The 113563-nt window shown below is 71.4% G+C and carries 105 protein-coding genes and 1 riboswitch (2 of these 106 cut by a window edge); of the genes, 51 read left to right on the forward strand and 54 right to left on the reverse strand.

What is annotated here, in order from left to right; translation table 11 throughout:
- A protein-coding gene (locus PUR53_RS22610; protein WP_329909467.1) for an EamA family transporter crosses the window boundary here: on the forward strand, nt 1-168 show its end. The gene continues 816 nt to the left of window position 1, outside the view; the window shows 168 of its 984 coding nt (coding positions 817-984); the start codon falls outside the window, past its left edge; the stop codon is at nt 166-168.
- Nucleotides 169-260: 92 nt separating this feature from the next.
- Here the strand turns inward: PUR53_RS22610 and PUR53_RS22615 are convergent, their stop codons facing one another.
- Nucleotides 261-401 carry a hypothetical protein gene (locus PUR53_RS22615; RefSeq protein ID WP_329909468.1) on the reverse strand — a complete coding sequence of 47 codons (141 nt, stop codon included), beginning with the start codon at nt 399-401 and terminating at the stop codon, nt 261-263.
- Nucleotides 402-511: 110 nt separating this feature from the next.
- Nucleotides 512-1066 (reverse strand): GntR family transcriptional regulator, encoded by a 555-nt coding sequence (locus PUR53_RS22620; RefSeq protein WP_329909469.1) that lies wholly within the window; start codon nt 1064-1066, stop codon nt 512-514.
- Between the two features lie 157 nt (nt 1067-1223).
- Here PUR53_RS22620 and PUR53_RS22625 point away from each other — a divergent pair, with 157 nt between their 5' ends.
- A complete protein-coding gene (locus tag PUR53_RS22625; protein WP_329909470.1) occupies nt 1224-1592 on the forward strand; it encodes a DUF952 domain-containing protein in 369 nt (122 codons plus the stop codon).
- 21 nt (nt 1593-1613) lie between these two features.
- Here PUR53_RS22625 and PUR53_RS22630 read toward each other — a convergent pair whose 3' ends face one another.
- Entirely contained in the window at nt 1614-2015 is a 402-nt protein-coding gene (locus tag PUR53_RS22630; protein ID WP_329909472.1) for a hypothetical protein, read from the reverse strand.
- Nucleotides 2016-2116: 101 nt separating this feature from the next.
- A complete protein-coding gene (locus PUR53_RS22635; protein WP_329909473.1) occupies nt 2117-5455 on the reverse strand; it encodes an FAD-binding and (Fe-S)-binding domain-containing protein in 3339 nt (1112 codons plus the stop codon).
- 270 nt (nt 5456-5725) lie between these two features.
- Here PUR53_RS22635 and PUR53_RS22640 point away from each other — a divergent pair, with 270 nt between their 5' ends.
- From PUR53_RS22640 to PUR53_RS22655, 4 genes are read left to right on the forward strand one after another with little or no spacing between them, the layout of a single operon-like run.
- Nucleotides 5726-8383 carry a sensor histidine kinase gene (locus tag PUR53_RS22640; RefSeq protein WP_329909474.1) on the forward strand — a complete coding sequence of 886 codons (2658 nt, stop codon included), beginning with the start codon at nt 5726-5728 and terminating at the stop codon, nt 8381-8383.
- On the forward strand, nt 8380-8868 hold the full coding sequence (locus PUR53_RS22645) for a roadblock/LC7 domain-containing protein (protein ID WP_239755310.1): 489 nt from the start codon (nt 8380-8382) through the stop codon (nt 8866-8868). The genes PUR53_RS22640 and PUR53_RS22645 overlap by 4 nt, the downstream gene beginning before the upstream one ends.
- Entirely contained in the window at nt 8865-9212 is a 348-nt protein-coding gene (locus tag PUR53_RS22650; protein ID WP_329899914.1) for a DUF742 domain-containing protein, read from the forward strand. The genes PUR53_RS22645 and PUR53_RS22650 overlap by 4 nt, the downstream gene beginning before the upstream one ends.
- Complete coding sequence (locus PUR53_RS22655) at nt 9193-10452, forward strand: cytochrome P450 (protein WP_329899915.1); 1260 nt, start codon at nt 9193-9195, stop codon at nt 10450-10452. Before PUR53_RS22650 ends, PUR53_RS22655 begins: the two co-directional genes overlap by 20 nt.
- Nucleotides 10453-10476: 24 nt before the next feature.
- On the opposite strand, the gene PUR53_RS22660 is transcribed toward PUR53_RS22655, so the two are convergent.
- Nucleotides 10477-11985 (reverse strand): serine/threonine-protein kinase, encoded by a 1509-nt coding sequence (locus PUR53_RS22660; RefSeq protein WP_329909476.1) that lies wholly within the window; start codon nt 11983-11985, stop codon nt 10477-10479.
- 157 nt (nt 11986-12142) lie between these two features.
- On the opposite strand from PUR53_RS22660, the gene serC reads away from it, so the two are divergent.
- The gene (gene serC, locus PUR53_RS22665; RefSeq protein ID WP_329909478.1) at nt 12143-13261 is read left to right on the forward strand and encodes a phosphoserine transaminase; all 1119 of its coding nucleotides are present in this window, start codon (nt 12143-12145) and stop codon (nt 13259-13261) included.
- Between the two features lie 67 nt (nt 13262-13328).
- Here the strand turns inward: serC and PUR53_RS22670 are convergent, their stop codons facing one another.
- The 4 genes from PUR53_RS22670 to PUR53_RS22685 form a co-directional block, all read right to left on the reverse strand.
- Nucleotides 13329-14951: an alpha/beta hydrolase gene (locus tag PUR53_RS22670; protein WP_329909479.1), complete on the reverse strand. Its 1623-nt coding sequence runs from the start codon at nt 14949-14951 to the stop codon at nt 13329-13331.
- A gap of 180 nt (nt 14952-15131) precedes the next feature.
- Nucleotides 15132-16712, reverse strand: a complete 1581-nt coding sequence (locus tag PUR53_RS22675) for a cellulase family glycosylhydrolase (protein ID WP_329909480.1) — start codon at nt 16710-16712, stop codon at nt 15132-15134.
- A gap of 195 nt (nt 16713-16907) precedes the next feature.
- On the reverse strand, nt 16908-17789 hold the full coding sequence (locus tag PUR53_RS22680) for an ABC transporter permease (RefSeq protein ID WP_329909482.1): 882 nt from the start codon (nt 17787-17789) through the stop codon (nt 16908-16910).
- On the reverse strand, nt 17786-18766 hold the full coding sequence (locus PUR53_RS22685) for an ATP-binding cassette domain-containing protein (RefSeq protein WP_329909483.1): 981 nt from the start codon (nt 18764-18766) through the stop codon (nt 17786-17788). The genes PUR53_RS22680 and PUR53_RS22685 overlap by 4 nt, the downstream gene beginning before the upstream one ends.
- Nucleotides 18767-18866: 100 nt before the next feature.
- Between PUR53_RS22685 and PUR53_RS22690 the strand changes: the two genes are divergently transcribed.
- Nucleotides 18867-19700: a TetR/AcrR family transcriptional regulator gene (locus PUR53_RS22690; RefSeq protein WP_329899922.1), complete on the forward strand. Its 834-nt coding sequence runs from the start codon at nt 18867-18869 to the stop codon at nt 19698-19700.
- Nucleotides 19701-19892: 192 nt separating this feature from the next.
- Here the strand turns inward: PUR53_RS22690 and PUR53_RS22695 are convergent, their stop codons facing one another.
- A complete protein-coding gene (locus PUR53_RS22695; RefSeq protein WP_329909485.1) occupies nt 19893-20948 on the reverse strand; it encodes a WD40 repeat domain-containing protein in 1056 nt (351 codons plus the stop codon).
- Between the two features lie 326 nt (nt 20949-21274).
- Between PUR53_RS22695 and PUR53_RS22700 the strand changes: the two genes are divergently transcribed.
- From PUR53_RS22700 to PUR53_RS22710, 3 genes are all read left to right on the forward strand, one after another.
- Complete coding sequence (locus tag PUR53_RS22700) at nt 21275-21964, forward strand: GDSL-type esterase/lipase family protein (RefSeq protein WP_329899924.1); 690 nt, start codon at nt 21275-21277, stop codon at nt 21962-21964.
- Nucleotides 21965-22083: 119 nt separating this feature from the next.
- Nucleotides 22084-22674 carry a Uma2 family endonuclease gene (locus tag PUR53_RS22705; protein WP_329899925.1) on the forward strand — a complete coding sequence of 197 codons (591 nt, stop codon included), beginning with the start codon at nt 22084-22086 and terminating at the stop codon, nt 22672-22674.
- A gap of 115 nt (nt 22675-22789) precedes the next feature.
- Nucleotides 22790-24079 (forward strand): MFS transporter, encoded by a 1290-nt coding sequence (locus PUR53_RS22710; RefSeq protein WP_329909486.1) that lies wholly within the window; start codon nt 22790-22792, stop codon nt 24077-24079.
- A gap of 210 nt (nt 24080-24289) precedes the next feature.
- On the opposite strand, the gene PUR53_RS22715 is transcribed toward PUR53_RS22710, so the two are convergent.
- The 3 genes from PUR53_RS22715 to PUR53_RS22725 all read right to left on the reverse strand — a co-directional run bounded on the left by PUR53_RS22715 (nt 24290) and on the right by PUR53_RS22725 (nt 29500).
- Entirely contained in the window at nt 24290-25636 is a 1347-nt protein-coding gene (locus tag PUR53_RS22715; protein ID WP_329899927.1) for a VCBS repeat-containing protein, read from the reverse strand.
- A gap of 217 nt (nt 25637-25853) precedes the next feature.
- The gene (locus tag PUR53_RS22720) at nt 25854-28493 is read right to left on the reverse strand and encodes a DUF6185 family protein (RefSeq protein ID WP_329909487.1); all 2640 of its coding nucleotides are present in this window, start codon (nt 28491-28493) and stop codon (nt 25854-25856) included.
- A 74-nt stretch (nt 28494-28567) separates the two neighbouring features.
- Complete coding sequence (locus tag PUR53_RS22725; RefSeq protein WP_329899929.1) at nt 28568-29500, reverse strand: nuclear transport factor 2 family protein; 933 nt, start codon at nt 29498-29500, stop codon at nt 28568-28570.
- A gap of 132 nt (nt 29501-29632) precedes the next feature.
- Between PUR53_RS22725 and PUR53_RS22730 the strand changes: the two genes are divergently transcribed.
- On the forward strand, nt 29633-30625 hold the full coding sequence (locus PUR53_RS22730) for an aldo/keto reductase (protein WP_239755328.1): 993 nt from the start codon (nt 29633-29635) through the stop codon (nt 30623-30625).
- 227 nt (nt 30626-30852) lie between these two features.
- Here the strand turns inward: PUR53_RS22730 and thpR are convergent, their stop codons facing one another.
- From thpR to PUR53_RS22745, 3 genes are all read right to left on the reverse strand, one after another.
- Nucleotides 30853-31425 carry an RNA 2',3'-cyclic phosphodiesterase gene (gene thpR, locus PUR53_RS22735; RefSeq protein ID WP_329909488.1) on the reverse strand — a complete coding sequence of 191 codons (573 nt, stop codon included), beginning with the start codon at nt 31423-31425 and terminating at the stop codon, nt 30853-30855.
- Between the two features lie 175 nt (nt 31426-31600).
- Entirely contained in the window at nt 31601-32878 is a 1278-nt protein-coding gene (locus tag PUR53_RS22740; protein ID WP_443078243.1) for an MFS transporter, read from the reverse strand.
- Between the two features lie 435 nt (nt 32879-33313).
- Complete coding sequence (locus tag PUR53_RS22745) at nt 33314-33751, reverse strand: MarR family winged helix-turn-helix transcriptional regulator (RefSeq protein ID WP_329899932.1); 438 nt, start codon at nt 33749-33751, stop codon at nt 33314-33316.
- Between the two features lie 165 nt (nt 33752-33916).
- On the opposite strand from PUR53_RS22745, the gene PUR53_RS22750 reads away from it, so the two are divergent.
- Nucleotides 33917-34099 (forward strand): hypothetical protein, encoded by a 183-nt coding sequence (locus tag PUR53_RS22750; RefSeq protein ID WP_045556385.1) that lies wholly within the window; start codon nt 33917-33919, stop codon nt 34097-34099.
- Here PUR53_RS22750 and PUR53_RS22755 read toward each other — a convergent pair.
- Nucleotides 34092-35507: an NCS2 family permease gene (locus tag PUR53_RS22755; RefSeq protein ID WP_329909491.1), complete on the reverse strand. Its 1416-nt coding sequence runs from the start codon at nt 35505-35507 to the stop codon at nt 34092-34094. The two genes, PUR53_RS22750 and PUR53_RS22755, sit on opposite strands and share 8 nt — an antisense overlap.
- Before the next feature lie 157 nt (nt 35508-35664).
- On the opposite strand from PUR53_RS22755, the gene PUR53_RS22760 reads away from it, so the two are divergent.
- From PUR53_RS22760 to PUR53_RS22770, 3 genes are all read left to right on the forward strand, one after another.
- Nucleotides 35665-36045: a DUF2530 domain-containing protein gene (locus PUR53_RS22760; protein WP_329909493.1), complete on the forward strand. Its 381-nt coding sequence runs from the start codon at nt 35665-35667 to the stop codon at nt 36043-36045.
- Between the two features lie 280 nt (nt 36046-36325).
- Complete coding sequence (locus PUR53_RS22765) at nt 36326-38734, forward strand: HAD-IC family P-type ATPase (protein WP_329909494.1); 2409 nt, start codon at nt 36326-36328, stop codon at nt 38732-38734.
- A gap of 84 nt (nt 38735-38818) precedes the next feature.
- Complete coding sequence (locus PUR53_RS22770) at nt 38819-39373, forward strand: hypothetical protein (protein WP_329909495.1); 555 nt, start codon at nt 38819-38821, stop codon at nt 39371-39373.
- A gap of 69 nt (nt 39374-39442) precedes the next feature.
- On the opposite strand, the gene PUR53_RS22775 is transcribed toward PUR53_RS22770, so the two are convergent.
- The 3 genes from PUR53_RS22775 to PUR53_RS22785 all read right to left on the reverse strand — a co-directional run bounded on the left by PUR53_RS22775 (nt 39443) and on the right by PUR53_RS22785 (nt 42349).
- Nucleotides 39443-40291 (reverse strand): hypothetical protein, encoded by an 849-nt coding sequence (locus tag PUR53_RS22775; RefSeq protein WP_329899937.1) that lies wholly within the window; start codon nt 40289-40291, stop codon nt 39443-39445.
- 190 nt (nt 40292-40481) lie between these two features.
- Nucleotides 40482-41405, reverse strand: coding sequence for a hypothetical protein (locus tag PUR53_RS22780; protein WP_329899938.1), 924 nt, complete (start codon nt 41403-41405; stop codon nt 40482-40484).
- A gap of 164 nt (nt 41406-41569) precedes the next feature.
- The gene (locus PUR53_RS22785; RefSeq protein WP_329909496.1) at nt 41570-42349 is read right to left on the reverse strand and encodes a calcium-binding protein; all 780 of its coding nucleotides are present in this window, start codon (nt 42347-42349) and stop codon (nt 41570-41572) included.
- Between the two features lie 331 nt (nt 42350-42680).
- Here PUR53_RS22785 and PUR53_RS22790 point away from each other — a divergent pair, with 331 nt between their 5' ends.
- Nucleotides 42681-43553, forward strand: coding sequence for a hypothetical protein (locus tag PUR53_RS22790; RefSeq protein ID WP_329909497.1), 873 nt, complete (start codon nt 42681-42683; stop codon nt 43551-43553).
- Between the two features lie 30 nt (nt 43554-43583).
- On the forward strand, nt 43584-43757 hold the full coding sequence (locus PUR53_RS22795) for a hypothetical protein (protein ID WP_329909499.1): 174 nt from the start codon (nt 43584-43586) through the stop codon (nt 43755-43757).
- Nucleotides 43758-43864: 107 nt separating this feature from the next.
- Here the strand turns inward: PUR53_RS22795 and PUR53_RS22800 are convergent, their stop codons facing one another.
- Nucleotides 43865-47014, reverse strand: coding sequence for a sacsin N-terminal ATP-binding-like domain-containing protein (locus PUR53_RS22800; RefSeq protein WP_329909500.1), 3150 nt, complete (start codon nt 47012-47014; stop codon nt 43865-43867).
- Between the two features lie 536 nt (nt 47015-47550).
- Nucleotides 47551-48480 (reverse strand): DUF3027 domain-containing protein, encoded by a 930-nt coding sequence (locus PUR53_RS22805; protein ID WP_329909501.1) that lies wholly within the window; start codon nt 48478-48480, stop codon nt 47551-47553.
- 692 nt (nt 48481-49172) lie between these two features.
- Between PUR53_RS22805 and PUR53_RS22810 the strand changes: the two genes are divergently transcribed.
- The 4 genes from PUR53_RS22810 (at nt 49173) to PUR53_RS22825 (ending at nt 52805) form a co-directional block, all read left to right on the forward strand.
- The gene (locus tag PUR53_RS22810) at nt 49173-50561 is read left to right on the forward strand and encodes an MFS transporter (protein ID WP_329899942.1); all 1389 of its coding nucleotides are present in this window, start codon (nt 49173-49175) and stop codon (nt 50559-50561) included.
- Between the two features lie 73 nt (nt 50562-50634).
- Nucleotides 50635-51129: a hypothetical protein gene (locus PUR53_RS22815; protein ID WP_329899943.1), complete on the forward strand. Its 495-nt coding sequence runs from the start codon at nt 50635-50637 to the stop codon at nt 51127-51129.
- A 16-nt stretch (nt 51130-51145) separates the two neighbouring features.
- Nucleotides 51146-51916, forward strand: a complete 771-nt coding sequence (locus PUR53_RS22820) for a futalosine hydrolase (RefSeq protein ID WP_329909502.1) — start codon at nt 51146-51148, stop codon at nt 51914-51916.
- Nucleotides 51917-51923: 7 nt separating this feature from the next.
- Entirely contained in the window at nt 51924-52805 is an 882-nt protein-coding gene (locus PUR53_RS22825; protein ID WP_329909503.1) for a 1,4-dihydroxy-6-naphthoate synthase, read from the forward strand.
- 21 nt (nt 52806-52826) lie between these two features.
- Here the strand turns inward: PUR53_RS22825 and PUR53_RS22830 are convergent, their stop codons facing one another.
- Nucleotides 52827-53210 (reverse strand): cold-shock protein, encoded by a 384-nt coding sequence (locus tag PUR53_RS22830; RefSeq protein WP_045556039.1) that lies wholly within the window; start codon nt 53208-53210, stop codon nt 52827-52829.
- A gap of 225 nt (nt 53211-53435) precedes the next feature.
- On the opposite strand from PUR53_RS22830, the gene PUR53_RS22835 reads away from it, so the two are divergent.
- Complete coding sequence (locus PUR53_RS22835) at nt 53436-53687, forward strand: hypothetical protein (RefSeq protein ID WP_329899946.1); 252 nt, start codon at nt 53436-53438, stop codon at nt 53685-53687.
- On the opposite strand, the gene PUR53_RS22840 is transcribed toward PUR53_RS22835, so the two are convergent.
- Together PUR53_RS22840 and PUR53_RS22845 are read right to left on the reverse strand one after the other, a co-directional pair.
- On the reverse strand, nt 53684-54307 hold the full coding sequence (locus tag PUR53_RS22840; protein WP_329909504.1) for an HAD family hydrolase: 624 nt from the start codon (nt 54305-54307) through the stop codon (nt 53684-53686). The two genes, PUR53_RS22835 and PUR53_RS22840, sit on opposite strands and share 4 nt — an antisense overlap.
- A 225-nt stretch (nt 54308-54532) precedes the next feature.
- Nucleotides 54533-55636: a hypothetical protein gene (locus tag PUR53_RS22845; RefSeq protein WP_329909505.1), complete on the reverse strand. Its 1104-nt coding sequence runs from the start codon at nt 55634-55636 to the stop codon at nt 54533-54535.
- 239 nt (nt 55637-55875) lie between these two features.
- Between PUR53_RS22845 and PUR53_RS22850 the strand changes: the two genes are divergently transcribed.
- The gene (locus PUR53_RS22850; RefSeq protein WP_329909506.1) at nt 55876-58542 is read left to right on the forward strand and encodes a helicase C-terminal domain-containing protein; all 2667 of its coding nucleotides are present in this window, start codon (nt 55876-55878) and stop codon (nt 58540-58542) included.
- 208 nt (nt 58543-58750) lie between these two features.
- Nucleotides 58751-58927, forward strand: coding sequence for a hypothetical protein (locus tag PUR53_RS22855; protein WP_329899950.1), 177 nt, complete (start codon nt 58751-58753; stop codon nt 58925-58927).
- On the opposite strand, the gene istB is transcribed toward PUR53_RS22855, so the two are convergent.
- The gene (gene istB, locus PUR53_RS22860) at nt 58911-60344 is read right to left on the reverse strand and encodes an IS21-like element helper ATPase IstB (protein ID WP_329909507.1); all 1434 of its coding nucleotides are present in this window, start codon (nt 60342-60344) and stop codon (nt 58911-58913) included. The two genes, PUR53_RS22855 and istB, sit on opposite strands and share 17 nt — an antisense overlap.
- A gap of 142 nt (nt 60345-60486) precedes the next feature.
- On the opposite strand from istB, the gene PUR53_RS22865 reads away from it, so the two are divergent.
- The gene (locus PUR53_RS22865) at nt 60487-62130 is read left to right on the forward strand and encodes a DNA repair helicase XPB (RefSeq protein WP_086803921.1); all 1644 of its coding nucleotides are present in this window, start codon (nt 60487-60489) and stop codon (nt 62128-62130) included.
- Nucleotides 62131-62317: 187 nt separating this feature from the next.
- Here the strand turns inward: PUR53_RS22865 and PUR53_RS22870 are convergent, their stop codons facing one another.
- Nucleotides 62318-62515 carry a hypothetical protein gene (locus tag PUR53_RS22870; RefSeq protein ID WP_329899952.1) on the reverse strand — a complete coding sequence of 66 codons (198 nt, stop codon included), beginning with the start codon at nt 62513-62515 and terminating at the stop codon, nt 62318-62320.
- A gap of 398 nt (nt 62516-62913) precedes the next feature.
- Here PUR53_RS22870 and PUR53_RS22875 point away from each other — a divergent pair, with 398 nt between their 5' ends.
- On the forward strand, nt 62914-64878 hold the full coding sequence (locus PUR53_RS22875) for a HelD family protein (RefSeq protein ID WP_329909585.1): 1965 nt from the start codon (nt 62914-62916) through the stop codon (nt 64876-64878).
- 86 nt (nt 64879-64964) lie between these two features.
- Here PUR53_RS22875 and PUR53_RS22880 read toward each other — a convergent pair whose 3' ends face one another.
- Nucleotides 64965-66221 carry a trypsin-like serine peptidase gene (locus PUR53_RS22880; RefSeq protein ID WP_329909508.1) on the reverse strand — a complete coding sequence of 419 codons (1257 nt, stop codon included), beginning with the start codon at nt 66219-66221 and terminating at the stop codon, nt 64965-64967.
- A gap of 305 nt (nt 66222-66526) precedes the next feature.
- Here PUR53_RS22880 and PUR53_RS22885 point away from each other — a divergent pair, with 305 nt between their 5' ends.
- Nucleotides 66527-67312, forward strand: coding sequence for an NPP1 family protein (locus tag PUR53_RS22885; protein WP_329909510.1), 786 nt, complete (start codon nt 66527-66529; stop codon nt 67310-67312).
- A gap of 36 nt (nt 67313-67348) precedes the next feature.
- On the opposite strand, the gene PUR53_RS22890 is transcribed toward PUR53_RS22885, so the two are convergent.
- Nucleotides 67349-67864 carry a RipA family octameric membrane protein gene (locus PUR53_RS22890; RefSeq protein ID WP_239755400.1) on the reverse strand — a complete coding sequence of 172 codons (516 nt, stop codon included), beginning with the start codon at nt 67862-67864 and terminating at the stop codon, nt 67349-67351.
- A gap of 130 nt (nt 67865-67994) precedes the next feature.
- On the opposite strand from PUR53_RS22890, the gene PUR53_RS22895 reads away from it, so the two are divergent.
- Nucleotides 67995-69086: a hypothetical protein gene (locus tag PUR53_RS22895; protein WP_329899956.1), complete on the forward strand. Its 1092-nt coding sequence runs from the start codon at nt 67995-67997 to the stop codon at nt 69084-69086.
- 45 nt (nt 69087-69131) lie between these two features.
- On the opposite strand, the gene PUR53_RS22900 is transcribed toward PUR53_RS22895, so the two are convergent.
- Entirely contained in the window at nt 69132-69857 is a 726-nt protein-coding gene (locus tag PUR53_RS22900; RefSeq protein ID WP_329909511.1) for a copper homeostasis protein CutC, read from the reverse strand.
- 180 nt (nt 69858-70037) lie between these two features.
- Here PUR53_RS22900 and PUR53_RS22905 point away from each other — a divergent pair, with 180 nt between their 5' ends.
- Both PUR53_RS22905 and PUR53_RS22910 read left to right on the forward strand, forming a co-directional pair.
- The gene (locus PUR53_RS22905; protein ID WP_329909513.1) at nt 70038-70901 is read left to right on the forward strand and encodes a helix-turn-helix domain-containing protein; all 864 of its coding nucleotides are present in this window, start codon (nt 70038-70040) and stop codon (nt 70899-70901) included.
- Nucleotides 70861-71073, forward strand: a complete 213-nt coding sequence (locus tag PUR53_RS22910; RefSeq protein WP_329899959.1) for a DUF397 domain-containing protein — start codon at nt 70861-70863, stop codon at nt 71071-71073. Before PUR53_RS22905 ends, PUR53_RS22910 begins: the two co-directional genes overlap by 41 nt.
- Nucleotides 71074-71077: 4 nt before the next feature.
- Here PUR53_RS22910 and PUR53_RS22915 read toward each other — a convergent pair whose 3' ends face one another.
- A complete protein-coding gene (locus PUR53_RS22915; RefSeq protein WP_329899960.1) occupies nt 71078-71758 on the reverse strand; it encodes a maleylpyruvate isomerase family mycothiol-dependent enzyme in 681 nt (226 codons plus the stop codon).
- Between the two features lie 55 nt (nt 71759-71813).
- Between PUR53_RS22915 and PUR53_RS22920 the strand changes: the two genes are divergently transcribed.
- From PUR53_RS22920 to PUR53_RS22935, 4 genes are all read left to right on the forward strand, one after another.
- Entirely contained in the window at nt 71814-72506 is a 693-nt protein-coding gene (locus tag PUR53_RS22920; RefSeq protein WP_329909515.1) for an HD domain-containing protein, read from the forward strand.
- 124 nt (nt 72507-72630) lie between these two features.
- Nucleotides 72631-73854, forward strand: a complete 1224-nt coding sequence (locus tag PUR53_RS22925; protein ID WP_329909586.1) for a Cmx/CmrA family chloramphenicol efflux MFS transporter — start codon at nt 72631-72633, stop codon at nt 73852-73854.
- Nucleotides 73855-73883: 29 nt separating this feature from the next.
- On the forward strand, nt 73884-74993 hold the full coding sequence (locus tag PUR53_RS22930) for a GNAT family N-acetyltransferase (RefSeq protein ID WP_329909588.1): 1110 nt from the start codon (nt 73884-73886) through the stop codon (nt 74991-74993).
- 166 nt (nt 74994-75159) lie between these two features.
- A complete protein-coding gene (locus tag PUR53_RS22935) occupies nt 75160-76044 on the forward strand; it encodes a hypothetical protein (protein WP_329909516.1) in 885 nt (294 codons plus the stop codon).
- Between the two features lie 19 nt (nt 76045-76063).
- On the opposite strand, the gene PUR53_RS22940 is transcribed toward PUR53_RS22935, so the two are convergent.
- Together PUR53_RS22940 and PUR53_RS22945 are read right to left on the reverse strand one after the other, a co-directional pair.
- On the reverse strand, nt 76064-76336 hold the full coding sequence (locus PUR53_RS22940; protein ID WP_329899963.1) for a DUF4031 domain-containing protein: 273 nt from the start codon (nt 76334-76336) through the stop codon (nt 76064-76066).
- Complete coding sequence (locus tag PUR53_RS22945; protein WP_329899964.1) at nt 76333-76716, reverse strand: hypothetical protein; 384 nt, start codon at nt 76714-76716, stop codon at nt 76333-76335. The genes PUR53_RS22940 and PUR53_RS22945 overlap by 4 nt, the downstream gene beginning before the upstream one ends.
- A 54-nt stretch (nt 76717-76770) precedes the next feature.
- Here PUR53_RS22945 and PUR53_RS22950 point away from each other — a divergent pair, with 54 nt between their 5' ends.
- The 3 genes from PUR53_RS22950 (at nt 76771) to PUR53_RS22960 (ending at nt 79595) form a co-directional block, all read left to right on the forward strand.
- A complete protein-coding gene (locus PUR53_RS22950; RefSeq protein WP_239755412.1) occupies nt 76771-77706 on the forward strand; it encodes a MurR/RpiR family transcriptional regulator in 936 nt (311 codons plus the stop codon).
- Nucleotides 77707-77804: 98 nt separating this feature from the next.
- Nucleotides 77805-78914: an N-acetylmuramic acid 6-phosphate etherase gene (gene murQ, locus PUR53_RS22955; protein ID WP_443080347.1), complete on the forward strand. Its 1110-nt coding sequence runs from the start codon at nt 77805-77807 to the stop codon at nt 78912-78914.
- A gap of 102 nt (nt 78915-79016) precedes the next feature.
- Nucleotides 79017-79595, forward strand: a complete 579-nt coding sequence (locus PUR53_RS22960; RefSeq protein ID WP_329899965.1) for a hypothetical protein — start codon at nt 79017-79019, stop codon at nt 79593-79595.
- A gap of 82 nt (nt 79596-79677) precedes the next feature.
- On the opposite strand, the gene PUR53_RS22965 is transcribed toward PUR53_RS22960, so the two are convergent.
- Nucleotides 79678-80070 (reverse strand): winged helix-turn-helix transcriptional regulator, encoded by a 393-nt coding sequence (locus tag PUR53_RS22965; protein ID WP_329899966.1) that lies wholly within the window; start codon nt 80068-80070, stop codon nt 79678-79680.
- A gap of 162 nt (nt 80071-80232) precedes the next feature.
- Here PUR53_RS22965 and PUR53_RS22970 point away from each other — a divergent pair, with 162 nt between their 5' ends.
- On the forward strand, nt 80233-81138 hold the full coding sequence (locus PUR53_RS22970; RefSeq protein ID WP_329909517.1) for an NADP-dependent oxidoreductase: 906 nt from the start codon (nt 80233-80235) through the stop codon (nt 81136-81138).
- A 91-nt stretch (nt 81139-81229) separates the two neighbouring features.
- Here PUR53_RS22970 and PUR53_RS22975 read toward each other — a convergent pair whose 3' ends face one another.
- Complete coding sequence (locus PUR53_RS22975) at nt 81230-81448, reverse strand: hypothetical protein (protein WP_329899968.1); 219 nt, start codon at nt 81446-81448, stop codon at nt 81230-81232.
- Nucleotides 81445-81681: a hypothetical protein gene (locus PUR53_RS22980; RefSeq protein WP_443078240.1), complete on the reverse strand. Its 237-nt coding sequence runs from the start codon at nt 81679-81681 to the stop codon at nt 81445-81447. The genes PUR53_RS22975 and PUR53_RS22980 overlap by 4 nt, the downstream gene beginning before the upstream one ends.
- Before the next feature lie 116 nt (nt 81682-81797).
- Here PUR53_RS22980 and PUR53_RS22985 point away from each other — a divergent pair, with 116 nt between their 5' ends.
- The 4 genes from PUR53_RS22985 (at nt 81798) to PUR53_RS23000 (ending at nt 84638) form a co-directional block, all read left to right on the forward strand.
- Entirely contained in the window at nt 81798-82637 is an 840-nt protein-coding gene (locus tag PUR53_RS22985) for a helix-turn-helix domain-containing protein (RefSeq protein ID WP_329909518.1), read from the forward strand.
- Nucleotides 82621-82884: a DUF397 domain-containing protein gene (locus tag PUR53_RS22990; RefSeq protein ID WP_329909519.1), complete on the forward strand. Its 264-nt coding sequence runs from the start codon at nt 82621-82623 to the stop codon at nt 82882-82884. Before PUR53_RS22985 ends, PUR53_RS22990 begins: the two co-directional genes overlap by 17 nt.
- A 48-nt stretch (nt 82885-82932) precedes the next feature.
- Nucleotides 82933-83478, forward strand: coding sequence for a DinB family protein (locus PUR53_RS22995; RefSeq protein WP_329899972.1), 546 nt, complete (start codon nt 82933-82935; stop codon nt 83476-83478).
- Nucleotides 83479-83786: 308 nt separating this feature from the next.
- Nucleotides 83787-84638 carry a hypothetical protein gene (locus PUR53_RS23000; protein ID WP_329909520.1) on the forward strand — a complete coding sequence of 284 codons (852 nt, stop codon included), beginning with the start codon at nt 83787-83789 and terminating at the stop codon, nt 84636-84638.
- A gap of 24 nt (nt 84639-84662) precedes the next feature.
- Here the strand turns inward: PUR53_RS23000 and PUR53_RS23005 are convergent, their stop codons facing one another.
- The 7 genes from PUR53_RS23005 to thrC form a co-directional block, all read right to left on the reverse strand.
- Entirely contained in the window at nt 84663-86201 is a 1539-nt protein-coding gene (locus PUR53_RS23005) for a carboxylesterase/lipase family protein (RefSeq protein WP_329899973.1), read from the reverse strand.
- Between the two features lie 145 nt (nt 86202-86346).
- Nucleotides 86347-86913, reverse strand: a complete 567-nt coding sequence (locus tag PUR53_RS23010; protein WP_329909522.1) for a superoxide dismutase family protein — start codon at nt 86911-86913, stop codon at nt 86347-86349.
- Nucleotides 86914-87116: 203 nt separating this feature from the next.
- Entirely contained in the window at nt 87117-88259 is a 1143-nt protein-coding gene (locus tag PUR53_RS23015) for an NADH:flavin oxidoreductase (RefSeq protein ID WP_329899975.1), read from the reverse strand.
- Between the two features lie 211 nt (nt 88260-88470).
- Complete coding sequence (gene groL, locus PUR53_RS23020; RefSeq protein WP_329899976.1) at nt 88471-90093, reverse strand: chaperonin GroEL; 1623 nt, start codon at nt 90091-90093, stop codon at nt 88471-88473.
- A gap of 341 nt (nt 90094-90434) precedes the next feature.
- Nucleotides 90435-90641, reverse strand: a complete 207-nt coding sequence (locus PUR53_RS23025; RefSeq protein ID WP_005486335.1) for a cold-shock protein — start codon at nt 90639-90641, stop codon at nt 90435-90437.
- A 462-nt stretch (nt 90642-91103) separates the two neighbouring features.
- Nucleotides 91104-91379, reverse strand: coding sequence for a ubiquitin-like small modifier protein 1 (locus PUR53_RS23030; protein WP_033525955.1), 276 nt, complete (start codon nt 91377-91379; stop codon nt 91104-91106).
- 118 nt (nt 91380-91497) lie between these two features.
- Nucleotides 91498-92802, reverse strand: coding sequence for a threonine synthase (thrC, locus tag PUR53_RS23035; protein WP_329899977.1), 1305 nt, complete (start codon nt 92800-92802; stop codon nt 91498-91500).
- A 17-nt stretch (nt 92803-92819) separates the two neighbouring features.
- Nucleotides 92820-92976: riboswitch (SAM riboswitch) on the reverse strand.
- 131 nt (nt 92977-93107) lie between these two features.
- Here thrC and PUR53_RS23040 point away from each other — a divergent pair.
- The gene (locus PUR53_RS23040; protein WP_329899978.1) at nt 93108-94052 is read left to right on the forward strand and encodes a glucosyl-3-phosphoglycerate synthase; all 945 of its coding nucleotides are present in this window, start codon (nt 93108-93110) and stop codon (nt 94050-94052) included.
- A 288-nt stretch (nt 94053-94340) separates the two neighbouring features.
- Entirely contained in the window at nt 94341-95753 is a 1413-nt protein-coding gene (locus tag PUR53_RS23045; RefSeq protein ID WP_329899979.1) for an alpha,alpha-trehalose-phosphate synthase (UDP-forming), read from the forward strand.
- A gap of 94 nt (nt 95754-95847) precedes the next feature.
- On the opposite strand, the gene otsB is transcribed toward PUR53_RS23045, so the two are convergent.
- From otsB to PUR53_RS23060, 3 genes are all read right to left on the reverse strand, one after another.
- Nucleotides 95848-96708, reverse strand: coding sequence for a trehalose-phosphatase (otsB, locus tag PUR53_RS23050; RefSeq protein ID WP_329909590.1), 861 nt, complete (start codon nt 96706-96708; stop codon nt 95848-95850).
- A gap of 26 nt (nt 96709-96734) precedes the next feature.
- Nucleotides 96735-96962 (reverse strand): DUF3263 domain-containing protein, encoded by a 228-nt coding sequence (locus PUR53_RS23055; protein WP_329909523.1) that lies wholly within the window; start codon nt 96960-96962, stop codon nt 96735-96737.
- A 257-nt stretch (nt 96963-97219) separates the two neighbouring features.
- Nucleotides 97220-98470: an ABC transporter substrate-binding protein gene (locus tag PUR53_RS23060; protein WP_329899980.1), complete on the reverse strand. Its 1251-nt coding sequence runs from the start codon at nt 98468-98470 to the stop codon at nt 97220-97222.
- A 234-nt stretch (nt 98471-98704) separates the two neighbouring features.
- Here PUR53_RS23060 and PUR53_RS23065 point away from each other — a divergent pair, with 234 nt between their 5' ends.
- The 3 genes from PUR53_RS23065 (at nt 98705) to PUR53_RS23075 (ending at nt 102076) form a co-directional block, all read left to right on the forward strand.
- A complete protein-coding gene (locus PUR53_RS23065) occupies nt 98705-99700 on the forward strand; it encodes an ROK family protein (RefSeq protein WP_329909524.1) in 996 nt (331 codons plus the stop codon).
- Between the two features lie 158 nt (nt 99701-99858).
- Nucleotides 99859-100986 (forward strand): N-acetylglucosamine-6-phosphate deacetylase, encoded by a 1128-nt coding sequence (gene nagA, locus PUR53_RS23070; RefSeq protein ID WP_329900104.1) that lies wholly within the window; start codon nt 99859-99861, stop codon nt 100984-100986.
- Nucleotides 100987-101149: 163 nt separating this feature from the next.
- Entirely contained in the window at nt 101150-102076 is a 927-nt protein-coding gene (locus PUR53_RS23075) for a 1-phosphofructokinase (RefSeq protein ID WP_329899982.1), read from the forward strand.
- 10 nt (nt 102077-102086) lie between these two features.
- Here the strand turns inward: PUR53_RS23075 and PUR53_RS23080 are convergent, their stop codons facing one another.
- Together PUR53_RS23080 and cdgB are read right to left on the reverse strand one after the other, a co-directional pair.
- The gene (locus tag PUR53_RS23080; protein WP_329899983.1) at nt 102087-103079 is read right to left on the reverse strand and encodes a carbohydrate-binding protein; all 993 of its coding nucleotides are present in this window, start codon (nt 103077-103079) and stop codon (nt 102087-102089) included.
- A 204-nt stretch (nt 103080-103283) separates the two neighbouring features.
- Nucleotides 103284-105047: a diguanylate cyclase CdgB gene (gene cdgB, locus PUR53_RS23085; protein WP_329909525.1), complete on the reverse strand. Its 1764-nt coding sequence runs from the start codon at nt 105045-105047 to the stop codon at nt 103284-103286.
- Nucleotides 105048-105537: 490 nt separating this feature from the next.
- On the opposite strand from cdgB, the gene PUR53_RS23090 reads away from it, so the two are divergent.
- Nucleotides 105538-106050, forward strand: a complete 513-nt coding sequence (locus tag PUR53_RS23090) for a flavin reductase family protein (RefSeq protein WP_329899985.1) — start codon at nt 105538-105540, stop codon at nt 106048-106050.
- A 113-nt stretch (nt 106051-106163) separates the two neighbouring features.
- On the opposite strand, the gene PUR53_RS23095 is transcribed toward PUR53_RS23090, so the two are convergent.
- Together PUR53_RS23095 and arfB are read right to left on the reverse strand one after the other, a co-directional pair.
- Nucleotides 106164-107105, reverse strand: coding sequence for a sigma-70 family RNA polymerase sigma factor (locus tag PUR53_RS23095; protein WP_329899986.1), 942 nt, complete (start codon nt 107103-107105; stop codon nt 106164-106166).
- Nucleotides 107106-107181: 76 nt separating this feature from the next.
- Entirely contained in the window at nt 107182-107610 is a 429-nt protein-coding gene (gene arfB, locus PUR53_RS23100; RefSeq protein ID WP_329899987.1) for an alternative ribosome rescue aminoacyl-tRNA hydrolase ArfB, read from the reverse strand.
- A 176-nt stretch (nt 107611-107786) separates the two neighbouring features.
- Here arfB and PUR53_RS23105 point away from each other — a divergent pair, with 176 nt between their 5' ends.
- Nucleotides 107787-108362 carry a TerD family protein gene (locus PUR53_RS23105; RefSeq protein ID WP_086762889.1) on the forward strand — a complete coding sequence of 192 codons (576 nt, stop codon included), beginning with the start codon at nt 107787-107789 and terminating at the stop codon, nt 108360-108362.
- Between the two features lie 84 nt (nt 108363-108446).
- Here the strand turns inward: PUR53_RS23105 and PUR53_RS23110 are convergent, their stop codons facing one another.
- Entirely contained in the window at nt 108447-109133 is a 687-nt protein-coding gene (locus tag PUR53_RS23110) for a hypothetical protein (protein WP_329909526.1), read from the reverse strand.
- Nucleotides 109134-109207: 74 nt separating this feature from the next.
- On the opposite strand from PUR53_RS23110, the gene PUR53_RS23115 reads away from it, so the two are divergent.
- Nucleotides 109208-110305, forward strand: a complete 1098-nt coding sequence (locus tag PUR53_RS23115; protein ID WP_443080350.1) for a GNAT family N-acetyltransferase — start codon at nt 109208-109210, stop codon at nt 110303-110305.
- Here the strand turns inward: PUR53_RS23115 and PUR53_RS23120 are convergent.
- From PUR53_RS23120 to PUR53_RS23130, 3 genes are all read right to left on the reverse strand, one after another.
- Nucleotides 110283-111443: an aminotransferase class I/II-fold pyridoxal phosphate-dependent enzyme gene (locus PUR53_RS23120; RefSeq protein ID WP_329909528.1), complete on the reverse strand. Its 1161-nt coding sequence runs from the start codon at nt 111441-111443 to the stop codon at nt 110283-110285. The genes PUR53_RS23115 and PUR53_RS23120 overlap by 23 nt on opposite strands.
- Nucleotides 111440-112816, reverse strand: coding sequence for an MFS transporter (locus PUR53_RS23125; RefSeq protein WP_329909529.1), 1377 nt, complete (start codon nt 112814-112816; stop codon nt 111440-111442). The genes PUR53_RS23120 and PUR53_RS23125 overlap by 4 nt, the downstream gene beginning before the upstream one ends.
- 140 nt (nt 112817-112956) lie before the next feature.
- Nucleotides 112957-113563: the 3' portion of an SDR family NAD(P)-dependent oxidoreductase gene (locus tag PUR53_RS23130; RefSeq protein ID WP_329899992.1), read on the reverse strand. Its footprint extends 143 nt past the window's final position; only the last 607 of its 750 coding nucleotides appear in the window; its start codon lies off the right edge, out of view; the stop codon is at nt 112957-112959.

Consider the following 113563-nt stretch of genomic DNA (forward strand, 5'->3'; position numbering starts at 1 on the left):
GCCGCCACGGCCGGTTTCCTCATCCTCGACCAGGCCCTCACCACCATCGAGGCCCTCGCGATCGCCCTGGTCATCGGGGCGAGCATGGGGGCGGTGCGGACGCAGGTGGGGCGGGGGAAGGCGGGTCGGGGGAAGGCCGGGCAGGCCCGGAGCGGCCCGACGGGCTGATCACGGACCGAGCTCGGCCTGAGGCGGGGGTCCCGGGGAGGCCGGGGAGGGCGGTGTGCGTCGTGGGGGCGCCCACCGGACGCCGTCCGGGATCACGCAGAAGGCGAGGAAGTCGCCCTGGGCGCGCGGTTGTATCCGGCGCCCTTGACCTGGACGGTGCCGCCGGGGGCGGGCAGCACGACGGGTCCGGCCTTCAGCCGCGGCCGGAAGGTGGCACCGTCGGCGGTGGTCACGTCCGCTGCGGCTTGCCGGTGAGCGGCGTGGCGGTGGCGGTGCCCGCGAGGGGGCCACGGCGGCGTCGGTTCGGGGTCGGGTCTGGGGGCGGGTCTGGGCTTGGGCTTCGTCATCCAGTTCGGTGGTCGATCGCGATCTCGTAGCGCAGTCGCTGGCGCAGGGCCGGCATCACCATGCGGTCGACCTGGAGGGGTCGGTCGTCGTGGTCGAGGGTGACCCTGGTCAGGCGCAGCACCGGTTCACCGGGGGCGGTGCGCAGGGTCTCGCGCTCCTCGTCGTCCGGGTTGTCGGCCGTCACGTCCTCGCGGACGCGGGCGCCGACATGGCCGAGCCGGGCGAGCAACGTCACCGCCCCGCCGGGGATCTTGGCGGTCCCGGCGAGACCGGTGCCGTGAGCGATGGCCAACGGGTAGTAGGTGTCGGTCAGTTCGGTCGGCAGGTCGTCGAGGAGGATCAGCCTGCGGCGTACGACGACCGGCTCGCCCTCGGCCAGCCCCAGCAGCCGTGCGACTTCGGTGGGCGCCGCCACCTCACCGGCGTGCAGGATCCGCTGGGTGCCCCGGCGCCCCCGCGCCGCGGCCTCCTCGGCCCAGGCGTCGCCCCGCCCGTTCTCCCTCGGCGTCAGATACGGCATCGACGTACTGACCCAGCTGTTGGCACGCACTCTGCCTCCCCATCTCCACGAACGAACCACCGACCGTACGTCGACGTGGGCGTCGGCGTCCGCTCCCAGGTCACCGCATCGAGCGCAGCGGCGGGTGTTCGGTCGTGATGCCCGGGGGCTGGAGGAGGCGGGTCGGGCGCTGCTGTATAACCGGCCTGTGATCTACCACGTCGTATCCCTGGACGCCTGGACCGCCCGCCCCGACCAGCCGTACGCCCCCGCGTCGCTCCCGGAGGACGGTTTCGTGCACTGTTCGCCGGAGGAGGCGACGACGCTGGCCGTCGTCAACGCCTTCTACCGGGACGCGCCCAAGCCGCTGCACGTCCTCGTCCTCGACGAGGAACGGCTGACCGCCCGGGTGGAGTTCGAGGCCGCCGCCCCCGCTCCGCCGCCGGGTGTCGGCGAGGACGTCCTGTTCCCCCATGTGTTCGGGCCCCTCGACCGTGACGCCGTCGTACGGATCCTGGAGATCAGGTGGGACGAGGACGGCCGCGCGGTGGGGCTGGGGGAGCAGCAGGGCGCCTGAGGCCGTCGGTCCGTTCCGCGGTCACATCACCAGGAAGGCGAACGTCCAGTACACCGTGGTGATCGCGACGCCCAGGCGGATCCGTCGCCGCCGGGACCAACCCCGCACCTGGGGGCTCTTGTTCCAGCCGTAGACGCCGAAGCCCCAGATCACGGTCATCACGAACCCGATCGGGGTCTGGGTCCAGAACCAGGCCATCACGCCGACGATGGAACCGCCGACGACATGCCCGATCACATGCTCGGCGATGCGGTCCCGCTCGTACTTCGGGGCCGTCGGCTCCCCCGGTGCCGCCGCCCGGTTGTCGCCGCCCTTCGCCTCCGTCTCGCCCTGCCCCTTCTCCGTCCCACCCTGCCTCTCCTCCGTCCCGCTCCGCTCCTTCTCCGTCTCGCCGTCGTGGCGGTCCATGTGCCCCCCGAACATCTCGACCACCCCGATGCCCCCCGTGTCCACTTGAACACGAACAGTTAGTGAGGTGGCGTGCGGGGGCGCGGGCGGGGAGCCCCCGCCCTTCGGGCGCCGGTTCAGCGGTCCCGGCCGCCGTCCTCCGCCCGCTCCTCTGCCGCTGCCAGGCCCTCCGCCAGCACCTCCGCCAAGTGCAGTCCGCGCCTTCCCGCGAGTTGCTCCAGCTGTGTCCGGCAGGAGAAGCCGTCCGCCAGGACGAGCGTGTCGTCGGTCGCGTCCCGGACCGCCGGGAGGAGTTGCTCCTCGGCGCAGGCCACGGAGACGTCGTAGTGGCCCTTCTCGAAGCCGAAGTTGCCCGCGAGGCCGCAACAGCCGCCGCTGAGGGCGCCGGTGAGGCCGGCGGCCGCGCGGAGGCGGCGGTCGGGGGCGTCGCCCAGTACCGCGTGCTGGTGACAGTGGGTCTGGCCGGCGACCGGGCGGTCGACGGCGGGTGGGGTCCAGTGCGGGGCATGGCGTTCGAGCGCCTCCGCGAAGGTGATGACCGAGGCGGCGAGCTTGTGGGCCCGGGGGTCGTCGGGGAGGAGTTCGGGCAGGTCGGAGCGGAGCGTCGCCGCGCAGCTCGGTTCGAGGACGACGACGGGGAGGGGAGGCGGGGCGAGGTCCGGGTCCTCGTCCAGGAGCCGTTGCGGGATCGGGCTCAGGAACACGTCGAGGATGTCGAGCGTGCGGCGCAGCACCGCGCGGGCCCGGTCGAGCTGGCCCGTCGAGATGTACGTCAGCCCGCAGCAGACCCGGCCCGTCCGCATCGCGAACAGGGCCCGTGTGAGGCGCAGTTGGGTGAGGGCGACCTCCTCGCCCGCCTCCGCCCGCCGCGCCCAGGACGGCTTCCGCTTCATCCACAGCGTCGGCGGCACGATCACATGGAGCCCGGCCGCCTCCAGCACCTTCAGCGCCGCCTGGCCCACGGACGGCGAGAGGTACTCCGTGAAGGTGTCCGTCCACAGCAGCACGGTCGTGGGCGACTCGTGGGCCCCACCCTCGCGGCCCCCACCCTCGCCGTCGGCCTCGTCATCCGCCTCGACGTTCACGTCGGCGCCCATCTCGGCGAGCGCGTCGGCCAGTTCCGCCGGGCCGGGGGGACGCCCCCTGACGTCCCACTTCCGCCGCTGCCGGAAGCCAGAACCGCCGAACGGACTCTCGACGGCCGCCTCCTCCCCCACTTCCGGGAACTCCGCCCCCTCCGCAGCCGCCTCCTCCCGCCGCGCCTCCTCCTTCAGCATCCGGTGGTACCACCGCGTGAACGGCACCCTCGCCGGCCGTGGCAGCTCACGCTCCTCCGCGATCCCGCCCAGCCGCTTGGCGAGCGCGGCCAGGGGACGTACTCCGGCGAGGAAGCCGACGAGTCCGGCCGTGCGGGTACGGGCCACCAGGCCGAGCCACCGCGGCAGCCACCCCATCGCGTAGTGGGCGGCCGGGCGGCGGCGCCCCGCGTAGTGGTGGTGGAGGAACTCCGCCTTGTACGTGGCCATGTCGACGCCGACCGGGCAGTCGGAGCGGCAGCCCTTGCAGGAGAGGCAGAGGTCGAGGGCGTCCCGCACCTCGGGCGAGCGCCAGCCCTCGGTGACCACCTCGCCGGCCAGCATCTCGTGCAGGAGGCGGGCCCGGCCCCGCGTGGAGTGCTCCTCCTCCCCGGTGACGCGGAAGGAGGGGCACATGACGGCCCCGGAGGCCGGACTCACCTCGGTCGTACGGCACTTCGCGACGCCCACACAGCGTCGTACCGCCGCGGAGAAGTCACCGCCGTCGTCCGGGTAGGCGAACTCCACCGGCACGGGTGTGCGCGGGAGGACCGCGAAGCGGAGGTTGGTGTCGAGGGGGGCCGGGCGGACGAGCATGCCGGGGTTCAGGAGGTCGTCGGGATCCCAGACGCCCTTCACCTGCTCGAACAGCCGGACCATCTCGGCGCCGTACATCTTCGGCAGGAGTTCCGCGCGGGCCTGGCCGTCGCCGTGTTCGCCGGAGAGGGAGCCGCCGTGCGCGGTGACCAGTTCGGCCAGTTCCTCGGAGAAGCGGCGGAAGCGGCCGATGCCCGGCGAGGTCAGCAGGTCGAAGTCGATGCGGACGTGGATGCAGCCGTCGCCGAAGTGGCCGTAGGGCGTGCCGCGCAGGTCGTGGGCGCGCAGCAGGCCCCGGAAGTCCCGTAGGTACGCGCCGAGTCGGGCCGGTGGGACCGCGCAGTCCTCCCAACCGGGCCAGGCCTCGGTACCGTCGGGCATGCGGGTGGCCGTACCGCTCGCGTCCTCGCGGATGCGCCAGAGCGCGCGCTGCGCGGCGGGGTCCGTGACCACCAGCGCGTCGGCGGCGTCGGCCGCGCGGACCAGGGCGTCGGCGCGGGCCCGAGCCTCGGCGGGTGTGTCGCCGCCCGCCTCCACGAACAGCCAGGCCCCGCCCTCCGGGAGGCCGGTCGCGCCCGGCGGGACGAGGTCCGCCGCCATGCCCTCCACTGTCAGCGGGCCCAGCGGCAGCAGACCGGGGGCCGCCTCGGCCGCCGCGCTCTCGTCGGCGTACGCCAGGACGGCGAGGGCACGCGCGCGGGGCGCCTCGACGAGCCGTACGACCGCCTCCGTGAGCACTCCGAGCGTGCCCTCGGAGCCGCAGAAGGAGCGGGCCACATCCGCGCCGTTCTCCGGGAGGAGGGCGTCGAGGGCGTAGCCGGAGATGCGGCGCGGGAGGTCGGGGAAGCCGGTGCGCAGGCGGGCCAACTCCCGCTCCACCAGCGGGCGGAGACCGTCCGGGGCGCCGGACCAGCCCTGGGCCAGTCTCCGTACGCCGCCGCTCCCCGCGATCACCGACAGCTCGCGCACGCTGTCCGCCGTCGTGCCCCAGGCGACCGAGTGCGAACCGCAGGAGTTGTTGCCGATCATGCCGCCGAGAGTGCAGCGGCTGTGGGTGGAGGGGTCGGGGCCGAAGCGCAGGCCGTGCGGGGCGGCGGCCGCCTGGAGGCGGTCCAGGACCAGGCCGGGCTGGACGACCGCCGTGCGCGCCTCGGGGTCGAGGGAGACCAGCCTGTTCAGGTGGCGGGTGAAGTCCAGGACGATGCCCGTGCCCGTGGCCTGCCCGGCGATCGAGGTGCCGCCGCCGCGCGCGACGACCGGGACGCCGTGTTCGCGGCAGACGGACAGGACGGCCGCCACGTCGTCCGCGTCCCGGGGCGCGACCACGCCCAGCGGCACCCGGCGGTAGTTGGACGCGTCCATCGTCGTCAGCGCGCGGGCGGTCGCGTCGAACGCGGTCTCGCCGCGCACGCCCGCCGCCCGCAGCGCGGCCGACAGCGCGCCCCGCAGCTCCGCCGCGCGGGCGGCACCACCTGCCCCGTCCACATCACCTGCCGCATCCCGCGCACGCGCGGCACCACGACCCGTCGCACCACGACCCGTCACACCCCCGATGTCCGTCATGCGTTCCAGGATGCACCCGACCACTGACAGTGACGACGCGCGACCCCGAGGTGATCGTCCGGTCCGTGGACAGGCGGCGCGCCGCTCACCGGGCACGTTGGCCGGAATCCGCGGAGCTAACTCGAAACCGGCCAACCACCGTCACGAACTCCCATATAGTGACGCCCAATTGAGCACCAGACGTCGCTTCTCGTTCAGGGACCGACCGAGTTACCGCCTCCAGGAACCGACTGCGTTACCGAGTTCAGAACCGACCGAGGACACCCGCCGATGACCGCGCCCAGCCCCCCTCGCCCCCCGGGCGAACGCCCCGCCCTGCGTTCAGTCCTTCCGTTACCCCTGGTGACCGCCGTGCTCTCCGCGACGGCCGTCGGCTCGGTCGTCGCGTCGGCGCAGCCGGACGCACGGATACCCCTCACGGCCGGCGCGGGCGCGACCGCGCTGCTGCTGACGGTGGCCGTCGCGGTCGCCGTGCACGCGCGCGTGTCGGTGCGCCTGCTGCGGCAGCGGCTGGACGCGGTCTCCCGGGAGACCGGTCTGCTGCTCCAGGAACGGGCCAGGACGGCCGAGGAGCACACCCAGGAACGCGGGCGGCTGACCGAGGAGTTCGTGCAGGAACGGGCACGGATCGCGGCCGAGTTCGCACGGGAACGGATACGGCTGACCACGGAGGCCGAGCGCGAGCGCGAACGGCTCACCGACGAGCGGGACCGTACGGCGCAGGAGACCGCCCAGGAGCGGTCCCTGCTCACCGAACGCGCCGAGCGGGCCGAGACCGAGCGCACCGCCCTGCTCGCCGTGACCGCCAACGTGGCCGGCCGGATGCAGGCGCTCGCCACCGGCACCCTCGCCGATCTGCGGGCCATGGAGGAACGTCACGCCGACGAGGACGTCCTCGCCGACCTCCTCCACCTCGACCACCGCACCGCCCAGGCGGGCCGGCTCGCCGACTCCGTCGCCGTCCTCGCGGGCGCCCGCTCGGGCCGCCGCTGGGCACGGCCGATCCCCATGGAGTCGATCCTGCGGGGCGCGATGGGCCGGATCGGCGCCTACCGCCGGGTGCGGCTGCACTCCTCCAGCGAGGCCGCCGTCGCAGGCCACGCCGCCGAGGGCGTCATGCACGCGCTCGCCGAACTCCTCGACAACGCGGCGAACTTCTCGCCGCCGACCGCCGAGGTCCATGTGTACGTCGAGGAGGTCCCGGCCGGCGCGATCATCTCCGTCGAGGACTCCGGGCTGGTCATGAGCGACATCCAGCTCCGTCGCGCCGAGCGCGCCGTGGCGGGCGAGACGGCCGACCTCACGAGTCTCTCCGGCACGCGTCTCGGCCTCGCCGTCGTCGGCCGCCTCGCCCGCAAACACGGGCTGAAGATCTCCTTCCGGCCGTCCGCGCGTGGCGGTACGGGCGTCCTGATGCTCATCCCGCAGGACGTCCTGGCGAGCACGATCCCCACGACCACCTCTCCCGCGTCGACGTCCTCCGGGACGTCCGCGCCCTTCGCGCCACCGACGTACGCCGGCGTACGCGCCCCGCGCGACCTGGACGCCGAGCCGACGCCCATGCACGAGTTCCCGCCGGAGGCTCCCGCCGCGCCGGTCGCCGACCCCGTGGCCGACGCTTTGATCGACTCGCTGTCCGGCTTCCGGCGACCGCCTGCGGCTCCGCCGACGGACGCGACGACGGGCTCGCCGAGCGACGGGGCGTTCGGGTCTCCTGCGCACCGCGCCCCCTACACCTCACCCTTCACCTCGTCGTTCAGCTCTGAGTTCGGCTCCGATACAGGCTCGGATACGAGCTCGGATACGGGCTCCCCATTCGGCTCCGGCAGCCCGGTGTTCGACACCGAGTCCGTCGCTCCGGCCACCCCCGGAGAGGCCGCCGACGACACCACCGCCACCGCCTCCGCCCCTTCCGACGCCCTCCCCCGGCGTCGGCGCGGCCAGTCCCTCGCGGAGGCGGAGGCGCGCACCAGGGCGCACGCCCCCGGCGCCGAGGCCCGTCCCGAGCGCGTCTCCCGGCCCGCCGAGGAGGCCAGCACCGGCGCGGTCCGCTTCAGCAGCTTCCGCCGCGCGGTGCGCGGCACGGGCGGGTTGGACCAGGCGTTCGTCCAGGGGACGGCCACGGGGGACGACAGCTCCACGGGAGCGCCGGTCGCGCCGACGCCACCGGACCCGGCCGCAGCCATGGACCAGCGGGCGAACCCGGCCGCCGCCGTCGACCGGTACGTGGCCCCCGCCGGGCCCGCCGCACCGGAGGCCGCGCTGGAGCCCGTACGGGAGGCCGCGCCGCCCGCCGAGACCGTACGGCAGCCCGAGTTGGAGCCCGTACGGGAGCACCAGTGGGGTGCCGTAGGGGGAACCGCCTGGGAACCCGGACCCGAACCGGAGCTCGGAGGGGAGACGGGGGAGACGGGCTGGGCACCCGGGCCCGCGCCGGAGGCCGGATGGGAGCCCGAGCCCGCGCGGGGGCTCGCATGGCAGCCGGAGGCGGCGAAGCAGGCCGCGTGGGAGGCGGAGGCCGCCGCGGAGCTGCCGTGGGCGCCCGACCCCGCACGGGAGGCCAAGTGGGAACTCGATCCGGTACGGGAGACGGCCTGGGAACCCGTACGGGAGACACGCCCGGCCCCGCACGAGGACACCGCGCCCACCCCGGACCTGGCCCCGCTCTCCCCCTACGGGGACCCGGCCACGGACCCGGACCCGAACCGGGACGCGTACGGGAAGCCTGACCCTTACACGGCTCCCGCCCCGGACCCGTACGCGACGCCCGCCCCCTACGCAGCCCCGGACACGAACCCGTACGCAGGGTCCGACCCCTACCCGGATCCCGACCCGTACGCGGACCCCACCCCCGGTCCGGCCGGAGAGCCACCCCGGACCCCGGACCCCCGCACGCACCCCCACCTGGAAGGCGACGACACCCCATGACCGGCACCGGCTCCACCGCCGACGACAGGCTCACCTGGCTCATGGAGGGGTTGCTGGAACGCACTCCGGGCGCCCGGCACGCGCTCGTCCTCTCCCGGGACGGCCTGAAACTGTGCCGTACGCCCGAGCTCTCCGTCGACCAGGCCGACCAGTTGGCCGCGATCGCCGCCGGCATCCAGTCGCTGTCCCACGGGGCGTCCATCCAGTTCGGCGACGGCAGCGGGGGCGTGCGGTCGGCAATGGCGGAGTTCTACGGCGGGGTCCTGTTCATCGTGGAGGCGGGCGAGGGCGCGCATCTGGCCGTGGTGACGGACGAGGAGGCGGACGCCGGGCTCGTCGGGCACAACATGAGCGAGCTCGTCGAACAGCTGGGCGAGCACCTGAGCGCACGGCCGCGCCACCCGACCCGCACGGCCGCCGGTGGCGCCACGGGTACGACGACGACCGTGGTCGCGGCCACGGCTCTGGCGCCCCGTACGTCATGAGCCGGCCCGGCAGGGACGACCTGCCCGACCGGCTGTACACGCTCACCGGGGGCCGCAGCCGGTCCGCGCCCGGAGCACCGTTCGACCTGGTGACCCTGGTGGTCGCGGAGAGCCAGCCGATACCGGGCATGCAGTCGGAACATGTGACGATCCTGCGGCTGACGGAACGACCGACGGCGGTGGTGGAGATCGCCGCCGAACTGCGGCTGCCGGTGAGCATCACCAAGGTGCTGCTCTCCGACCTCCTCACGGCGGGCCGCGTCAGCGCCCGGCATCCGAACCAGGCCACCCTGGTCGATCTGGACATTCTGGAGCAGGTGTTAGTTGGACTTCGCAACCTCTGAGAACGGCGACGGCCACTCCGTACCCGGGGCCCCGCCCGTCCCCCTCTTCGGTGCGCGTTTCCGGGGCGAACCCGCCGCCCTTTACGGGGAGTTGCGGCGGGAGCACGGGGAGGTCGTGCCCGTGCTGCTGGACGGGGGCGTGCCGGCGTGGCTGGTGCTCGGCTACCGCGAGCTGCACCAGGTGACGAGCGATCCGGAACTGTTCAGCCGGAACTCCGAGCTGTGGAACCAGTGGCCGAACATCCCGGCCGACTGGCCGCTGCTGCCCGTGATCAGCCCGGAGCAGCCGTCGGTCCTCGGCACGGTCGGCGAGCGGCACCGGCAGCGCACCGCGCTGATCGAGGAGGCGTGGGAGGCGGTCGACCCGCTGGAGCTGCGCGGTCATGTCGAGCGGTTCGCCGACGAGTTGATCGACGTGGTGTGCGGGGTGGGCGCGGCCGACCTGGTGGGGCAGTTCGCGGCGCCGCTGCCCGCGCGGGTGCTGGCGTTCCTGTTCGGTTTCCGGGAGGAGCACGCGCCGGGGCTGGTGGCGGCGCTGAACGACATCCTCGACGGCCAGGACCGGGCGGTGGCGGCCGAGGAATATCTGCACGCCGCGATGGGCCGGCTGGTGGCGGAGCGCCGGCAGCGGCCTGGGGACGACGTGGTCTCGCGGCTGCTGGCGAACGCGCGGGCGTACGAGGTGACGGTGGAGGAGGTCACCCATGACGTGATGGTGATGCTGGCGGTGGGGCACCAGCCGACGGCGGACTGGATCGGCAACTCGCTGCGGCTGATGCTGACGGACGAGCGGTTCGCGGCGTCGCTGTTCGGGGGGCGCAGCAGTGTGGCCGAGGCCATGAACGAGGTGCTGTGGGAGGACGCGCCGGTCCAGAACGCGGCGGGGCGGTGGACGACCCGGGACACGCGGCTCGGTGGCCGGGTCCTCCGTGCGGGCGATCTGGTGCTGCTGGGCCTCCAGGGGGCCAACTCGGACCCACGTGTCCGCACCCACGGCTCCGCCCTGACCGGGGGCAACAACGCGCACTTCTCCTTCGGCCACGGCGAGCACCGGTGCCCGTTCCCGGCCCAGGAAGCCGCCGAGGTCATCGCCCGAACAGGCATCGAGGTCCTCCTGGACCGCCTCCCCGACCTGGACCTCGCGGTCCCGGCAACGTCCCTGACACGTCGACCGTCACCGTGGCTGCGGGGGTTGGTGGGGTTGCCGGTGCGGTTCTCGCCGGGGCCGGCCGTGGGATGAGCCGGGGCGAGCGGGACCGCGGGGTCAGGTCCGAACCCCTCTGTACGCGAGGCAGGTCAGTACGAGCGCCGCTCCCCAGACACAGCTCGCGCCGAGCAGCGCCGTCCACCAGATGAACTGCTGGTGCGAGGCGAGAAGCAAGGTGCTGAGGCCGCCGAGGAGCAGCACGTTCAGCGCCGCCATCACTCCCGCGCCGACGGAGCGCCCCGCCTGCGCGCCGGCGAAGAAGGAGAGGAAGGTCGCGAGCAGGACGCCGAGTGCCAGCAACAGGCCCAGAAACAGGTCGTTGAACCAGGCGAAGTCGGCTCTCGTCACCGGGAGCGCGACGCATCCCAGCAGGACCGAGACCAGTGCCAGTATTCCGATGCCTCTGGCCGTCCCCTCCTGGAACGACTCCGGCAACACTCCGATGTTCGCCGCCAGACCACCGAAGAGCGGAGCTCCTACGGCGATGACACCTCCCAGCAGGGAGGCATCGGCGTCGACCCCACCGATGCCGTACAGCAGTGCGAAGGTGCCGGCTCCGGCGATGAAACACGCACCCACGAGTTCGGGCCACTCCTCGGCGCAGGGCGTCCTCTCGGGTGTGCGGACGGGCTCGGGGGTGAGCACGGCGGTCCGTCCGTCCCGGTTCCGCGCCGACGGTTCCGCGACACGCCCACCGTGGCCCCGGTGGGCCCGCGTCGTCTGGATTTTCTCCAACCGCACGCGTACCTCAGCCGCAGTGGCCGGCCGGTCCTGCGGGTCCTTCCGCAGGAGATTCATCACCAGGTCGTCCAGCTCCTGCGGGATCGAGTCGTCGTCGCGCAGTTCACCCGGGGCGACAGGTATCTGGTTCAGGTGCTGCATCCCGACCTGCCAGGCAGTCTGGCCCTCGAACGGCGGTCGTCCCGTCAGCATGACGTACAGCACACACCCCAGGGAGTACAGGTCCGAACGGCCCATACCCGCCTCCCCGTTGCATCGCTCCGGCGACATGTAGGCGACCGTGCCCATGGCTTCGCCGCCGGTCGGTGTGATCCGCGTGTGGCCCTCCGCGTCCTCCTGAAAGCAGGCGATACCGAAGTCGAGGAGGACCGCCTGACCCGCGTCGGTGATTTGAACGTTGCGGGGTGTGAGGTCGCGGTGGACGAGCCCCTTGTCATGCGCGGCTTCGAGTGCGTCGCAGATCTGCCGACCCAGGCGGATCACCTCGTCGACGGACAGCGTCCGGTTCTCCGCCTGAGCGACGTGATCGCGCAGGGACGTGCCCGACAGCAACTCCATGGCGATGTACACGCCGGGGCCGTCGGCCGACTCGTCCGCCCCGTAGTCGTAGGCCCGTACGACGTTTTGGTGCGTCAGACTGCTGATGGCCCGCCGTTCCCGCTCGAAACGCCGGAGCATCGGCTCGTTGCCGCGGAGATCCGCCTTGAGCAGTTTGATCGCGACGGTGCGTGAGCGCCGCCGGTCCCTGGCCTTCCAGACGTACCCCATGCCCCCCTCGCCGAGCTTGCTGATCAGCTCGTACTGCTTACCGATCAGCTCGCCCACCGTTCCGCCTCCCTCGCGACCCACCGAGTGTGACGCGCTTGTCGGGTCGTGACCAGAGGACATCGGATCGCACACGCGTCCGCCCCAGCAGCGTCAGTGCGTCTCACCCGACGGACGACGTTTCGCCCAGGTTTCCACGAGCCGATAGGCTCGCGTCGTGGCTGATATCCAGATCCCCGCTGACATCAAGCCCGCCGACGGACGTTTCGGCGCGGGCCCCTCCAAGGTGCGGACGGAGGCGCTGGACGCCCTGGCCGCGACCGGTACCTCCCTGCTCGGCACCTCCCACCGCCAGGCCCCGGTGAAGAACCTGGTCGGCCAGGTCCGTGCGGGCATCAGCGAGCTGTTCTCCCTCCCGGCGGGCTACGAGGTCGTCCTCGGCAACGGCGGCTCCACCGCGTTCTGGGACGTCGCGACCCACGGTCTGATCGAGGACAAGAGCCAGCACCTGACCTTCGGCGAGTTCAGCTCGAAGTTCGCCAAGGCCGCGAAGCTCGCCCCCTGGCTCGCCGAACCGACGGTCGTCTCCTCCGAGCCCGGCACGCACCCGGAGCCGCAGGCCGAGGCGGGCGTCGACGTCTACGCCTTCACCCACAACGAGACCTCCACCGGTGTCGCCGCCCCGATCCAGCGCGTGTCCGGTGCCGACGAGGGCGCCCTCGTCCTGGTCGACGCGACCTCCGGCGCCGGCGGCCTGCCCGTGGACATCGCCGAGACCGACGTCTACTACTTCGCCCCGCAGAAGTCCTTCGCCTCCGACGGCGGCCTCTGGATCGGCGTCTTCTCCCCGGCCGCCATCGAGCGCGCCGAGCGGATCCACGCCTCCGGCCGCCACGTCCCGGAGTTCTTCAGCCTGCCGACGGCGATCGACAACTCCCGCAAGAACCAGACGTACAACACCCCGGCCCTCGCCACCCTCTTCCTGCTCAACCAGCAGCTGGAGTGGATCAACGGCCAGGGCGGTCTGAGCTGGTCCACGGCCCGGACGAAGGACTCCTCGACCCGGCTGTACACCTGGGCGGAGGAGAGCAAGTACGCGAGCCCCTTCGTCGCCGACCCGGCCAAGCGGTCCCAGGTCATCGGCACGATCGACTTCGCCGACGAGATCGACGCCGCCGCCGTCGCCAAGGTCCTGCGCGCCAACGGCATCGTCGACACCGAGCCCTACCGCAAGCTCGGCCGCAACCAGCTGCGCGTCGCCATGTTCCCGGCGATCGACCCGGCGGACGTCGAGGCCCTCACCCAGTGCGTCGACTACGTGATCGAGAAGCTCTGATCACACCCGTACGACACCGAAGGGCGCCCGGCAACCAGTGCCGGGCGCCCTTGTCGTCACCGCACGCTCAGCCGCGGAAGCCGAGGATGCCGTGCAGGGTCTCACCGCCGGTCGCGGCCGTTCCCTGCGTCGAGCTCAGCGTCGACTGCGCCGAGGCCTCCTGCGGGGCCGCCGGCTTCGGGTCGGGCAGCTTCTTGCAGGTGGCGTCGACCTTGCCCTTGCCGTGCGGCACCTTGCCGTTGGTGAGGTAGGTGGCCAGGTACTTGTCGAGGCAGCTGTTGCCGCTCAGCGTGATGCCGTGGTTGCCGCCGCCCTGCTCGACGACCAGGCTGGAGTTCTTGAGCAGCTTGTGGACGGTGAGACCGCCCTGGTACGGGGTGGCGGCGTCGTCCGTCGCCTGGAACAGCAGCGTCGGGGGCAGCTTGGAGTTGGCGACGTTCACCGGCTTCAGCGACTTGGTCGGCCAGAACGCGCACGGCGCGTTGTACCAGGCGTTGTTCCAGGTCATGAAGGGCGCCTTCTTGTAGACCGCCCAGTTGTCCTTCTGCCACTTCTTCCAGTCGCGCGACCAGGACGCGTCACGGCACTGCACCGAGGTGTAGACGCTGTAGCCGTTGTCACCGGAGGAGTCGACGGCGGCGAAGTTCTGGTACGCCTCGACCAGCGGGTCGGCGTTCTTGTCGCCCACGTAGGCGGCGAACGCCTCGGCGAGGAAGGGCCAGTAGCCGTTGTAGTAGCCGCCGGGCAGGAAGGTGTCCTCCAGTTCGGAGGCGCCCACCTTCACCGAGCCGCCGACCGGCTTCTTGGCGAGTGCGGCACGCATGGCGTACCACTTCGCCTCGATCTTCTTCGGGTCGGTGCCCAGCTTGTACGTGGCGTTGTGCTTGGCGACCCACGTCATGAACGCCTTGTGGCGCTTGTCGAAGGCGTAGTCCTGGTCGAGGTTGTCCTCGTACCAGACGCCGGTCGGGTCGACGATCGAGTCCAGCACCAGACGCCGTACGCGCTCGGGGTAGAGCTTGGCGTAGACCGCGCCCAGGTAGGTGCCGTACGAGTAGCCGAAGTAGTTGATCTTCTTGGCGCCGAGGGCCTTGCGGATCGAGTCCAGGTCCTTCACGGCGCTGATCGTGTTGATGTAGGGCAGGACGTCCTTGTGCTTCGTGCCGCAGGCCTTGGCGAAGTCCTTGGCCCGCTTGAGGTTCGCCTTCTCTATCGCGGCCGTGCTGGGCACGGAGTCCGGACGCACCGGATTGAAGTACCCGGGCTTGCAGTTCAGCGCGGGCTTGCTGGCGCCCACGCCGCGCGGGTCGAAGCCGATGACGTCGTACTGGGCCGCGACCTTCTTCGGCAGCGAGGAGGCGACGAATCCGGCCAGCGTCAGACCGCTGCCGCCGGGGCCGCCGGGGTTGACCAGCAGCGGGCCCTGGTACGTCTTCGAGGTGTGCGGCACGCGGGACAGGGCCAGCGTGATCTTCTTGCCGCTCGGCTTCGCGTAGTCCAGCGGCACCTTCACCGACGCGCACTGCAGCGTCGGGTAGTCGTCCGTGGCGCACTTCTTCCAGGTGACCTTCGCGGCGGCGGCCTGGACGGTGTTCGCGGCGGACGACCCGCTCGCGTTGGCGGGCACGGCGCTGAGCGTCCCGGCCAGAACGACACCGGCGCCGCACAGCACGGCTGCGCTTCTTCTCATGGACTTCTCTCGCAACGGTGAGGGGGGTTCACGGACCGCGGGTACGCGGCCCGTGCCGCATGGTTCCGGAAGAGCGCACCCCTCACTCACTCATTCGACCAAGACTTGACCGAATTGAGTCATTGCTTACTCTCAGACGACGCACAGAAAGGGGCAGTTGCACAGATCCGGGACACTGCCTCAGGTCGCCGCACAGCTCACACTCGGCACACCGCCACCCCCCGGCGCGCCCCCGAACCCGAAGCTCGCCGAACCGCCCGCCGGGACCGTCCCGTTGTGGGCGGCGTTGGCCGCGGTGACCGTCGCCCCGCTCTGGGTGTACGAGGCGTTCCACATGGTCGTCACCCGCTGGGAGCCGGGCCAGGTCCAGGTCACCTTCCAGGAACCGAGCGCGGTCGCACTGGTGTTGGTGACCTTCACCTCGGCGTTGAAGCCGCTGCCCCAGTCGCTGCTGACGGTGTACACGGCGGTGCAGGCGGGCGTCCCGCCGCCCGGGCCGCCCGGGTCGCCGGGGTCCTCCGGATCGCCGGGGTCGGTGCCCCCGCCCGGCGGGAAGCCCGGCGCCTTGATGCTCGTCAGATAGCCGTCCTTGACCGTGTCCACGGTCTGCCAGTCGTCCTTCAGGATTCCGCCGGTGTCACCGGAGTTGGGGTTCCAGGACCAGAAGGTCCAGTGGAAGGAGTCGTTGCCGTGGGCGGAGGTCGAGCGCAGATACGTCACGAGGGCCGACAGCCAGCGCTGGTCGATCGTCGACTGGAGGGTCGTACCGAACTCGCCGAGCCACACCGGCGCGATGTTCTGCTTGAAGATGTAGCCCCAGTACCTGTCCCAGACGCCCGGCATGTTGGCCGGGAAGGACGGGTCGTTGAACCAGCTCTGCTGGGCGACGCTCGTGGCGTAGTCGTGGGCCGAGTAGACCACCCGGTTCGCCACGTCCAGCTGTACGGGGTACTGGGCCACACCCATCAGGTTGCCGCCCCACCAGCCCGAGACACCGTTGAACGTCTGGACGCCCTCGACGAGGATCAGCAGGTCCGGGTTGACGGAGAGGACCGCGTTGCCCGCGCGCTGGGCGGCCAGCCGCCAGTCCCTCGCCGTGTCGCCGCAGCCCCAACAGGCGGGATCGTGGGGCTCGTTGTGCAGGTCGATGCCGACGACGGTCGAATTCCCCTTGTAGCGGGTGGCCAGCGCCTTGAGGTTGGTGATCCAGGTCGTCTCGGGGACGGCCGAGGTGTACCAGAGGGCCGACTGGCCCGCCGCGTCCGGGCGGTGCCGATCGAGGATGATCTTCAGACCGCTCTGGCCGGCGTACGCGACGATCTTGTCCAGGACCTGGAGGGACGTCAGACCCTGGAGGTCGGCGTTCTTGCCGTCGGAGTGGTTGACGCTGTCGGGCATGGTGCCGGGCTTGAGGATGTCGTCGTTGTAGGGCATGCGGATGGTGTTGTAGCCCAGCGACTTCATCTGGTCGATCATGCTCTTGTAGTCGCGGGACCAGAGGCCGTGGGTGACGTGGTTGGCGGTCTCGAAGCCGAACCAGTTGATGCCGGCGATCCGGACGGACTGACCGTTCGCGTCCAGGATCTGCCGTCCGCTGGTACGCCAGTAACCGGCACCGGCCTCGGCCGCGTCGGCCGCCTTGGTCGCACCAGTCGCGCCGGTCACGCCGACCGCCGCCTGTGCGCCGCCGGTCAGGGGCAGCGTGAGCACGGCGGCGGCCGCGCACAGGGTGCCCAGGGTTCTCCGTAAGCTGCGGAACATAGCGCTGCTTCCTCCTCGGGAGGCGCGGGGCCGGAACAGGGTGGGAGCGCTCCCACCACCCGCACCTCCCATGGAAGACAGGTCGCATGAACACGTCAAGGCGTCCGGCGCCACCTGGTACACCGGACGCCCCCGACCGTGCTCACCGGCTCGGCTTCTGGAGCCGTGCTCAGCGGCTCAGCTCTGGAACCGCGCTCACCGGCTCAACTTCTGGAACCTCCGCACCGCCAGCGGCAGGAAGATCAGCGTGAGCACCACCGGCCACACCCCGGCCATCAGCAGCGCGTTCTCCTCGATCCAGGAGTCGCCGCCGCCGACCGGCGTGCCGAACAGGTCGCGGGTCGCGGCGGCCGTGGAGGAGATCGGGTTCCAGGCGGCGATCCAGCCCAGCCAGTCGGGCATGAGCTGCGGGGCGACGAAGATGCTGGAGATCATGGTCAGCGGGAAGGCGACCACGAAGAGGCCGCCCGCCGCCTCCGGGTTGGGCACCAGCAGGCCCAGCCAGACGCCGATCCAGATGAGCGCGAAGCGCAGCCAGAGCAGCAGCCCGAACGCGGCCAGGAAGCCGAGGCCGGCGTCGGGGCGCCAGCCCATCGCGAGGGCCGTCAGCATCATGATGGCCAACTCGGCGCAGGCGACGAGCAGATCGGTGACTCCCCGCCCCGCGACCACCGCCGACGGCGCCATCGGCATGGAGCGGAACCGGTCGATGACACCCTTGGTGGAGTCGTAGACCACGAGGGTCGCCGTGTTGATGAACCCGAAGGCCATCGTCATCACGAACATCCCCGGCATCAGGAAGTCCCGGTAGTCCCCGCCGCCGGGCACCTGCATGGCGCTGCCGAAGACATAGCCGTAGAGGAGGACGGAGAGGATCGGGAAGCCCAACTGCCAGGCGATGTTGACCGGTTGGCGCCGGTAGTGGGTGAGGCCGCGGCGGACGATGTTCCAGCCGTCGGCCAGCACCCAGTACGTACGGCCGTGCGCGCTCGACACGTCCAGGTCGACGGCGCTCGTGGCGACGGTACTCGTGCCGGCGGCTCCGGCGGCGACGGCGTTCGGATCGACGGCGGTCATGCGGTGGCCCCCTTGTCGTTCTCGTCGGTCTTCTCCGTGCGGTGGCCCGTCAGACGCAGGAACACATCGTCCAGGCTGGGCCTGCGCAGGCCGATGTCCTCGACCCGCACGCCCTCGTCCTGGAGGGTGCGGGCCACCTCGGTGAGGGCCGAGACGCGGTCGGTCACGGGCGCGTGGACCCGCAACTCCGTGTCGTCCGACTCCGGTTCGCCGTCCGAGACGCGGGCGACGACCTTCACCGCGCGCGGGATGTCGGCGCGCTCGGCGACGACGACCTCGATCCGGTCGCCGCCGACCGTGCTCTTCAGCCCGTCCGGGGTGTCGTCCGCGATGGCCCGTCCCTGGTCGATGACGGTGATGCGCGAGGCGAGCCGATCGGCCTCCTCCAGATACTGCGTGGTGAGCAGCACGGTCGTACCGCTCGCCACCAACGCCCGTACGGATTCCCAGACTTCACCCCGGCTGCGCGGGTCGAGACCGGTCGTCGGCTCGTCGAGGAAGAGGACGGCCGGGGCGAGGATCATCGACGCGGCGAGGTCGAGCCGGCGCCGCATACCGCCGCTGTACTTGCCGACGCCCTTGTCGGCGGCGTCGGTGAGGTCGAACCGGTCGAGCAGCTCGACGGCGCGCAGCTTCGCCCGCTGCCCGCCGAGATGGAACAGCCGGCCGAACATCTCCAGGTTCTGACGGCCGGTCAGCACCTCGTCCACGGCGGCGTACTGCCCCGTGAGGCCGATGCGGGCCCGCACCTCACGCGGGTGCCGCGCCACATCGAGGCCGGCCACCGTCGCCCGGCCGCCGTCCAGGCGCAGCAGCGTGGAGAGGATGCGCACGGCGGTGGTCTTGCCCGCGCCGTTCGGGCCGAGGAGACCGTGCACCGTGCCCTCGCGGACGGTGAGGTCGAAGCCGTCCAGCGCGCGTTTCTCCCCGTACCGCTTCTCCAGGCCCTCGGCCCGGACCGCGTATCCGTCACTCATCGAGTCCCCCTCAACAGACTTCCGTCAAGAACTGAGTACACCGTACCCGATTTCGCGTACGACGTACCCAGTTTTTTCGTGGGGACCTAGACTCGGGCTCATGACAAGGGGCAAGAGCGCTACGGCGGGCGGTGCGGCAGGCGCTACGGCGGGCAGCACCGCCGTCGGCACGGAGACCAGCGGCAGCGGGGACATCGTCCGCACCCAGCAACTGCTCTGGGACACCGGACCGCGCCCCAGTCGCGGCCCGAAACCGGGGCTCACCCTGGACCGGATCGTGGAGGCGGCCGTCCAGGTCGCCGACGCGGAGGGACTGCGCGCCGTCTCGATGCGCCGGGTCGCCACCGAGCTCGGCACGGGGGCCATGTCCCTGTACCGCTACCTCCCCGGCAAGGCCGAACTGCTGGACCTGATGCTCGACCGCGTCCAGCGGCCCTCCGAGAACCCGGCCGACCTCGGCGACGGCGGCTGGCGCTCGGCCCTGGAGGCCATGGGCCGCGCCACGCTGGCCCTCTACCGCCGCCATCCCTGGCTGCTCCAGGTCAACCAGTCCCGCCCGGTCCTCGGTCCGAGCGCGCTCGACGGCATGGAGAAGGTGCTCTCCCGCATCAAGTCCATGGGGCTGACCGACCCCGAACTGATCTCGGCGATCGTCGCGGTGGACGGCTATGTGGTCGGCGCGGCCCGCACCCAGCTCTACGCGCAGGAGGCGGAACACCGCACCGGCCTCACCGACGCGGAGTTCTGGCAGGCCCAGGCGCCCGTCCTGTCGGAGCTGATGCTCTCCGGCCGCTACCCCCTCCTCGCCGGCCTCTCCGAGGACGCCTTCGGCACGGACTTCGACCACTTCGAGTTCGGCCTGCAACGCCTCCTGGACGGCCTGGAGGTATGCGTGAACCGGCGACGCGAGGGCGGGGAGGCCGGGGGTGGGTAGTCGGGGCTGTGGGCAGGCGGGGGCTGTGGGGAGCCGGGGCTCTGGGTAGCCGGGGCGTTGTGGGGAGCCGGAGGGCTCAGACGACGGGCGGTTGCGAGTGGCCAGGCGATTACGGGTGGCCGGGGGCTGTGGGGAGCCCGGGGCTCAGGACGACGGGCGGCTGCGGGTGCCGGGGGCAGCGGATAGCGGGGCTCAGGACGAAGGGCGGCGCAGCAGGCGCCTGAAGCCCCATACGACGACGACCGCGCCGGCCACGGCGAGCGCGCCGACCTTGACGGTCGAGCTGGTGCCCTCGCCCTCGGCCTGGGTCGTACCGGAAGCGTCCCCGTCAGAGTCGGTGGAGGACGAGCCGGAGCCGCCGCTCCCGGAGCCGCCGCCGGGCACGTCCCGCGCGACGACGGAACTGCCGGACCCCTCACTGCCGTACATGATCTTCGAGCCGTCGGTGCGGAAGGTCACCGACTCCCCCTGCCGCTGCAGGGGCACGCTCAGCCGCTCGACCTTCTTGATCTTGCCGCCGTTCCAGTCGTAGAGGATGCCGCCGAAGTACGCGCGCAGGGCGAGCTGCTTGCCGTCCGGCGAGAACGCGCCGTCGGTGACCTCCAGATCGGGCACGGCGGCGACCTTCTTGAACACGTTCGTGCCGGAGGCCGACAGCTCGGCCGGTCCCTCGTACAGGGACCCGCCCGCCTCGTTCTTGTCGGCGATGTAGACCCGCCCGGTCTTCGGGTGCACCATCAGCGCCTCCGCGTCCCGCGCCCCGTCCTCGTACTTCACGACGTACTGCGTGGCCTTGAGCGTCTGGTCCTTCAGCTCCTTCGGCTCCGGCAGCTCGTAGATCCACACGTACGCCCAAGTGCCGCCGAGGTTGTCGCCGATGTCGCCGACGTACAGCTTGTTGTCCGGGCCCATGGAGATCGCCTCGACGTCACGCGGGGTGCCGACGCCCGTCATGGTGACCGTGGCGACCGTCTCACCCGTCTTGCTGTCGACGGCGTAGAGGTACGCCCCGTCGTCGCTGTCGTTGTGGGTCCAGTAGACCCCCGGGTGCTGGCGCGACGCGGCGAGACCGCTCGACTCGGTGATCCGCGAGTCCCGCATCGTGAACCCGTCGTCGGCGGCGACCGCGGGCGCGGCCGGGAGGGCGGCGAGCAGGATCGCGGCGAGACCGGCGAAGCCGGTGCGGGCCGCGCGGAACCGGCGGAACCGGCGGAGGGGGTGAGGGCGGTTGAGGGGGCGACGGCGCATGGGCCCAAGCCTGCCATCTCGCTCCGCTGGGTGGGGTGGGGGAGCGCCGTGGGGGGGCCGGGTGCGTCGGCGACCGCGGGCCCGGTGGGGGTTGGTCGCGCAGTTCCCCGCGCCCCTGAAAAGCAGGGGCTGCGCCCCGTGCTTTTCGCCCCTGAGCGGCCGTAGGCCCTCAAGGGGCGCGGGGAACTGCGCGAGAAGCCCCACCGGGCCCGCGGGTCGCCGACGCACACGCGCCCCCGCCTCATGAGGCGCACGTGGCAAGGTTCACAACGCCCAGTGGGCCAAGGGCCGCCTACCAGTCGGTAGGGATCGTTCATGATGTGCGGATGCTCAGGTTCATGCCCGTAGGCGACTCCATGACGATCGGGAGCGCGGGCGAACACACTTGGCGCTACCGGCTCTGGCAGCACCTGCGCACGACGTACAACGGCCCCTTCAAGATCGTCGGGCCGCGCGAGACGCTCTACGACAAGGCGACGGACACCCCGACGTCGTACGAGTACGCCGACACCGACCCGCTTTTCCCCCGCGCCCACCTCGCGGGCTGGGGCGAGGGCTGGCTCCACATGGCCCCGCTGATCGCCGACGCGGTCCGCACCCACCGGGCCGACGTCCTCCTCGTCTCCCTCGGCCTCATCGACCTGGGCTTCTACACCAACGCCGAGCAGACCGCCGAGAACACCCGCCGCTTCGTCGAGGCCGCCCGCGAGGCCGACCCGCACATCCGCATGGTCCTCCTGCCGGTCACCCCGAACATCCGCGCCGCGTCCGACGCCCCCTTCGCCGCCCAGGTCGCCCGCTTCAACGAACTCCTCGCCAAGACGGCCGCCGACCTCGACGAACCCCGCTCGCCCCTTCTGCTGGCCTCCCCTCCCCCGTCGTACGACATCAACTGGGACACCTACGACGGCACCCACCCCAACGCCTCCGGCGAACACAAACTGGCGGCGACGTTCGCGAACGCGATGCACGAGGCGTGGGACCTGGGGGGACCGTACGAGCTGCCGTACTCCTGAGCTTCACACGTCCCGCCGGCAAGGGAGTTCCGTCGTACCGTCCGTGCCCAGGTCACCGTACGTATCGTTGTACTGCGCGGCCGTCCTCGATCGAGGGGCGGCCGGGGAGGAGCGCCACGGTGACCGTCCTTGAAGACAGGATCGCGATGGCCGAGAGCGACAACACGCGCCAACTGGACGACATGTTCGAACGGCTCGAGAAGATGCCCGTCCCCGAGGGATACAAGGTAGAGATCGTCGAGGGGACCATCTACATGTCGCCCCAGCGGGACGCCCATTGGCAGACAATCCGCCGGATCGTTCGCGTGCTCGACAACCATTTCGGCGAGGACGTGCATGTCGTCTCCGACGTCCGCATCGACTTCCCCGGCCTGCTGAACGGCTACTGCCCCGACGTCGCGAAGCTGCGCGACGACGCCGAGAAGGATTCTGAGGGCCGATGGCGTCACGAGGACATCGAGTTCATCGCCGAGGTCATCTCCCAGGACACCGCCAGGAACGACTACGGCCCCAAGAAGGCCGCGTACGCCCTCGCCGAGGTCCCCGCCTACCTGATCGCCGACCCCTGCGTGGGCAAGTGCCGGCTGTTCACCCAGCCCAAGGACGGCGACTACGTCAGTGACCTGTCCATCACGTACGGCGGCGACGTCGACATGACCACCACGCTCCTCGGCCTGGTCCTCCCGACCGCCAAGTTCCCCCGAGGCTGACGACACCGCCCACGGCCTCCCCGGTCCCGCGCTCCGCACTTGCCCGGCGTCCCCCCGCTCGCTTGGATGTCCCGGTCGGACGCGGCGGCGGCGAAGACGGGGCGGGGCGGGGCGGATGGCGCGAGGCGGTGGGCTGGGGCGCGAGTTCCGGTGGTTGTGGGCGGCGTACGCGGTCAGCGCGTTCGGGACCCGGTTGTCGTTCGACGCGCTCCCCCTGATCGCGGTGCTGGTCCTGCACGTAGGCCCCACGGAGGTCTCCGCGCTGGCCGCCACCGGCCTGGCGGTGGGCGCGGCCGTGGCCGTACCGCTCGGCCCCTGGGTGGAGTTCCGCCGCAAGCGCCCGGTGATGATCACCATGGACCTGGTCCGCTGCGCGGCCCTGCTGACCGTCCCGGTGGCCTACGCCCTGGACCTGCTCAGCTTCCCCCAGCTGCTCCTGGTCTCCATGGTCGTCGCCGTGGCCGACATCACCTTCACCGCGGCGAGCGGTGCCTGTCTGAAGTCCCTGGTCCCGGCGGAGCACCTGGTGACCGCCAACGGCCGCTTCGAGGCCACGACCTGGACCACGACCATGCTCGGCCCGCCCCTCGGCGGCGCCGCGATGGGCCTCTTCGGCCCGGTCGTCACCGTACTGATCGACGCCGCCAGCTACCTCCTCTCGGCAGCGGGCATCCGGGCGATCGGCGGCAAGGACCCCCGACCGACCCGACCGGACCCGAGTACGGAACGGGCCGCGCCACGCACCCCCCGGCTCCGCGTCGGCGACCTCCCCGACGGCTGGCGGTACATCCTCCGCGACCCGGCCCTGCGCCCCCTCTTCCTCAACAGCGTGCTGGTCAACGCCCTGATCATGGCGCCGGCTCCGCTGCTGGTCATCCTCATGGTGGGGCAACTCGGCTTCGCGCCCTGGCAGTACGGCCTCGCCTTCGCCGTCCCGTGCCTCGGCGGCCTGATCGGTGCCCGCCTCTCCCGTCGTCTGGTCGCCCGCTACGGCGAGGACAGGGTCCTCCGGGTCGCCGGAACCCTGCGGGCGTGCTGGCCGCTCGGGCTGGCGTTCATCGGCGCGGGCCCGGCCGGCCTCGTCCTCGTCATGGTGGTCGAGTTCGGCCTGATCACCTGCATCGGCGTGTTCAACCCCGTACTCGCCACGCTGCGCCTGACCCGGACCCCGGCGGACCGCGTCGCCCGCACCCTCACCGCCTGGTCCGTCACCGGCAAGCTCACCATCGCCGCCATGACGGCCCTCTGGGGTCTCCTCGCCGCCGTCACCACCCCCCGCACGGCGATCGCCACGGCCGGCCTCCTCCTCCTGGCGACCCCCCTGCTCCTCCCCCGCCACCGCTCCGCACCGCGCCGGGCCACCCCGAACGACCACCAGAACCCGGAGCCACTCGCGAAGAACTGACACCGTCACACCGCCGCAAGCCCCCGAAAACAACGGAGGCGCCACCTGCCGTGGGCACCTCTTCGATCCGCCTGACTCGACCAGGGCCTGTTCTGAGTCGGGATCACGGGAGGGCCGGCAGGCTGCGAACCAGAACTGCGCGAGCGGCCACGACGCGGGCGCACTCGTACGGACAAGGCGAACCCCAGGCGGCTGGGCGGGAGGCCGGGCCTACTGGAGCATGCCCCAGATGAGTTCGGAGTCGGCGTCGGTCACACCGGTCGTGGTGATGCCGGACGACGTGCCGGGGAAGCGCAGCGAGCCGTTGATGGCGCCGACGTAGAGGTCGGCCTTGCCGTCGCGGTTGGTGTCGCGGAGGCGGACCGGATCGCCGAAGCAGTCGTTCCATGCGACGTCGCCGGGGACGCCGGCGGTGTTGCGGGCGAGCCACTTCGAGTTGGTGCCGGTGATCCCGCTCGCGCTGCCGCGCAGGACGTGGACGCCGCCCTCGGTCGTCTCCTGGCTGATCTTCTCTCCGAAGACGCCGATCGCGAGGTCCTTGTAGCCGTCGCCGTTGATGTCGGCGGCCGAGACGGAGGAGCCGAACAGGTCGCCGGACTCCGGGGTGCCGGCGACGTTGGTGGTGGCCTGCGTGATACGGGCGGCGGTAGCGGGGCCGGTGGAGGAGCCGTACCAGAGGGACACCCGGCCCTGGTTGTTGTTGTACATCTGGCTGCCCGCCGCGAGGTCCCCGTAGCCGTCCTTGTTGAAGTCGGCGATCACCGCCTCGCTGGGGTCGCCGTAGTCCGTGACGAGGCGCAGGGTCTTGCCCCCGCTGAGCGAGGAGCCGCCCTTGATGAACCACGCGTCCGTGCCGAAGTTGTCGGACTCGTCGTTGATTCCGATGATCACCAGATCGGTCTTGGAGTCCCCGTTCATGTTGCCCGAGACCAGGGACGTGGGCGCGAATCTCGTCGTCTTGTCGTGGCTGGTGACCGAGCCTGCCGCACCGGTGCGCGTGATGGTGCGGTAGACGTAGACCTTGCTCCCGCTGATCGCGGCCAGGTCCTTCTTGCCGTCGCCGTTGAAATCCCCGGCGGCGAGGTCGCGGCCGAAGCGGGCGTTCGTCACCTTGGCGCCGGCGTTGGGGATCGCGGTGCCACCCGAGAGGCCGGTCGCGCTTCCCCACAGGATGACGACGCCGCCCTCGTCCGTGCGTCCGTCGACGTCCTCGCGCGACACCGACACGGCGAGGTCCCCGTATCCGTCGGCGTTGAAGTCGGCGGGCACCCGGACGTCGCCGAACTGGTCCTCCGTCTCGTCGGCGCCGGGGACACCGGGGCTGTCCTGGGTGATCAACTGGGTCCGGGTGCCGGGTCCGGAGGCGGTACCGAAGGTGATCTGGACGCCGCCGCCCTTGCTGTACTGCTCGTAGGTGTAGCCGGCGTAGTCGCGGTAGCCGTCGCCGTTGAAGTCGTCCGCGTACCTGGCCGCCGCCGCGCCGGCGGGAGGCGCCGTGAGGACGGGGGCGAGGGACGCCACGAGGAGTGCCGCGCAGGCTGCGGGGCGAATACGCATGAAGTGTCTCCTGATGATTCTGTGCGACCGCTCCTGTGCCGATTGATTTCTCAGGGACCACAGAGACAGGAGCGGTTGATGATCAGGAGACAGTCGGACGGGTGAAAAGGTTGCAGGCGGACAGCTACGCAGGTCAGGGATCACGACCGGTCTACCGCAGCCGGTACCTTCCCGGAGCGGGAATGACCGATCCCGTGATCTCGACTCAGAACACTCCCTAGTTCGACGACGCAGGCGGGGCCTCACCGCTCGACGGTGTCGCGTTCGGTTCGGCGAAGAACTGCCAGATGGTGATGATGGCGATGATCTGGCCGATGAGATAGGCGACCTGGAGGGAGTAGTAACGCATCTGGTAGACGGACAGCAGCAGTCCCAACCGGCTCTGCCAGTAACGTCGTTCGCCCGCGAAGGTGTCGAGGTCGAGGGCTATCCCGGTGACCGTGAGAACGAAGAGCATCGTCAGGACGTACAGCGCGACATTGGCCGCGCTCTCGCGCATGAGTCGGGTCACGAGCACGTCGAGCCCTACCGGCACCGCGAAGGCCACGGCGACCGGAAGCGCCTTGACGGCGCCTCGACGCCCGGGCAGCACGCGCCACAGGGAACCCAGTACGAAGCCCGCCCCGGCGAAGGTGACCGTCCAGGAGACGAGGGTGGACGCCAGCCCGGCGAAACCCAGCATGTCCGCGAGGGTGTTCTGCCAGCCCTCCCCGCGCACCCACTGCGACCAGGTGTCGAGGACGGCGGCGGGGATCCCCGGCACCAGCGCGAAGCGGGCCCCGCGCACCCCGTTGCCCCACCAGTCGTCGCGCGGTCCCAGGGCGAGCGCCACGTCGACGACGGACACCCTGTCGGGCAACCGGTCGGGGGCGGCACCCGGAGCGTCGTTCACCCGCCAGTTGTGCAGTCGGCCCAACCGCCGTTCCAGTTTCTCCCGTTCGGGCGGTACGTCACCGAACAGCCCCTGGTCGAGGCGGCGCAGCTCGGCGTGAATCTCCCGGTAGGAACGGGCCTTGTCCAGCAGCGTCCTGCGGGCGGCCGGTCCCCCCACTGTCGCGAGCGGCCGCCTGGAGATCTCGAAGCGCTGCGCGAGAACGGAACGGTGCGCGAGCAGCGCCGTGGTCCCGTAGAGGGCCAGCATGTAGAGGGGTATCCAGAGGAATTCGAGCAGTGCGTTGTCGAGGCGGTTCTGTGCGTCCAGACCCACGGCGAGCGAGAAGAAGGCGAGCAACGGAACGCGGTCCGCGACATCGTGCAGGGGCGACAGGACGGACGCGTCGTGCCAGGAACGCAGTACGGCGATCAGAGCGAGGCTCGTGAGCTGCCAGCCGTGCTCGACGATCAGCCATTCCTGCACCCACGAGACCCCCCACGTCGCCGTCCAGACGAAGTCGAACCTGTGGTTCGCGCCGTACTCGTGTTCATTCCTGTCCATCAGCCAACTCGCCTGCTGCCAGCTCCGCTCCTCGGCCAGCGCCAGGCATACGGCGAGGGCAACCGCGGCCGCGAGAACCGCCGGCCCTGCGACCCGGAGCCGCAGGCGCCGGTCCCGGCCGGGAAGACGCCGGCTCGGAGGCACCAGCCGTCCGTCGACCGCGAGCCGCCAGGCAGCCGCGGTGAAAGAGAGCAGCAGCAGGACCACGAGACAGGACGAACCGGCGCCGACGAGGGCGAGCCAGACCTCCTCGCGGGTGTACTCGCCCTCCAGCAGGATCACACTGTCCGACGTCCTCGCCCACAGGGCGGCCGTCCACAGCACCACCGCGACCGCCAGCAGTCCGGCGATCGCGGTCCGCAAGGGGTGTCGCGGACGGGCGAAGGAGAGCAGTACGAGGACGGAGAGTAGGGCGCAGCCGTACCGGATGACCAGTTGGACCTCGAAGAACGCGGGCTGCCCCAGCTCTTCCAGGATCCGTTCGGTCATCCCTTCCGCGGCGGCGAGCACGTAGAGGGCGACCATCGTGGGTGCCCACCGCCGCAGATTGTCCAGCGTGCGGACGCGCGGATCGATCGGTGGGCCGGGGCGTCGGCGGTAGCGCCGCACCGCCGCCTGCAGCAGGGCCGCGAACGTGCCGGCCCAGAGCACGACGCCGAGCATGTTCAGCGCCATCGCGTGCAGATGGTTGCTCCGCGCGGCCCACGAGCGTTGCCAGGGCGGCTTCACCGTGACGCTCACCGCGAGGTCCACGGGCAGTTGCTTCACTGCCTCGTCCTCTTCCACCCAGGCCAGGACGTCTTGGTCCGCCTTGCCGGGCCGCCACACCAGTGCCGTAGCCCCTTCGCCCGCCCGGGGGTCGGGCTTCGCCCGCTCGGCACCGGTCCGTCCGGGGTCCACCGTGATCTCGTCCCACCAGGCACCCAGCAGGGGCTCCGGCGCGTCGAGCCACACCTTCCACTCCTCCAGCCCGGTCGGCCGGATCCGCCACAGGCCCACCTTGATGGTCTGGTGGTAATTGACCCAGCCATGGGCCTTGTGGACGACGGTGACCCGGCCGCCGGTCGAGGTGACCATCGGCGGCCGGGTCCGCTGCTCGTCCCAGTTGGGGTCGTCCCGCTCGGGCTCGATGAGACAGGCCATCGCCTCGATGTAGGGCCGGCTGTTCTCACTGAGCAGCAGATCCGGCGCGAGCGGCCAGCTCCCCGGAAGGGTGACCGTCAGCTCGGTGACCGCCTTGGTGTACGTCTGGCCGTCATGCTCCAACCGCACCGACGTACTGACCTCGGCCCCGGCCAGCTCCGCACTCCGGCAGAGATCGTCGGCCGATGCCTCCGCGGCCGGGGCGGCCCCCGCCGCCGTCACCACCCACACCGCGGCGGCCAGCACCGGCAGGGCCCACGTGTACGCACGGTTTCTCACCACAGACGTCCCCCCGAACGGCACCCGTGCGGGACATCATGACCGCCGGACCCATCAGGGAAACGATGCGACGGTCAGAACATCGTGTTGTCGTTCGCCGACGTCTCCGGCACGTTCTGGAGTACGTCCCAGTGTTCGACGATCTTTCCGTTCCGCACCCGGAACAGGTCGATGACGGCCTGGCCGCGTTCGCCCGGGGCGTTGACGTAGTGGCTGTGGACGGCGACGAGGTCGCCCTCGGCGACGACGCGCTTGCGCGTGACGGTGAGGGAGGGGAACTGCTGGAAGTAGCCGCCCAGACCGGCCCTGACCCCGGCCACGCCGTCGGCAATGTTCGGGTTGTGCTGGTGGTACTCGGGGCCCCAGTACCGGTCGAGCGCCGAGAGGTCCTTGCGCACCAGCAGCCGGTCGAACGCCTTGGTCACCAGCTTCTCGTTGTACGAGGTCAGCCAGGCCGGCCCGGGCACCTCGGTGCGCGGCCGGCTGACGGTGGAGAACATGTCGTTGCCGTTGGCGGAGGACTCCGGCACCTCCTGCCCCACGTCCCAGTGCTCCGCGATCCGCCCGCCCTGGAACCGGAAGATGTCGAAGACGGCGGAGCCCCGGCTGCCCGGCGTGAGCACGACGTTGGAGTGCACGAGGACGAGGTCGCCCTGGGAGATGACCCGCTTGATGTCGTACGCGGCGTCCGGGAACTGCCCGCTCATCGCCGCCGCGAGCCCCTTCAGCGTCTCCGCCCCGTCCGGCGCGAGCGGATTGTGCTGGATGTAGTCCGGCCGCACGTACCGGTCCACGACCGCCGTGTCGCCGTCCTCGAACACCCCCTTCAGCACCCGTACGGCCACGGCCTTCTGGTACCCGAGCCGCGCGGCGTCCCCGTGCGGGGCCCGCTCGGTGACGGCGGTGGGCGGCGCCGCGACGGCCGGTACGACGGCGACGGTGGAGGTGAGCGCGGCGGCCGCGAGGACGGCGACGAGCGCGCGCCGGGCAGGCGTGGTGGGGGTCACGATGCTCCCATTCGGAGGGCCAACTTGAAAGTTCAAGATGATGCTTACGAAAGGAAAGCACTAACCCTCGGTTAGCGTCAAGATCCGCTCCCGCTTGCCTAGAGCGCACTCCACCGATTTGGCTAGGCAGTCATGAAGTACACACAGCTCGGACGCACAGGCCTCAAGGTCAGCCGACTGGTCCTCGGCACGATGAACTTCGGTCCGCAGACGGACGAAGCGGACAGCCACGCGATCATGGACGCGGCGCTGGACGCGGGCATCAACTTCTTCGACACCGCGAACGTGTACGGCTGGGGCGAGAACAAGGGCCGTACCGAGGAGATCATCGGCAACTGGTTCGCGAAGGGCGGCGACCGCCGCGACAAGGTCGTTCTCGCGACCAAGGTGTACGGGAACATGGCGGACTCCGAGAACGCCTGGCCCAACCACGACAAGCTCTCCGCGCTGAACATCCGGCGCGCCGTGGACGCCAGCCTCAAGCGGCTGCGGACCGACCACATCGACCTCTACCAGTTCCACCACGTCGACCGGGCCACCCCCTTCGAGGAGATCTGGCAGGCCGTCGACGTACTCGTCCAGCAGGGCAAGATCCTCTACGCCGGCTCGTCCAACTTCCCCGGCTACAAGATCGCCCAGGCCAACGAGATCGCCGCCCGCCGCGGCGGCACCATCGGCCTGGTCAGCGAGCAGTGCCTCTACAACCTCTACGAACGCCGCGCCGAGATGGAGGTCATCCCGGCCGCGCAGGAGTACGGCCTCGGCGTCATCCCGTGGTCACCGCTGCACGGCGGTGCGCTCGGCGGCGTGCTGAAGAAGGAGGTCAAGGGCGGTCGGCGCAGCGCGGGGCGCGCCGCGGGCGCCATGTCCGGCGACGACGTACGAGCGAAGATCCAGGCGTACGAGGACCTGCTCGAGAAGCACGGCCTGGAGCCCGGCGAGGCCGCCCTGGCCTGGCTGCTCACCCGCCCCGGCGTGACCGGCCCGATCGTCGGCCCGCGCACCGCGGAGCAGCTCGAATCGGCCTTGCGCGCGGTGGAACTGGAGCTGAGCGAGGAGGTCCTGACGTCCCTGGAGGAGATCTTCCCGGGCCCGGGACCGTCCCCGGAGGCCTTCGCCTGGTAGCGGGCGGCGCCACTCGCCGTGCGTGAGGGGGCGGGGAATCCGCGAGGAGCCCCACCCGGCCGCGGCCGGACACGGCCCGCGGTTCCCCGGCCCCACCTCACCGGGCGGTCACCTGCCGAGCGCCGCCGCGACAGCCACCACCGCGAACATCAGCACGAGCACACCGGCCATGATCCGGTTACGGGTCTTCGGGTCCACCCCCCGAGCCTAACCGGCGGCCGGAACGATCATCGGGCCGCCCCGAGCTCCCACCGCGCCACCGCCTCGTACCGCGGCTGCTCGCCCGCCACGCCGGACGTCGGCAGGTGGCTGCGCACCAACGCCAGGTCGGACACCGTCCACGGGCGGCCGGCGAAGGTGTCGAGCACGGCGACGTGCGGCCGTACGTCGAGGTCCTCCCGGCTGCGGGCCACCGTCAGATGGGGCGTGTAGCGGCGGTGCTCCCCCATCGGCACCCCGGCCTTCCGTGCCGCCGCCTCCGCCCGGTCGGCCAGCATCCGCAGCGCGCCGACTTCCCCCTCGGCCCCGGCCCACAACGCCCGCCCGCGCCCGAACCGCCCACCGCCGCGCACCGCCAGCCGGAACGGTTCGCTCCGCCCCGCGGCCCGCTCCAGCCGCCGCGACAGCTCCGGGACGACGTCCTCCTCGACCTCTCCGTAGAAGGCGAGCGTGAAGTGCCAGCCGGGCGGAGTGGTCCACCGCAGCCGGTCCGCACCGGGCAGCCGCTTCAACTCCCCGACCACCAGGCCGAGTTCCTCGACGACGTCAGCGGGCGGAAGCACGGCGGCGAACAGTCTCATGCCCGCCACCTTCCCAGGCCGACGGGCCACTCGGCGACCACTGCGCCCCGTGAGGGGCGCGGGGAACGGCACGACCGGCCACGACGCCGCCGCAGCCGCAGCCGCCCGACGACACCGCGTGGCACCCCCGTCGGCGTCACGTCCGCCACGTCCGCCCCAAGCGGAGCGCAACCGCTCAGACCGGTACCGACGTCGGTTCGTCCGCCCGCTCCCGGGACAGGACCCGCACCCGCGGATGCCCGTGGTTCCACCCCACCGACAGGCGCAACCCACCGGCCCTGACGAGGACCAGGCCCACGACGACCGTGGCGACCGTGGCGACGACACCGCCGGCGACGAAGCCGAGCCGCGCACCGTACGCGTCGGTGACCCAGCCGGCGATCGGCGCACCCAGCGGCGTACCGCCCAGGAACACCATCATGTAGAGGGCCATGACACGGCCGCGCATCGCGGGGTCGGTGTTCATCTGGATGGCCGTGTTGGCGGTGACGTTCACCGTCAGGCCGAACATCCCTATCGGCACCATCAGCAGGGCGAAGATCCAGTACGCGGGGGCCAGCGCCGCCACGATCTCCAGCAGGCCGAAGGCGAGCGCGCCGCCGATCAGCACGTGCAGCCGGGCGGTGCCCCGGCGCGCCGCGAGCAGGGCGCCGGCGACCGAGCCGACGGCCATGAGGGTGTTGAAGAGGCTGTACGAGCCGGCGTCCGCGTGGAACACGTCGTCCGCGTAGGCCGAGAGCCAGACGGGGAAGTTGAAACCGAAGGTGCCGATGAAGCCGACGAGGACGATGGGCCACAGCAGCTCGGGGCGCCCGGCCACGTACCGCAGGCCCTCGCGGAGCTGGCCCTTGGCGCGGGGGGCCCGGCGGACGGGGTGCAGCTCGCGGGTCCGCATCAGCAGCAGGCCGGTGATGGGGGCGACGAAGGAGAGGCCGTTGTAGAGGAAGGCCCAGCCCGTGCCGACGGTGGTGATCAGCACACCGGCGACGGCGGGGCCGACGAGACGGGCCGACTGGAAGTTCGCCGAGTTGAGGCTGACCGCGTTCTGCAGCTGGTCCGGCCCGACCATCTCGGACACGAACGACTGCCGGGCCGGGTTGTCGACGACCGTGGCCATCCCCACGGCGAAGGCGGCCACATACACGTGCCACACCTGGACATGACCGGAGAGGGTGAGCGCGGCGAGGGCCAGACCGGTCACGGCCATCGACGTCTGCGTCACGAACAGCAGCCGCCGCTTGGGGAACCGGTCGACCAGCACGCCGCCGTACAACCCGAACAGCAGCATCGGCAGGAACTGGAGCGCCATCGTCACACCGACGGCCGTCGACGACCCCGTCAGGCTCAGCACCAGCCAGTCCTGGGCGATCCGCTGCATCCATGTGCCGATGTTCGACACGACCTGCCCGACGAAGAACAGCCGGTAGTTCCTGACCCGCAACGACCGGAACATCGAGACCCGCGAGGCCTCGGACGCGACCGCCGGGGAACCACCGGGCCGGGGGTCGGTGTCGACGCTCTCCGGCACGGCCGCGCCCTCGTTCAGGCAGCCGGTGGTATCCGGCGGGGCAGTCACACCCTCGTTCGCGCGGCCGGTGGTATCCGGCGGGGCTTCCCGGGCGGCGGGGACGGTCGGGGGCTCGTGGGTGGGCGGGGGTGCGGGGACGGAAGGTGTTCCGGGGCCCGTACTCAAAGGGGTTCGCCTCCTTGCGCGAAACGCGTGTACGTCGTGGGGTTGCGTGAGCCTCACCGCTCCTGTTCTGTCTGCTGGTTTTCGGGGCGACCCATGCCCGCCCCCTGACGGCGCACAGGCTGTACGCCGGGGCGCATCGGCGGCCGACCCGGCGTGCCCTCCTGCGGCGGCACCACCCGGCGGCCGGGCCCGGGATCAGAGGTGCGCGAGCTTCTCCAGCACCGGCGCGGCGGCCCGCAGCGCGGCCCACTCCTCCTCGCCGAGGCCCTCGACCAGCGACGCGAGGAACGCGTTGCGCTTGCGCCGGCTCTCCTCCAACATCGCCTCGGCCCGCTCGGTCTGGGTGACCACCTTCTGCCGCCGGTCCTCGGGATGCGGCTCCAGCTTCACCAGCCCCTTGCTCTCCAGCAGGGCGACGATCCGGGTCATCGACGGCGGCTGCACATGCTCCTTGCGGGCCAGCTCACCGGGGGTGGCCGTGCCGCAGCGGGCGAGTGTGCCGAGCACCGACATCTCGGTCGGGCTCAGCGACTCGTCGACCCGCTGGTGCTTGAGCCGACGGGACAGGCGCATCACGGCGGAACGGAGGGCGTTCACAGCGGCCTCGTCGTCGCCATGGTTCAGGTCAGGCATGTTCTTTAGCCTAACTCATTACTCTCCCTAAGGACCACCGAAACTCCACAGCCGTGCCCGTGAGCCCCGCCACTCATGCCGATCCACACCCTCGCATCACTCATATGAGTGACTAGTACGCAGAACATGACACGACGGCCCAGAGCGCACCTGACCCTCGTACACATGGGGACCACTGTGCTCAGCCTGCGGATAGACGGGGAGCTGCTCGACCGGCTCCGGACCCACGCGGCGAAAAGGGGAATGAGCGTCCAGGACTACGTGATCGGGACGCTCATCCGGGACGACTTCGACGAGCGGTTCCAGACCGCCGTCGACGAGACCGAGAAGTTCTACGGGGTCACGTGAGCCCCAGCGCCGGCATCAGGTAGTAGAAGAGGAAGACCGCCGAGACCACGTACATCGCGACCGGAACCCCGCGCCCGCGCCCCGCGGCCAGGCGCAGCACGACGAAGGTGATGAAGCCCATCCCGATGCCGTTGGTGATCGAGTAGGTGAACGGCATCATCACCATCGTCACGAAGGCCGGAACCGCGATCGTGTAGTCGGCCCAGTCGATCTCGCGGACGGAGTTCGCGAGGATCAGGAACCCGACCGCCAGCAGCGCCGGAGTGGCCGCCTGGGAGGGCACCATCGTGGCGACCGGGGTGAGGAACAGCGCGACCGCGAACAGCGCGCCGGTCACCACGTTCGCGAACCCGGTGCGCGCCCCCTCGCCCACACCCGCCGTCGACTCCACGAAGCAGGTCGTGGCGGACGAGGAGCTGGCACCACCGGCCGCGACGGCGATGCCGTCGACGAAGAGCACCTTGTTGATGCCCGGCAGCTGACCGTCCGCGTCGGTCAGCTTGGCCTCGTCGCCGACGCCCATGATCGTGCCCATCGCGTCGAAGAAGCACGACAGCAGCACCGTGAAGACGAAGAGGACGCCCGTCAGCAGGCCGACCTTGCCGAAGCCGCCGAAGAGACTGACCTCGCCGAGCAGCCCGAAGTCGGGGGTGGCGACCGGGTTGCCGGGCCACTTCGGGGTGGTCAGCCCCCAGGAGCCGGCCGGCAGCTTGGCGACGGCCTCGACGACCACCGCGAGCAGCGTCATGGCGACGATCGAGATGAGGATCGCGCCCGGCACCTTGCGCACGATCAGCGCGAGCGTCAGCAGCGCGCCGAGGACGAAGACGAGCACCGGCCAGCCATTGAGGTGCCCGTCCGCGCCCAGCTGGAGCGGCACGGTCGTGTGCGCGGCGTCCGGGATACGGGTGACGAAGCCGGCGTCGACCAGCCCGATCAGCATGATGAACAGACCGATACCGATGGAGATGCCCTTGCGCAGACCCAGCGGCACCGCGTTCATGACCCGCTCCCGCAGCCCCGTCGCGACCAGCAGCATCACGACGAGCCCGGCCAGCACCACCATGCCCATCGCGTCCGGCCACGACATGCGCGGCGCGAGCTGGAGGGCGACGACCGTGTTCACGCCGAGCCCCGCCGCCAGCGCGATCGGCACATTGCCGATGACGCCCATGAGGAGGGTGGTGAAGGCGGCGGTGACCGCGGTGGCGGTGACCAGCTGGCCGTAGTCCAGCTGGTGCCCGTACATGTCCTTCGCGCTGCTCAGGATGATCGGGTTGAGCACGACGATGTACGCCATCGCGAAGAAGGTGGCGAACCCGCCCCGGATCTCACGCGACAGCGTGCTGCCGCGTTCCGTGACCCGGAAGTGGCGGTCGAGTGTGCCAAGGGTGCCCTGCGGGGACATACGAAACCTCATCCCCAACAGACCACCCGGAGGCAGGGACGTTGTTGGAGTTTTCTACGAACAGAAGTGGCCAGCCAGAAACCGTTTCAGTATGAACATACATTTCCGCGAACGCCATCTCCGCGCGTAGACCCGCGCGCCTCGTAAGCTGTGCCTCATGGCGAAGTGGACCCCCAAGCACGAGGCACCGGAGCCCCTGGAAGGGCCCATCGTGCCGACCATCATCGGCGGCACGATCCTGTGGCTCGTCCTCTTCGTCGTCCAGCTGCCCTTCTACGGCTGGTACGAGGACCACGGGCACACCTGGTGGATCTGGACCTGCCTGGCGGGCGGCGGCCTGGGCTTCATCGGCATCTACTACGTCCGCAGACGCGACGCGGCGATCAAACGCGACGCGGCCCGGCGGGCCCCGGCGGAGGCGGAGGCCGCGAAGGCCGCGGAGGCGAAGGCCAGGACCAAGGCCACCAAAGCCGACCGGATCGCAGCGGAGGCCGAGTCCGAGGCCGACGACGTGCCGACCGGGCCCACCACCAACTGAGCCCCGAAAAAGGGGCGCGCGGAACCGCGCGAGCAACCACGACGAAGCGGCACTCACCAGCGACCCCATTGAGCCCGTCCGGCGACTGAGGACGAGCCCGCAGGGCGACAGCGGGGGGCCGGGGGCGCAGCCCCCAGGGGCCGGCATCGACCGACGGGACCCACCGCACACCGGGCACGTACGACCCCGGCATCACGGCGGAGCCCACCCCTCCTCCGCAGGTCGGATCTTTCGCGCACTCGGTGGGTGAACCCCCAAATCCGCACGTACCGTCGAATGCATGACGCACATCGACGCGGGCACCGACCTCGATCCTGTGCACCCCACCCCCGCCCCGGCCCCTCCGGACACGAGGCGGGCGCGCGGCCTGACGGCCGCCGAGGTGGCCGAGCGGGTGACCCGCGGCGAGGTGAACGACGTACCCGTACGGAGCAGCCGCTCCACGGTGGACATCGTCCGCGCGAACGTCTTCACCCGGTTCAACGCGATCATCGGCGTCCTCTGGGTGATCATGCTCTTCGTCGCGCCGATCCAGGACAGCCTCTTCGGCTTCGTGATCCTGGCCAACACCGGCATCGGCATCGTCCAGGAGTGGCGGGCGAAGAAGACCCTCGACTCCCTCGCGGTGATCGGCGAGGCGAAACCCACGGTCCGCCGCGACGGGGTCGCCGCGACCGTCGGCACCTCCGAGATCGTCCTCGGGGACCTGATCGAGATCGGCCCCGGCGACAAGATCGTCGTCGACGGGGAGTGCGTCGAGACCGACGGCCTGGAGATCGACGAGTCGCTGCTCACCGGCGAGGCCGACCCGGTCGTCAAACAACCCGGCGACCAGGTGATGTCGGGCAGCTTCGTCGTCGCGGGCGGCGGCGCGTTCACCGCGACCAAGGTCGGCCGGGAGGCCTACGCGGCCCAGCTGGCCGAGGAGGCGAGCCGCTTCACCCTCGTCCACTCCGAGCTGCGCTCCGGCATCTCCACCATCCTCAAGTACGTCACCTGGATGATGGTCCCGACCGCGATCGGTCTGATCATCAGCCAGCTGATCGTGAAGGAGAACGACTTCAAGGACTCCGTCGCCCGCACGGTCGGCGGCATCGTCCCGATGGTCCCCGAGGGCCTCGTCCTGCTCACCTCCGTCGCCTTCGCCATCGGCGTGATCCGTCTCGGCCGCAAGCAGTGCCTGGTGCAGGAGCTGCCGGCCATCGAGGGCCTCGCCCGCGTCGACACCGTCTGCCTGGACAAGACGGGCACGCTCACCGAAGGCGGCATGGACGTCACCGAGCTGCGCCCCCTGGGCGGGGCGGACGAGTCGTACGTACGCCGGGTGCTGGGCGCCCTCGGCGCGTCGGACCCCCGGCCGAACGCCTCGCTCCAGGCGATCATCGACGCCTACCCGGACGGCGAGGAGTGGCGCTGCACCGAGTCGCTGCCGTTCTCCTCGGCCCGCAAGTACAGCGGCGCGGCCTTCGGCGAGGGCGACGGCGCGTCCAGCACCTGGCTGCTGGGCGCCCCCGACGTCCTCCTCCCCGACGACGACCCGGCCCTCACCGAGACCGAACGGCTGAACGAGGACGGGCTCCGGGTGCTGCTGCTGGCCCGGGTGACCCGGGCGCTGGACGACCCCGAGGTCGCGACCGGCGCGCACCCCACCGCCCTCGTCGTCCTCGAACAGCGGCTGCGTCCGGACGCCGCCGACACCCTGCGCTACTTCGAAGAGCAGAACGTACGGGCGAAGGTCCTCTCCGGCGACAACGCGGTGTCGGTCGGCGCGGTGGCCGGCAAGCTCGGCCTGGCCGGCGAGGTGGTCGACGCCCGCCGGCTGCCCGCCGAGCGCGCGGAGATGGCGACGGCCCTCGACTCGGGCACCGTGTTCGGCCGCGTGACCCCCCAGCAGAAGCGGGACATGGTCGGCGCGCTCCAGTCCCACGGCCACACCGTCGCGATGACCGGCGACGGGGTGAACGACGTCCTGGCCCTCAAGGACGCCGACATCGGGGTGGCCATGGGCTCCGGATCGGAGGCGACACGGGCGGTGGCCCAGATCGTCCTGCTCAACAACAGCTTCGCGACGCTGCCGTCGGTGGTCGCGGAGGGCCGCCGCGTGATCGGCAACATCACCCGCGTCGCGACGCTCTTCCTGGTGAAGACGGTCTACTCGGTGCTCCTCGCCGTCCTGGTCGTCTGCTGGCAGGTGGAGTACCCCTTCCTCCCCCGCCATCTGACCCTGCTCTCCACCCTGACGATCGGTGTCCCGGCCTTCTTCCTCGCCCTCGCCCCCAACAAGGAGCGCGCGCAACCCCACTTCGTCCGCCGGGTCATGCGCTACGCGATCCCGGGCGGCGCACTGGCGGCCCTGGCGACCTTCGCCACCTACCTGATCGCCCGTCATCACTACACCGGGGAGGGCGCGTTGGGGGCGGAGACCAGCGCCGCCACCCTCACGCTCTTCCTGATCTCCATGTGGGTGCTGGCCATCATCGCCCGCCCCTACACCTGGTGGCGCCTCGGTCTGGTCGCCGCGATGGCGGCCGGCTTCCTGCTGGTCCTCGTCGTCCCCTGGCTCCAGGACCTCTTCGCGCTGCGTCTGGTCGGTACGACGATGCCGTGGACGGCGGTCGCCATCGCGGCCGGGGCCTCGGCGGTCCTGGAGTTCCTGTGGAGGTGGGTGGACCGCCGCTTCCCCGCGTAGCGCGTAGCGCGTAGGGGAAACCGGACCCGCGCGGCCGGCGTCCTCGCCTCTGACCGACTTCGTCGCGAAGGGGAGAAACGCCACATGGACCCGGATCAGCCGGTGGAGTTCCACGCCCTGTGCGGGCATCTGATCGCGGCACCGGCCGATCGCGTCGGGCAGGAGGTCCGCTGCCCCCACTGTCACCGGGTGGCCCGGGTCCCCTCGCCCGACATCCCGTACGCCTCGCCGGTGCCCGTCCCGGCCGGCGCCATCGAGCCGCTCGCGCTCACCGCCCTCTACGTGACCACGCTGATCGGGGGTCTCCTCGCCGCCGGCCTGATCTACCTGGTCATGTTCGACGAGTTCTCCGAGTCCGAGCTGGTCTCGATCACCCCGCTGTGGTTCTTCCCCGTCGTCTTCGGCCTGTACGGCTTCGCCTCCCAGCGGCTGCTGCGCCACATCGCCACCGGCCGCGCGAGAACCCTCGGTGAGGCGGCCCGTGTCTCCATCGACGTGGCCGGGCACTGGGCGGCGCTGGTGCTCTTCCCGTTCCTGGTGCTGAGGTGGCGCAGTTCCCTGCTGGTGTCGCTGGCGGCCGCGCTCTTCTGGGCCGTCCTGCTGTGGCTGTTCTTCGAACTGCTCTTCCCGGCACTCTGACCGCGCGACGAGGGGTGCCGGGGCCGACGAACGACCACGACACCCCTCACCGGGTCCGCGCCCCGCGTGCTACTTCACGTCGACATAGTCGCCCGTGGCGTTGACGGGCGCCGTCGTGGTGACACCGGCGTAGCTGAAGCGCCAGTAGCCGTCGTACGTGGCGGTGCCGGTGGCCTTCACATTGCCGTAGGCGTCCGAGTAGACCGTCTTGACCGTGGTGTACGTGCTGGTGCCGGCCTTGCGGAACTGGAGCTTCACCGGCTGCTTGGCGAAGGCCTTGTAGGTGTGGCTCTGCCAGTCGGCGCGGGTGAGCTTGCCGGTCGCGGTGACGGTCCGGCCCTTGGTGACGGGCTCCGGCCCGGCGTTGACGGTCAGCTTCGCGAGGCGCTGGACGAGGGTGGAGGCCGACCCGCTCTGCTCCTTGTAGCCGACCTTGCTGTAGTCGATCTGACCGCTCGTGGGGTCCTGGCCGTTGAAGGCGATGGCGTCGGCGCCCGTCTTCCAGGTCCCGGCCTGGGAGTTGAGCAGATCGCCCTCGCCCGGCCGGATGTCGATGGTGCCCGTGCAGCTCTCGGTGGTCGTGGTGGTGACCTTGCAGGTGGCGAAGTCGTCGCCGAAGAGCTGCGGGGTGCTGTCGTCGCCGAAGGTGCCGCGGTAGAGGAAGGGCTCGACGAAGAAGTCCCCGGCGGTGACCTTGACGTCCGACCCGTGCGTCAGCGTGAAGGAGACCGGGGTGCTGACCGTGCCGCCGACCCCGACCTTGACGGACTTGGCGATCTTGAAGTTCGAGAAGCTGACGTTCAGCGTGTACGGCGTACCGCTCGTCGCCGCCGCGTCGGCCGCCTGTGCGGCGGGCATCCCGAGGGTGGAACAGGCCAGGGCGCCGAGAACGGCGGCCACAGTGGCTCTTGTGCGCATGTGTTCCCCAAGTGGAGAAGAGTTGATCGTGGGGCCAGTCGGCCCGCCTGATCTGAACACGCGTTCCCACCGCATACGGGACTCTTCGTCCACTTCTTACGAAAGTCCGACTCCGGCCTTACGGAACGGAAAGGGCGCCGACCCGGGAGTTCCCGGACCGGCGCCCACACCTGTCACCGCGGCCTGCGGCCTACTTCACGTCGACGGCGTCGGCCGCCGACGTCACGGCCGCCGTGGTCGAGGTGCCCGCGAAGACATAGCGGTACGTGCCGTCGACGGTCGCCTTGACGGTGGTCTTCAGGGCGCCCGTGGAGGACGACTTGACCGTCTTGACGTCCTTGTAGACGGACGTGCCCTTCTTCTTGAACTGCAGCTTCACGGCCTGACCGCCGTACGCCGGGAACTTGTTGGTCTCCCAGTTGGCGCGGGTCAGCTTGCTGGTGACCGTGAGGGTCTTGCCCTTCTTGACGGGCTCGGGGGCCGCGTTGGCGCCGGTGAGCCGCGCCTCGCGCTGCACCTTGACGGTGCCGAGGCCGCCCTGCCAGGTCTCACCCATGTCCGCGGAGTTCTCGTCGAACTGGATGGCGAGGCCGCCGGCCTTCCAGGTCTTGGCGTACGTGTTGACGAGTTCACCGTAGGCCGGCCTGATGTCGATGAGCGCCTTGCAGTTGGCGGTGGTCGCGGACGTGGCCGTGCAGGACGCCGCCTCGTCGCCGAAGAGCACCGGGTTCTCCAGTGTGTCCTCCAACGAGGCGGGCACCGACTTGAGGTAGAGGAAAGGCCCGTTGGCGAAGTCCTCGTCGGTGATGTCCACGTCCGCGGCGTGCGTGAGCTTGTAGGTGACCGACACCGTGCGCTTCTTGCTCGCGCCGACGACGATCGGCTTGCCGCCGTTCACCTTCATGCCGGAGAAGGAGACGTCGGGGCCCGCCGTCGCGTCGGCGGTGGTGGCCGCGCCGAACGCGGACGGCCCGGTGCCGGCGGTGACCGCCGCCCACTGCGGGGAGGTGGCGATGCCGTTCGACGAGTCGTCCGCGGCGTACACGCTCGGGGCGGCGAAGGCGGAGAGCGCGAGAACGCCGGAGACGGCGACTGCGGTGGTTCGGATACGCATGTGTTCCCCCTGATGGAGCAGAAGGGCCCGGCGGTCGCCCGCGCGTGGGCCCGGCGGAGCGCGGGTCCGTTCGACCCACGCGATCGGCCACCACAGGCACGCGGAGAGCGCACCGATGCACGGTGCGCCCTCTCACGCGCAAGAGACGGCCTCGTACGGAAGGACTACTTCACGTCGATGGTGTCGCCCGTGGCGGTCGCGCCCGCCGTGGTCGAGGTGCCCGCGAAGACGTAGCGGTACGTGCCGTCGACGCTCGCCTTGACAGTGGTGGACACATCACCGGTCGAGGCGGAGTTGATGGTCTTGACCGCCTTGTAGGTGGTCGAGCCCTTCTTCTTGAACTGCAGCTGCACCGGCTGGCCGCTGAGAGCACCGTTCACATTGGTGTTCCAGTTGGCACGGGTCAGCTTGCTGGTGATGGTGACGGTCGCCCCCTTGGCCACCGGCTCCGGCGAGGCGTTCGCACCCGCGAGCTGGGAGGAGCGCAGGACCTTGAACGACCTGGCGTTGTCCTTGATCGCGTAGTCGTAGTCCTTGGCCTGGGCGAGCACCGTGGTCTTCCACGTACCAGCTAGGGAGTTGATGACCTCGACCCCCGGCTTGAAGGTGAAGGTCGCCGAGCAGTTCGACTTGGACGAGGACACCTTCTTGCAGCTGATCGGGTCCTTGTTGGACGCGACGATGCCCTCGGCGGACTCGATGGTCTTGCCACGGTAGAGGTACGCGCTGGCCGTCCGGTGACCGGAGTTGTCGGTGACGGTGAACTTCAGCGTGACCGTCTTGTTGGCCTTCGCCCCCACGACGACGGCCTTGCCTCCGTTGACGGAGACGTTGCTGATCCTGATGTTGCCGAACTGGTCGTCAGCCTGAGCGGCTGGAACGGCGAGAGCGGTCAGAGCCAGGGCGCCGGTGACGACTACGCCCAGAGTGGCACGCTTACGCAATGTTTTCCCCACGTCGAAGGAATCTCGCGGACGGGTCCGTCGCACGGGATCCGGTTCGGATTCGATGAGCCCCGCGGGCTTCCGGGAGTTGAGTGACTCGTGAGAGGCCTGCCGACTCGGGTGATCAGATCGACGAGTGTGCCGGATGGTTGTACGAGATTCGGATCCCTTGTGGAGATGTTGCGTAGATCACAGGGTGCGCGGCGGCCTGCGATCAAGCTCTGATCTTCCTCAACTTCCTTGAGTGTTCACGTTTATCACACAAAGCTTCACATCGACCGCGAAGCAAGTCACCATTGCTTCACATGAATCAACATGGGGGAACAGCACTGTGCGTGCAAGAACGCGTGCGCTTACGGGGATATCGCTGGCCGCCGTCCTGACGGCGAGCCTGACGGCCGGTACGGCGACGGCGGACGACCCGGGGGAGGCCGCCAGGAAGGCCGCCGAGGCAGCGAGGCGAGCCGCCTACCAGGCGTCCCTCGATGCCGGAAAGGCCACACCCGTCACTGCGGCCGAAGTGGCCAAGTTCGCAGAAACCGCCCTGTTCAAGGCGAGAGCAGCGCAGCTGGGGCTCTCACAGCCCAAGATCGACGAACTCCTGTCCTCGGGGGAATGGGTGGGCGTTCCCCTCGAGACCACGCTGGTGACAGCGGGGCAGGACGTGGACCCGGAGACCCAACCGGAGCAGTCCGAGACCGAGGCGGCCACCCAGGCCCCCGCCCAAAACGAGGTGACCGATGCCGAGACGGTCACTCCCGATGACGCCGTCGCGACCAATGACGATGGATCTCCGGAGCCGTTGGCGTCCAAGGTGCGCTGCTACACCGGCAACGGCCCCACTGTGACCGTCAAGGCGAAGAACGTCGCCGGCAAGGTGCTGTGGTACTACCAGGTCGGCGAACGGTACTGCTACAACGGCAAGTCCATCACCAGCCGCGACTCCCAGCCCTATGTCAACCACAAGATCTACACCTGGGCCCAGGTGCTGGGCTGGTCGTGGGAGGGGCAGGATCTCTCCGGCAAGAAGGGCCCGTCCTACTACAAGTGGCGAGGCAACTCGAAGGGCGGACTCAAGACCTGGCGCAAGGGTGAGATGAAGTACTCACCCGTCAAGGTACCGATCGGCGGCCTCCAGAAATTTCCGTGGGTGCACCTGTACGAGCGAGCTGACGGCTCGTACAAGTACAGCGCCGGTATGTGATCTGACCACCGTGAAGGAAGGAACGTCGTCATGTTTGTCCTGGGCACGGTCGCACTCGTATCCCTTGTGACCTGGAAGCTCTCCCATCATCACAAGGTGATCACCCTCGCGGCGGCGCTGAGCTGCTTCGCCTTGCTCTACGGCGTGGGCTTCCAGACGTCCTCGACGACGACGAGCACGACCCCGCCCGTCGTTCGCCAGTAACCAACCGTCCTGCGCCCTGCGATCTCCCCCTCCCACTCGTGACAGAGGGAGATCGCAGGGCGCGGGTTTCTTCGTCGGGTGGATGGTTCCGCCGCTGTGGGTGGAACTCAGTCGAACCAGCGGTCCCGGGCCAACTCATCGGTCCTGGACGGGTCTTCGAGCAGCGCGGCCACCTCGAAGCGGCGGGGCCACTGTCCCGCCGCCCAGGCCAGACCGGCCGCGACCCCCTCCAGCGTGGCGGCGTGCAGCACGCCGTCCCGGGTGCGGCGCCAGTCCAGCTCCACGCCGTCGACGACGAGTTCCTCGTGCTCGACGTAGGACGCGGGCGTGCCCGGCCCGAGCAGGACCCGCACGGAGTCGGGCACCTCGTGCTCCGTGCCCTGCGAGTCGACCTGCCCGGTCACCGACTCGCTCAGCCGCCGCACCTGGAACAGCTCGGCCAACTCGGCGGCCCGCGACGGCCGTACGGGGAGCAGCGGCACACCGGAGGTGAAGGGCAGCAGGTCGGGCGAGTCGACGACCATGGCGTCGGCCGCGTCCACGACGGTCACCTCACCGTCCACCACCGCGCGCAACTCGTCGGGGAGAGTCACCTGTTCGGGGTCGAGGTCGGCCAACGCGCCGTACAGACCGTGCAGTTGGGAGGCGCTCACCGGTAGGTCCGGGTCGGCCAGCCGGTCCAGCAGTTCGGCGGCGCCGCCCGGCTCGTCCAGCAGCGCGGCCACCGAGGTGCGCACCCCCAGCGCCCGCAGGACCTGCTCGTCGTCGAAGCCGGTGGCGTCGGCCTCGTCGTACAGACCGCGCAGCAGCGGGTCGCCGCCGGCCGCGAGCAGGCCCGCCGGGCGGCGGCCGTCGAGGACGGGGTTACCGCGCAGCCACCAGGCGGTGTAGGGGCGGACGATCTCGTGCGTACCGTCCGGGAGCAGGATGCGCACCGGCTGGACCAGCGCGTCGCGCAGCGGCGGGCGGGCGAGCAGCGCGAGCGCCTCCGGCCAGCGGTCCTCGTCGACGAGGTCCAGGTCGCGCACGGCCACGAGCTCCGTAGCGACCGGCGGCACCGGGCTGTCCGGGAACCGGTCGAGGATGTCCTCGGCCCACACGTCGACCGCGTCGAGCAGACCAGCGTCGTCGGGCTCGGCGAAGTCCCCGTCGCGCGGCTCCAGTTCGTCGGGGTCGAGGACGACGTCGGTGGCGCGCACGAGGGCGAAGTCGGCGAGCACGCCACAGGCGGCCAGGGGCTGTTCGCCCCAGCGCTCGGCCAGTTCGGCGTCGACGAAGGCGAGTTCGTCCTCGCGCATGACCCGGGCGAACGGGCTGCCGGGCAGGACCAGCTCACCGGCGGGGGCCGGCTCGCCGTCCTCGTCGGTCAGGGCGAGGGCCCCGAGCCAGGGCTCGTCGCCGGGTTCGAGGCCCGCGTCGCGGACCAGGGCGAGGACGAGGTCGGCCAGCTCTTCCGCGTCCGGCCGGCCGTCCTCCTCGTCCCAGACCCCGCCGTCGTCGTCCAGGGAGGCGGCCACGGCGGCCCGTACCTGCGGGGTGGTGAGCACGGCACGCGGGGTCGCGGGCAGCGCGCCCAGCTTCTCCAGGAGGGGATGCACGGCGTCCGGGTGCGCGACCTTCAACCCGAGGCGGGCGAGCGTGTCGGGACGGGCCGTCTGCGGACCGTCGGGGGCCGGCAGGAGGATCTGCCGGGGGCCGATGGTGGTCCGCCCGTCCGCGAGCGGCACGGGCAGACCGGACAGCCGGTCCGGATCGACCCCGGCGAGGCTGTCGTACAGCCGCCGCCACCAGTCGGGCGCCTTCTCCAGCCCCGCGAGCCGGTCGATCGCGTCCCCCAGCGGCAGGCGCGCGACACCCAGCGTCCGCAACTCCGCGCGCCGTTCGAGCCCGGCGGGCAGCAGACTGGGCAGGACGTCCGCGAGCACCTGGACCGTCTCGGCGCCGGCGCCCTCCACGACCTCGGCGTCACGCGGACGCAGCGCGGCGGACAACTCGTCCAGCTCGTCGTCGGGTTCGGGCATCACGGCACGCGGCAGGAACGCGGTGCGCGGCAGCCGCTCCAGGATCGCCTGCCGCAGCGCACCGTCCAGCTCGCCCTTGCCCAGCGGGCCGGGCACGAGGTCGATGACGCCCTCGCCGACCGGCTCCCAGGCCGCGAGGAGCGCGGCGTACGCGTCCGCCGCGCGCTGCACGAGGAAGTCGGTGAGCGGCCCGGGCGCGGCGTGCCGCCGGGTCGTGTCCAGCGGGAAGGAGGCGATGAGCAGCGCGGGCACGCCGAGGGCCTCGTCGCTCGGCGTCGGCGCGTGCACGACGGCGCTGGTGCGCGGCCGGACCGGCGCGCCGTCGGGCCCGGTCGGCACCGCCCAGGTGACGGACCAGTGCGGCCGCAGCCGCTCCTCGACGGGCCGGTCGGCGAGCAGCGCGGCCTCGATCGCCCCGTGCTCGGCGACGGTGCGCCAGCGCGTGACCCCGTCCCGCGAGTCCTCCACGACGACGTACGCCCCCTCCACGCGCCGTCGCAGCGTCCGCGCCTCGTCGGCGCCGACCTCGATGACGACCTCGTCGAGGCCGGGCAGGGCCAGCAGCAGCGCGTCGTCGACGGCGTGCAGCAGCCGCTCGGCGAGATCGGCGGCGGCGGTGTCGCGCAGCGGCAGGATCACGACGGTGTCGTACGACTCCGGGGCGGACCCCTCGGCGGCGAACGGCAGCCGCAGCAGCGGCACATGGCCGTCCCGGCGGCGGATCTCGTCGCCCAGTCCCGGGCTGTGCCGGGCGGTGTCGGCGGCGAGCAGCCGGGCCTCGGCGAGCGACCAGCGGATACCGCCGTGGCGCCCGACGACGGCGGGCTCGTCGGTGACGGCGAGGACGGCGGCGAAGCCGACGCCGTACCGGCCCACGGCGCCCTCGTGGCCGCCGCTCTGGGTGTCCCGCTTCGCGGACGCGCGGAGCGTGGACAGCGACTCCACGCCGCCCGCGTCCAGCGGGGCGCCGGTGTTGGCGGCGACGAGGACACCGTCCCGGAGGGTCAGCCGCAGCCGCCCGGGGACCTTCGCCCTGGCCGCCGCGTCGGCGGCGTTCTGCGCCAGCTCCACGACGAGGCGGTCCCGGTAGCCGCCGAGGACGAGGTCCTCCTCGGCGTTGGCGTCCTCGCGGAACCGGGCGGGACTGGTCGCCCAGGCGTCCAGCACGCCCCGCCGCAGTCGAGCCGTCCCGAACGGGTCCGCACCCTCGGCCGCCGGCCGCACGAACTTGCTCACGGTTCACTTCTCCCTGTCGCCTGGTGACCACGAAGGTACCGGGTCGCTGCGCCGGCTTGGCCGTGTGTCCAGGGGGGTGGGGGGTAGCTGGTATGTCCGGAGGTGCGGGTGGGTGGGGGTTGCTCGCGCAGTTCCCCGCGCCCCTGAAAACCAGGGGCTGCGCCCCATGCTTTCCAGGCCCGCAGAACCGTGACCTTCCAGGCCCGCGGGGCCGCGCTTTCAGGCCCGCATGGCGGTGAGCTTCCAGGCCTGCGGGGCCGTGAACTTCCAGGCCTGCGGGGCCGTGAGCTTCCAGGCCTGCGGGGCCGTAAGTTTCCAGGCCCGCAGGGCCCACTCTTCCAGCCCCGCGGGGCCGCGCCTTCAGCCCCGCGGGGCCCGCGCTTCCAGCCCTGCGGGGCCCGCGCTTTCAGGCCCGCAGGGGCCTGATGCTTTTAGGGGCGCGGGGAACTGCGCGAGCAACCCCCACCGGAGCCGCAGTCGCCCACGGACCCGCACCCCCGAGCTCTCAGGCGCACCGCATCACTGAACCGGCGGCACTAGGAATGCCCCAGGTCCGCCTCGGACTCGGCCTCCTCCGACACCGGCACGGACCCGGAATCCGCCGCCGGCCGCAGCGGGAAGGGGTCCACCCGCGTCTCGTCCAGCCGCGGCGGAGCCGGCCGCGGCGGCTTCGGCATGACCGCCGCCTCCGAGTGCCCCCCACACCCGTACGTCAGCGACACCATCCGCCCGTCCGCCGGCGCGAACTCGTTCGCGCACACCCCGAAGGCCTGCCCGAGCGACCCCCCGATCGGCACAAGGAATCCACAACTCACACACGCGGCGGGCGCGGCCTGCGCCATCGCGGTCTTCGCCCCGAACCCTTCCTCCCACCGGTCCGCCGCCGTGTGCAGCCCGTACCGGGACAGGACGCGCGCCCGGCGCATCCCCAGTTCCTCGGCGACCGCGGCGATCGACCCACGGCTCGGCACGAGCGGCAGGTTCGCCGGCGCCCCACCGGTGACCTCGGCGTCCTCCGCCTCCACCAGCTCGGCCATGTCGTGCGAGACCGGGGAGTTGGGCAGCGGTTCGTCCTCGCCGGAGTACCCGGGCTCCAGCCGCAGGTCGTCCGCGTCGGTGGGCAGCAGATCACCGGGGCCCATGTCACCGGGCCGGAGCCGCTCGCTCCACGGCACCCACTCCGGCGCGAGCAGCGCGTCCGGGCCGGGCAGCAGGACGACCTCGTCGAGGGTCACGAACTTCGCGCGGGAGGCGCGGGCGACGGTGACGGCCCAGCGCCAGCCCCGGTAGCCCATCTCCTTGCACTCGAAGAAGTGCGTCACCACCCGGTCGCCCTCGGAGATCAGCCCCGCGTGCTCGCCGACCACGCCGGGCGCGGCGGCCTCCTCGGCGGCGGAGCGGGCGAGGTCGACGGCCTCGGCGCACAGACGGTCGGGGGTGCGGCTTCGCGTTGTCGCTGCGCTCACAGGTATCGCTTCTCTCCTACGCCGTCTCACGAGTGCGCCTCCCTCGGCGGGGGGTGCGGACGGAGCGGACCAGGGGGCCGCGTCGACGTCCGCGCCCGATCGCACTCGGGCGCACCTATGTCATCCATTCTGCGGGATGAACGAGAGGCGCGCGGCCGAGAACAACCGCCGCAGGCGCGCTATGCACGCTACCTTCTCCGAGGCTCGGCGCCCACACCGACGTAAGGGTTCCGCGATTCCGCTGCGCTCGGCTTTGGCCGGAGACCGGTGGTGAGGGTGGACTTCGGACGGTGCCGACGGTTGGCGAAAAACCGCCGTGGCCTGCGGGGGGCTCCGCGGCGGCCGGTCCGGAAGCCGGGGGCGACGTGGGCATGCGCGGCCCGGTGGGGCTTCTCGCGCAGTTCCCCGCGCCCCTGAAAACCAGGGGCTGCGCCCCACGCTTTTCAGCCCGCAGAACCGTGAGCTTCCAGACCCGCAGGGCCATGGTCTTCCAGACCCGCAGGGCCATGGTCTTTCAGGCCCGCAGGGGCCTGAAGCTTTTAGGGGCGCGGGGAACTGCGCGAGAAGCCCCACGCACCCGCACCCGCCGACGCAAGCCGCACCCCCCACCCGATAAGGCGCCCCCCACACCCCCCACGGCCATACGAGCGGTAACCGCACTACCCCCCGCCATCTCGGGGCACTATGACGGGGTGACCGGCGCCGAGCGGAGCGGAGCGCGCGGGTCGGGTCGGGTGACCGGCGCGGCCCGCTCGGTGGGCCGCGCCCTGCACCTCCCGTTCACCGGCCCCGCCCGAGGCATCCGCAAGGCCACCCACGCCCACGGCGCCGGCGAGTCCGGCCTCGGCAAACTCATCGAACTGCACGGAGTGAACGGCGCAGGCGACGTGATGATCACCGTCTCCCTCGCCTCCACCGTCTTCTTCTCCGTCCCCACCGACGAGGCCCGCGGCCGCGTCGCCCTCTACCTCGCCATCACCCTCGCCCCCTTCGCCCTCCTCGCCCCCGTCGTCGGCCCCCTCCTGGACCGTCTCCCGCACGGCCGCCGCGCCGCGATGGCCGGCGCCATGCTGACCAGGGCGTTCCTCGCCCTGATCCTCGTCGGCGCCGTCGAGACCGGCCGCATCGAGATGTACCCCGCCGCCCTGGGCGTCCTGGTCGCGTCCAAGGCGTACGGCGTGGTCAGAAGCGCGGTCGTCCCCCGTCTCCTCCCGCCCCGCTTCTCCCTGGTGAAGGCCAACTCCCGGGTGACCCTCTGCGGCCTGCTCGCCACCGGCGTCGCCGCGCCCATCGGCGCCGGACTCCAGGCCCTCGGCCCCCGCTGGCCGCTCTACGGCGCCTTCCTGATCTTCGTGGCGGGTACGTTCCTCTCCTTCACGCTGCCCGCGAAGGTCGACTCGGCGAAGGGCGAGGACCGGGCCCTGCTCGCGGCGGACGCCGAGCATCTGCACGGCCCGCACCGCAGCAGCGCGCTCAAACGGCCCGGCCTGCGGACGGTCGGCCCGGCGGTCACCCACGCGCTCGGCGCGAACGCCGCCCTGCGCGGCCTCTCCGGCTTCCTGATCTTCTATCTGGCGTTCCTGCTGCGCATCCACCCGCTGCACGGGCAGAGCGCGGCCCTGTCGCTGGGCATGGTGGCCGTGGCCGCCGGTACGGGAAACGCGCTGGGGACAGCTGTCGGCGCGTGGGTGAAGCAGCGTTCGCCGGAGCTGATCATCGTGACCGTCGTCGCCGTGGAGCTCGTGGTGGCGATCGTGGCGGCGCTGTTCTTCGGCACGTTCTTCATCGCCGCTCTCGCCGCGGTCGCCGGTTTCTCGCAGGCCCTGTCCAAGCTGTCGCTGGACGCCCTGATCCAGCGGGACGTCCCCGAACTCGTGCGGACCTCCGCCTTCGCCCGCTCCGAGACCCTGCTCCAGATGTCCTGGGTGGTCGGCGGCGCCATCGGTATCGCCCTGCCCCTCAACGGCACCCTGGGGATGGCCGTGGCCGCCGCGATCGTCGCCGCCGGCTGGCTCACCACGGTCCGCGGACTGCTCTCCTCCGCCCGGCACGGGGGTGCGCCCCGCGCCCGGGTCGCCTGACCGGGCGCCCGTCCGTCCGGCACGCCGTACCCCACGTAGGGGCACCCCTGGACGGGCCAGATAGCCTTCGCCCATGACCTTCCAGCCCCGCGGCGGAGCCGCTCGTCGACACAGCCGTCGCGCCGCAGCCACTCTCGGCGCTGTCTCCGCCGGACTTCTCGTCCTGTCGGCCTGCGACGAGCCGACGCCGATGGCCACCGTCACGATCGGTACCGACTCGATCAGCTCCGAGGCCGCCTGCTACCGGACCCTCACCCTCGAGCAGGCCGCGGAGTGCACCAAGGAGAAGCCCTCCAAGTCCGTCGAGCTGCCCGAGGACGAGACCCTCCGCATCGGCGTCGACCCGGAGGTCGCGGACGCGGGTTGGACCCTGTGGATCGACGGGCGGCCGGTCGTCAACGAGACGTTCGACAAGACGTACAAGGTGTTCCCCAACCCCGGCCTCTTCGCGACCCAGCCCGGTCAGACCGCCCCGAAGTCGCTGATCATCAGCGTCGTCCAGCAGAACGCCGAGGGCTCGAAGATCGAGGGCGTGTGGAACTTCGAGCTGAAGAACCCGGACGCCTGATCCACTGCCGACCGCCATGCGTGTCCTCGTAGCCACCGCCGTCCCGGCCGAACGGGACGCGGTGGCACGAGCGTTTCCGGCCCCGGCGACCGAGACCCGCCTCCCGGCCGCCACCCTCCACCGCTTCCGCCCCACCGCCCACGACCACGCCCACGCCCACGGCCCCGGCACCCTGCCCGCGCCCCCCACCGGCCCGGAGTACGACCTCCTCGCCGCCGGTGTGGGCCCCGCGCTCGCCGCCGCGTCCGTCGCCGGCGCGCTGACGGCGGCGGTTCTGGAGGGCAGGCCGTACGGGCTGGTCGTGTCCGCCGGGATCGCGGGCGGGTTCCTGCCCGAGGCGCCCCTCGGCTCCCTCGTCCTCGCCGACGAGATCACGGCGGCCGATCTCGGCGCCGAGACACCGGACGGCTTCCTCCCGGTCACCGAACTGGGCTTCGGCACCGTCACCCACCGTCCGCCCCCCGCCCTCGTACGCGCCGCGGCGACCGCCACCGGCGCCAGTACCGGCACCGTGCTCACCGTCTCCACGGTCACCGGCAGCGCCGAGCGCGCGCTCGCCCTGCGCGCCCGCCACCCCCGCGCGCTGGCCGAGGCGATGGAGGGCTTCGGAGTCGCCGAGGCCGCCGCCGCGCACACCACGCCCGTCCTGGAACTGCGGGCCGTCTCCAACCCCGTGGGCCCGCGCGACCGCGCCGCCTGGCGGATCGGCGACGCCCTGACCGCACTCACCACGGCCTTCGGGAAGCTGACGCCCGTACTGGAGAGTTGGGACCCATATGAGCCCTGATCCGACCATGAGCCCTGACACGAGCCCCGCGAGCGCCCCCGAGGCGGACAGCACGCTGCGGATGGCGTACTCGCCCTGTCCGAACGACACCTTCGTCTTCGACGCCTGGGCCCACGGCCGAATCCCGGGCGCACCCGCGCTCGACGTGACGTTCGCGGACATCGACATCACCAACGGGATGGCCGAACGCGGCGACCTCGACGTACTGAAGGTGTCGTACGCCGTCCTGCCGTACGTCCTCGACGCGTACGCGCTGCTGCCGTGCGGCGGTGCGCTCGGGCGGGGCTGTGGTCCGCTGGTGCTGACGCGGGAGCCGGGGACGGACCTCACCGGCCGTACGGTGGCCGTGCCGAGCGAGCGGTCGACCGCCTATCTGCTCTTCCGTCTCTGGGCGGCGGACACCCTGCCCGGCGGGGTCGGCGAGATCGTCGTGATGCCGTTCCACGAGATCATGCCGGCCGTACGGGACGGGAAGGTCGACGCCGGACTCGTCATCCACGAGGCCCGTTTCACGTACCGGAACTATGGCCTCCACAAGCTCGCCGACATGGGCGAGCACTGGGAGGAGACGACGGGACTGCCGATCCCGCTCGGCGCGATCATCGCGAAGCGCTCGCTGGGGCGGGAGACCCTGACGGCGCTCGCCGAGACGGTCCGCGCCTCCGTCCGCGCGGCCTGGGACGACCCCGAGGCTTCCCGCCCGTACGTCCTGGAGCACGCCCAGGAGATGGACCCGGCCGTCGCCGACCAGCACATCGGCCTGTACGTCAACGAGTTCACGGCCGACCTCGGCGAGGACGGCTACGCGGCGGTCAGGGGGCTGCTCACCCGCGCGGCGGCCGAGGGACTGGTGCCGCCCCTCGGCCCGGACGCGCTCGAATTCCCTTGAGCGGAACGGAAGTCGGCGGGGTCACACGTCCAACTGGTCGGCCACGGCGCGCAGCAGACCCGCGATCTTCTTGCCGGCGGCACGGTCGGGATAGCGGCCCCGCTCCAGCATCGGCGTGATGTTCTCCAGCAGAGTGGTCAGGTCCTGCACGATCGAGGCCAGCTCGTCGGGCTTCTTGCGCTGGGCGGCGGCCACCGACGGGGCGGGCTCCAGGATCGTCACGGAAAGGGCCTGGTCACCGCGCTGACCCGCGACGACTCCGAACTCGACCTTCTGGCCCGGCTTCAAGGTGTCGACACCGGCGGGCAGTACGGAGGAGTGGACGAAGACGTCACCGCCGTCGTCGCGGGAGAGAAAGCCGAAGCCCTTCTCGCTGTTGAACCATTTGACCTTGCCGGTAGGCACGTCTGTCCTCGTCCTCGTACTCGTCGGAAACTGCGTCTGAAAGGTGTTCGAAGGTGGTCTGAGTGTGCTTCGAGTGTGTTCTGAACGTGTTCTCGGTGTGCGCAAACTGCTCTGGACAGCACTACAGCGGGTCGTCGGACCCGCCGGGACCCAGCCTATTGGTCCGGGGGCGGGTGACAAGACGTCGGCAGACTGTTCCCTCGCGCTGGGAACTACCCTGGTCGGGTGCGTGACAAAACCCAACCGAATTCCGCCGAACCCGGTGACCGACTGATCCGCGTCGGCGGCATCGTCTTCATCGTCGGCGCCGTGGCCACACTCGTCACCGTGGCCCCGCTGTTCCTCGGAACGACTCCGTTCCCCACCTACATGTTCGTCCTGAGCATGCTCATGGGGGTCGGATTCCTCATCGCCGGCGCCGGAGTCCTCCAGTCCGTCGCGGCGGGGCGCAGAAGGGCCCGCGAGGCACGGTTCTAGCCTCGGTGCGCGGCGAGCCACGCGGGGAAGGCCGTCAGGTCCGCGAGGACGACGTCGGCGCCCGCCTCGCGCAGCTCCCGCTCGTCGCAGGGGCCGGTGGCGACGGCGACCGAGTACGCCTCGGCCGTGCGCGCGCCGCGTACGTCGCCGGTGTGGTCGCCGACGTACACGCTCGCGCCGTACTCGCGCAGCGCGTCCGCCTTGGCCTCCGCCCACAGGTCGCCCACGAGGACGTCGGGCTCGATGCCGAGGTGCTCCAGGTGCAGCTTGGCGTTCGGCTCGTACTTGGCGGTGACCACGATGGCCCGGCCCCCGGCGGCCCGGACCGCCGCGATCGCCTCCGGCGCGCCGGGCATCGCGGGGGTCGCCGTGATCGCGATCGCCGGGTACATCTCCCGGTAGAGGTCCGCCACGGCCGGGATCTCGGCGGCCGGGAACCAGTGCGCCAACTCGTCCGCCAAGGGTGGTCCCAGCCGGGTGATCGCGAGATCGGCGTCTATGTACGCCCCCGTCCGCGCGGCCAGCGCCACGTAACAGGCGTGGATCCCCGGCCGCGAATCGATCAACGTCATATCGAGATCGAACCCGACGGTCAGCATGCGAGAACTCATGCGGTCCATTGTGGGGGCCGGGGTGGGGTGCGTTGTCGGGTGCGTGGTCGGGTGCGGGTGCGTGGGGCTTCTCGCGCAGTTCCCCGCGCCCCTAAAAGCATCAGGCCCCTGCGGGCCTGAAAGACCACGGCCCTGCAGGCCTGAAAAGCGCGGGGCGCAGCCCCGGCTTTTCAGGGGCGCGGGGAACTGCGCGAGAAGCCCCACCGGAGCCGCACCCGCCGACGAAACCCCAGCTCACCGAGGCCGCTGCGACCGCCACAACAGATAGAGCGCGGACGCCACGGCCGCGACCCGCAGCACCCACGGCCACGTCTCCGCCAACGCCCCGCTCATCTGCCCCTGGGCAATGGGCTCCCCCCAGCGCCCGTCACTACGCCCCCACAGCCACACCACACCCCCCGCGGCCACCACCCCGGGCAACCCCATCACCGCCCACTTCGACTCCGCGGGCGACAACCTCCGCGAGAGATAGGCGATCAACCACCCCAGCCCCAGCGGCACCAGACTCCCCATCACCGCCCCCGCGACCAGCAGCACGGCCGCCAGCAACAGCAGTGGATTGCTCCACCCCCCACCAGCGGGCCGCAACCGGGGCAACGGCACCCGCCGCCGAGCCGGGGCCCGAACCGCGGCCCCCTCCTCCGCCTCGCCCGCCGAAGCCGCCGCCCCCTGCTCGACGACCGCCCCGCGCTCCCCGCCCTTCGCCCGGTCCTCGGCCTCGTCCCCCTTCACCGGAGGCGGCTTCAGCAGTTCGGGGATCTCCACACCGCCGACGAACCCCGGCACGGAGTCCCCGACCCCGAACCCGATGTCACCGCCGGGCCCCCCGCCCCCGCCGACGCGCCACCAGTCGGGCTGGGCGTCCCCCTCCCCCAGCTCGTGCAGCGGAGCGAGATGCGGCGGAGCGGCACCGCCCACCACCGGCGGCGGCGCGGCATCGGCGGAAGGAGAAGCGGAACGCGGTCGCGGCACGACCCGCCGCAGCCCCCTGGACAGACCCTTGGCCCGCTCCCCGGCCTCCCCAGCGCCCTCGGTGTCCTCGCCGGCCGTGTCCCCGCCCGTCACCCGCTGCACGGGCACGGCGGCCGCCGGCGGCTCCGGTACGTCACCGGGCTCGCCCGCCGCCTCGACGACCTCGTCCGGCGTACCGAGGCGGGCGATGATGCGGCGCACGGCGGCCGGGCTGTCCACCGGCGCCTTGGCCCGCCGCCGGTCGATCTCGTCCCGCAGCCCCGACACCAGACGCATCCGCGTCGACGACGGCAACTGCCGCTGCTGGGCCAGGTCGCCGACCCGGCTCAGATACTCGTAGACGACCTGGTCGCTCTCAATCCCCACGAAGCCCCTCCGGGGTTGGCGCGCGTACTTCCTCCCGACGGTATCGCCTCCGAGCAGGGCCCTCGGGCACGCGGACAGGCAAGGGGCGCAGCCCCTGCTTGTCAGGGGCGCGGGGCTGTGTCGATATGCGGCTCCGCCGCGTGGGCGCGAGCAACCACGAACCACCCGCACCCGCCGACGAAACAGGCGCCCCGAGCCAAGAGGCGCCCCCGCCCCACACAGCCGCTACCGTTGGCCGGATGAGCACCGAGGAGCATGCCCCCACGGAGACGGCACCCGCCGGTGGAGCCCCCCGTTCCCTGGCGGAAGCCCTGCGCGGGCGGGACGACCGTTCGCTCGCCGTGCTGCTCCGGGCGCGGCCGGACCTCATCACGCCCGTGCCCACCGACCTGACCCAGCTGGCGACCCGCGCCGGCACCCGCGCGTCGGTCGTCCGGGCCCTGGAGCGGCTGGACCGGTTCGCCCTGCAGACCGCCCAGGCCCTGGCCGTGGCCGCGGACCCGGCGTCGTACGGCGAACTCGCCTCCCTGCTGGCCGGGGACGACGCGGACCCCGCCGTCACCGCCGCGCTGCCCCGCGCCCTCGGCACCCTGCGCGACCAGGCCCTCGTATGGGGTCCCGAGAACCGGCTGCGTCTCGTCCGCACGGCCCGTGAGCTGCTCGCGCCCTCGCCGCAGCACCCCTCCCCCACCGGTCTCGGCCCGACCGTCGCGGAGGCCACGGCGGGCATGTCGCCGGGGCGGGTCCAGGAGATCGTCGCGGCGGCCGGCCTGCCGAGCACCCATGACTCGGTCTCGGCGGTCACCGCCCTCGCGGCGCTCTTCACCGACCGTCGCCGCATGGCCGCGCTCCTCGCCACCGCGCCCCCCGAGTCGCTCGACGTGCTGACCCGGCTGGTGTGGGGGCCGCCGTACGGCCAGGTCACCGCCAACCCGGCGCCCCATCTGCGCTGGCTGCTGGACCGGGGGCTGCTGCTGCCGACCGCCCCCGGCACGGTCGTCATCCCCCGCGAGGTCGCCCTGCGGCTGCGGGCGGGCCGGGCGCACCGGGAGGTCCAGCCGGTGCCGCCGCCCGTCGAGGCGTCGGGCTCGCACCGTCCACAGGTTGTGGACGCGACGGCGGCCGGGCAGGCGTACACCGCGCTGGCGACCGTGGAGGAGCTGCTGAAGGACTGGGACGAGGGCGGCCCCGGCGTCCTGCGCGCGGGCGGGCTGAGCGTGCGGGACCTCAAACGCACGGCGGTGGCCCTCGACCTGTCCGAGCCGGTCGCCGCCTTCTGGGTCGAACTCGCTTACTCCGCCGGTCTGTTGGCCTCCGACGGCGAGGCCGACGAGCGGTACGCCGCGACGCCCGCGTACGACGAGTGGCTGGAGCTGCCCGCCGCCGAGCGCTGGGCGCGGCTCGCCATGGCCTGGCTGACGGCGACCCGTACGCCGGGCGTGATCGGGGAGCGGGACGCCAAGGACCGGACGTTGTCGGCGCTGGGCCCGGGGCTGGACCGTTCGGCCGCGCCCGAGGTGCGTCACCGGGTGCTCGCCCTGCTCGCCGGGCTCCCCGAGGGCACGTCGGCCACCCCCGACTCCGTCCTGGCCCGCCTCCACTGGGAACGCCCCACGCGCGGCGGCCAGCACCCCCACCAGGCCCCCGCACAGCCCCCGCAGGCGCAACAGCCCCCGCATTCCCCGTCGTCGGCCTCGTCCCCGCCCGCTCGGTCGCGCCAGGGCGAGGACCTACGGGCCCGGATCGCCCGGTGGACCCTCTCCGAGGCCGAGTCGCTCGGGATCACCGGGCGCGGCGCGCTGTCCTCGCACGGCCGCGCGCTCCTCGGGCTCCCCGACGAGGCCCCCGCCACGGCCGAGCTGCCGGAGACCCCCGGCGACAAGCTGCCCGCCCACCACGTGCCCCTGCCGCACCCTCCCGCGTCCACGCCCGCACCCGACCCCGTCGCCGAGCGGGCGGCCGCCGCCTCCCGGGCCGCCCGGCTGCTCGCGCCGCTGCTTCCCGAGCCGCTGGACCACGTCCTGCTCCAGGCGGACCTGACGGCCGTGGCGCCCGGCCCGCTGAAGCGTCCGCTGGCGGACATGCTGGGGGTGCTGGCGGACGTGGAGTCGAAGGGTGGCGCGACGGTGTACCGGTTCACGCCGGGGTCCGTACGCCGGGCGCTCGACGCGGGCCGCAGCGCCTCCGACCTGCATGGCTTCCTGACCGCGCACTCCCGCACGCCGGTCCCGCAGCCGCTCGCGTATCTGATCGACGACGTCGCCCGGCGCCACGGCCATCTGCGGATCGGCGCGGCGTCGGCGTACGTCCGCTGCGACGACGACGCGATGCTCAGTGAGATCCTCGCCGACAAGCGGTCGCAGGGCCTCGGGCTGCGGCGGCTCGCGCCGACGGTCCTCGCCGCCCAGGCCGACCCGGCGACGCTCCTCGACGGGCTGCGGGGGATGGGGTACGCGCCGGCCGCCGAGTCGGCGGAGGGCGATGTGCTGATCACCCGGGCGCACGCCCGCCGCACCCCGCCCCGGACGGCCCCCGAGCCCGTCCCGGACGGTCCCCCGGCGCCGGACGACACCCTGCTCGGCGCCGCGATCCGCGCCATCCGCGCCGGTGACCTCGCCTCCACGACGCCCCGCCGGACGCCCGACGGTCCGGCCACCCCGCCGGGCGCGCTGCCCCGCACCGGCTCCGCCGAGACCCTCGCGACGATGCAGGCCGCCGTCCTCACCGGCGAGGCCCTCTGGATCGGCTACGTCAACGCCGAGGGCTCCGCCAGTCAGCGTGTCATCGCCCCGGTCCGTGTCGAGGGCGGCTTCGTGACGGCGTACGACCACACGGCGGACGAGGTTCGCACCTTCCCGCTCCACCGGATCACGGGCGTCGCGGAACTGGCGGACGACGCGACCTGACCCGCCGGGTCCGGGGCGACGCCGTTGATCAAACCGCCTCCCGGAGATCACCCGTTCGGGCGTACGCCGGCTTTCATGCAGGCCACGCCCGGTTTTCCCCCGCACGGGCGAGCGCGGGTCGCCCGGCGCATCGACCCTCGTGCTGCCGGGCAGCCACCCTGTGTCCGATCGAGATCGACTCCTGCGCTCGAAAGGCCCACACGTACGCATGCGCCCTCTCTCCGCACTGCTCTCCGCAGCCGCCGTCGCCGTCGTCCTGGTGGGCGCCCTCGCCGCCCCGGCCGCCGCGAACCCGCCCCTGCCCCTCCCCGAACTCGGCACCCTCGTCGGCGACAGCATCACCCTGGAAGGACCCCTGATCCAGAACGTCAGCCTGCTGAAGTAACCCTGCGCAGGCGGTAGCTGTCGCCTTCGAGGAGGACGATCTCGGCGTGGTGCGCGAGGCGGTCGACCATCGCCGGGGCGGCCCCGCCGAAGATCTCCTCCCAGCGGCCGAGCGGGCGGTCACTGGTCACGATCAGTGAGCCCCGCTCGTAGCGGTGCGCGATCAGCTGGAAGAGGAGCCGGGCGGTGTCCGTGTCGAAGGGGAGGTAGCCGACCTCGTCGACGATCAGCAGGGGGCACGCGTCGAGCGCGGACAGTTCCTCGGCGAGCCGGCCCTCGGCCCGTGCCCCGGCCAGCCGTGCGGCCCACTCCGTGGCCGTGGCGAACAGCACCCGGTGCCCGGCCTGGCAGGCCCGTACGCCGAGCCCGATCGCCAGATGCGTCTTGCCGGTGCCGGGGGCGCCGACGAACACCACGTTCCGCCCGGTGTCGACGAAGTCCAGCGTGCCCAGCCGGGCCAGCAGCCGCCGGTCGAAGGAGCGCGGGTGCCCCTCGTCGAACTCCTCCAGCAGCTTCCGCGCCGGGAACCCGGCCGCCCGCACCCGCCCCTCGACCCCGGCCCCGACACCGCCTCCTGCCTCGGCCGTGTACGGCGCGCGCCGGGTCTCGTACTGCACCAGCCGGGTCCCGCCCCGCGTGAACCGGGTCTCGTACCTCTCGCGGTTGTCACTCCTCTCGCGGTTCTCGTACCGCTCGCGGTTCTCGTACGACGTCGCCTGCGCCGGGATCGGCAGCGGGGTCCGGAACACCACGGGGGCGGCGGTCACCGTCGGCTCGCTGCGTTCCGTCGGTTCGGCCGGCCCGTGCGGGCCCTTCGGCGGCTTCGGGTCGTCGGACGGGGCGTGGTGGGAGCCGTGGCCCTTGTCCTCGCGCAGCATCGGCCCCGACATGTACGCCAGGAGGACCGCCGAGGCGATGAAGGCCATGTGGATCACCGTGCCCCACAGCAGCGCGTGGTGGGAGGTGTGGTGGACGTCCACGAACATCTGGAGCAGATGCACCGAGGAGATGCCCACGATGGCGGTGGCGAGCTTGACCTTCAGCACGTTGGAGTTGACGTGCGAGAGCCATTCGGGCTGGTCACGGTGGCCCTGGAGGCCGATGCGGGAGACGAACGTCTCATAGCCGCCGACGATGGTCATGATCAGCAGGTTGGCGATCATGACGACGTCGACCAGTTTGAGGACCGCGAGCATCACATAGGTCTCGGTGGCGCTCCCGCTCACACACCGGACGATTAACGTCCACAGCTCGTTGAAGAACTTGTAGACGTACACCCCCTGCGCCGCCACCAGACCGAAGTACAGCGGCGCCTGGAGCCAGCGCGTGGCGAAGAGGGCGTAGCCGAGCGTGGTGCCCTGGGGGGAGACGGACGGGGTGACCGGGTCGGCGGCGTTTGCCGGGGTGGGTGGCTGCACGGTTCGCATTCTTCGGAACCGCCGCCGCAAATCTGAATTCCAGCCACTCATCGGAATGAATAGACATCCAATAGGACTGGAGGCCTGTCAGGGGGAACGATCAGGCACACTGGACGTTTGGCCGAATCGAAAGGTGTCGCGCGTGAACGGTCCCCTCATCGTCCAGTCCGACAAGACACTGCTCCTGGAAGTCGACCACGAGCAGGCGGACGAGTGCCGTCGGGCCATCGCGCCCTTCGCCGAGCTGGAGCGGGCGCCCGAGCACATCCACACCTACCGGGTGACACCGCTCGGGCTGTGGAACGCGCGCGCCGCCGGTCACGACGCCGAGCAGGTCGTGGACGCGCTGGTGCAGTACAGCCGCTACCCGGTGCCGCACGCGCTGCTGGTGGACGTCGCCGAGACGATGGACCGCTACGGCCGCCTCACCCTCTCCAAGCACCCCACCCACGGTCTGGTGCTGACCACCACCGACCGGCCGGTGCTGGAGGAGATCCTGCGGTCGAAGAAGGTCGCTCCGCTCGTCGGGGCCCGGATCGACCCGGACACCGTCGCCGTGCACCCCTCCGAGCGCGGGCAGATCAAGCAGACGCTGCTGAAGCTGGGCTGGCCCGCCGAGGACCTCGCCGGGTACGTGGACGGCGAGGCGCACCCGATCGAGCTGGCCGAGGACGGCTGGGCGCTGCGGCCCTACCAGAAGCAGGCCGTGGAGAACTTCTGGCACGGCGGCAGCGGCGTCGTCGTCCTGCCCTGCGGGGCCGGGAAGACCCTCGTCGGGGCCGGGTCCATGGCCCAGGCCAAGTCGACGACCCTCATCCTCGTCACCAACACCGTCTCCGCGCGGCAGTGGAAGCACGAGTTGGTGAAGCGGACCTCGCTGACCGAGGAGGAGATCGGGGAGTACAGCGGGACCCGCAAGGAGATCCGCCCGGTCACCATCGCCACCTACCAGGTGCTGACGACCCGGCGGAAGGGCGTCTATCCGCACCTGGAGCTGTTCGACTCCCGTGACTGGGGCCTCATCGTCTACGACGAGGTGCACCTGCTGCCCGCGCCGGTCTTCAAGTTCACCGCCGACCTCCAGGCCCGGCGGCGGCTGGGGCTGACGGCCACGCTCGTCCGGGAGGACGGGCGCGAGTCGGACGTGTTCTCGCTGATCGGGCCCAAGCGGTTCGACGCGCCCTGGAAGGAGATCGAGGCGCAGGGCTACATCGCGCCCGCCGACTGTGTCGAGGTCCGGGTGAACCTGACCGACTCGGAGCGGCTCGCCTACGCCACCGCCGAGCAGGAGGAGAAGTACCGCTTCTGTTCCACCACCGCGACCAAGCGGAAGGTGGCCGAGGCGATCGTCCGCCGTTTCGCGGGGCAGCAGATCCTCGTCATCGGGCAGTACATCGACCAGCTCGACGAGCTGGGCGCCCACCTGGACGCGCCGGTGATCAAGGGCGAGACCAGCAACGCGCAGCGCGAGAAGCTGTTCGACGCGTTCCGGCAGGGCGAGATCAACGTCCTCGTGGTGTCGAAGGTCGCGAACTTCTCCATCGACCTGCCCGAGGCCACCGTCGCCATCCAGGTCTCCGGCACCTTCGGCTCACGCCAGGAGGAGGCGCAGCGCCTCGGCCGGGTCCTGCGCCCGAAGGCCGACGGCCACCAGGCGCACTTCTACTCCGTGGTCGCCCGCGACACCATCGACCAGGACTTCGCCGCGCACCGCCAGCGCTTCCTGGCCGAACAGGGCTACGCCTACCGGATCATGGACGCGGACGAACTCCTGTCGGAGGGCTGAGGCCACAACCGGTCACCGGTGACCGCCGCCGGTCACCGGTTAAGTCCAGGCAGGGGCGCCGAGGACGGAGGCCGCCTTGAGTGCGGGCAGCGGGAATCACGTCGTCGGGCCCTGGAGGCGGGCGGTGAAGGGCGGTTGAGGCGTCGAAGCAGGGGTGATCAGCGGGTCACGCACGGGGACCCGGGGATCACCGGCGGCGTACGCCCGCTTCCTCCGCGTACTCGCCGAGGATGACGACGCCGAAGGCCGCGCTCGCGAAGACCTTGACGGCGCGCAGGGCGTCGCCGAGACGGTGACGGGGGTGGTGGTCGTCGAGGCCGGTCGCGCCGGGCGGCGGACCGGGTCGGCCGGAGGCCGAGGCTGGGATGAAGGTCGCTGCACTCATGTCTCCATGGTGGAACGTCCGGCTGTGGAACGCGTCGGTCTGCGGGGTGAGTGCGCTGAGCCCTCGGCTCCCCCTCAGGTTCAACCCTCCCGTAGTACCGGCGTCGTACGGACCCCCTAGGGGTACGGCGGACAGGACCGGAAAAAATCCGTTGGCCTTCGCCCCCTCCCCTCACCTACACTCTCCGCTCTTGCCCGCCTCCCGTCCGTGGAGCGCCGCCGCCCGGACGGAAACCGGGCGGTCACCGCCGTCAGGCGTACCCCCAGCTCCCGTAGGCCCCCGGAGGCACCCCCTTGTCCGCGCAGCCCACCGCCGACCCCGCCGCCCCCACCGAGCCGGCCGACCCCCTCTCCCGCGAACGCTCCCATCTCACCGCCTCCCGTGCCGCGCTGCGGGCCATGCGGGAGGACGTGCAGGCGCTGGACATCAGGGACGTCACCGCGAACTGGGTGAACGCGGAGGTGCTGGCCCGCCAGATCGGGGAGCGGATCAAGGCCCTCGCGGACCTGAGCCACACCCCGCTCTTCTTCGGCCGCCTCGACTATCTGCACGCGCCCGGCGCGGATCGGGCCGAGGGGGCGGAGGGGGAGCGCTTCTACATCGGGCGCCGGCATGTGCACGACGCGGACGGCGACCCGATGGTCATCGACTGGCGCGCCCCGGTCTCGCAGCCGTTCTACCGGGCGTCGAAGACCGACCCCCTGGACGTCGGCCTGCGGCGCCGCTTCGGGTACACCGGCGGCGACCTCACCGCGTACGAGGACGAGCACCTCTCCGACCCCGCCGAGGCGGCGGCCACCAGCAAGCTGCTCCAGCAGGAGATCGAGCGTCCGCGTGTCGGCCCGATGCGGGACATCGTGGCGACGATCCAGCCGGAGCAGGACGAGATCGTCCGCTCGGATCTGTCCGGCAGCCTCTGCGTCCAGGGCGGCCCCGGCACCGGGAAGACCGCCGTCGGCCTGCACCGGGTCGCCTACCTCCTCTACGCCCACCGCGAGCGCCTGTCCCGCACCGGCACCCTCGTCATCGGCCCGAACCGCTCCTTCCTCCACTACATCGAGCAGGTCCTGCCCGCGCTGGGCGAGCTGGAGGTCAAGCAGGCGACCGTCGACGACCTCGTCGGCCATGTCGAGGTGCGGGGCGCGGACGACGCGGCGGCGGCCGTCGTCAAGGGCGACGCCCGCATGGCCGAGGTGCTCCGCCGGGCCGTACGGTCGCACGTCACGCTGCCCACCGAGCCCGTCGTGGTCGTCCGGGGTTCACGGCGCTGGCGGGTGCCGGCGTACGAACTCGAAGGCATCGTGCGGGAGTTGTTGGACCGGGACATCCGCTACGGGGCCGCGCGGGACGCCCTGCCGCAGCGGATCGCGCACGCCGTGCTGGTGCAGATGGAGCGGGCGGGCGAGGCGCCCGACGACCGGGTGCAGGACGCGGTGGCGCGCAACGCGGCCGTGAAGGCGGCCGTCAAGGCCATCTGGCCGCCCGTCGAGCCCGCGAAGCTCGTGATGCGCCTCCTCTCCGACGCCGACTTCCTCGCCGAGCACGCGGACGGGCTCCTGACCGAGGAGGAGCGGAAGACGATCCTGTGGGCGAAGCCGGCGCGGAGCGTGAAGTCGGTGAAGTGGTCGGCAGCCGACGCCGTGCTGATCGACGAGACCACGGACCTGGTGCAGCGCACGCATTCCCTCGGCCATGTCGTGCTCGACGAGGCGCAGGACCTCTCCCCCATGCAGTACCGGGCGGTGGGCCGCCGCTGCACCACCGGTTCCGCGACGGTCCTCGGCGACCTCGCGCAGGGCACGACCCCCTGGGCGACGCGGAGTTGGGAGGAGGCGCTGACGCACCTCGGCAAGGCGGAAGCCCATGTGGAGGAGCTGACGGCCGGTTTCCGCGTCCCGACCGACGTCATCACGTACGCCTCACGGCTCCTGCCGCACATCGCGCCCGGCCTGACGCCGGTCGCGTCCGTCCGGGAGAACCCGGGCTTCTTCGACGTACGGCCGAGTGCCGACGATGCCCAAGTGGTGGCTGCCTGCGAGGAGTTGCTCCGCAACGAGGGGTCGGTCGGCCTCATCGCCGCCGACGCCCGTGTCCCCGCGCTCGCCGAGGCGCTGACGGCGGCGGGGATCACCTATCTGGCGCCCGGCGAGGAGACGACGCACGAGACCCGCCTCACCCTCGTCCCGGCCTCACTCGCCAAAGGCCTCGAGTACGACTACGTGGTGCTGGACGAGCCGCAGGCCGTCGTCGACGGCGAGCCCGACGAACGGACCGGCCTGCGCCGTCTGTACGTGGCCCTCACCCGAGCGGTCTCGGGCCTGATCGTCACCCACACGGCACCCCTGCCGCCGCAACTGGCCTAGCCGCGGGGGCGCCCGCGGCCGTACGGGAACGCGAGACGGCCCCCGGCGACCGAGGTCGCCGGGGGCCGATCACGCGCGCGTGGCGCTTACTTGAACTTGTTGCTGGTCGCCAGGTAGACCTGCTTCGCGTTCTTGCCGAGGCGCGGCCCGGTGATGAACGTGGAGCGGTCGCTGAGGGAGTTGTTGGAGACCAGGTAGGTGCGGCCCTTGTGGGTCATGAACCAGGGGCCGCCGGAGGCGCCGCCGTTCATGGTGCAGCCGACCATGTACTGGGCCGGGTAGTCGCTCGGGTAGCTGTAGCCGAGGACGAAGCGCTTGGTGGCGCCCTGGCAGTGGTACATCTTCGAGCCGTCGTACGGGGCCTCGGCCGGGTAGCCGCGCACCTTCATGTTCTTGACCTTGTTGGCGGCGGGCGCGTTGAACCACACCGGGAGGGCCGAACCGAGGCGCTCCTCCAGGGACTTGGAGCCCTTCTCCGGCTTCACGTGCAGTACCGCGTAGTCGTACGCGGCGGCCACGGTGCCCTGGCTCGCGGCACCGCCCTTGATCCAGGTGCCGGAGGTGGTGGCCCAGTCGGCCCAGGCGACGCCGTACGGGGAGACGTTGCTCGCGCGGTAGTTGGCCGACGCCTGGCTGATGTTCAGCTTGCCCGTGTTGTTGAAGGACGGCACGAAGGCGATGTTGCGGTACCAGCCGCCGCCCTTGCCCGCGTGCACACAGTGCCCGGCGGTCCACACGAGGTTGGACTTGCCCGGGTGCGCCGGGTCCTTCACGACCGCGGCGGAGCAGACGCTCGACCCCTGGGGTGTGGTGAAGATGAGCTTGCCGACCGGCGGCGCGTACTTGTGGTAGGTCGCCTTGACCCTGCTGGCCTGCTGCTTCTTGACCTTGCCGTCGGGCAGCCAGACCTGGGTGGTCTTGCTTGAGCCGGTGGCGGTGTTGCCGGCCTCGGCGACCGCCGGCAGGTCCGGCAGGTTCTCCTTGGCCTCGGCGATGCGCTCCGGCGTCCAGAAGTTCTCGATGTACGGGTTGGCGAAGTCCTCCGCCTTGGAGGCCCAGTCGCCGCTGAAGTCCTGCCAGCCACCGTCCTTCCACTTCCGCAGCGCGTCACCGGACAGTTCGGTGGGCACGCCCTTCGGGAGCTTGAAGCCGCCGACGGTCGTGTCACCGCCGCTCTCGTTCTCGCCGGTGTCGATGTTGTCGCCCGCGTCCGCCTGGGCGGTCGTGGAGTCGGAGGCCTTGGCCCCGCTCTCCTCGGTCTTGCTGCAGGCAGTGGTAGTGACCATGACCGCGGCGATCACGGCGGCAGCGGCCGTGAGGCCGCGGCGGCGTATGAATGGCATGGAGCCCGTCCCCGTGTGATGAAACTTGTCATGCCCCCGCTTGGCTGGGGCGAGACAACTATGCACGCGCGTGAGGGCCTGATGATCGCCAGGGCGCTCTTCACGACGACTTCGCACACAACAACTACGTGGCGGATATCTACCTGTGATGTGGCGCGTCCGCACCCCTGGGCCTCAACTCACAGGGTCTTCACAATGATTGATTCTTCATCACTCCGACACCTCCCGCCTCTTGTGCACTACCCGCGAGTAGCGCCAATCTGACCTGCGCATGCCATCCCCCCAGGCAGGCTCAGGAGGTCGCAGTGAAGACAGGTTCGCGCACGCGCACATCGCGTCGTTTCCGCAGATCCGCCGTGGTGGTCGGCGCCGCCGTCGCGCTGGTGGTCGGCGTCGCCGGCAGTGCGTACGCGGCTCCGCCCGGCGCGCTGCCCGCCAACGCGGAGGCGCTGGAGAAGACGTGGCAGCCGGCGTACGACTACGACACCGACGGCTGTTACTCGACGCCCGCGATCGGCCCGACGGGCACGGTCAACGGCGGTCTGAATCCCACCGGTTCACTGAGCGGCGACTGCCGCGACCAGTCCGACCTGGACAACACCAACGGCTACTCGCGCTACAAGTGCAACAACGGCTGGTGCGCGATCATGTACGACCTCTACTTCGAGAAGGACCAGGCGGTCGCGGGCAGCAGCATCGGCGGCCACCGGCACGACTGGGAGCACGTCGTGGTCTGGGTGCAGAACGGGACGGCCCAGTACGTCTCGACGTCCAACCACGGCGGCTTCACCGTGCACGCCGCGTCGGCTGTCCGCTGGGACGGCACCCACGCGAAGATCGTCTACCACAAGGACGGCATCCGGACGCACTGCTTCCGCCTCGCGGGCTCCAACGACGAGCCGCCGGAGAACCACGAGGGCACCTGGCAGTACCCGCCACTCGTCGGATGGAACGGCTACCCGTCCGGCATCCGCGACACCCTCGTCTCCTACAACTTCGGCAGCGCCAACTTCGGCCTCAAGGACGGCAGTTTCGCCTCGAACCTCACCAAGGCCATGCCGGCGGGGATCTCCTTCGACCCGAATGCCTGACGGGCAGCCCGACTGACGGGCAGCCCGGCTGACGGGCTACGGCGCGTACGCCAGCGCCAGGAAGCCCACCAGGTAGGCGGCCACGAACAGGGGTGGCACCCACTGTTCCAGGCGGGTCAGCGGCACATAGCGGCGCCAGTCCTCGCCTTCTCCCAGCTCGGTCCATTCGGCGCGGGAGTAGGCGTAGGCCGGGAGCCGCTTCTCGAACGCGCCGATGACCGCCCACTTCGCGGTGTTCAACTGGCGGTAGGAACGGACCATCAGGTACCAGGCAGCGCACTGCCCGACGAGAATCAGCAGACCGGCGAGGAGCAGCCACACCGACACCCGCCCCGGACGCGGTCCCAGCCCGCCGACCATGGCCGTGGCGATGGCGCTGTTGAGCGACAGGAAGAAGGTGTTGGCAGCGCCTCGCCGCGCGCTGACGCGGTCGGCCGTCTCGACACAGAGCTTGTACTGCTCGAAGAGCACGCCCAGATAAGGGGTGTTGGCGGGCGTGTAACTGTCGGGCGCGACATCGGAGTTCCACAGGGAGTGGTGGAGGTCTGCCATCCGCCCATCATGTCCACCGCGCCGGATTCCCACCGGTACGGGCCGTCAGGTGCCACGAAAGAGCGAATCGGACCCGGTAATCCCCCTTGTTCGATTGCGCGTCGCGGCCGGCTCGGATCTGTTGCTGTTCATGACTGATCCCACTCCCTTCGGTACCCCCCGGCGGCGCCAGCGCCCGCTGTTCGGATGCGCGTTACGGCTCGCGGGCCTGGCGGGGACGCTCTGGGGCGGGCTGATGGTGATCCTGGCCGCCACCAAGACCAAGACGGTGTTCGTCCCGGTCAACGGCGTCGGAGCGATGGTGCAGGACGCGCTGATCGTCGCGGGCGTCGGCCTCTGGGGCGCGCTGTCGCTGGTGGTGGGTCTGCGGATGCGGCGGCACGGGCGGCGCCATCACGTACGGGTGGTCAGGACGATGGAGGAGGCGCGGCGGGAGCCGTACGTCCTCTACCTGCGCCCCTTCGCCGAGGATGCCACCGGCACCCTGATGCGGCACGCGTTCACCCGGTGGATGGGGGTGGGCGGCTCGCTGGTGAGCGGCAGTTCGCTCACGCTGGAGGAGGGCGTGTGCCGGACGTTCAGCGCCTTCGGACGCCCGCTCGCCGTGGGGGAACCCGACGAGGCACTCCCCCTCGCCGGCTCCCGCCGCCTCTACCTCCCCCTCCACGACTGGCAGCCCACCGTCACCTCGCTCATCACCGATGCCCGCCTGGTCCTGCTGGTGGCCGGCACCAGCGAGGGCACCCTGTGGGAACTGACCGAGGTGATGCGGCTGCGCCGCCCCGAGTCCGTACTGGTCCTGCTCTACGCCGACCGGCAGACGGACGACCTCGGCGTCCGGGAGGCGTACGACGACTTCCGGGCGGCCGCCGAGCGTGAACTGAGCGCCCGCGCCGAGGAGTTGCGGCAGGTGCACGGGCCCGACTGGCAGCCGCCCCGCTTCCCGCCCCTGCCCGGGTTCCACGACCCCGACCGCCTGAAGTGGACCACGCTCCTGCGGGCCGTCGTCCGCTTCCGCTCCGACTGGACCCCCGAGATCGTGCTCCTGGACCCCACGGCCGTCGACGCCTGGACCCACGAGGGACGCGTCCGCAAGATGACGCGGACCCAGGTGCTCCCGCTGCTGACCCGACTGCACGACGACCTGAACGGCCTCGACGGGTCCGCCGTCGGCGCGGTCCGAGGGGCAGCGCTCCCGACGCTCCCGATGGACCCGCGCTGACCCAGGCACAGGCGCGAGCGGGCCCTGCGGCTCCGGCGCGGGGCGTCAGTCGCCCCGCGCCCTCGCTCCCGCGCGGGTGACACGTGCGTCCAGCGCCGCACGCCACTCCCGTACGGCCTCGGCGGCGACCGGGGCGGTCCAGCCGTGCGGGCGGGCCGCACCGCCGATGTGGAAGGCGTCGACGCGGGCGGCGCGTAGCCGGGGGATGTGGTCGAGGCGGAGACCGCCGCCGATCATCAGGCGTTGCGTGTAGCCGGAGTCCCCACGTCTCGCGGCCTCGGTCAGCAGGACCGGCAGCCCGTCGTCCACGCCCTTCGCCGACCCCGCCGTCAGATACGTGTCCAGCCCCGGCAGGTCCGCGAGCTGCTTGCGCAGGGCGTCCCGGTCGGCGGCGCGGTCGATCGCCCTGTGGAACGTCCACGGGCGCCCGTCCAACTCGGCGACCACCCGCTCCACGGCGTCCAGTTCGGGCCCGCCGTCCTCCCCGAGGAACCCGAGCACGAACTCCTCCGCCCCGGCCGCCCGCATGTCACAGGCGACCCGCACGAGCGCGTCCACGTCACCCGCCGCGAACCCGTCCGCGAGCCGCAGCATGACCCGTACGGGGATGTCGACGGCGGCCTGCACGTCCACGAACGTCGCGACCGTCGGGGTGAGCCCGTCGGCCGCCATGTCCGCCACCAGCTCCAGCCGGTCGGCACCTCCGGCCTGGGCGGCGACGGCGTCCTCGGCGTCGAGGGCGATCACCTCCAGAAGCGCGCGCGTGGTCATGGGGCCCCTTCCGTCGGGCTTCGCGTGACGAGCTATAGGTCTAGTCCAATTATGCAATCTAACAACAACCCGGACCGTTGGATGCGGCCGGTCACGGTTCGCATGCGGCCGACCACCGTCCGCATCTACCCTCAATTGGGCGCCGTTCAACAAGACCGGCTGTGCGAGAGGGAGTTGTTCATGCCGAAGCCGAAGACTCTCGACCCGTCCGAGTCGACCCGGGCGATGTACGGCGCGGAGCTGCGACATCAGCGCGAGAAGGCGGGAATGTCCCAGGAGGATCTAGGGGCGGCGATGTTCGTCTCCGGGTCGTTCGTCGGCCAGCTGGAGGCAGGGGTCCGACGAATGCGACTGGAGTACGCGAAGTCGGTGGACGAGATCCTGGGCACCGACGGGTTCTTCGTACGGAACCTGGAGGCGGCGCGGAAGTCGCCGTACGAGCACCACTTCGCCGATGTCGTGGAGTTGGAGGGCCTGGCAACCACGATCAGGGAGTGGGGCCCGACCCTGGTGCCCGGACTGCTTCAGACAGCCGATTACACACGAGCGATCGTCCTGGCGTACGACCCGGTCCTGCCGGAGGACCTCGTCGAGGAGCGGGTGGCCGCACGCCAGGCTCGCGGGCGAATCTTCCACGATCCCCGGACGCCCCGGTACTCGGCGGTCCTGGATGAGTCGGCCCTGCGGCGTCCAGTGGGCGGGTCGGCGGTCATGGCGGTACAGCTGCGACACATCGCGGCGATGGCGAGGCGCCGCCGGATCATCGTCCAGGTGATGCCGCTGTCGGAGGGGGCCAATGCCGGAATGCAAGGCATGTTCAAGCTGATGACATTCGAGGACGCCCCTCCTCTCAGCTATACCGAAGGGTCCGAAACTGGCCGCCTGTTCGACGATCCGGCTGTGGTGACCAGGTCCACGCTGACCTACGATCTGATTGGGGGTGCGGCTCTGTCGCCTGGCGCGTCCCTCGATCTGATCGAGCAGGTGGCCGAGGAGTACGAGGATGCGCAGCGCTCCCGACTTGAGGACCGCGACCTGGCGTAAGAGCAGCTACAGCGGCGGAACCAGCGGCGACTGCGTCGAAGTCAGCGACAACCTCCCCGGCCTCATCCCCGTCCGCGACAGCAAGAACGTGACCGGTGGTGTCCTCGTATTCCAGGCCGCCGCCTGGTCGTGTTTCGTGGCGGCGGCCCGGGACATCAACGTGGCCCGGTAAAGGGCTACGCGGTGTAGAGGTTCAGCTCGGCCTCGGTGGCGCCCGCCAGCTCGTACGACGTGCCGGCCGGCGGGCGACGCCCCGAGTAGAGGCGTACGAGGGTGGGGGCGTCGCCGATGTAGCGGGCGGGCGGGGCGTCGCCGCTCGGGGCGCCGAGCAGCAGGGGCGTGTCGGTGTCGTCGAGGTCGGCGTGCAGCGGGCGGGTGCCGCGCACCCGGGTGAGGTGGGTCAACAGCTCGACCGCGAGGCCGAGTTGAGGGCCGCCGTACGCGCCCGGCAGGTCCCACGCCTCGCGTACGTCACCGGCGTGCACCCACTCGCCGAGGGCGACGCCGTCGAGGGAGCCACCGGCGTCGGCGATGACCGGGCCCGCCTCGGTCATGCCCCGCTCCAGTTCGTCGATGATCCGCGCGACGGGCCACTCGCCCCGCTCGGCGATGTCCCGGTCGTTCGACTCCGGGCTGAACGCGCCCTTCTCGAACCGGCCCTCCACCACCCGCGACAGCGCGGCCGCGCTGTGCGCCAGCACGTCGCGCACACTCCACCCCGGACAACAGGTCGCCGCCCCGAAGTCCTCCTCAGCCCTCCCCCGCAACAGCGGCACCAGCGCGTCCCGCTCCCCGGCCAGCAGCCGCGCGGGGAGTCCGGGGTCCCGTACATCGTGCGTATCAGCCACAGTCGTCATGCCCTCCACGCTAGGGGGAGAGGGCCGCTGGATGCACACACGGCACAATGCGTACATGCCCGACTCCCAGTCCCTCAGGGAAATCCTCCGCCACCGCTGGCTGCCCGCGCTGCTCTCGGCGCGGGACGGGGCCTGTGATCCCGCGCCGCTCCCGTACGCCGACGCGCTGATCGCGCGGTGGTCGGAGCCGCAGCGGAAATACCACACCCTGGACCACCTCACGGCGGTGCTGGACCGGATCGAGGTGCTGGAGGACCACGCGACGGACCCGGACCTCGTCCGGCTGGCGGCCTGGTTCCACGACGCGGTGTACCTGCCGGAGCGGTCGGAGAACGAGGAGCGGTCGGCCCGGCTCGCCGAGCGGGCGTTGCCGGAGGCGGGGGTGTCGGCGGAGCGGACGGCGGAGGTGGCGCGGCTGGTGCGCCTCACCGTCACCCACGACCCGGCCGACGACGACCCGAACGGGCAGGTCCTGTGCGACGCGGACCTCGCGATCCTGGCGTCCCCGCCGGACGCGTACGCCGCGTACGCCGCCGCCGTACGGGAGGAGTACGGCTTCGTCCCGGACGACGCGTTCCGCACGGGCCGCGCGGCGGTACTACGCCAACTCCTCGACCTGCCAAGGCTGTTCAGGACACCGTACGGACAGCGGGAGTGGGAGGACCGCGCCCGGGAGAACCTGCGCTCGGAGCTGACGGCCCTGACGGCCCTGCCTGAGCAGACGGAGCGGACGGAAACCGACGGCTGACTGCCGTCGGCCGTCTCGGTCGGTGGGACGACTGACACGTGTGGGAATGCGGTCCCGAGTGAGTCGGTTGCCCATGGATATGCCCTCTTCCGCCGCCGCTCCTGACCATGCCGCCCGCTTCCGCATACCCCTCTCCGTCTACGTCCTCGGTCTCGCCGTGTTCGCGCTCGGGACCAGCGAGTTCATGCTCTCGGGGCTGTTGCCGCCCATCGCCGAGGACATGGACGTGTCGATTCCCCGGGCGGGCCTGCTGATCTCGGCGTTCGCGATCGGGATGGTGGTCGGGGCACCCCTGCTGGCCGTGGCGACGTTGCGGCTTCCCCGCCGTACGACCCTCGTCACCCTGATCACGGTCTTCGGCCTCGGCCAGGTCGCCGGAGCCCTCGCCCCCAACTACGCCGTCCTCTTCGCCTCCCGGATCGTGAGCGCACTCGCCTGCGCGGGGTTCTGGGCGGTCGGCGCGGCCGTGGCCGTCGCCATGGTGCCCGTCAACGCCCGTGCCCGCGCCCTGGCCATCATGATCGGCGGATTGTCGATCGCGAACGTGCTGGGTGTCCCGGCGGGCGCGTTCCTCGGGGAGCACTTCGGGTGGCGTTCGGCGTTCTGGGCGGTGGCGGTGGCCTCGGCGGTCGCGCTGGTCGGCGTGGTGACGCTCGTCCCGGCCATCCCGCTGCCCGAGAAGCGGCCCCGGCTCGCCCAGGAGGCCCGGATCTACCGCGACGGGCAGGTCTGGCTGTCCATCGCGCTCGTGGCGCTCGCCGCCGGTGGCGTCTTCTGCGCGTTCAGCTATCTCGCGCCGCTGCTCACGGACGTGTCCGGCCTGGACGCCGGCTGGGTGCCGACCGTGCTCGCGCTGTTCGGGATCGGGGCGCTGATCGGCACGGCGGTCGGGGGCCGGATCGCGGACGCGCACCTCTTCGGGGTGCTGCTGAGCGGGACCGCCGCCTCCACGGTCCTGCTCGTCGCCCTGGCCCTGCTCGCCCAGTACGCCGTCGCCGCCGCCGTCCTCTCCTTCCTCCTCGGGGTGTCCGCCTTCTACACCGCTCCGGCCCTCAACGCCCGCCTGTTCAACGTCGCCGGCGCCGCCCCGACCCTGGCCGGCGCCACCACCACCGCCGCGTTCAACCTCGGCAACACCGGCGGCCCCTGGATCGGCGGGGTCGTCATCGACGCGGGCCAGGGCTTCGCCGCCACGGCGTGGGCGGGCGGCGCCATCACCGCGGCCGCCATCGGCACGACCGCCGTCTCGCTCCGTCTGCACCGGCGTACGCGGGCTTCCCGCAGGGTGGCCGGAAGCAGTGACAGCGCTGGCGCGGGCGCCGTAAATCCGGTACGTACGGACGCCTGACCCCGCCTATCCTCACCGCCATGCGACCAATGGGTGGGGAACAGGTACGGGAAGCCGTCGAACACGGTCTAGCGGTGCTGGGGGCGGTGGCCGACCGGGACTGGAAGGGCGTCAAGGCCGGGCGGCTGGACTGGGACTGCCGGGAGACCGCCGAGCACATCGCGTCGGACCTGATCGCGTACGCGGGTCAGCTGGCGGGGCGGCCGACGGCACGCTACGTACCGTTCGAGATCGACATGGCGGAGTGCGAGAACAACGCCGACCTGCTGGAGGTGATCCGGACGACCGGCGTCCTGCTGACCGCCGTCGTCCAGACCACCCCGCGCTCGGTCCGTGCCTTCCACCCGTACCCGTTCCGCGCCGCCGACCGCGAGGGCTTCGCGGCGATGGGCGTCGCCGAGGTGCTGCTGCACGTACACGACATCATCGAGGGCCTCGGGCTCCCGGCCTCCGCGGCCGTGCCGCCCGCCGGGCTCGGACTGTCGGAGTCCGTGCTCGCCCGCCTCTTCCCGCACGTCAGGCCCGGTGACGACCCCTGGGCGACGCTGCTGTGGGCCACCGGCCGGGGCGACCTGCCGGACCGGGCGCCCGTCACCGAGTGGAAGTGGAGCAACCCGCTGCACATCGACGCCGAGCGGCTCGTCCTCCAGGGCGTCCACCCGGCCGCCGCAGCCGATCTCGCCGAGGGCGGCACCGGCGGCTTCGACTGGATCGTGGGCGGTCCGGTCGAGGGGACCCGGACCGGCGCGGGCCTGGTGTTCCAGGCGTACAAGGCGGGGGTGCACCGGCCGGAGTGGGGCATGTTCGTGCTCGTCCGCAAGGAGGACGGGCTGGCCGTCGGCGCGCTCGGCTACCACGGGGCGCCGGACGAGGAGGGCCGCGTCGAGATCGGCTACGACCTGGTGGAGGGGGCGCGCGGGCGCGGTTACATGACCGAGGCGGTGCGCGAGCTGGCCGACTGGGCACGGGAGCGGGGCCGGGAGCGGGGGGACGTACGGTCGTTGTTCGCGGTCGTCGACAAGGCCAACTCCCCTTCGCAGAGCGTCGTTTCGCGCGCCGGATTCGAGAAGGTGAGCGACGACCGGGGCGACGGGGAGCACGGGGAGCAGTTCGCGTACGAACTCCGTCTGCGCGCCTGACGTACGCCGGGCCCAACCGCTCCGGTTTCTTGCCGTTTTCCCTGTCGGGGGCCCTGTCGCAGTCCCGATAATTCGGTCACGGCGGCGTGAATGCCGTCAACGCGGCGCGAAAGCGTCGTGCGCGCTCGCGCACGTCGGGGGCGTGTCGGGGGATCGGGGGATCGCGATGAGTCAGCCCACACCGCCGCCTGGGCCGCCGCCGGGGCCTCCCGTGCCGGACCCGGACGGCGATCACGGACGTAGGAGCGTCCGTATCGCCGTCATCAGCCTGATCGTCAGCAGCGTGCTCACGGTGGTGGGCTTCGTGGTGACGGCGACGACCTCGGGCCGGACCACCTCGGACGGCGGCACGACCGTCGGCAGCACGACCACCGGCAGCACCACGACGAGCGGGACGGACGGCGGTACGGCGGGCGGCGAGAAGGTGGACGCCACGACCGGCGGCACGGACGGGCAGACGAGCGGGGAGCCGGACGGGGGCACGGACGGGGAAACGAGCGGGGAGCCGGACGGCGGCACGGAGGAGACCGTCACCGCCGGGACGGACGCGGGCACGGACGCCGGAACCGAGGCCGACACCGACACCGACACCGAGAGCGACGACGGCCTCACCCCCGCCGAACGCGACCTGCGCGACTCGCTCAACGACAGCCAATGGCAGCGCGACAGCTGCCGGCACAGCACGGTGCCCGACGCCGAGGCCGCCCTGGTGTGCACGGTCTCCGCACAGGACGCGGCCGGCTTCGCGTACGCGGCCGAGGTGGCCGTGACCGCGTACCCGTCGAAGGACGTCCTCCGGTCGGCCTTCCGCAAGTACGCGGCGAACCTCCCCCTCGGCAACTGCGATGTGCAGCAGGGCGTCCAGGGCCGCTGGACCGACGGAACGTCCAGCAAACCCGTCGGCGACACCGCGTGCTTCATCAACAACACCGGGATGTACGACATCATCCGCACGTTCTACGACCGCCCCGTCGCCTTCGAGGTCGTCGGCAACGACCCCGTGGGCCTCACCAACTGGGTGAACGCGCTGGACCCGGTCTTCGTCGACTGACCCGTACGCCCCGTCCCCCTCAGGCCGAAGGCCCCCGCCGCTTCGGCCTGCGCAGCCCCGCTGCCGTCAGCCTGCGCAGCAGCTCCTTCGACCCCACCTCCACGGCACCCGCCCGCACGACCTCCGCATAGCGGTGGGACGGGATGTCGTAGTGGTCGCGCTCGAAGGCGCGCTCGGGGATGCCCACCTCGCGGGCGAAGGCGTGCAGTTCGTCGAAGGACTCGTCGCTCACGAGGTGGGACCACATGCGCCCGTGCCCCGGCCAGGTGGGCGGATCGACGTAGAGGGTCACGAGGACGCCACCCCGCCCAGCGCGCCCAGCGCCGCGACCCGCACCCCCGCCTTGTGGCACACCCAGTGCGGATCGGGCCCGAGCTCCGGCTCGACATCGAGCGCGTGCGGGTCGCCGGCCTCGCAGACCGGGCACAGGGGCCAGCGGCCGTACCGTTCGAGCAGGGCGTCCTGGACGTCCTGGGCGACGAGCCCGGCGACGTACGCCGCGCCGTCCGGCCACTGCTCGACCCACCAGCGGCGCTGCGCGACGGAGTCCTCGACCATCGAGACGATGTCCGCCTCGGCGACCTGCCCGGACACCAGATCGGCGAGCACGAGGGCGCGGGCGGCGTGCAGCGTCTGCTCAAGGGTGCTCACGGGGTCACTGCCGGTACTCATGCGTCCATTGTGCGGCCCTTGACCATCCGCCCCGGCAGAAAATATCTTTCAAGAGTGAGCGATGATGTGAAGGAAATTTTCTCACCGGCGTCCACCCCGGCCGCGCCGCCCGCCCCCGCCGCCCTCGCGGCGAAGGTGCGGACGCTGGCGCCCTCCATGACCCGCTCGATGCAGCGCGTCGCGGAGGCCGTGGCGAACGACCCGGCCGCGTGCGCGGCGCTCACGGTCACCGGCCTCGCGGAACTCACCGGCACCAGCGAGGCGACGGTCGTCCGCACCGCCCGCATCCTCGGCTACCCCGGCTACCGGGACCTGCGCCTCGCCCTCGCCGGTCTCGCCGCCCACCAGCAGTCGGGCCGCGCGCCCTCCGTGACGGCCGACATCGCGGTGGACGACCCGCTGCCCGACGTGGTGGCCAAACTCGCGTACGACGAGCAGCAGACCCTCGCGGACACGGCGGCCGGACTCGACATGGGCCAGCTCGGCGCGGCGGTCGGGGCGCTCGCCGGGGCCCGGCGCATCGATGTGTACGGGGTCGGGGCGTCCGGGCTGGTCGCCCAGGACCTCACGCAGAAACTGCTCCGCATAGGGCTGATAGCCCAGGCGCACAGCGACCCGCACCTCGCCGTCACCAACGCGGTGCAGCTCCGCGCGAAGGACGTGGCCGTGGCGATCACCCACTCCGGCTCGACGGGTGACGTCATCGAGCCGCTGCGGGTGGCCTTCGACCACGGGGCCACGACGGTGGCGATCACCGGGCGCCCGGACGGGCCGGTGTCCCAGTACGCCGACCACGTCCTGACGACGTCCACGGCACGGGAGAGCGAGCTGCGACCGGCGGCGATGTCGTCCCGGACGAGCCAACTGCTGGTCGTGGACTGCCTGTTCGTAGGAGTGGCCCAACGAACGTACGAGTCGGCGGCCCCGGCCCTGTCGGCGTCGTACGAGGCGCTGGCCCACCGACACAGGACGGGGGGCCCGTCGCGGTAGCCGCCCGACCGCCGCGGCACCACCGTCGCGACAGCCCGGCTCACCACGGCACCCGCCCCGAAGGCACACCCGCTCCACCCCGCACGGAATGAGTCCCCATGCCCCCCATCTGCCCCAACGCCTCCGGCCTCCCCGACTCCTCCGGCCTCCCCCACACCCCCGGCCTTCCGGACCCCTCCGACCTGCCCGGCTCCCCCGACTCCCCCGGCCTCCCCGACTCCTCCGGCCTCCCCGACTCCTCCGGCCTCCCCAGCACCTCCGCCCTCCCCGCAGCTCTCGCTCTCCCCAACCACCTCGCCGTCCGCGCCGAGTTGGAGTCGTTGACGACCGAGGCGTTCCGGCCGGAGCTCGCTGACATCGATCAGCTTCCGACGCTCGACATCGCGAAGCTGATGAACACCGAGGACGCGGCGGTGCCGACGGCCGTCGCCGCGCAGTTGCCGCTGATCGCCGCCGCGATCGACGCGATCGCGGAGCGCATGGGCCGAGGCGGCCGGCTGATCTACGCGGGCGCGGGAACGGCGGGCCGCCTGGGCGTGCTGGACGCGTCCGAGTGCCCGCCGACGTTCAATACGGCCCCGACCCAGGTCGTGGGCCTGATCGCGGGCGGCCGCGAGGCCATGGTCACCTCGATCGAGGGCGCGGAGGACTCGGCGGAGCTGGCCCGGACCGACCTCGACGCGCTCGCCCTGACGCCCGACGACACGGTGGTGGGCGTCTCGGCCTCGGGGCGCACCCCGTACGCGGTGGGCGCCGTGGAACACGCCCGCGCCGCCGGCGCGCTCACCGTCGGCCTGTCCTGCAACGCGGCCAGCGCACTCGCGGCGGCGGCCGACCACGGCATCGAAATCGTCGTCGGGCCCGAGCTGGTCACCGGCTCGACCCGGCTCAAGGCGGGCACGGCCCAGAAGCTCGTCCTCAACATGCTCTCGACGATCACCATGATCCGCCTCGGCAAGACCTACGGAAACCTGATGGTCGACGTCCGGGCCACCAACGACAAACTCCGCGCCCGCTCCCACCGCATCGTCGCCCTCGCCACCGGCGCCACGGACGACGAGATCGAAAAGGCCCTGACCACCTCGAACGGCCAGGTCAAGAACGCCATCCTCACCATCCTGAGCGGCGTCGACGCCCCCACGGCCACCCGCCTCCTGACAGAGAACGAGGGCCACCTCCGCGCAGCCCTGGCAGCGGCGACGCGGTGAGAAGCGCCTGAGGCCCCGGGCACCCGGGGGGACTGTCAGTGGTGTGTGGCACGGTGGTGGGACTACTGACGTCACCCATGTCCCCCGGGAAGGACCGAGCCCGTGAACCACGCCCAGCTCACTGCCCTCGGCCGCGCCCTGCGTGTCCTCGGGGAGCACGGTGAGGCGCTGACCGCCGACACCCCCGACGCCCGCCTCCACGAGGTCAAGGCCGACATCAAGCGAGCTCTGGAGCTGCTGGACGAGACGGTCACGACGGCCGCCCCCACCACCCGCTGCGCCGAGCACCCGAACGGCCCGGTGGACGAGGAGGCCCCCGACCGCTGCCTGCTCTGCGAGACCCGCCGCCGAGCCGCCCGCCGCACCCAGCTGAACGACAGCTACGGCCCGCCCCGCCCCACCGGCCCCGCCACCCCGGCCCCCTCCCGCTACGGCGTACGGGACGACCGCCCCGAACCCCAGCAGCGCTGGCTCCCGGAAGCGTGGAACGGCCAGGTCTGGCAGCTCTGCGGCACCCCCCGCCGCGACCGCCGCGAGGCCGAGCTCTACCTCGCCGCCCAGCGCCGCGGCCCCCGCCCCGCCATCGCCTACCGCCTGGTCCAGGAATTCACCGACTACGACGTGACCCGCATCTGGGGCGAGCCGGTCCGCGTGGACATCGAACCGCTGGGGAACGTCTGACCGGACCTCCCCGCCGCGAGTTCCCCGGCCTCCCGGCGGGTGAACCCGCCGGAGATCTCCGCCGTGCCCGGTGCGGCACGCGTCAACGCAGGTTCGTGTCTGCCGATGGAGAGATGCCGCCCTCGTGGGCGTCGAGCAGCTCGTCCCAGTGCTCGGTCGCCCATCGGCACGCGGCGGCCAACGGCTCCAGCGTGCTGCGGCCCAGCGGTGTCAGCGCGTACTCCACCCGCAGTTTCGGGTCGGCGTGCACGGTGCGTGACACGAACCCGTTCCGCTCCAAGCCGCGGAGCGACTGGGTGAGCGCCTTCGGGCTGACGCGACTCAGTGGTACGCGGAGTTCGGAGTATCTGCGCGGGCCGTCGTCCAGGCAGCGGAGAACCATGGATGCCCATTTGTCACCGAAGCGGAAAGGCAGCAGCGGGGACGGGCACAGCTCGTCGAACAAGTCGGCCGGCAGCGGGGGCCGTTGCGTCATTGAGGGTCTCCCGTCCCAGGTCTTGGTATCCAGTTGGTGACCGACCTTCTGGATATCTTCCGAAGCGTCGGTTCAGCGGGACGTATTCCGAGGACGGACAGGACCGTCGACGGACGTCGAACGAACACCCTCATTTCGATCTACAAGGTAAGGCAGGACATTATGCGCGCAGCCCGCTTCCATGCATACGGCGGAGCGGAGAGCCTGGTGATCGAGCAGGCCCCCGACCCCCACCCGGGACCCGGTGAGATCCGGGTCCGCGTCGCGGCGGCCGGCGTCAATCCCATCGACTGGAAGCTGCGCGCCGGCATCCTGAGCCAGGTGATTCCCCTGGAGCTGCCCGCCATTCCCGGGCGCGACGCCGTCGGCGTGGTCGACGAAATCGGTGACGGAGTGCAGGGGGTGAGCATCGGCGACCGCGTTTTCGGGCTGGGCGGTGTCACCGGCGCGACCGCGGAGCTGGTCATCCTCTCGGCCTGGGCCCACGCCCCCGACACATGGAACGATGAGCAGGCCGCGGGCGCCGGTCTCGCGTCCGTGACCGCGATGCGCGGCCTGAACGCGCTCGGCTCCCTGGCGGGGCGCACCCTTCTCGTCGAGGGCGCCGCCGGGGGCGTGGGCAGCGCGGCAGTCGAGATAGCCGTGGCACAAGGTGCCACCGTGATCGGGACGGCCAGCGAACGCAACCACGAGTTCCTCACCTCTCTCGGCGCCGTTCCCACCACCTACGGCCCCGACCTCGCGCAGCGCCTCTCCGCTCTCGCTCCGCACGGCGTCGACATCGCGCTCGACACCGCGGCCTCCGGATCCCTGGACGACCTCGTCGCGATCACGGGCGACCCGACACGCGTCGCGACGGTCGCCGACCACGCAGGCGGGCAGCGCCTGGGCACGCATGTGGTCAACGCGGAGAACGACTCCACCCTCCTGTCCGCCGCCGCGGAACTGGGCCGGCAAGGCCGCTACACACCCCGTATCGAACAGACCTACCTCCTGGAGCGGATCGCCGACGCCCACGCGCACGCCGAGCGCGGACGTACACGCGGAAAGATCGTGATCTGCGTCTGAGAAATGAGCCGTTCTGACGGCCGGCGGGTGAGGCGGCGGGTCATGGGCACCCAGCGAGAGGGACGCCTTCGCCCCGATCGCCACCAAGCGCTCAACACGGCAGCCGTCCCTCCGCGTTGACCCGCCGCACCCGGGCCCGCAGCACCTCCCCCGGCGTGGCCTCGCGCAGCGACCCCGGCGGGCAGTCCCACTCGCGCCCGCCCTCAACCGGCCGCAACTGCACGTAACCACCCTCGCGCCCCATCACCTCACCGAGCCGCCCGTCCCGTACGTCCACGGCGTACGACCGCGAGCCCTGCGGGGCGGTCACGTCTCGGCCGCCTTGCGCAGCACGGCGGCGAGCTTGGCGGCGACCTGGAGGTTGCAGCGGCCCAACTCGACCAGCGGGTACGGCAGTTCACTGGCGCCGGTGATCGGGTCGACGCGCAGGGACGGCAGGATGATCCCGACACCGCGCAGGGCCTGGTCGAGCTGCTCCACGGCGTCCTCGGTCGAGAACGCGGAGTTGCGGCGCCGCCGCCCGTTCACCGCTCTGTTCTTCACGTCGCCCATTCCTCCACGCTGGGTTCCCGATTCACCACACAGCGTGTCCGACACCGCCCTAACCTGGCCAGATACGACGCCCCAACAGGGGGACTGCTGGACAGGGAGCAAGGGCCATGCCCGGACCGAAGGATCTCGACCCGTCGTCATCACCGCGAGCGATGCTGGGCGCCGAGCTGCGCCACGCGCGGGAACGGGCGGGGCTCAGCCAGGAGGAGCTGGGCATGCAGTTGTTCGTGAGCGGGTCGTTCGTGGGGCAACTGGAGGCGGCGGTACGGCGGTTACAGCCGGAGATCGCCCGCCTCATCGATGTTGCCCTGGACACGGGGGACTTCTTCCTACGAAACTGCCAGGCCACCGCCAAGTCCAAGTACCCGGAACACTTCGCGGAAGCGGCGGACGCGGAGGCGGAGGCCACCGAGATCAGGGAGTATGCGCCGCTGCTGATCCCCGGGTTGCTCCAGACAGCGGAGTACGCACGGGCCGTGTTCCGCGCGTACCAGCCGACGGCACCGCAGAAGGTGATCAACGAGCTGGTGGCGGCCAGAGTGGAGCGCGTTCACATTCTCGACGACCCAGCAGATCCTTTGTTGTGGGTGGTCCTGGACGAGGCCGCGTTGCGTCGCACCACGGGCGGGCCCAAGGTGATGGCCGAGGCCCTACGCCACATCGCCGGGATGATCCATCAGAGCCGGGCGATCGTGCAGGTGCTGCCGTTCAGCTCCGGTGCCCACGCGTCGATGGAGGGCTCCATCAAGTTGATGGACTTCACGGAGGCGCCCCCGCTCGTCTACTACGAGGGTGTCGGCACCGGCCGCCTGGAAGATGACCCCGCCACTGTCCGCTATCAGCGGCGCACCTTCGAGTTCCTCGCGGCCGCCGCGCTGCCGCCAGAGAACTCCCTGGTCATGCTCGAATCGATGGCCCAGGATTATGCGCATGAGGAGCATTCCTGAGTACGACCTGGGCTCGGCCATCTGGCACAAGTCCAGCTACAGCGGCGGCAGTGGCGGCAACTGCCTGGAGGTTGCCCGCTGGCACAAGTCGAGCTACAGCGGCGGCGACGGCGGCAACTGCCTCGAAGTCACCCTCGCCCACCCCACCCACATCCCCGTGCGCGACTCCAAGACCCCCCACGGCCCGAAGCTCGTGTTCCGGGCGGAGAGTTGGTCCCTGTTCATCGAGGAACTGAAGCGCGACTGACCCGCGAGGAGGTCAGGATCTGACCTACATGATTCCTACTGTGGGGGCATGAACACAACGACGCACACCCCCGCCCCCACCCTGCCCACCGGCGAGCGCGCCGACCTGCTGGAAACCCTCGCCAAGCAGCGCCACTTCCTCCGCTTCACCACCCGTGACCTCACCGACGAGCAGGCCGGACAGCGCACCACGGCCAGCGAACTCTGTCTCGGCGGCCTGATCAAACACGTCACGTCGGTGGAACGGAACTGGGCGGCGTTCATCGTGGACGGCCCCTCGACGATGCCCGACTTCACCGCCATGACCGAGGCCGACTGGGCCAAGCGCGCCGACGAGTTCCGCATGCTGCCCGGCGAGACGCTGGCCGGCGTGCTCGCGGACTACGCCGAGGTGGCCGACCGGACCGACGAACTCGTGGCCACGCTGCCCGATCTGAACGCGTCGCACCCGCTGCCGAAGGCCCCGTGGTTCGAGGGGGAGGCGAGCTGGTCGGCCCGCAGGGTGCTGCTGCACATCGCCGCCGAGACCGCGCAGCACGCCGGTCACGCGGACATCATCCGGGAGTCCCTGGACGGGTCGAAGAGCATGGGCTGACACCCGGACGAAGCCGGCCCCGAAGCTCAAGCCATCAGCCCCGAGTGCTCCTTTTTGGAATGGGAATGGGCCTCAACCCACCCTCCCACCCGGCAAGTTGACGGCACGCGTTCGAGTTGCCACGCACCGTGACGATGCTGATACGGTGCCCGCAGACGAAACAGCCCCCGCCAGGTGCTACCAACACCTGCGGGGGCTTGACCTACGAGATCGAAGAAACTCGGAGTTCGATCCCCATGGCTGTTGCCAACTCTAGTGCCGCCTCCCTGCCCGCGCACGCGGACCCGCACCCTCCGCGCCCCCATCCCATGGCCTCCCCCGGCTACGGCAAGCGAGCCACCCCCGGCCAACACCCGCGCACGGCCCACGACTTCGCCGCCCTCCCACCCCGCGAGGCAGCGATCGCCGCGTACATCGACCGCCTCCCCGACGGCGCCGACATCAGCGTGAAGACGCTGGCCAAGGAGCTGCCGTACGGCCAATGTGCCCTGCGCACGGCCCTCAACAGGATCCAGGACGCGGGTCACTTGCGCCGGGGCCGCGAGCACCTGACGACCAAGTCGGGTACGGCGCAGTGGATCACCCGAACGTGGTTCTCCCGTACCGCGCGCGACGACACCTGGTGGGCGAGGTTCACCCGGGGTGACGTACCCGAAGAGGAGCCGGACCGAGCCCGCCCCACCCGCTCCCGCGCCCACATCCTGCTCGCCGCCCTCGGCCGTACGGCCCCGGCCCTGTCCCTCTCCCAGGCCGACTGCGCGGCTCTGGCCCCGCTCCTGATGCCGTGGTTCGAGCGCGGCGCCACGGACGAATCCGTACGCCGGGCCCTCACCAGCGGCCTCCCCACCCCCGTCCACAGCCCGGCCGCCCTCATCCGCACCCGCCTACGCGACAAACTCCCCCCAGAGCCCGTACCGACACCCGAACCGGCACCCGCACCCACTCCCCTCCGCATGCTGGAATGCGCCCACTGCCGCACCCCGGGCCGCCCGGAAGCCCTACCGGGCGGCGTCTGCGGCGCCTGCCGAGGCGAACGCACTCCGGCCCGCCACCCCAACGCGCCCCTTTCCTCCTCCACGATCCACTCCCGCGCGGCGGAGATCCGCGCGGCGATGCACCGGCAACGGCAAGCACAGAAGCTCAAGGACTACGCCGACTGACCGCCGCACCCCGACACCGCACACTCATCGCAGCAGCGGCAGCGCCCTGAACTCGTGCCCTTCCCACAGCCGCCGCGAGGCCTCCTCCGGGTACGGCCTCACCTCCGGCTCCACATCCAGCACCTGCGTCAGCCGACCGCCGTCCCTCCCGTCGTACGCCGGCCAGCCCGGCTCCCCCGTCCGCGCGAACGCCGTCCACGACGTCTGGAAACGGTCGGTCAGCGCCCTGGCCTCCGGCGGGACCCCGCTGCCCGCGAACAGCAGCTGCCCGAGGTCCGCCTCGTACGTGCCGAACAGCAGCGGGATGTCCAGGCCGTGGCACGCGCCGAGCGCACCCCCGTAGCCCGGGGCCGGCCAGGTCAGCTCGTAGAGGTGCGCCCGGCCGCCGCCCGCGACCTGCGCCTCGGCCAGTCGCAGGGTGGGCATGTTGAACAGCCAGTCCGTCTGCACGCGGGCGTAGAGCGCGCTCGGCGTGGCGTCCGGGTAGACCGCGCGATAGGCGCGCGCGCCGTCCGGGCCCGGCGCGAACGTACGCAGCGCCCACTCCGCCCGGTCCTCGCCGATCTTGTCGAGCTGACCGCCGAGGACGAGGAACAGCTGGAACTCGTCCCGGTTGTGCCCGGCCATCAGTTCCACGTCCCGGGCCGCGCCGGCCGCCAGCGCCTCCCAGGGGGTGCACGGCAGCACCTCGCCGTCGACGACCGGCGAGAAGGGCGTGACCGTGGGGGCGACCTGGCCCCACCGGTCCTCGTACTTCCCCATCCGCGCCCCCAACGCCTCACCCGCCGCCGTGAGTTCACGCGGGTCGACGGCGGACAGGGCGTCGGCCGTCGGCGGCAGGCCCGCCTCCTCGGCTATCTCGGCCGCGATGTCCCGGGCGAGTTCGTCGGAGAAGAAGGTGCCGGGCACGCTCTGCGCGATGGCCCGCCGGAACAGACCCCGGGCCCTCGGCATGGCCAGCAGCGAGGCGGCGGACCCGGCACCCGCCGACTCCCCGAAGACCGTGACCTGCCCAGGGTCCCCGCCGAACGCCGTGATGTTGTCCCGCACCCACTCCAGCGCGGCGACCTGGTCCAGCAGGCCCCGGTTCGCGGGCGCCCCGTCGAAGCTCGCGAAGCCCTCGATGCCGACGCGGTAGTTGAAGCTGACGACGACCAGATCGCCGGCGCGCGCGAGGTGCCGCGCGTCGTAACCGGGGCTGCCGGATTGGCCGAGCTTGTAGGCACCGCCGTAGATCCACACCATCACCGGTCGGCGTGCGGCCGGATCCGCCTCGGGTGTCCACACGTTGACGGTCAGCCAGTCGTCGCCCGCCGCGCCCGCGGGCACGTCCAGCGTGCCCGTACGACCCTGGAAGCCCGACTCCTGCGGGGGCGGCGGGCCGAAGGCGTACGCCTCCCGGGTCCCCTCCCAGGCCGGCGCGGGCCGGGGCGCGCCGAACCGGGCCTCCCCCACCGGCGGTTCGGCGAACGGGATCCCCCGGAAGACGGTGAGCCCGCCCTCCTCCCGCCCGCGCACGGCACCGGCCACGGTGCGTACGACTAGTCCATCGGCTGAGGTCATGCGTCGACTCCTCACGGGTGCGGAAGCGGTTGCCCGGCTCACTCGAACCACAAGCTTGCCTAAATCAACCAACTGACGTCCGCACCCGTGAGTTCCCGGGGCCGTTCCCCGGATGTCAGCACCGTGGGTCGCCGACCCGGGACTCCTACTTGAACGGCACGTTCACGCAGGCCAGCCGCGCCCCGGCCGTCCCCGCGTGCCCCTCGTGCGTGGAGGTGGCCGCCGCGTGCAGGACCACCGAACGGGCCCCGCCGTCCCGGAACCGCCAGTCGACGGTGGCGATCGAACGCGCCGAACCGTCCTCGTTCGTCCGCACGTCCAGCCACACCTCGTTCTCGGGGTTGGCGTACGCGGGGTCGACGGACGGCTGCTTCGGGTCCAGCTCGTCCTGGTAGTGCGGCCCGGCGTCGGCGGGCAGCTCGCCGCAGGGCTTGGTGTGGACGTGGGCGCCGTAGACACGGTTCGCGGCGAGGTCCCGCAGCCGCAGCTCGATCCGTGTACCGCCGTCGCGCCGCAGCTCCTCCTTGACCTGCACCCGCCCGGCGACCGGCACCAGCGCGGTGTCGTAGGTGACGGCCGGCGCCACGTCGGCGGTGGCGGCCGGGGCGAACACGGTCTCGACGACGGTGTCACCGGTACCGGCCGTGGCAGCCACGCCGAGACCAGCGGCGAGGGCGAGGGCGAGTGGGGGAGCGAGCTTGCGTCGTGCCATGGGGAGTCCTGCCCGATTCACGGAGGAGGTGGGGGGAGGTAGTGCGATCATCAGCAAATCGGCGCCCCAACTACCGGATGAATCACCGGAGTTGGGGCGCCGATGGCGCTGTGCGCACGACCCTACAACCGCTCAGCGGCAACTCGGCCGAGCGAACCACGACCGAACGGCCCTCGACCGAGCGAACTTCAGCCGAGCGAACCTCAGCTGAGCGAACCCAACGCCGACGGCTCGAACGTCTTCAGCTCGTCGAAGCGGCCGCCGAGCACCTTCGCCGCCCACTCGGGGTCCTGGAGCAGCGCACGGCCCACGGCGACGAGGTCGAACTCCTCGGCCTCCAGACCGTCCAGCAGGTCGTCGATCCCCTTCGTCGTCGCCGCCTCGCCGGTGAACGCGGCGAGGAACTCCCCGTCCAGACCGACCGAGCCGACCGTGATGGTGGGCTTGCCGGTGAGCTTCTTCGTCCAGCCCGCGAGGTTCAGCTCGGAACCCTCGAACTCCGCCTGCCAGTAACGGCGCGTGGACGCGTGGAAGGCGTCGACCCCGGCCGCCACCAGCGGACTCAGCACCGCCTCCAGCTCCTTGGGCGTCTCGGCGAGGCGCGCGTCGTACGCCTCCTGCTTCCACTGCGAGTAGCGGAAGATGACGGGGAAGTCGGCGGACACGGAGTCCCGTACGGCGGCCACGATCTCCGCCGCGAACTTCGTCCGGGCGACCGGGTCACCGCCGTAGGCGTCCGTACGGCGGTTGGTGCGCTCCCAGAGGAACTGGTCGACGAGGTAGCCGTGGGCGCCGTGGATCTCGACGCCGTCCATGCCGATGCGCTCGGCCTCGGCGGCGGACTTGGCGAAGGCCGCGATGACCTCGTCGATGTCGGCCTGGGTCATGGCCCGGCCGCCCTCGGCCGGGGTGCCGTCGACCCGCAGCCCGGAGGGGCCGAACACGGGCGCCTCGGGGAAGAGCTTGCCCTGCTGCCGGACGGTCCCGATGTGCCACAGCTGCGGCACGATCGTGCCGCCCCCGGCGTGCACGGCCTCCACGACCTTCGCCCACCCCGCGAGCTGCTCCTCACCGGCGAACCTGGGCACCCGGTCGAGATCCCCCGCCGTCTCGTGCCCGACATACGTCCCCTCGGTCACGATCAGGCCGACGCCCGCGGCGGCCCGCCGCCCGTAGTACGAGGCCACATCCGCCCCCGGCACCCCACCGGGCGAGAACGTCCGCGTCATGGGCGCCATCGCGATCCGGTTGGGGATGGTCAGCCCGTTGATCGTGACGGGCCGGGACAGCACCTCGGCGGCACGGGAGGTGGAACCAGTGGTGGGGGCGGTGGAAGCGGTGGTCACGTGGGGACTCCTGAGAAAGGGGAGACGAGAGCAGGATGCATTCCATGCGCACGCATATAGCGATGCCTTCTCGCACAACCGCCCCTCCCGCCCCGGAATTCCACCCCCACACCCCCGCCCGCTGTGACCCCGGACACGCCCGAGGGCGGCACCCCCTGCGTCCAGGGGGTGCCGCCCTCGGTACTGAAGGACGGTGATCGACCGGGGTCGATCAGAAGTCCATGTCACCGCCCGGCATGCCGCCGCCGGCGGGCGCGGCGGCCTTCTCCGGCTTGTCGGCGATGACGGCCTCGGTGGTGAGGAAGAGCGCGGCGATGGAGGCGGCGTTCTGCAGGGCAGAGCGGGTCACCTTCGCCGGGTCGATGATGCCCTCGGCGATCATGTCGACGTACTCACCGGTCGCGGCGTTCAGGCCGTGGCCGACGGGAAGGTTGCGCACCTTCTCGACGATGACGCCACCCTCAAGGCCACCGTTGACGGCGATCTGCTTGAGCGGGGCCTCCAGGGCGAGCTTCACGGCGTTGGCGCCGGTCGCCTCGTCACCCTCCAGGTCCAGCTTCTCGAAGACCGTGGAGGCCTGGAGCAGGGCCACGCCACCACCGGCGACGATGCCCTCCTCGACGGCCGCCTTCGCGTTGCGAACGGCGTCCTCGATGCGGTGCTTGCGCTCCTTGAGCTCCACCTCGGTCGCGGCACCGGCCTTGATGACGGCCACGCCGCCCGCGAGCTTCGCCAGGCGCTCCTGGAGCTTCTCGCGGTCGTAGTCCGAGTCGCTGTTCTCGATCTCGGCGCGGATCTGGTTGACCCGGCCCTGGACCTGGTCGGTGTCACCGGCACCGTCGACGATGGTGGTCTCGTCCTTGGTGATGACGACCTTGCGGGCGCGGCCCAGGAGGTCCAGGGTCGCGTTCTCCAGCTTGAGGCCGACCTCCTCGGAGATGACCTCGCCGCCCGTGAGGATGGCGATGTCGCCGAGCATGGCCTTGCGGCGGTCACCGAAGCCCGGGGCCTTGACGGCGACGGACTTGAAGGTGCCACGGATCTTGTTGACGACCAGGGTCGACAGGGCCTCGCCCTCGACGTCCTCGGCGATGATCAGCAGCGGCTTGCCGCCCTGCATGACCTTCTCCAGGAGCGGGAGCAGGTCCTTGACGTTGGTGACCTTGGAGTTGGCGATGAGGATGTAGGGGTCCTCCAGGACCGCCTCCATGCGCTCCATGTCGGTCGCGAAGTACGCCGAGATGTAGCCCTTGTCGAAGCGCATGCCCTCGGTGAGCTCGAGCTCCAGACCGAAGGTCTGCGACTCCTCGACGGTGATGACGCCTTCCTTGCCGACCTTGTCCATGGCCTCGGCGATGAGCTCGCCGATCTGGGTGTCGGCGGCGGAGATGGAGGCGGTGGAGGCGATCTGCTCCTTGGTCTCGACCTCCTTGGCCTGGTCGAGCAGCGCACCGGAGACGGCCTCGACGGCCTTCTCGATGCCGCGCTTGAGGGCCATCGGGTTGGCGCCGGCGGCTACGTTGCGCAGGCCTTCCCTGACCAGGGCCTGGGCGAGAACGGTCGCGGTGGTCGTACCGTCACCGGCGACGTCGTCCGTCTTCTTGGCGACTTCCTTGACCAGCTCGGCGCCGATCTTCTCGTACGGGTCCTCGAGCTCGATCTCCTTGGCGATGGAGACACCATCGTTGGTGATCGTGGGGGCGCCCCACTTCTTCTCGAGGACGACGTTCCGGCCCTTGGGGCCGAGCGTCACCTTGACGGCGTCCGCGAGCTGGTTCATGCCGCGCTCGAGGCCGCGCCGCGCCTCCTCGTCGAACGCGATGATCTTGGCCATGTGAAGTGGTCCCTCCAGGACTGGGGGTGATTCCTTCGGACCGCGCCCGCGCCCGCGACGGACGGCTCGCCTGCCTCGTGGTTCCTTGCCCCACCCGGCCTGCGGGCCTCACCGACCCGGTCCTTCGTTGTCACTCTCACCTTCAGAGTGCTAACGCCAATGATTAGCACTCGGCATGGTCGAGTGCAAGCGGCTCTCGATGATCCGCAGGTGAACGCACCCGCGCGCCCCCGTCGGCAGCCCTCCGGCCGGGCACACAAGAGGGCTCGCACCCCGGTGCGGGGTGCGAGCCCTCCTATGAAGAACGAAGAACGTCGCTGCGTGGAACCCGGCGCGTTACTTCAGCCGGCCGCGAGTCGGACCATGTCCGCCTGCGGCCCCTTCTGACCCTGCGAGATCTCGAACTCGACCCGCTGGCCCTCTTCCAGGGTGCGGTAACCGTCCATCTGGATCGCGCTGTAGTGGACGAATACATCCGCACCACCGTCGACCGCGATGAAGCCGTACCCCTTCTCCGCGTTGAACCACTTGACGGTGCCCTGAGCCATGCCTAACTCCCCTATTACTGGCCCTTGCACAGATCCGCACTTCGCGGATCCGGGTCAGACCTCACCCCCCAACGGTTGGGGGTGTGCGCCGGAACGCGTCGACCGCGGCCGAATGTATCTGTCCAACTGCCCTCTGCAACAGGTCAATCGGACGAGAATTCTGGACACGACCGGTCGGGAATGTACGAACAATTCGCCCGAATTCAGGGCAAGTCGGGCCCCACAAAGGGAACGAAATGCGCAAAAGGCATGCCCACTTTGGCTACTTCATATAGGGCGTGCGGCGCGATCACATATGCGCCCGGCAAGGAATCACTACGGTGATCGGACCGGGTTCCCCAACTCTACAGTGCTCAACCATAGAGAATTGCCCCCTCCGCTTCTCTCACGGAGGGGGCAATTCGATGAACTCTCGGTAATCGAAGTTACCGACGGTTACTACCGACCGGTACGGAGCGGCGGTCAGCCACCGGCGACCGCGGGAATGATCGACACACCCGCACCGTCCGGCGTGGCCGTCTCCAGCCCCTGCTCGAACCGGACATCGTCGTCATTCACGTACACATTCACGAACCGCCGCAACTTGCCCTGGTCGTCCAGAACCCGGGCGGCGATCCCGTTGTGGTTCTTCTCCAGATCGGCGATGACCTCCCCGAGGGTGGCACCCTCGGCACTCACCTCGGCCTGCCCACCGGTGTAGGTGCGAAGGATGGTGGGGATGCGGACGTTGACGCTCACGATGGGACCTCCGGTCAGCTGATGCTTTTAAGGGGCGCGGGGCTGTACTGGATATGCGGCTACCGCCGCGCGGGCGCGACCAGCCCCCACAGCCCCGCAGACGAACGACTACCAGCCCTTACACAAGACCGGCCTCACGGAACGAATCAAGGCTGGGCCGAATGGTCGCGGTCAGCCCGGTACCGGCCACCGCGTCCAGCGTCTTGAGACCGTCACCGGTGTTGAGCACGACCGTGGTGAGCGTCGGGTCCAGCAGCCCGTCCTCGATCAGCTTCTTCGTCACACCCACGGTCACCCCACCGGCGGTCTCCGCGAAGATCCCCTCGGTCCGCGCGAGCAGCTTGATCGCCTCGACGACCTGCTCGTCCGTGACGTCCTCCACGGCCCCACCGGTCCGCCGCGCGATGTCCAGCACATACGGCCCGTCCGCCGGGTTGCCGATCGCGAGCGACTTGGCGATGGTGTTCGGCTTCTGGGGGCGCACCACGTCGTGCCCGGCCTTGAAGGCCACCGACACCGGCGAGCACCCCTCGGCCTGCGCACCGAAGATCTTGTACGGCTTGTCCTCGACGAGCCCGAGCTTGATCAGCTCCTGCAGCCCCTTGTCGATCTTCGTGAGCTGCGACCCGGAGGCGATCGGCACGACCAGCTGGTCCGGGAGCCGCCAGCCGAGCTGCTCGCAGATCTCGTACGCGAGGGTCTTGGAGCCCTCCGCGTAGTACGGCCGCAGGTTGACGTTCACGAAGCCCCAGCCCTCGCCGGCCGGGTCGCCGATCAGCTCGGAGCAGAAGCGGTTCACGTCGTCGTAGTTGCCCTCGATGCCGACGAGCTCGCCGCCGTACACCGCGGCCATGACGACCTTGCCCTGCTCCAGGTCGTGCGGGATGAACACACAGGACCGGAAGCCGGCGCGGGCGGCGGCGGCGCCGACGGCACCGGCCAGGTTGCCCGTGGAGGAGCAGGAGAGGGTGGTGAAGCCGAAGGCGCGGGCCGCCTCCAGGGCCTGGGCGACGACGCGGTCCTTGAAGGAGTGCGTCGGGTTGCCGGAGTCGTCCTTGACGAAGAGCTTGCCGGCGTCGACACCGAGCGCGGCGGCCAGGTTGTCGGCCTTGACGAGCTGGGTCCAGCCGGGGTTGATGTTCGGCTTGTCGGCGACGTCGGCCGGAACGGGCAGCAGGGGCGCGTAACGCCAGATGTTCGCGGGCCCGGACTCGATCGTCTTCCGCAGCTCCTCCGTCTCGTAGGCGGAGTAGTCGTACGCGATCTCGAGGGGCCCGAAACACTCCTCGCAGGCGAAGACCGGTCCGAGGGGGACGCGGTGACCGCACTCACGACAGCTCAGCGCGGCGGCGGGGCCGAGGTCTACCGTGGAACCCGTGGAGGCGGAGGATTCGGTGGTGCTTGCAACAGTCTGCGCAGCCATGGAGGCGAGGCCCTTTCTCCTCATCTTCCTCACGACGCACTTCGCCGTGAGACGGATTTGGCACCTTCCCTAGCCGGGAGCCTCGCGACGCGATCGACAGTGATCACTACGAGACCGGCTGGAGGGTTGCCGGGGCTTCATCGGGCCGTATCCCTCTGCCCCTCTGGATGAGCGGTATTTGGTTGTATACGCCGACGAGCCGCGACATGCGATGGTCACCAGCGTTGTCCAAGACTGTAACCGAAGGCCAGGACAGTTGAGAGAGCCGTCCGAACCGCGAGATGAACGCAGAGGAGCCGCGCACTGTGCTGAAGGAAGTCGAGCGCTGGCTGAACACCCGCTCCTGGTCCATGGCCGACCGCCCGCTCCACCGGATCATGGCCGCGAAACGAGCCACGGGACAGACGGTCAGCGTCGTCCTGCCCGCGCTGAACGAGGAGGAGACGGTCGGCGACATCGTCGCGATCATCCGCCATGACCTCATGCGGCAGGTCCCGCTCGTCGACGAGATCGTGGTCGTCGACTCCGGCTCGACGGACCGGACCTCGCAGGTCGCGGCCGCCGCCGGGGCGCGGGTCGTCCACCGCGACGCGATCCTGCCCCGTATCCCGGCCGTGCCCGGCAAGGGCGAGGTGCTGTGGCGGTCGCTGATGGTGACGTCCGGCGACATCGTCTGCTTCATCGACGCGGACCTCAGGGAGTTCTCGTCGGACTTCGTCTCCGGGATCGTCGGCCCGCTGCTCACCGATCCCGGTGTCGACCTCGTCAAGGCGATGTACGACCGGCCCCTTGGCTCGGCCGCCGGGCAGGGCGGCCGTGTGACCGAACTCATGGCCCGCCCCCTCCTCAACATGCACTGGCCCCAGCTGGCCGGCTTCGTCCAGCCGCTCGGCGGCGAGTACGCGGCACGGCGCTCGCTCCTGGAGCGGCTGCCGTTCCCGGTGGGCTACGGCATCGAGCTGGGCATGCTGGTCGACGCGCTCCACCTGGTCGGCCTCGACGCGCTGGCCCAGGTCGACGTGGGCGTCCGCAAACACCGCCACCAGGACGGGGCGGCGCTGGGCCGTATGTCCGCGGCGATCTACCGCACGGCTCAGCTGCGGCTGGCGCGGGGGCACCTGATCCGGCCGGTGCTGACGCAGTTCGAGCGGGGGCGGGAGGGGTTCGAGCCGCGCACGTATTCGGTGGACCTGGAGGAGAGGCCGCCGATGGTGCAGATCGAGGAGTACGTGCAGCGAAAGGCGGCGTGAGGGGGTGGGGGGTGCCTGTTTCGTCGCCGGGTGCGGGTAGGTGGGGGCTGATCGCGCAGTTCCCCGCGCCCCTGAAAAGCCGGGGCTGCGCCCCGTGCTTTTCAGGCCCGCAGGGCCGTGGTCTTTCAGGCCCGCAGGGGCCTGGTCTTTCAGGGGCGCGGGGAACTGCGCGAGACGCCCCACCGGGCCGCACCCGCCGACGCATCCGCACCCCCCACCCCATCAGGCGCCCGGTACACGGCCGCACCCCACGTTTGACCGGCGGAGCCCTTGGCTAGGTTGTGCCGTATGGCATCGACGCACAGCGCGCGGATCCTCGTCGCCTCCAACCGCGGCCCCATCACGTACACGGAGGACGAATCCGGCGCCCTCACAGCGAAGCGCGGCGGCGGCGGCCTCGTCTCGGGGCTCTCCGCGATCGACTCGGAGGCAGGCGCCGTCTGGGTCTGCTCCGCCCTCGGCGACGGCGACCGCGAGGCCGTACGCCGCGGTGTCGGCGAGCCCGGCGTCCGCATGCTCGACATCCCCGCCGACGTGCACCACGACGCGTACAACGGCGTCGCCAACTCCACGCTGTGGTTCGTGCACCACATGCTCTACCAGACCCCGCTGGAACCGTCCTTCGACGCGGAGTTCCGGCGCCAGTGGGCGTCGTACGAGACGTACAACCGCGCCTTCGCCGAGGCGCTCGCGCAGGAGGCGGCGGACGGCGCGGCCGTGCTCGTGCAGGACTACCACCTGACCCTGGTCCCCCGGATGCTCCGCGAACTCCGCCCCGACCTGCGGATCGGCCACTTCTCCCACACCCCGTGGGCGCCCGTCGACTACTTCCGGCTGCTCCCCGACGACATCGCCGCGCAGGTCCTCGACGGCATCCTCGGCGCCGACCGGGCCGCGTTCCTCACCCGGCGGTGGGCGGACGCGTTCACCGAGTGCGCCCGCGCCGTCCTCGGCCCCGACGCCGCGTCCGGCACCCGGATCGGCGTGCACGGCCTGGGCGCCGACGCGGACTTCCTGCGGGCCCGCGCCCACGAGGCGGACGTCGACGACCGCATGACCGCGCTGCGGGAGCAGATCGGTACGGCCCCCGACGGCACCCCGCGCCGTGCGATCGTCCGCGTCGACCGCACGGAACTCTCCAAGAACATCGTGCGCGGCCTGCACGCCTACCGGCAGCTCCTCGACGACCGGCCGACCTGGCGCGAGCGCGTCGTGCACCTCGCCCTCGCCTACCCGTCGCGGCAGGACCTCGCGGTGTACCGGGACTACATGGCCGAGGTCCAGCGGGTCGCGGACGACATCAACGAGCGGTACGGGACGCCGGGTTGGACCCCGGTCGTCCTCCACCTCAAGGACGACTTCGCCCGCTCCCTCGCGGCGTACCGGCTCGCCGACGTGGCCCTGGTGAACCCCATCCGGGACGGCATGAACCTCGTCGCCAAGGAGGTGCCGGTCGTCTCCGACGAGGGGTGCGCGCTGGTGCTGTCGCGGGAGGCCGGGGCGTACGAGGAACTGGGCGACGACTCGTTGGTGGTGAACCCGTACGACGTGGTGGGTACGGCGGCCGCCCTGCACGAGGCGTTGTCCCTGCCGGCGGCTGAGCGGGCGGAACGGACGAAGCGGCTCGCGGGGGCGGCGACCGCGTTGCCGCCCACGCGGTGGTTCCTGGATCAGCTGGAGGCGTTGGAGGGCGCCCAGTAGCTCGGGTGTTCGGGTTCGTTGGCGAGTGCGGGTCCGTCGTGGTTGCTCGCGCAGTTCCCCGCGCCCCTGTAGGGCAGGGGCTGCGCCCCCTGCCCTACACCTGCTCGGCGATGGCCGCGAGCAGGCGTACGACGCCTGCCGGGCCGTCGACCACCAGGTCCGCCCGCTCCGACACTTCGGTGACCTCCGTGCTGCCGCTGCAGACCAGCAGGCCCGGCGTGCCCTCGGCGCGGAGTTTCTCGACGGTGGCGAAGGCGGGGAGGTCGCCGAGGTCGTCGCCGGCATAGAGGACGGACTCGGCGGCGGTCTCCGTGAGGTGGTCGCGCAGAGCTACGCCCTTGTCCATGCCCGGAGGGCGGAGTTCGAGGACCAGCCGGCCGGGTTCGACGATGAGACCGTGGCGCGCGGCGAGGTCGGTCAGGGGCGTGCGCAGGGCCTCGAAGGCGGCCTGGGGGTCGGTGGCACGGCGGGTGTGGACGGCGACCGCGCGGCCCTTCTCCTCGATCCAGGCGCCGTCCCGGGCGCCGAGGCCGTCCAGCAGGCCGGGCAGCTCCGCGCGGACCGCGGCGACACCGGGGTGCGGGGCGGGAGCGCTGACGGTGCCGGTGGCGGCGTCCCAGCGTTCGGCGCCGTAGTGGCCGAGGACGACGAGGTGTTCCAGACCGGGGACGCCGGCGAAGCCGCCGTGGCGGACGGCGACGCTCGCGGGGCGGCCGGTCACCACGGCGACGGAGGCGACCTTGGGGGCGAGCGCGGCGAGCGCGGCGAGCGCGTCGGGGTGGGCGCGGGCCTGTTCGGGGTCGGGGACGATGGGGGCGAGGGTGCCGTCGAAGTCGAGGGCGATCACCGTACGGCCGGGTCGGTCGAGGATCGCTGCCAGTGCGTCCCGCCCGGCGGAGGTCACGGGTGTCGGCAAGGTGGCCCGGGGGTTCTCTGCGTCCTTGTGGCTGCCCATGGGGTCGACCCTATCCGTCCTGTCCGTCATCGCTCCTCGCGGCGGGCCTCTCTGACCCTTCGCAGCCGGTTGACGGTGACCGGGTCGTGGGCGAGGGCGCGGGGGTCGTCCAGCAGGGCGTTGAGCAGCTGGTAGTACCGCACGGGCGCGATGCCGAGCCGCTCCCTTATGGCCCGCTCCTTGGCCCCCGGCCCCTCCCACCCCTGCCGCTCCACGGCGAGGATGGCCTGTTCACGAGGCTCGAGCACGTCCATGGCACGACGGTAACGGAAGGGTGTGACAGGGCGCCCAGTAGCTCGGGGTTCGGGTGCGACGGCGACTGCGGGCCCGGTGGGGCTTCTCGCGCAGTTCCCCGCGCCCCTGAAAAGCAGGGGCTCCGCCCCGTGCTTTTCAGGCTCGCAGGGCCTGGTCTTTCAGGGGCGCGGGGAACTGCGCGAGAAGCCCCACCGGAGCCGCACCCGCCAACGCACCCGCACCCCGAGCTACTAGGCGCCCTCCCCCCAGCCGCACCCTATCCCTCCCGATCCGCCACAGTCGCCGTCTGCTGCAGTTGCTCCAGCACAACCCCCGGCTTCACCCCCGGCCGCACCGCCCGCCCGATCTGCTCCTTGACCGCCGCGCTGACATCCGCCCAGGACGTCTTGCCCACGGGCGGCAACGCGGCGTCGGGAAGCGCGTCGAGGAACGGCCCGAGGTCCGCGTCGTCGTCCGTGCCCGCCGCCATCGCCTCGGACGCGGACGCGGTCACCGGCAGCAGGTCGTACTCCCGGGAGAAGTCGAGCACGTTCTCGTCGCTGTAGACGAAGTCGAGGAAGTCACCGATCTCCTCCCCGTGGCCGTTCTGCTTGAAGGCCATCATCCAGTCGGCGACCCCCATGGTCGCGTGCTTCCGCCCGTCGTACCCCGGCATGGCGGCCGTCCCGTAGTCGACCCCCTCGTCGGCGGCCATCCGCATCAGGCTGGGGTGCCCGTTGAGCATCCCCACCTCCCCCCGCGCGAACGCCGCGAACGCGTCGGCCCGGTTGAGCTCCGCCGGCGCGGTCGGCCCGGTGAGCCCCTTGTCGACCAGCTTGTCCTTGAGCCAGGTGAAGGTCCGGACGTTGTCGTCGGAGTCGATCCGGTAGGTGCCGACGTTGTCGGTGTAGCCGGCGCCGCCGCTGAGCAGCCACTGCATCGTCTCGGCCTGGGCCTCCTCGGGCCCGAGCGGCAGCGCGTACGGGGTCTCGACACCGGCCGCGTCGAGGGCCGCGGCGTCGGCCGCCAGCTCGCTCCAGCTGCGCGGGGCGCCGTCGAGGCCCGCCTCGGCAAAGAGCTTCTTGTTGTAGAAGAGGACACGGGTCGACGCGGCGAACGGCATCCCGTACGCGACGCGCCGCACCTTGCCCGCGTCGGCAAGCTGGGGGAGGAAACCGGCCTGGACGGGGATGGAGAGCAGGTCGTCCACCTCGTAGAGCCGGTCGGCGGCGGCGTAGTCCGCGTAGGTGCCGGCCTGCGCCAGGTCGGGCGCTTCATCGGCGGCGACCATCTCCCTGACCTTGCGGTCGACGTCGTTCCAGGAGTGGACGGTGACGTCGACCGTGACGCCCGGGGTCTTCTTCTCGTACGCCTTCACGACCGCGTCCCAGTACTTCCGGGAGCTGTTGGCCTTGGAGTCGCCGTAGTCGGCGGCGACCAGCTTCAGGGTGACGCCGGGGCCGTCGGCCGCCGAGGCACCGCACCCCGCAAGCGTCGCCATCAGCCCCAGCGCGGACAGTGCCGCCATCCCGCTGTTCCTGACGCCGCTCTTCGTCCGCCGCTGCCGCTGTCGCACTCGTACTGCCCCAAACACATCGCGCTTGCCCCGCGTGGACCAGCCTGAGTCACCGGCTCCGCGCTCCAAGGCGTTGATCACTCAACTTCCCGAACTCTCCATAAGGTCTACACCACTCTCCCCATGAGGTCTAGACCATGTGAGTGGACTAGACCTCTCGCGGGTCGAAGGGCCACACTGTCCTCCGTGAGACATGTCATCGCCCTCGATGTGGGCGGCACCGGGATGAAGGCCGCACTGATCGGGGCAGGCACCGGGCCCAGCGGCGGAACACCCGCCGGCGCCCCCGTCCTGCTGCACCAGGCGCGCCTGGCGACCGGTCGCGAGCGCGGGCCGGAGGCCGTCGTCGCGTCGATCCTCGACTTCGCCGCCGAGCTGCGCGCGTACGGCGAGCGGCACTTCGGCCAACCCGCGATCGCCGCCGGGGTCGCCGTGCCCGGCATCGTCGACTCCGAGCGGGGCACCGCCGTCTACGCCGCCAACCTCGGCTGGCGTGACGTCCCGCTGCGCGCGCTCCTCGCCGAGCGCCTCGGCGGCGTCCCGGTCGCCCTCGGCCACGACGTGCGCACCGGGGGGCTCGCGGAGGGGCGCGTGGGCGCGGGCCGGGGCGCGGACCGCTATCTCTTCGTGGCGCTCGGCACCGGCATCGCCGGCGCGATCGGCGTCGACGGCCGGGTGGAGGCGGGCGCCCACGGCTTCGCGGGCGAGATCGGCCACATCGTCGTACGCCCCGGGGGGATCCCGTGCCCCTGCGGGCAGTACGGCTGTCTGGAGCGGTACGCCTCGGCGGCGGCCGTCAGCCAGGCCTGGGCGGAGGCCTCCGGGGCACCCGAGGCCGACGCGGCGGACTGCGCCAAGGCCGTCGAGTCGGGCGACCCGCGCGCGGGCGCCGTCTGGCAGCACGCCGTCGACGCCCTCGCCGACGGACTCGTCACCGCCCTCACCCTCCTCGACCCGCGCACCCTCATCATCGGCGGCGGCCTGGCGGAGGCCGGCGACACCCTGTTCGACCCTCTCCGCACCGCCGTGGAACACCGGGTGACCTTCCAGAAGATCCCCACCATCGTCCCCGCGGCCCTGGGCGACACAGCAGGCAGCCTCGGCGCCGGCCTGATGGCCTGGGACCTCATCACCCCCACGACCCCCACGACCCCCACGGACCCTTCGGAGGTAACCCCCTGATGGCCCCCGCCTTTTCCCACACCGGGTCCAACAGCAGCGCCCCATCAGGGACCGCGCATCCTGTCACCGGTTCCGACAGCGCCCCGTCAGGGGCGCGGGGAACTGGCCGACCAGCCCCCGCACACCCGCAGTCGCCACACAAAGCGCATCCCTACGTCCTGGATGGCGCCAACGTCGTCCTCCCCACCGGCACAGTGAAAAACGCCCGTCTCACCATCGACGGCACCAAGATCACCGCCAACTTCCCCGAGAACTCCCACACCATCGACGTCCGCGGCCACTGGGTGGTCCCCGGCTTCATCGACCTCCACAACCACGGCGGCGGCGGAGCCTCCTTCACCTCCGGCACCGTCGACGACGTCCTGCGCGGCATCCACACCCACCGCCTCCACGGCACCACCACCCTCGTCGCCTCCACGGTCACCGACGACATGGACGGCCTCGCCCACCGCGCCGGCCTCCTCTCCGAATTCGCCGAGCAGGGCGACATCGCCGGCATCCACTTCGAGGGCCCCTTCATCTCCCCCTGCCGCAAGGGCGCCCACTCGCAGGAACTGCTGCGCGACCCCGACCCGGCGGAGGTCCGCAAGCTGATCGACGCGGCGCGCGGCCGGGCCACGATGGTCACCCTCGCCACCGAACTCCCCGGCGGCCTCGACTCCGTACGCCTGCTCGCCGAACACGGCGTCATCGCGGCGATCGGACACACGGACGCGACGTACGAGCAGACGGTTCAGGCCATCGACGCGGGCGCGACCGTGGCCACCCACCTCTTCAACGCGATGCCACCGCTCGGCCACCGCGAGCCCGGCCCGATCGCCGCGCTCCTGGAGGACGAGCGGATCACCGTCGAGCTGATCAACGACGGCACCCATCTCCACCCCGCCGCCCTCCAGCTGGCGTTCCGTCACGCGGGCCCCGACCGGGTCGCGTTCATCACCGACGCCATGGACGCGGCCGGCTTCGGCGACGGCCTCTACACACTCGGTCCGCTGGCGGTCGAGGTCGTGGACGGGGTGGCCCGTCTGGTGGAGGGCGGCTCGATCGCGGGCTCGACCCTCACCCAGGACCGCGCCTTCAAACGGGCCGTCACCGTCGACCGCATCCCCGTCGAGGACGCCGTCGCCGCCCTGTCCGCCAACCCGGCGAAACTCCTCGGCCTCTACGACCGCGTCGGCTCCCTGGACCCCGGCAAGGACGCCGATCTCGTCCTCCTCGACGCGGACTTCGACGTCAAGGGCGTCCTGCGCAAGGGCGAGTGGGTGGTCGATCCCCAACTGGGCTGATCAGTCCGGTTGTTGACGGAGAGCGAAGAGTGCGGCGGTTGTCCCGGGGGGGCTGGGCCGACCGCCGCTCTTTTGGCATGATCGAGCCTCCGCAACCGCGTCCGGACGAGCGCACCCTGTTACTCGGCAGGCGCGCTCACCAGCACCAAGGGGGTAGGCCCAGGTGATCCTCACGGTCACACTGAACACCGCTCTCGACCTCACCTATCGCGTACGGGACCTCAGGCCCCACACCACGCACCGGGTGACCGATGTGACCGAACGGCCCGGCGGCAAGGGCCTGAACGTGGCCCGGGTGCTGGCGGCGCTCGGCCACGAGGTGACGGTCACCGGTTTCGTCGGCGGCGCGACCGGCCGGGCCGTGCAGGACCGGCTCACGCACACACCGGGCCTCGTGGACGCGCTGGTTCCGGTGGAGGGTGCGACACGTCGGACGATCGCCGTGGCCGACGCGAGTGGTGACACGACTCAGCTCAACGAACCGGGCCCGCTCATCACACCCGCCGAGTGGTCCGCTTTCCAGGAGACGTACATCGATCTGCTGCGCTCCGCCTCGGTGGTGGCCCTGTGCGGCAGTCTGCCGCCGGGGGTGCCGGTGGGGGCGTACGCGGGCCTGGTCCGTACGGCCCGCACGCTGTCCGTGCCGGTCCTGCTGGACACCGGCGGCGAGCCGTTGCGCCGCGGAGTGGCGGCCCGGCCCGACCTGGTGAAGCCGAACGCCGACGAACTGGCCGAACTCACCGGCTCCCACGAGCCGTCCCGCGCGACCCGGGACGCCCGCCGCCGCGGCGCGCAGGCGGTCGTCGCCTCGCTCGGCCCCGACGGTCTGCTCGCCCACACCCCCGAAGGCCTGTGGCGCGCCACCCCTCCGCGCCGCCTGCGCGGCAACCCGACCGGAGCGGGCGACTCGGCGGTGGCCGGCCTGCTGTCGGGCCTGGTCGACCGCCTCCCCTGGCCCGCCCGCCTGGCCCGCGCGGTCGCCCTGTCGGCAGCGACCGTACTGGCCCCGGCGGCAGGCGAGTTCGACCGTCAGACGTACGAGGAACTGGTGGACCAGGTGACGGTGACGGGAGAGGTCACGGCGGCGTGAGCGAAGGCGCTCAGCTTCCGCCTTCCTCGTTCTTGCCGGTCAGGTACAGCTGGTCGATGTTGACGTCGCAGGAGTTGCCCTGCTCGCACGAGATCTTGATCTCGTTGGTGCCCTTGTTGAGCTGCACGGCGGACCAGCTGTAGGTCCAGCCCTTCTCGTAGTCGCCCTCCGGGGCATTCGAGAAGTTCTTCAGGTTGAGCGGGCGGCTCTGGGCCTTGCCGTTGACCGTGAGCGTGGCGTTGGCGTCCTTGCCGGGCACGCCGTAGACGACGTACAGCCGGTAGGAATCGCTCTTCGGGACGTCCTCCGTCTTCCACGTCACCGACGAACCCACCGAGTTGAAGTTCCCCACATAGAACCCGCCCTCCGACTTCGCGCCGGGGACGTCGGAGGCGATGGCCGCGTTGCCGCCGAGGAGGAGGGTCTTGGCCTCGGCCTTGGGGAGTTCCGCGGTCTCGGCGTCCTTGGACTTGCTCGCCGTCGGGCTGGGGTCGGCGCTCTCCTCGGTGGTGGGGCCGGTGGAGGCGCCGGTGTCGTTGCCCGAGGCGTTGTCGGAGTCGTCGCCGCCGAGCATGGCGACGCTGATGCCGATCACCACGGCGGCCACCACGGCGATCGCGCCGATGAGGAGGCCCTTGGTGTTGGGGCCACGGCCCCGGCCGCCGCCCCCGCCGTTGCCGTAGGCCTGCTGACGCGTCGTCTGGGCACCGCCGGAGAAGCTCTCGGGGGCCTGATAGTGCGCGTTCGGCTGGCCGGGGGCGCCCTGCGGCTGGCCGTATCCCTGCTGCGGGACCTGCCCGTACTGCGCGGTGGCGGCCTGCGGGGCCTGCTGGGTCTGCTGCCCGTACTGCCGCTCGCCGACCGGACGCGCCCGGTTGACCGCGTTCGGGTAGCCGTAGCTCGCGCTGGGCGGCTGGGCTCCTCGGGCCTGTCCGTCGGCGTAGAGGTAGCCGAACGGGTCGTCGTCCTCGGGCGTGCTCGCGCCGTTGTTGCCGGGCGTCATCCCTAGGTCTCCTCAGCGGTGCGGTACATGCGGTACGGGTGGCGGGTTGGTGCGTAGGAGAGCGAGCCTACCCGCTCGCCGTGGCCCAAACGGGTGACTCGGACCTCATCACCCGACCGGCCCCCCGCCGACCAGGCGCTTTTCAGCCGCCTCACGCCGCTGACCTGGGCTTCTGCCCCGGTGTCTCCGCTGTCACACAGGGCGCTATCCGGCCCGCCTGTGCTGTCTGGGACGAGATCGTTTCTCGACGTACATCCGCTCGTCAGCTGATTTCAACACCTCGTCCGCCGTCATTCCGCAGTGGGCCCATCCGATGCCGAAACTGGCCCCGACCCGCATGGCGCGACCGTCGACGCGAATCGGCTGGATGATCTCGTTGCGCAGGCGTACGGCGAGGTCCTGGGCGTCCGCGCGGCCGAGCCCGTCGGCGAGGACGACGAACTCGTCACCGCCGAGGCGGGCCACGGTGTCGCCGTCGCGCACACCCCGGCTGAGCCGCCGGGCCACCTCGATGAGGACGGCGTCGCCCGCGTTGTGCCCGAACCGGTCGTTGATCGACTTGAACCCGTCGAGGTCGCAGAAGAGCACCGCGAGCCCCTTGGTCCCGTCGTCCCGCTCGTCCTCGGGCGCGACGGTGTGCACATGGTGGTCGAAGGCGTCGTACGGCCCGCCGGCCGCGTGGAAGTCGAAGGCGTGGGCACTGTGCCCGGCGGCCTCGTACGCGTCGAACGACGGGTGCGGCAACCGCGCGGCGTGCTCGGCGCCGTACTCCCCGAACTCCCCGTGCTCGCCCCCGTTCCCCTGCTCGCCGAACTGCCCGAAGGCCGCGTTCATCGAGTCGGCCGATTCGACCGCCGCGCCGGCCGGCAGGGACTGGGGGCGCTGGCAGATGCGGGCGGACAGGCGCGAGCGCAGCTCGGCCGAGTTCGGCAGGCCCGTGAGGGCGTCGTGCGAGGCCCGGTGCGCGAGCTGGAGCTCACGCCGCTTGCGCTCCTCGATGTCCTCGACGTGGGTGAGCAGGAAGCGGGGCCCGTCGGCGGCGTCCGCGACCACGCTGTTGCGCAGCGACACCCACACGTACGTCCCGTCGCGGCGCCCGAGCCGCAGCTCGGCGCGCCCGCCCTCGGCGGAGGTCCGCAGGAGCGTGCCTATGTCCTCGGGGTGGACGAGGTCGGAGAACGCGTACCGCCGCATGGCGGAGGCGGGCCGCCCCAGGAGCCGGCACAGGGCGTCGTTGGTCCGCAGGATCCGGCCGTGCTGGTCGCCGCCCATCTCCGCGATGGCCATACCGCTCGGGGCGTACTCGAAGGCCTGCCGGAAGGATTCCTCGCTGGCGCGCAGCGCCTGCTGCTCCCTTTCGAGCCTGACCAGTGCACGCTGCATGTTGGCGCGCAGCCGAGCGTTACTGATCGCGATGGCGGCCTGGAAGGCATACATCTGGAGCGCTTCGCGTCCCCACGCGCCCGGTCGGCGACCGTTTCGCGGCCGGTCCACGGAGACAACACCGAGCAGCTCACCGGAGGCGCCACCGGCGCCCGGGGTGTACATCGGGGCGAAGAGCCGGTCGGAGGGGTGCCACTCGTCCTCGAAGCGGGGCGCGGGGCCGTCGGTGTACCACTGGGGCACGTCGTCCTCGTCGAGCACCCAGCCCTCGGTGTGCGGTATGAACCGCAGGCTGCCCCAGGCCTCGCCCATGCTCAGCCGGCGGTCCCAGGAGGCGCGGGAGCCGACGCGGCCGGTGATCAGGGCCTCGGCGGCGCTGTTGCCGGAGAGGGCGGCGACGACCAGGTCGCCGTCGGGGCGGACGAGGTTCACGCAGGCCAGTTCGTAGCCAAGGCCGTTGACCACACCGTCGGCGACAGTCTGCAGCGTGTCGGCCAGGCTGCGCGCGGTGTTCATGTCCGCCATCACCTGGTGCAGCTGCCGCAACGTCGTCAGACGGACGTAGGGCTCCGACTCGGTCTCCATTCGCCCTCCCCCCGAGATCTCGTGGCAGCTCCAGGCTCCAGGCTCCAGGTAACCTGCGTAACCTTGCGCAACCGGCTTAACTCGCGGGCTTACAACCGCTTACAGTTCCCGCTTACAGGTTCCAGCTTCCCCGCCACTGAATCACAGCGCGAAGCCCACTCGGTACACAGGGTCAACAAAATATGGCTCCTGTGACTCAAGTCACAGCGGAAGATGAGCAATTGAGTGGAGTTTATGCGTTTCCCACGTGCGCTTCCTGAACAGGATTCAGGACTCTGTGTAGGCACTGTGAGCGAGCTTGAGCGGACGGCTCCGGCGGCCGCCCTAGGTCGCAGGTCGGGGGGCCTCATCGGGCCCGGGGCCGATGTGGGGGCCCGTCGGCGGGGGCTAGCGTGCGAGCGTGTCGAAGACAGTTCCTCTCGCTGACGTGCCCGTGGCCGAGCGCACCCCGGCCGCCCCCGGTTCCTCCCCCGCCGGGCATCCTGAGGGGGTGAGTGAAGACGAGTTCCGTGCCGCGATGTCCCGACTGGCGGCGGGTGTGGTCCTGGTGACCGCGCACGAGGCGGCGCTGGATCCGGACGGGCCGCGCGGCGAGGACGTCGGCATGACGGCCACCTCCTTCATGTCCGTCTCCCTCGACCCGCCCCTCGTCATGGTGAGCCTGCGCGAGGGCTCCCGCATGGACGACCTCCTCGCCGAGCAGCCCCTGTGGGCGGTCTCCGTCCTCTCCGACCACCAGCGCACCGTCGCGGCCCGCTTCGCCATGCGGAACCGCGTGAGCGACCGCCTCCTCTTCGACTCCGTCCCCCACACCCGGGGCGGGACCAGCGGCGCCCTCCTGATCGACGGCGCCCTGGCCACCCTGGAGTGCCGCACGGAACAACGCGTGACCGCCGGCGACCACACCCTGGTCATCGGCAGAGTCCTGACCGCGACGTCCCCGGACACACCCCCGGGCCCCCTCACCTACTTCCGGGGCCGCTACCGGCAGCTGTCCCAGTAACCGCGCCCCGCAAGGGGCGCGGGGAACTGCGCGACCAGCCACGACGCGCCGAAACGCCGGAACGCACCCGAGCCACCCCTCCCGGCGGCCCCCAAACGGCGGTGTCGATCACGTCACCCGCCCAGCACCGCCACGTCCAGCGAAGCGACCCGCTCCTCCTCACTCACCACGTCGATCGCCGCGATCCGCCCCTCCACGACCGCGAACGACAACACCCGCTCCACCCTGCCGTCCCGCACCACCACAACCCCCACCGCACCGTTCACCAGGGCCTGCCGAACCCCCGCACCGGCCCCGAGACGGCTGTACGCCGCGGCCTGCGAAGCCACCGCCACCGCCCCCCGGGTCACCCCGTCGGCCGACCGCGCCACCGCGTCGGGCGCCAGCACCGCCACCAGCCCCTCCACGTCCCCCTCCCGCGCCGCCCGCAGAAACGCGTCGACGACCTCCCGCTGCCGCTCCACATTCGCGTCCGGCACCGGCGCCCCACCCCGCACCCGCCGCCGCGCCCGGCTCGCGAGCTGCCGCGCCGCCGTGGGCGTACGGCCGACGAGGGGCCCGATGTCGTCGAAGGGGACGCCGAAGAGGTCGTGCAGCACGAAGGCGAGCCGTTCGGCGGGCCCCAGGGTCTCCAGTACGACGAGCAGCGCGAGCCCGACGGAATCGGCGAGCAGCACCTCCTGCTCGGGGTCGACCCCGCTCAAGGGACTGATGACGGGCTCCGGCATCCGCAGCCCACCGCCGCCGACACCGCCCGCACCGTCGGCACCCCCGACGCCGTCCGCACCGTACGGCCCGGCCGACAACGGCTCCTCGCCCCGCGACCGCCGCGTACGCAGCATGTCGAGGCAGACCCGGCCGACGACCGTGGTGAGCCAGCCGCCGAGATTGCGCACCTCGTCCGCGTCCACCCGGCTCAGCTTCAGCCAGGCCTCCTGCACCGCGTCGTCCGCCTCCGCGAGCGATCCGAGCATGCGGTAGGCGACGGCCCGCAACCGCGGCCGGTGCGACTCGAACCGGCGGGCCAGGAACTCACGGTCTTCGCTGTCGCTCATCAGTGGCTTCCTGTCGTCGTGACTCGTCATCACTCTCTCGACGCGTCACGCCCCACCGATGTGACAAACCCGGCCCTCAGCCCCAGTCGCGCCCCGTCCGCCCCCGCTTGGTGTCGGAGCGCTGCTTCTTCTCCCGCAGCCGCCGCTCGTTGATCCCCCTCGGGATACGGGTCGCCCGGCGCGGCTTCGGCGGCGGCGCGGTCGCCTCCGCGAGCAGCGCGGCCAGCCGTACGGCGGCGGTCTCCCGGTTGCGCCACTGCGAACGGTGCTCGGAGGAGCGGACGCTGACCACCCCGTCGACGAGCCTCGACGCGAGCCGCTCCAGCGCCCGTGCCTTCCACACCTCGGGCAGCGCCTCGGTGTTCGCGAGGTCGAACCGCAGCTCGACCTGCGAGTCGCTGGTGTTGACGTGCTGTCCGCCGGGACCGCCGGACCGCGAGAAACGCCACATGAGCTCGGCCTCGGGAAGCGAGACGGAGCCACGGATGACGTAAGGACCGGACATGCCCCCATGGTCGCGCGAATGTCCGGTCCACGTCACGCCCTTTTCCCGGTGGGTAAAGAAAGTAAAAACCGCTGGAACCTCTGGCGCCCCTCCCGACGTTCATAGGGGTACAGGTAGCTTCGTCCCCGGCACGAAGCCCGTAAGGCACGTACGCAACGAGGGAAGGACTCCCAACCATGGCTGTAAGCCTGTCCAAGGGTGGCAACGTCTCGCTCACCAAGGAGGCTCCGGGCCTGACCGCCGTCACCGTGGGCCTCGGCTGGGACGTCCGCACCACCACCGGCACGGACTTCGACCTCGACGCCTCCGCGATCGCGGTCAACCCGCAGGGCAAGGTCTACTCGGACGGCCACTTCGTCTTCTTCAACAACAAGCAGACCCCGGACCAGACCATCGTCCACACCGGCGACAACCGCACGGGTGAGGGCGCGGGCGACGACGAGGCGATCAACGTCAACCTGGCGGGCCTCCCCGCCGACGTCGACAAGATTGTCTTCCCGGTCTCCATCTACGACGCCGAGAACCGCTCGCAGAACTTCGGCCAGGTGCGCAACGCCTACATCCGCATCGTCAACCAGGCCGGCGGCGCCGAGATCGCCCGCTACGACCTCTCCGAGGACGCCGCCACCGAGACCGCCATGGTCTTCGGCGAGCTCTACCGCAACGGCGCCGAGTGGAAGTTCCGCGCGGTCGGCCAGGGCTACGCCTCGGGTCTCGTCGGCATCGCCCAGGACTTCGGCGTCAGCGTCTGAGTCCCGCGCGCCCACGGTCCGGGCCGACGCCCCACCCCGCACCACCTCACCGAAGGCCCCGCCACGACGGCGGGGCCTTCGGCGTCACACGCGCCAGTCGGCCGAGTACTGGATGTGCAGCGTCGCGGGGAGGGGCCGTCGGTTCCGTATTCGTGCCCAGGGGCCGGGGTCCAGCTCGACGCAGAAGTGCCCCGCGTGCGGATACCGGTACGGGAACGACGGGGCCTCGTCGACGAGGCCGCGCAGCGCGGTGCCGGTCTCGCGGAACGCGGTGGGGCTCCCGACGACGAACAGCGTGTGCGCCGCGATGTCGAAGGCGAGGTGGTCGCGGTACGACCGGTGGGCGCGCCGCGCATGGTCGATGGCGTCCTCGTCGGGGAAGTCCCGGTCCGGCGTGGCCGTCGTCTGGGGCCTGCCGGTGTCGAGCCGCGACCGCACCGGCTTCCACCTGGCGGTCGGGAACCGCAGGCTGTGGTGGAGCAGCACCAGGTCCAGCGCGACGGGTTCGCCGTCACCGACGACGCCGGTGACGCCGGCGACGCCCTCGGGAGCGGGGTTCGCCCGGATCGGCAGCTGGATCAGCGACCGGGCGGACCGGGCGGCCAACGACCAGAGGGCGACGAGCCGTTCCGCGCCGGCCCGGTCGACGTACATCGACAGCCAGTGGTGGTCGTCGCGCAACGCCAGCCGGGCGGAGGACGGCTCCGGCCTGATCACCCGGAACTCGTCACCGCCGAGCCGGACCTTGTGCACCCGCACCCGCTCTTCCACACGCCGCACTGTAGGTCCCGGTGTCGGAACTGTGGGTCCCGGTGTCGGACCTCATCGATACGGTGCGGGGCATGCTGCTGCTCGAACCCCTCCGCACGGCCGAGGACGGAACCATCCCCGGCCCCCTCCTCGCCGAACTCACCGCCCTGCACGCCTCCAACCGCGACTTCTACGCCCTGAGCGGCGACTTCCCGGACGCGAACGACATCCGCCCCGAACAGGTGGCCGCGGCGCTGGGGGTGGAGCTGGCCAACCCGGACGTGGAGATCCTGCTCGCCCGCGTGAGCGAGGCCCAGAACGAGGGCGTAAGTGAGGACCAGAACGAGGGCGAGGGGCGCGGTGGCGAACGGCGCGGCGGCGGTCGTCGGCTCGTCGGGGTAGCCATCACCCTCGCGCGGCATCCCGATCCGGCCGACCCGGACCCGTGGATCGGGCTGCTGCTCGTCGACGCGGCGAGCCAACGCCGAGGCTACGGACGCCAGTTGGCCACCCTCGTCGAGGAACGGTTCCGGCGGGCGGGGCGGGCCGCCGTCCGGCTGGCGGCGCTCGACAACAACCCCGGCGCGCTGTCCTTCTGGACCACCCTCGGGTACGAGATCGTCGAACACCGCCGGGACCGCCAACTGGGCCGCCCCTGCACGGTGTTGCGCAAGACGCTGCGTACGCCGCGCCGGGCCGCCCGGATCGCTGTACTCGATCCGGAGGGTGCCGTCTTCCTCTTCCAGTACCACAACTCCGAGGTCGGAGTGCACTGGGCCATGCCGGGCGGCGGTCTGGAGGAGGGCGAGACCCCGCGCGAGGGCGCCGCGCGGGAGTTGCGCGAGGAAACGGGCTGGACGGACCTGGAGCCGGGCGCCCTGCTGTGCACCTGGGAGCACGACTTCACCCGCTGCGACATCCCCGTACGCCAGCACGAGACGGTCTATGTGGCGCGGGGCCCACGCCGCGAACCGGTCGGCGGTCTCCTCGCCACCTCACGCGCCGAGGAGGGCATCATGGCCTGGCGCTGGTGGACCCCCGCGGACCTGGCCGACCCGGCGGCCGAGCCCGTATGGCCGCCGGAACTGCCCCGGCTGCTGGCGGAGCTCGGGACGGCCGCCGACGCCGGGGACCCCGGCGCAGGGGACCCTCCGCCGGCAACGGCCGACGTCAGCGGAACCGGGCCAGCCTGACAACCGCTTCGCGGAGCCGTTCCTCCGGGGCCAGCAGACTCACCCGTACGTATCCCTCGCCGTGCTCCCCGAACCAGCGGCCCGGCGACACGGCCACCCCGGCCCGGTCGAGCAGCGCGTCGGCGAAGGCGACGGAGGGCTCGTCGGCCGGTGTCGGCAGCCAGGCGAAGACGGACCGGGGGACGTCGAGGTCCCAGCCCGCCTCCCGTACACCGGACACGAAGACGTCGCGTCGGCGTTCGTAGATCTTCGAGAGGTCGTGGACACAGTCCTGGGGGCCGGTCAGGGCCGTGATCGCCGCGCGTTGGATGAAGGGCGGGAGCGAGACGAAGTAGTGCTCCTGAAGGAGGTCGATCGCGGCGACGACGGCACGGTTGCCGACGACGGCGCCGACCCGCCAGCCCGCCATGTTGTACATCTTCGACAGCGAGATGAACTCGACGCCCACCTCCTTCGCCCCGTCCGCCCGCAGGAACGACACCGGGGCCTCGCCGTCGAAGCTCAGGGCCCCGTACGCGAAGTCGGAGGCCACGAGCACGCCGTGCCGGTCCGCGAACCGGACCGTGTCGGCGTAGAACTCCGGCGGTGCCGTCACCGAGGCGGGGTTGTTGGGATAGTTGAGGAACATCAGCCGGGCCCGCTCGCGTGTCGCCCGGTCGAGGGCCGAGTAGTCGGGCAGGAAGCCGTTCTCCCGGCGGAGCGGCAGGGGGTGCATCCGGGCCCCGGCGAGGGCGACACCGGCCCAGTAGTCCGGGAAGGCCGGGTCCGGCATCAGACACACGTCGCCCGGGTCCAGGAAGCACTGGCTCAGCTCCACCAGTCCGGCCTTGGCGCCGAACAGGATCGCGACCTCTGTCTCCGGGTCCAGCTCGACCCGGTGGTTCGTGGCGTACCACCGGGCGATGGCGGCCTTGAGTTCGATGAGGCCCGAGAAGGAGCCGTACCGGTGGGTGGCGGGATCGAGGACCTCGGTGCGCAGCGACTCGACGATGTGCGGGGGCGTGGGCAGATCGGGGTTCCCCTGGCAGAGGTTGACGACGTCCTCGCCCGACCGCACGAGCCGGTCGATCCTGGCCACGGTCGTCGCGAACGAGTTCCTGGGCAGGCCCCGGAGCCGGTGGGCGGACTCGATCCTCATGGCCGGTCCTCACGGTCGGCGGCCGCTTCGGGGCGGCGCTCCTCGGTCACTGCCACACGGCGGTCCTCGGTGACGGGCTCGGCTTTGGGCTCGGGCCGGTCGGTCCCGGTGGGGGTTCCGGCCTCGCGGCCGCGCGCCCACTGGCTCAGGCCGCAGGCGGCGAGTGTGATGCCCGCGCAGACGAAACCGACGGCGGAGAAGCCGTACTCGGTGAACAGCGGGCCGAGCAGGGCGGCGCCCAGGGCCACCGCCAGGTTGGTCGCGAGGGTGTAGAAGGCGAGGATCGTCCCTCGGTGGGCCGGCGAGCACTCACTCAGCAGGGTGCTCAGCAGGGTGACGACCAGGCTCTGCATCGCTCCCCACAGGAAGAGGCAGAGCACCAGCAGCGGGGTGAGATGGTCGACCAGCGGGATCACGGCCAGCGCCGGGACCAGTCCGGCCAGCAGACCGACGAGCACGCGCTCCTTGCCGAGGTCGTCGGCCCACTTCCCGGTGACGAAGCTCGTCGCGAAGCCGAGGCCGTACAGCAGGATCATCAGAGAGGTCGAGGAGCTCTCGTCGCCGAACCGGTACTGCAGCGCGCTGCCGAGGTACGTGTACATGCCGTAGAAGCCGAGCATGTTGAGGAACGTCGCCAGGACGTACACCAGAACCTTCGGCGCGCGGAAGGCCTGGACGACCGAGCGGCTCCAGCCGCCGTCGCCCTGCCGCGCCGGTGTTCCCACGGCGTCGTCCGGAGTCCGCGCGGCGCCGTCCGGTGTGCCCTGTGGACCGGTGGGCTCGGGGCGGGCGCGTCCGCCGGCCCGGAACAGCACGCCGATCACGAGGACGCCCAGCACGCAGAGCAGCCCGAAGGTCCACCGCCAGCCGACCCGCTGACCGACGAAGTCCCCCATGGGCACGCCCAGGACGAGGGAGAGCGACCAGCTCGACACGACGATGCCCATGGCCCTGGCCCGGTGCCGGTACGGGATCTGGTCGCCGACGAACGCGTACGCGGTCGGTACGAACGCGCCCGTGGCCAGACCGGCCAGCGCCCGCCCGGCGAAGAACACCCCCAGGGAACCGGCGGACGCGCACAGCAGCGTGCCCAGGACGAACACCGTCATCCCGGTCACCAGTCCGACCCGCCGTGGCACCCGGTCCCCGAGCGGGGCGAAGATCAGGGCGCCGATCGCCGTACAGACGCCGTAGACGCTGACCGACAGCCCCATCACGGCGACCGAGGTGTCGAACGACTCCGACATGTCCGGGAGCAGCGGGGACACCACCAGCTCCTCCGAGCCGACGGCGAAGATCCCCGCCATGAGTGCGAGGACCGTCAGCAGGGGGAACCCCGCCGCGCGCTGCCCGCCGTCCAAGCGATCCGCCACTCCAGCCAACCTTTCCCGCCCACGTGCGCTGTTGCTCACTCGCTGTTGCTCACTTGCTGTCACTCACTTGCTGTCACTCACTTGCTCTGGCTCGCTCGTTCTTGCTCATCTGCTTCTCTGCGGCGCTTCCCGCTGCCCGCTCAGACGGCCGTGTAGCCGCCGTCCACGGTGAGCGCGGCGCCGGTGATGAAGGACGACCGGTCCGAGGCGAGGAAGAGGATCGCGTTCGCGACGTCCTCGGGCGTGCCCAGACGGCCGACCGGATTCAGCTTCGCCTTCTCCTCCTTGACGGTGGCGTCGTGACCGATGGACGCGTCCGTCATGGGGGTGTCGATGATGCTGGGGCAGACACAGTTGGCCCGGATGCCGTGGGGCGCGTACTCGACGGCCAGGGATTTCGTGAGCATCAGGACACCGCCTTTGGTGGTGTTGTACGCGGCGATACCGGGCCAGGCCACCAGCCCGCTGACCGAGCAGACGTTCACGATCGCCCCGCTCTCCGCCGCCATCATCGGGCGCAGCGCGTACTTGGAGCACAGGAACATGCTCTTCAGATTGGTGTCGAACAGCCGGTCCCACTCGGACACCGGCATCTCGTGGATCGGGGTGGATATCTCGATGCCGACGTTGTTGACCAGGACGTCCACCCGGCCGGTCCGCTCCGCGGCGACGGCGATCAGGTGCTCGCAGTCCGCCTCGGCGGTCAGGTCCGCCCGGACGAAGACCGCCCGGTGCCCGTCGCTGGTC

The organism is Streptomyces sp. SP18BB07, from assembly GCF_036322545.1.
GTDB lineage: Bacteria > Actinomycetota > Actinomycetes > Streptomycetales > Streptomycetaceae > Streptomyces > Streptomyces deccanensis.

Bases quoted from the DNA above. Each gene is read 5' to 3' on its own strand.
- PUR53_RS22740 (WP_443078243.1), bottom strand. From the start codon at position 32,878: ATGTTCCGGTCGTTGCGGGTCAGGAACTACCGGCTGTTCTTCGTCGGG.
- PUR53_RS22730 (WP_239755328.1), top strand. From the start codon at position 29,633: ATGAAGTACACACAGCTCGGACGCACAGGCCTCAAGGTCAGCCGACTG.
- PUR53_RS22630 (WP_329909472.1), bottom strand. From the start codon at position 2,015: ATGTTCGGGGGGCACATGGACCGCCACGACGGCGAGACGGAGAAGGAG.
- PUR53_RS22935 (WP_329909516.1), top strand. From the start codon at position 75,160: ATGAGTCAGCCCACACCGCCGCCTGGGCCGCCGCCGGGGCCTCCCGTG.
- PUR53_RS23095 (WP_329899986.1), bottom strand. From the start codon at position 107,105: ATGAGCGACAGCGAAGACCGTGAGTTCCTGGCCCGCCGGTTCGAGTCG.
- PUR53_RS22755 (WP_329909491.1), bottom strand. From the start codon at position 35,507: ATGTCCCCGCAGGGCACCCTTGGCACACTCGACCGCCACTTCCGGGTC.
- PUR53_RS22820 (WP_329909502.1), top strand. From the start codon at position 51,146: ATGCGTGTCCTCGTAGCCACCGCCGTCCCGGCCGAACGGGACGCGGTG.
- PUR53_RS22695 (WP_329909485.1), bottom strand. From the start codon at position 20,948: ATGCGCCGTCGCCCCCTCAACCGCCCTCACCCCCTCCGCCGGTTCCGC.
- PUR53_RS22995 (WP_329899972.1), top strand. From the start codon at position 82,933: ATGAACACAACGACGCACACCCCCGCCCCCACCCTGCCCACCGGCGAG.
- thrC (WP_329899977.1), bottom strand. From the start codon at position 92,802: ATGGCTGCGCAGACTGTTGCAAGCACCACCGAATCCTCCGCCTCCACG.
- PUR53_RS22875 (WP_329909585.1), top strand. From the start codon at position 62,914: ATGCGGGAGGACGTGCAGGCGCTGGACATCAGGGACGTCACCGCGAAC.
- PUR53_RS23080 (WP_329899983.1), bottom strand. From the start codon at position 103,079: ATGACGCCCGGCAACAACGGCGCGAGCACGCCCGAGGACGACGACCCG.
- otsB (WP_329909590.1), bottom strand. From the start codon at position 96,708: ATGGGCAGCCACAAGGACGCAGAGAACCCCCGGGCCACCTTGCCGACA.
- PUR53_RS22760 (WP_329909493.1), top strand. From the start codon at position 35,665: ATGGCGAAGTGGACCCCCAAGCACGAGGCACCGGAGCCCCTGGAAGGG.
- PUR53_RS23010 (WP_329909522.1), bottom strand. From the start codon at position 86,913: ATGGCACGACGCAAGCTCGCTCCCCCACTCGCCCTCGCCCTCGCCGCT.
- PUR53_RS23045 (WP_329899979.1), top strand. From the start codon at position 94,341: ATGGCATCGACGCACAGCGCGCGGATCCTCGTCGCCTCCAACCGCGGC.
- PUR53_RS22880 (WP_329909508.1), bottom strand. From the start codon at position 66,221: ATGCCATTCATACGCCGCCGCGGCCTCACGGCCGCTGCCGCCGTGATC.
- PUR53_RS22855 (WP_329899950.1), top strand. From the start codon at position 58,751: ATGCGCCCTCTCTCCGCACTGCTCTCCGCAGCCGCCGTCGCCGTCGTC.
- PUR53_RS22970 (WP_329909517.1), top strand. From the start codon at position 80,233: ATGCGCGCAGCCCGCTTCCATGCATACGGCGGAGCGGAGAGCCTGGTG.
- arfB (WP_329899987.1), bottom strand. From the start codon at position 107,610: ATGTCCGGTCCTTACGTCATCCGTGGCTCCGTCTCGCTTCCCGAGGCC.
- PUR53_RS22890 (WP_239755400.1), bottom strand. From the start codon at position 67,864: ATGGCAGACCTCCACCACTCCCTGTGGAACTCCGATGTCGCGCCCGAC.
- PUR53_RS22780 (WP_329899938.1), bottom strand. From the start codon at position 41,405: ATGCGTATCCGAACCACCGCAGTCGCCGTCTCCGGCGTTCTCGCGCTC.
- PUR53_RS22750 (WP_045556385.1), top strand. From the start codon at position 33,917: ATGGGGACCACTGTGCTCAGCCTGCGGATAGACGGGGAGCTGCTCGAC.
- PUR53_RS22650 (WP_329899914.1), top strand. From the start codon at position 8,865: ATGAGCCGGCCCGGCAGGGACGACCTGCCCGACCGGCTGTACACGCTC.
- PUR53_RS23105 (WP_086762889.1), top strand. From the start codon at position 107,787: ATGGCTGTAAGCCTGTCCAAGGGTGGCAACGTCTCGCTCACCAAGGAG.
- PUR53_RS22635 (WP_329909473.1), bottom strand. From the start codon at position 5,455: ATGACGGACATCGGGGGTGTGACGGGTCGTGGTGCGACGGGTCGTGGT.
- PUR53_RS22795 (WP_329909499.1), top strand. From the start codon at position 43,584: ATGTTTGTCCTGGGCACGGTCGCACTCGTATCCCTTGTGACCTGGAAG.
- PUR53_RS22900 (WP_329909511.1), bottom strand. From the start codon at position 69,857: ATGACCACGCGCGCGCTTCTGGAGGTGATCGCCCTCGACGCCGAGGAC.
- murQ (WP_443080347.1), top strand. From the start codon at position 77,805: ATGCCCCCCATCTGCCCCAACGCCTCCGGCCTCCCCGACTCCTCCGGC.
- PUR53_RS22895 (WP_329899956.1), top strand. From the start codon at position 67,995: ATGACTGATCCCACTCCCTTCGGTACCCCCCGGCGGCGCCAGCGCCCG.
- PUR53_RS22850 (WP_329909506.1), top strand. From the start codon at position 55,876: ATGAGCACCGAGGAGCATGCCCCCACGGAGACGGCACCCGCCGGTGGA.
- PUR53_RS22680 (WP_329909482.1), bottom strand. From the start codon at position 17,789: ATGACCGCCGTCGATCCGAACGCCGTCGCCGCCGGAGCCGCCGGCACG.
- PUR53_RS22715 (WP_329899927.1), bottom strand. From the start codon at position 25,636: ATGCGTATTCGCCCCGCAGCCTGCGCGGCACTCCTCGTGGCGTCCCTC.
- PUR53_RS22770 (WP_329909495.1), top strand. From the start codon at position 38,819: ATGGACCCGGATCAGCCGGTGGAGTTCCACGCCCTGTGCGGGCATCTG.
- PUR53_RS22745 (WP_329899932.1), bottom strand. From the start codon at position 33,751: ATGCCTGACCTGAACCATGGCGACGACGAGGCCGCTGTGAACGCCCTC.
- PUR53_RS23005 (WP_329899973.1), bottom strand. From the start codon at position 86,201: ATGACCTCAGCCGATGGACTAGTCGTACGCACCGTGGCCGGTGCCGTG.
- PUR53_RS23120 (WP_329909528.1), bottom strand. From the start codon at position 111,443: ATGAGGATCGAGTCCGCCCACCGGCTCCGGGGCCTGCCCAGGAACTCG.
- PUR53_RS22870 (WP_329899952.1), bottom strand. From the start codon at position 62,515: ATGAGTGCAGCGACCTTCATCCCAGCCTCGGCCTCCGGCCGACCCGGT.
- PUR53_RS23055 (WP_329909523.1), bottom strand. From the start codon at position 96,962: ATGGACGTGCTCGAGCCTCGTGAACAGGCCATCCTCGCCGTGGAGCGG.
- cdgB (WP_329909525.1), bottom strand. From the start codon at position 105,047: ATGGAGACCGAGTCGGAGCCCTACGTCCGTCTGACGACGTTGCGGCAG.
- PUR53_RS22965 (WP_329899966.1), bottom strand. From the start codon at position 80,070: ATGACGCAACGGCCCCCGCTGCCGGCCGACTTGTTCGACGAGCTGTGC.
- PUR53_RS22690 (WP_329899922.1), top strand. From the start codon at position 18,867: ATGACAAGGGGCAAGAGCGCTACGGCGGGCGGTGCGGCAGGCGCTACG.
- PUR53_RS22840 (WP_329909504.1), bottom strand. From the start codon at position 54,307: ATGGACCGCATGAGTTCTCGCATGCTGACCGTCGGGTTCGATCTCGAT.
- PUR53_RS22990 (WP_329909519.1), top strand. From the start codon at position 82,621: ATGAGGAGCATTCCTGAGTACGACCTGGGCTCGGCCATCTGGCACAAG.
- groL (WP_329899976.1), bottom strand. From the start codon at position 90,093: ATGGCCAAGATCATCGCGTTCGACGAGGAGGCGCGGCGCGGCCTCGAG.
- PUR53_RS22815 (WP_329899943.1), top strand. From the start codon at position 50,635: ATGACCTTCCAGCCCCGCGGCGGAGCCGCTCGTCGACACAGCCGTCGC.
- PUR53_RS23000 (WP_329909520.1), top strand. From the start codon at position 83,787: ATGGCCTCCCCCGGCTACGGCAAGCGAGCCACCCCCGGCCAACACCCG.
- PUR53_RS22915 (WP_329899960.1), bottom strand. From the start codon at position 71,758: ATGACGACTGTGGCTGATACGCACGATGTACGGGACCCCGGACTCCCC.
- PUR53_RS22765 (WP_329909494.1), top strand. From the start codon at position 36,326: ATGACGCACATCGACGCGGGCACCGACCTCGATCCTGTGCACCCCACC.
- PUR53_RS22640 (WP_329909474.1), top strand. From the start codon at position 5,726: ATGACCGCGCCCAGCCCCCCTCGCCCCCCGGGCGAACGCCCCGCCCTG.
- PUR53_RS22905 (WP_329909513.1), top strand. From the start codon at position 70,038: ATGCCGAAGCCGAAGACTCTCGACCCGTCCGAGTCGACCCGGGCGATG.
- PUR53_RS22700 (WP_329899924.1), top strand. From the start codon at position 21,275: ATGCTCAGGTTCATGCCCGTAGGCGACTCCATGACGATCGGGAGCGCG.
- PUR53_RS22985 (WP_329909518.1), top strand. From the start codon at position 81,798: ATGCCCGGACCGAAGGATCTCGACCCGTCGTCATCACCGCGAGCGATG.
- PUR53_RS22930 (WP_329909588.1), top strand. From the start codon at position 73,884: ATGGGTGGGGAACAGGTACGGGAAGCCGTCGAACACGGTCTAGCGGTG.
- PUR53_RS22675 (WP_329909480.1), bottom strand. From the start codon at position 16,712: ATGTTCCGCAGCTTACGGAGAACCCTGGGCACCCTGTGCGCGGCCGCC.
- PUR53_RS22645 (WP_239755310.1), top strand. From the start codon at position 8,380: ATGACCGGCACCGGCTCCACCGCCGACGACAGGCTCACCTGGCTCATG.
- PUR53_RS22670 (WP_329909479.1), bottom strand. From the start codon at position 14,951: ATGAGAAGAAGCGCAGCCGTGCTGTGCGGCGCCGGTGTCGTTCTGGCC.
- PUR53_RS22685 (WP_329909483.1), bottom strand. From the start codon at position 18,766: ATGAGTGACGGATACGCGGTCCGGGCCGAGGGCCTGGAGAAGCGGTAC.
- PUR53_RS23025 (WP_005486335.1), bottom strand. From the start codon at position 90,641: ATGGCTCAGGGCACCGTCAAGTGGTTCAACGCGGAGAAGGGGTACGGC.
- PUR53_RS22945 (WP_329899964.1), bottom strand. From the start codon at position 76,716: ATGAGTACCGGCAGTGACCCCGTGAGCACCCTTGAGCAGACGCTGCAC.
- thpR (WP_329909488.1), bottom strand. From the start codon at position 31,425: ATGAGACTGTTCGCCGCCGTGCTTCCGCCCGCTGACGTCGTCGAGGAA.
- PUR53_RS23060 (WP_329899980.1), bottom strand. From the start codon at position 98,470: ATGGCGGCACTGTCCGCGCTGGGGCTGATGGCGACGCTTGCGGGGTGC.
- PUR53_RS22710 (WP_329909486.1), top strand. From the start codon at position 22,790: ATGGCGCGAGGCGGTGGGCTGGGGCGCGAGTTCCGGTGGTTGTGGGCG.
- PUR53_RS22775 (WP_329899937.1), bottom strand. From the start codon at position 40,291: ATGCGCACAAGAGCCACTGTGGCCGCCGTTCTCGGCGCCCTGGCCTGT.
- PUR53_RS22920 (WP_329909515.1), top strand. From the start codon at position 71,814: ATGCCCGACTCCCAGTCCCTCAGGGAAATCCTCCGCCACCGCTGGCTG.
- PUR53_RS22825 (WP_329909503.1), top strand. From the start codon at position 51,924: ATGAGCCCTGACACGAGCCCCGCGAGCGCCCCCGAGGCGGACAGCACG.
- PUR53_RS22910 (WP_329899959.1), top strand. From the start codon at position 70,861: ATGCGCAGCGCTCCCGACTTGAGGACCGCGACCTGGCGTAAGAGCAGC.